The 82,827-nt window shown below is 73.3% G+C and carries 69 protein-coding genes and 3 pseudogenes; 42 read left to right on the top strand and 30 right to left on the bottom strand.

Features of this window, described 5'->3' with window-relative positions; genetic code table 11:
* Positions 1 to 438 precede the first annotated feature (438 nt).
* The 3 genes from IG62_RS0120945 to IG62_RS0120930 form a co-directional block, all read right to left on the bottom strand.
* Positions 439 to 669: a DUF6480 family protein gene (locus IG62_RS0120945; RefSeq protein ID WP_030805197.1), complete on the bottom strand. Its 231-nt coding sequence runs from the start codon at positions 667 to 669 to the stop codon at positions 439 to 441.
* 340 nt (positions 670 to 1,009) lie between these two features.
* A complete protein-coding gene (locus IG62_RS48855) occupies positions 1,010 to 1,165 on the bottom strand; it encodes a DUF6131 family protein (protein WP_234326649.1) in 156 nt (51 codons plus the stop codon).
* A 745-nt stretch (positions 1,166 to 1,910) separates the two neighbouring features.
* Entirely contained in the window at positions 1,911 to 2,255 is a 345-nt protein-coding gene (locus tag IG62_RS0120930) for a hypothetical protein (RefSeq protein WP_158795066.1), read from the bottom strand.
* Positions 2,256 to 2,539: 284 nt separating this feature from the next.
* On the opposite strand from IG62_RS0120930, the gene IG62_RS0120925 reads away from it, so the two are divergent.
* Positions 2,540 to 3,436, top strand: a complete 897-nt coding sequence (locus IG62_RS0120925) for a SigB/SigF/SigG family RNA polymerase sigma factor (RefSeq protein WP_078872128.1) — start codon at positions 2,540 to 2,542, stop codon at positions 3,434 to 3,436.
* Between the two features lie 276 nt (positions 3,437 to 3,712).
* On the opposite strand, the gene IG62_RS48850 is transcribed toward IG62_RS0120925, so the two are convergent.
* Positions 3,713 to 4,129 carry a hypothetical protein gene (locus IG62_RS48850; RefSeq protein ID WP_234326648.1) on the bottom strand — a complete coding sequence of 139 codons (417 nt, stop codon included), beginning with the start codon at positions 4,127 to 4,129 and terminating at the stop codon, positions 3,713 to 3,715.
* A gap of 847 nt (positions 4,130 to 4,976) precedes the next feature.
* Between IG62_RS48850 and IG62_RS0120910 the strand changes: the two genes are divergently transcribed.
* On the top strand, positions 4,977 to 5,369 hold the full coding sequence (locus tag IG62_RS0120910; RefSeq protein WP_030805189.1) for a hypothetical protein: 393 nt from the start codon (positions 4,977 to 4,979) through the stop codon (positions 5,367 to 5,369).
* Here the strand turns inward: IG62_RS0120910 and IG62_RS0120905 are convergent.
* The 4 genes from IG62_RS0120905 to IG62_RS0120890 form a co-directional block, all read right to left on the bottom strand.
* Complete coding sequence (locus IG62_RS0120905; RefSeq protein ID WP_051798354.1) at positions 5,311 to 6,087, bottom strand: 2OG-Fe dioxygenase family protein; 777 nt, start codon at positions 6,085 to 6,087, stop codon at positions 5,311 to 5,313. The genes IG62_RS0120910 and IG62_RS0120905 overlap by 59 nt on opposite strands.
* A gap of 97 nt (positions 6,088 to 6,184) precedes the next feature.
* On the bottom strand, positions 6,185 to 7,399 hold the full coding sequence (locus IG62_RS0120900) for an iron-containing redox enzyme family protein (RefSeq protein ID WP_078872127.1): 1,215 nt from the start codon (positions 7,397 to 7,399) through the stop codon (positions 6,185 to 6,187).
* A complete protein-coding gene (locus IG62_RS0120895; protein WP_030805180.1) occupies positions 7,396 to 7,644 on the bottom strand; it encodes a CDGSH iron-sulfur domain-containing protein in 249 nt (82 codons plus the stop codon). Before IG62_RS0120895 ends, IG62_RS0120900 begins: the two co-directional genes overlap by 4 nt.
* Positions 7,628 to 8,320 (bottom strand): HemK2/MTQ2 family protein methyltransferase, encoded by a 693-nt coding sequence (locus IG62_RS0120890; RefSeq protein ID WP_030805176.1) that lies wholly within the window; start codon positions 8,318 to 8,320, stop codon positions 7,628 to 7,630. The genes IG62_RS0120895 and IG62_RS0120890 overlap by 17 nt, the downstream gene beginning before the upstream one ends.
* A gap of 234 nt (positions 8,321 to 8,554) precedes the next feature.
* Here IG62_RS0120890 and IG62_RS0120885 point away from each other — a divergent pair, with 234 nt between their 5' ends.
* Complete coding sequence (locus IG62_RS0120885) at positions 8,555 to 8,926, top strand: hypothetical protein (RefSeq protein WP_030805173.1); 372 nt, start codon at positions 8,555 to 8,557, stop codon at positions 8,924 to 8,926.
* A 120-nt stretch (positions 8,927 to 9,046) separates the two neighbouring features.
* On the opposite strand, the gene IG62_RS49580 is transcribed toward IG62_RS0120885, so the two are convergent.
* The gene (locus IG62_RS49580; protein ID WP_267881482.1) at positions 9,047 to 9,175 is read right to left on the bottom strand and encodes an LPFR motif small protein; all 129 of its coding nucleotides are present in this window, start codon (positions 9,173 to 9,175) and stop codon (positions 9,047 to 9,049) included.
* Positions 9,176 to 9,392: 217 nt separating this feature from the next.
* Here IG62_RS49580 and IG62_RS0120875 point away from each other — a divergent pair, with 217 nt between their 5' ends.
* Together IG62_RS0120875 and IG62_RS0120870 are read left to right on the top strand one after the other, a co-directional pair.
* A complete protein-coding gene (locus tag IG62_RS0120875) occupies positions 9,393 to 10,319 on the top strand; it encodes an SDR family oxidoreductase (RefSeq protein ID WP_030805170.1) in 927 nt (308 codons plus the stop codon).
* Positions 10,320 to 10,408: 89 nt separating this feature from the next.
* A pseudogene (locus IG62_RS0120870) lies at positions 10,409 to 11,260 on the top strand (SDR family oxidoreductase); the annotation flags it as partial.
* A 27-nt stretch (positions 11,261 to 11,287) separates the two neighbouring features.
* On the opposite strand, the gene IG62_RS48845 reads toward IG62_RS0120870, so the two are convergent.
* From IG62_RS48845 to IG62_RS0120825, 11 genes and pseudogenes are all read right to left on the bottom strand, one after another.
* A complete protein-coding gene (locus IG62_RS48845) occupies positions 11,288 to 11,455 on the bottom strand; it encodes a hydrophobic protein (protein WP_234326646.1) in 168 nt (55 codons plus the stop codon).
* 177 nt (positions 11,456 to 11,632) lie between these two features.
* Positions 11,633 to 11,953: a gas vesicle protein K gene (locus IG62_RS0120865; protein ID WP_030805163.1), complete on the bottom strand. Its 321-nt coding sequence runs from the start codon at positions 11,951 to 11,953 to the stop codon at positions 11,633 to 11,635.
* Between the two features lie 103 nt (positions 11,954 to 12,056).
* A pseudogene (locus IG62_RS50190) lies at positions 12,057 to 12,197 on the bottom strand (hypothetical protein); the annotation flags it as partial.
* A gap of 30 nt (positions 12,198 to 12,227) precedes the next feature.
* Positions 12,228 to 13,016 carry a GvpL/GvpF family gas vesicle protein gene (locus IG62_RS0120860; RefSeq protein ID WP_030805159.1) on the bottom strand — a complete coding sequence of 263 codons (789 nt, stop codon included), beginning with the start codon at positions 13,014 to 13,016 and terminating at the stop codon, positions 12,228 to 12,230.
* Positions 13,013 to 13,375, bottom strand: coding sequence for a gas vesicle protein (locus IG62_RS0120855; RefSeq protein ID WP_420711087.1), 363 nt, complete (start codon positions 13,373 to 13,375; stop codon positions 13,013 to 13,015). The genes IG62_RS0120860 and IG62_RS0120855 overlap by 4 nt, the downstream gene beginning before the upstream one ends.
* A 49-nt stretch (positions 13,376 to 13,424) precedes the next feature.
* Positions 13,425 to 13,679 (bottom strand): gas vesicle protein GvpG, encoded by a 255-nt coding sequence (locus IG62_RS0120850; RefSeq protein WP_030805153.1) that lies wholly within the window; start codon positions 13,677 to 13,679, stop codon positions 13,425 to 13,427.
* Between the two features lie 56 nt (positions 13,680 to 13,735).
* Positions 13,736 to 14,449: a GvpL/GvpF family gas vesicle protein gene (locus tag IG62_RS0120845; protein WP_030805150.1), complete on the bottom strand. Its 714-nt coding sequence runs from the start codon at positions 14,447 to 14,449 to the stop codon at positions 13,736 to 13,738.
* Positions 14,450 to 14,452: 3 nt separating this feature from the next.
* Positions 14,453 to 14,896, bottom strand: coding sequence for a gas vesicle structural protein GvpA (locus IG62_RS0120840; protein WP_234326644.1), 444 nt, complete (start codon positions 14,894 to 14,896; stop codon positions 14,453 to 14,455).
* A gap of 77 nt (positions 14,897 to 14,973) precedes the next feature.
* Complete coding sequence (locus IG62_RS0120835) at positions 14,974 to 15,330, bottom strand: gas vesicle protein (protein ID WP_078872123.1); 357 nt, start codon at positions 15,328 to 15,330, stop codon at positions 14,974 to 14,976.
* A 138-nt stretch (positions 15,331 to 15,468) separates the two neighbouring features.
* On the bottom strand, positions 15,469 to 16,248 hold the full coding sequence (locus IG62_RS0120830; RefSeq protein WP_030805144.1) for a VOC family protein: 780 nt from the start codon (positions 16,246 to 16,248) through the stop codon (positions 15,469 to 15,471).
* 136 nt (positions 16,249 to 16,384) lie between these two features.
* Positions 16,385 to 17,569 (bottom strand): zinc-dependent alcohol dehydrogenase, encoded by a 1,185-nt coding sequence (locus IG62_RS0120825; protein ID WP_030805141.1) that lies wholly within the window; start codon positions 17,567 to 17,569, stop codon positions 16,385 to 16,387.
* Positions 17,570 to 17,952: 383 nt separating this feature from the next.
* On the opposite strand from IG62_RS0120825, the gene IG62_RS0120820 reads away from it, so the two are divergent.
* The 6 genes from IG62_RS0120820 (at position 17,953) to IG62_RS0120795 (ending at position 27,946) form a co-directional block, all read left to right on the top strand.
* Entirely contained in the window at positions 17,953 to 20,049 is a 2,097-nt protein-coding gene (locus IG62_RS0120820; RefSeq protein WP_037838809.1) for a SpoIIE family protein phosphatase, read from the top strand.
* Between the two features lie 159 nt (positions 20,050 to 20,208).
* On the top strand, positions 20,209 to 20,775 hold the full coding sequence (locus IG62_RS0120815) for a hemerythrin domain-containing protein (RefSeq protein ID WP_030805135.1): 567 nt from the start codon (positions 20,209 to 20,211) through the stop codon (positions 20,773 to 20,775).
* 87 nt (positions 20,776 to 20,862) lie between these two features.
* On the top strand, positions 20,863 to 23,994 hold the full coding sequence (locus IG62_RS0120810; RefSeq protein WP_078872122.1) for an FAD-binding and (Fe-S)-binding domain-containing protein: 3,132 nt from the start codon (positions 20,863 to 20,865) through the stop codon (positions 23,992 to 23,994).
* Positions 23,975 to 25,789, top strand: a complete 1,815-nt coding sequence (locus tag IG62_RS0120805; protein WP_030805129.1) for a thiamine pyrophosphate-requiring protein — start codon at positions 23,975 to 23,977, stop codon at positions 25,787 to 25,789. Before IG62_RS0120810 ends, IG62_RS0120805 begins: the two co-directional genes overlap by 20 nt.
* Positions 25,786 to 26,916, top strand: a complete 1,131-nt coding sequence (locus IG62_RS0120800) for an enolase C-terminal domain-like protein (protein WP_420711088.1) — start codon at positions 25,786 to 25,788, stop codon at positions 26,914 to 26,916. The genes IG62_RS0120805 and IG62_RS0120800 overlap by 4 nt, the downstream gene beginning before the upstream one ends.
* A gap of 13 nt (positions 26,917 to 26,929) precedes the next feature.
* Positions 26,930 to 27,946, top strand: a complete 1,017-nt coding sequence (locus tag IG62_RS0120795; RefSeq protein WP_030805123.1) for an SDR family oxidoreductase — start codon at positions 26,930 to 26,932, stop codon at positions 27,944 to 27,946.
* A gap of 44 nt (positions 27,947 to 27,990) precedes the next feature.
* On the opposite strand, the gene IG62_RS0120790 is transcribed toward IG62_RS0120795, so the two are convergent.
* Both IG62_RS0120790 and IG62_RS0120785 read right to left on the bottom strand, forming a co-directional pair.
* Complete coding sequence (locus IG62_RS0120790; RefSeq protein WP_030805120.1) at positions 27,991 to 30,051, bottom strand: CocE/NonD family hydrolase; 2,061 nt, start codon at positions 30,049 to 30,051, stop codon at positions 27,991 to 27,993.
* A gap of 44 nt (positions 30,052 to 30,095) precedes the next feature.
* Entirely contained in the window at positions 30,096 to 31,388 is a 1,293-nt protein-coding gene (locus tag IG62_RS0120785; RefSeq protein WP_030805117.1) for an ATP-grasp domain-containing protein, read from the bottom strand.
* Positions 31,389 to 31,607: 219 nt separating this feature from the next.
* Here IG62_RS0120785 and IG62_RS0120780 point away from each other — a divergent pair, with 219 nt between their 5' ends.
* The 11 genes from IG62_RS0120780 to IG62_RS0120730 all read left to right on the top strand — a co-directional run bounded on the left by IG62_RS0120780 (position 31,608) and on the right by IG62_RS0120730 (position 43,314).
* Entirely contained in the window at positions 31,608 to 32,570 is a 963-nt protein-coding gene (locus IG62_RS0120780) for a UDP-glucuronic acid decarboxylase family protein (protein ID WP_030805113.1), read from the top strand.
* A 63-nt stretch (positions 32,571 to 32,633) separates the two neighbouring features.
* Positions 32,634 to 34,313: a carbamoyltransferase gene (locus tag IG62_RS0120775; protein ID WP_030805110.1), complete on the top strand. Its 1,680-nt coding sequence runs from the start codon at positions 32,634 to 32,636 to the stop codon at positions 34,311 to 34,313.
* A complete protein-coding gene (locus IG62_RS0120770; RefSeq protein ID WP_030805107.1) occupies positions 34,310 to 35,383 on the top strand; it encodes a glycosyltransferase in 1,074 nt (357 codons plus the stop codon). The genes IG62_RS0120775 and IG62_RS0120770 overlap by 4 nt, the downstream gene beginning before the upstream one ends.
* Positions 35,380 to 35,997 (top strand): D-glycero-alpha-D-manno-heptose-1,7-bisphosphate 7-phosphatase, encoded by a 618-nt coding sequence (locus IG62_RS0120765; protein WP_078872121.1) that lies wholly within the window; start codon positions 35,380 to 35,382, stop codon positions 35,995 to 35,997. Before IG62_RS0120770 ends, IG62_RS0120765 begins: the two co-directional genes overlap by 4 nt.
* On the top strand, positions 35,994 to 37,109 hold the full coding sequence (locus IG62_RS0120760) for a glycosyltransferase family 9 protein (RefSeq protein WP_078872120.1): 1,116 nt from the start codon (positions 35,994 to 35,996) through the stop codon (positions 37,107 to 37,109). The genes IG62_RS0120765 and IG62_RS0120760 overlap by 4 nt, the downstream gene beginning before the upstream one ends.
* Positions 37,106 to 38,071 (top strand): glycosyltransferase, encoded by a 966-nt coding sequence (locus IG62_RS0120755; RefSeq protein ID WP_030805098.1) that lies wholly within the window; start codon positions 37,106 to 37,108, stop codon positions 38,069 to 38,071. The genes IG62_RS0120760 and IG62_RS0120755 overlap by 4 nt, the downstream gene beginning before the upstream one ends.
* Entirely contained in the window at positions 38,068 to 39,306 is a 1,239-nt protein-coding gene (locus IG62_RS0120750; protein WP_030805095.1) for a glycosyltransferase, read from the top strand. Before IG62_RS0120755 ends, IG62_RS0120750 begins: the two co-directional genes overlap by 4 nt.
* 139 nt (positions 39,307 to 39,445) lie before the next feature.
* The gene (locus IG62_RS0120745; protein WP_030805092.1) at positions 39,446 to 40,078 is read left to right on the top strand and encodes a D-sedoheptulose-7-phosphate isomerase; all 633 of its coding nucleotides are present in this window, start codon (positions 39,446 to 39,448) and stop codon (positions 40,076 to 40,078) included.
* Entirely contained in the window at positions 40,075 to 41,475 is a 1,401-nt protein-coding gene (rfaE2, locus tag IG62_RS0120740) for a D-glycero-beta-D-manno-heptose 1-phosphate adenylyltransferase (protein WP_030805089.1), read from the top strand. The genes IG62_RS0120745 and rfaE2 overlap by 4 nt, the downstream gene beginning before the upstream one ends.
* Positions 41,472 to 42,353 (top strand): glycosyltransferase family 2 protein, encoded by an 882-nt coding sequence (locus tag IG62_RS0120735; RefSeq protein WP_030805086.1) that lies wholly within the window; start codon positions 41,472 to 41,474, stop codon positions 42,351 to 42,353. Before rfaE2 ends, IG62_RS0120735 begins: the two co-directional genes overlap by 4 nt.
* 28 nt (positions 42,354 to 42,381) lie before the next feature.
* Positions 42,382 to 43,314 carry a glycosyltransferase family 2 protein gene (locus tag IG62_RS0120730; RefSeq protein WP_030805083.1) on the top strand — a complete coding sequence of 311 codons (933 nt, stop codon included), beginning with the start codon at positions 42,382 to 42,384 and terminating at the stop codon, positions 43,312 to 43,314.
* Here IG62_RS0120730 and IG62_RS0120725 read toward each other — a convergent pair.
* On the bottom strand, positions 43,302 to 44,267 hold the full coding sequence (locus IG62_RS0120725) for a polysaccharide pyruvyl transferase family protein (protein WP_199812503.1): 966 nt from the start codon (positions 44,265 to 44,267) through the stop codon (positions 43,302 to 43,304). The genes IG62_RS0120730 and IG62_RS0120725 overlap by 13 nt on opposite strands.
* The gene (locus IG62_RS0120720) at positions 44,264 to 45,310 is read right to left on the bottom strand and encodes a glycosyltransferase family 9 protein (protein ID WP_051798352.1); all 1,047 of its coding nucleotides are present in this window, start codon (positions 45,308 to 45,310) and stop codon (positions 44,264 to 44,266) included. The genes IG62_RS0120725 and IG62_RS0120720 overlap by 4 nt, the downstream gene beginning before the upstream one ends.
* A 723-nt stretch (positions 45,311 to 46,033) precedes the next feature.
* Here IG62_RS0120720 and IG62_RS0120715 point away from each other — a divergent pair.
* Positions 46,034 to 47,281 (top strand): MFS transporter, encoded by a 1,248-nt coding sequence (locus IG62_RS0120715; protein ID WP_037838808.1) that lies wholly within the window; start codon positions 46,034 to 46,036, stop codon positions 47,279 to 47,281.
* Positions 47,282 to 47,284: 3 nt separating this feature from the next.
* On the opposite strand, the gene IG62_RS0120710 is transcribed toward IG62_RS0120715, so the two are convergent.
* A complete protein-coding gene (locus IG62_RS0120710) occupies positions 47,285 to 48,271 on the bottom strand; it encodes an ArsR/SmtB family transcription factor (RefSeq protein WP_030805070.1) in 987 nt (328 codons plus the stop codon).
* Between the two features lie 133 nt (positions 48,272 to 48,404).
* Between IG62_RS0120710 and IG62_RS0120705 the strand changes: the two genes are divergently transcribed.
* From IG62_RS0120705 to IG62_RS0120695, 3 genes are all read left to right on the top strand, one after another.
* Positions 48,405 to 49,688 (top strand): acetylhydrolase, encoded by a 1,284-nt coding sequence (locus IG62_RS0120705; RefSeq protein WP_051798350.1) that lies wholly within the window; start codon positions 48,405 to 48,407, stop codon positions 49,686 to 49,688.
* 93 nt (positions 49,689 to 49,781) lie between these two features.
* Positions 49,782 to 50,996, top strand: coding sequence for an FUSC family protein (locus IG62_RS0120700; RefSeq protein WP_051798348.1), 1,215 nt, complete (start codon positions 49,782 to 49,784; stop codon positions 50,994 to 50,996).
* 72 nt (positions 50,997 to 51,068) lie between these two features.
* Positions 51,069 to 51,290, top strand: a complete 222-nt coding sequence (locus IG62_RS0120695) for a hypothetical protein (RefSeq protein ID WP_030805063.1) — start codon at positions 51,069 to 51,071, stop codon at positions 51,288 to 51,290.
* A gap of 156 nt (positions 51,291 to 51,446) precedes the next feature.
* Here IG62_RS0120695 and IG62_RS0120690 read toward each other — a convergent pair whose 3' ends face one another.
* Together IG62_RS0120690 and IG62_RS0120685 are read right to left on the bottom strand one after the other, a co-directional pair.
* Positions 51,447 to 51,677: a DUF5133 domain-containing protein gene (locus IG62_RS0120690; protein WP_030805060.1), complete on the bottom strand. Its 231-nt coding sequence runs from the start codon at positions 51,675 to 51,677 to the stop codon at positions 51,447 to 51,449.
* Positions 51,678 to 51,759: 82 nt separating this feature from the next.
* A complete protein-coding gene (locus IG62_RS0120685; protein WP_030805058.1) occupies positions 51,760 to 52,731 on the bottom strand; it encodes an SDR family NAD(P)-dependent oxidoreductase in 972 nt (323 codons plus the stop codon).
* A 464-nt stretch (positions 52,732 to 53,195) separates the two neighbouring features.
* Between IG62_RS0120685 and IG62_RS0120680 the strand changes: the two genes are divergently transcribed.
* Together IG62_RS0120680 and IG62_RS0120675 are read left to right on the top strand one after the other, a co-directional pair.
* Positions 53,196 to 53,744: a type 1 glutamine amidotransferase domain-containing protein gene (locus IG62_RS0120680; RefSeq protein WP_030805057.1), complete on the top strand. Its 549-nt coding sequence runs from the start codon at positions 53,196 to 53,198 to the stop codon at positions 53,742 to 53,744.
* 1 nt (position 53,745) lies between these two features.
* Complete coding sequence (locus tag IG62_RS0120675) at positions 53,746 to 55,827, top strand: catalase (protein WP_030805054.1); 2,082 nt, start codon at positions 53,746 to 53,748, stop codon at positions 55,825 to 55,827.
* Positions 55,828 to 55,895: 68 nt separating this feature from the next.
* Here the strand turns inward: IG62_RS0120675 and IG62_RS0120670 are convergent, their stop codons facing one another.
* A complete protein-coding gene (locus tag IG62_RS0120670; protein WP_030805053.1) occupies positions 55,896 to 56,975 on the bottom strand; it encodes a S1 family peptidase in 1,080 nt (359 codons plus the stop codon).
* A gap of 282 nt (positions 56,976 to 57,257) precedes the next feature.
* On the opposite strand from IG62_RS0120670, the gene IG62_RS0120665 reads away from it, so the two are divergent.
* From IG62_RS0120665 to IG62_RS49575, 7 genes are all read left to right on the top strand, one after another.
* Positions 57,258 to 58,940, top strand: coding sequence for a sulfatase (locus IG62_RS0120665; protein ID WP_420711086.1), 1,683 nt, complete (start codon positions 57,258 to 57,260; stop codon positions 58,938 to 58,940).
* A 143-nt stretch (positions 58,941 to 59,083) separates the two neighbouring features.
* Positions 59,084 to 60,607, top strand: coding sequence for a long-chain-fatty-acid--CoA ligase (locus tag IG62_RS0120660; protein WP_030805047.1), 1,524 nt, complete (start codon positions 59,084 to 59,086; stop codon positions 60,605 to 60,607).
* Between the two features lie 158 nt (positions 60,608 to 60,765).
* Complete coding sequence (locus IG62_RS0120655) at positions 60,766 to 65,244, top strand: aminotransferase class I/II-fold pyridoxal phosphate-dependent enzyme (protein WP_324604639.1); 4,479 nt, start codon at positions 60,766 to 60,768, stop codon at positions 65,242 to 65,244.
* A gap of 9 nt (positions 65,245 to 65,253) precedes the next feature.
* Positions 65,254 to 66,522, top strand: coding sequence for an MFS transporter (locus IG62_RS0120650; RefSeq protein ID WP_158795065.1), 1,269 nt, complete (start codon positions 65,254 to 65,256; stop codon positions 66,520 to 66,522).
* Positions 66,519 to 67,319 (top strand): methyltransferase, encoded by an 801-nt coding sequence (locus IG62_RS0120645; RefSeq protein ID WP_051798345.1) that lies wholly within the window; start codon positions 66,519 to 66,521, stop codon positions 67,317 to 67,319. Before IG62_RS0120650 ends, IG62_RS0120645 begins: the two co-directional genes overlap by 4 nt.
* 179 nt (positions 67,320 to 67,498) lie before the next feature.
* Positions 67,499 to 68,113: a hypothetical protein gene (locus tag IG62_RS0120640; protein ID WP_234326653.1), complete on the top strand. Its 615-nt coding sequence runs from the start codon at positions 67,499 to 67,501 to the stop codon at positions 68,111 to 68,113.
* On the top strand, positions 68,088 to 68,819 hold the full coding sequence (locus IG62_RS49575) for a Fic family protein (RefSeq protein WP_063755378.1): 732 nt from the start codon (positions 68,088 to 68,090) through the stop codon (positions 68,817 to 68,819). Before IG62_RS0120640 ends, IG62_RS49575 begins: the two co-directional genes overlap by 26 nt.
* Positions 68,820 to 68,926: 107 nt before the next feature.
* Here IG62_RS49575 and IG62_RS49895 read toward each other — a convergent pair.
* Both IG62_RS49895 and IG62_RS47855 read right to left on the bottom strand, forming a co-directional pair.
* Positions 68,927 to 69,577 (bottom strand): annotated as a pseudogene (locus tag IG62_RS49895) (hypothetical protein); the annotation flags it as partial.
* 346 nt (positions 69,578 to 69,923) lie between these two features.
* A complete protein-coding gene (locus IG62_RS47855) occupies positions 69,924 to 71,963 on the bottom strand; it encodes a serine/threonine-protein kinase (RefSeq protein WP_051798344.1) in 2,040 nt (679 codons plus the stop codon).
* Between the two features lie 181 nt (positions 71,964 to 72,144).
* On the opposite strand from IG62_RS47855, the gene IG62_RS0120615 reads away from it, so the two are divergent.
* The 7 genes from IG62_RS0120615 to IG62_RS0120585 all read left to right on the top strand — a co-directional run bounded on the left by IG62_RS0120615 (position 72,145) and on the right by IG62_RS0120585 (position 82,558).
* A complete protein-coding gene (locus IG62_RS0120615; protein WP_030805022.1) occupies positions 72,145 to 72,618 on the top strand; it encodes a hypothetical protein in 474 nt (157 codons plus the stop codon).
* A 107-nt stretch (positions 72,619 to 72,725) separates the two neighbouring features.
* On the top strand, positions 72,726 to 73,637 hold the full coding sequence (locus IG62_RS0120610) for a hypothetical protein (protein ID WP_037838802.1): 912 nt from the start codon (positions 72,726 to 72,728) through the stop codon (positions 73,635 to 73,637).
* Positions 73,638 to 73,796: 159 nt separating this feature from the next.
* Positions 73,797 to 76,103, top strand: a complete 2,307-nt coding sequence (bglX, locus tag IG62_RS0120605; protein ID WP_267887892.1) for a beta-glucosidase BglX — start codon at positions 73,797 to 73,799, stop codon at positions 76,101 to 76,103.
* Positions 76,104 to 76,528: 425 nt separating this feature from the next.
* Positions 76,529 to 77,407, top strand: coding sequence for a glutathione S-transferase C-terminal domain-containing protein (locus IG62_RS0120600; RefSeq protein WP_037838801.1), 879 nt, complete (start codon positions 76,529 to 76,531; stop codon positions 77,405 to 77,407).
* A 72-nt stretch (positions 77,408 to 77,479) separates the two neighbouring features.
* A complete protein-coding gene (locus IG62_RS0120595; RefSeq protein ID WP_030805010.1) occupies positions 77,480 to 78,571 on the top strand; it encodes a hypothetical protein in 1,092 nt (363 codons plus the stop codon).
* A gap of 111 nt (positions 78,572 to 78,682) precedes the next feature.
* Complete coding sequence (locus tag IG62_RS0120590; protein ID WP_051798342.1) at positions 78,683 to 80,371, top strand: CocE/NonD family hydrolase; 1,689 nt, start codon at positions 78,683 to 78,685, stop codon at positions 80,369 to 80,371.
* Positions 80,372 to 81,073: 702 nt separating this feature from the next.
* Positions 81,074 to 82,558, top strand: coding sequence for a glutamate synthase subunit beta (locus IG62_RS0120585; RefSeq protein WP_030805004.1), 1,485 nt, complete (start codon positions 81,074 to 81,076; stop codon positions 82,556 to 82,558).
* The last annotated feature ends 269 nt before the right edge of the window (positions 82,559 to 82,827 follow it).

Raw genomic sequence — 82,827 nt, 5'->3', positions numbered from 1 at the left:
TCCTCTTCGTCGGCAGCGTCAGATGTGTATAAGAGACAGGGGGTGGGGGAGGGGAGGCGGGGAGGTGGTGTGCCTCTGGTGCCGGGCGTGGAGTTCGGGGGTGTCGGGGCACCGCCGCTCTCGTGGGGGGCTCGTGGCGGGCCTGCGGCGGGCCCGTGGCGGACTCCGGCGTGCGCAGATGGCCGCGCTACCGAGTGCGGCCGACTGTCACCTGCCACTGGGCGCGGCCTGCTGCTGCCGCCTGGGGGGCGGGTGCAGCAGCTGAGAGGTTGGCTGGCGTTGCCTGGGGGCGGGTGCGGCAGCTGAGGGGTCGGGTGCCGCCGACTGGGGAGCCTTGCTGCCGCTGGGAGGTTAGGTGCCGCTGCCTCGAGGGCGGGATGTGCTTGATGTGCGGGACGTGCGGCCAGGGCCTCTGATGTGGAGGCGCGGTGGCTCAGGTCAGCGCGCCATGATCACCGCATAGGCGATGAAGAACGCCGCGCAGAGGACGACGACGATGCCGAGGATGATGGCCGGGCCCTTGGCCCATCCGCGGGTGGGGAGGTCACGGGGGCCGGTCTCCGAGCCCGTGCTGTCCTCGCCCTGCGGGGTTTCGCCCGGCGGCACGCCGCCTCCGGGGCCGAGGCCCGGGGTTTCGCGAGGATCCGGATCAGGGTGGTGAGTGCTCATACCGGGAGTTTGCCCGAAAACGACCAATTTCACCGGTGGAGTGGAGTGGAGTGGAGTGGTGATGGGGCGGTGGGCGACGAGGTTGCGGGGGGCGTCGAGGGTCGTCGGGAGGTGTTGGGCAGGCGGAAGCGGTGGGGGTGGGCGGGGAGGGAAGGGGAAGAGGAAGGGGAAGGGGAGGCGGTTAATGTTGCGTCTCGCGTGCTTGTGATCAGCGCTCGGGGCGCCGCGATGGCCGATTGGCCTAACTGCGCATCCCGCAATTCCTCCGCCACCGTGAGGTGGCGGAGGAATTGCGGGTCCTTGGGCCCGCGTGCGGCATTCCGCTTGCGGGCGTGTGGCGCTACCAGTAGTGCCGTCGGCCGGCTACTGCGTGACCCATTGCCCCGAGGACCCAGAGGATCGCCCCGATGACGGCGAGGATGATTCCGATGGTCCACAGGATGCCGATGCCGGTCACGAACCCAACGACCAGCAAGATAATTCCGAGAACGATCACGATGTGCTCCGATCTCGCATATGTTCCCCTATTAACTGTGATACCGGTGTGACGCACGGGCAACTTCTGCCGTCGACCTGCCGTTGACCTGTGCGAAGTCCCTGGGAGGGGCGATGGCGTGATCACGTAGGTGAGCGGGTGGGTAAATCTGGGTCCGGCCGGCGGTCGGGGGCTGGCTGGCCGTGGGGAAGGGAAGGCGAGGGGCTGCCGGCGGCTGGCTGCAAATTCCCTATAGCGGCCGCGGGTCGGTCGTGATGCGCCGCATTCGGTTTTTACTATCCAGTGGTGGCGATGGGTGCGGTGGTTTCGGCGTCGGTGTCCCGGGACGGGTCGGGGGCTGGGCCCGGGCCCTGGGGCGGGATCGGGGGAGTCGGTGAGGTCTGCCCGATGCGCCGATGGGGGGATGGGCCGTGAAAAGGGGGCCCTATTCCTTCTTCGTTGCGGCGGTATGGCGTCGTAAGTATTCCGTGCTCGTCGCGGTCGGTTATGCGGTTGCCGCTCTGGGCGTGGTGTACGGACTGTGGGTGTTCCTGGTCGGGCTGGGAGTCCTGGGTGGCGGGGCCTTCGGTTTCACTTTTCAGTACCAGGAAGGTGAGGGCTGACCTGTCTGCAGGACGAGGACTGCCGTGGCGGTGAGGCGGGGAGGGTGTGGCTGGCAGGCCGCGGGGGGAGTGGGGCGCCGGGGGAGTGGATTGAGGGGGCGTCAAGTTGCTGTGGCTGGCCGGGCCCGGTGGGCCCGGGGGGGTTATGGCGCCTCGGGGGTGTCGTTGTGGGGCGTCCTGCGGTGGTGGTGGCGGGAGCGGTGGTGGCTCCAGTTCGCTGCGGCTTCGATTTGCAGCAGGTTGAGTCCGGTCTCCGCGACCAACCGCTCCCGGGAAAGGCCCTCCGGGTGCCGGCGCAGTGCTCGGGCGATCTTTCCGGCCCAGAGCTCGGCATTCACAAAAGGACGTGCGTGGTAATGCTGCTGCAGTTCGCCGAGATGCGCCGTGGAACAGGCTGTCAGTGACCGGTTTCCGTCCAGTGCCGGATCATGGACATGGATCGCCGAGGAATCCGGAACGATGGCGTGGACCCCGGTCCCGTCCACCACGCTCGCGCCGCACAGTCCGCACATCCCAGGAAGCGGTTCCGCTTCCTCCGGCTCAATTGCCTCAACCACAGCGTTGTTCTACCTCGCGGTGACCGCTGAGGCCGGTTCGGCACGCCGCACCACCCGTACCTTCCGCCGCGTTCGCAACCTTTGGCCGGGGCGTCAACAGTCCGACGACAACGAGGTGATGGCGGGTTTCGGGACATGCCTCGGGAGTCGTCGGGTAGAGGCGGGTCGAGGGGGGACTGCAGACGGGGACCGAGTCAACAGCTAGGAGCCCGAGCATGACCAGCACCGGCACCATGACAGCAGCGACTGCGGTAGCGACCCCGGTCACCACTACGTCCAAGGGGAGTGCTGCCACGGCTCCGTCGGTGTCTCTGCCGCCGATCGATGAGCCGCAGCGCCTTGCGCCGAGTGAAGCCAGGGAATTGTCGAGGGTGTTCTTCGAGCGACTTGCCGCCCTTGAGGAGGGCACCCCCGAATTCCAGTACGTGCGCAACACGCTGATCGAGATGAATCTGTCCCTCGTGCGCTACGTCGCCCGGCGCTTCCGCAGCCGGGGGGAAAGCACCGAGGACATTCTGCAGGTGGGCACCATAGGTCTCATCAAGGCGATAGACCGCTATGACGTTTACCGGGACGTGGAGTTCACCACGTTGGCCGTGCCGTACATCCGCGGGGAGATCAGGCGTTTCTTCCGTGACGCCACCTGGTCCGTCCATGTGCCGCGCCGGCTGCAGGAACTCCGCATCGACCTCGCGCGCGCCTTCGAGGACCTGGAGGCCGCCAACAACCATGATCCTTCGGCGGCGGAGCTCGCCGCGCATCTGAAGCTGCCGGAGGAGGAGGTGAGGGAGGGGCTCATCGCCTGCAACGGTTATGACACCGACTCCATCGACCGGCCGATCCAGGCCGCGGGGAAGCAGCAGACCGGGCTTGTTGCGGACCTCATGGGCGGCACTGACCCCGCGCTCGACCTCGCCGAGAACATCCAGGCACTCAAGCCGCATCTCGCGCAGCTCGACGAGCGGGAACGCACACTGCTCCGGCTCCGGTTCGGGGCGGAGATGACCCAGGCCGAGATCGGCAAGGAGCTCAACCTCTCCCAGATGCACATTTCCCGGCTGCTGAACCGCGCCTGCACCAAGTTGCGGAAGGGACTGCTCGCCGAGGTGTGAGGGAGTGCCGCCGTGGCACCTCGAGCGATGAGGGCGGAACCGGCGCCGGTAGTGAGGGGAGGCGATCGGGGAGGCAACCGGAGGGAGAGACGTTCGGAACGAAGGGCCCCAACGAAGGGTCAACGAAGGGTCAACGAAGGGCCGGGGCGGCGAGGCGCCCCGGCCCTGTCGCGTGCGTGCTTGGCGTTGTGTTCGTGCCGCGCCCCGTCGGGTTGGTGGCTGTGTCTCGTTTCCGGGGCCTGCGCTCAGGCGCGCACAGGGATGGCGTTGATGACGTTACGGGTGGTCAGGGCGCTGCTCTTCGGGCACGCCGCCGCCGCGGCCGCCGCCCTTGGTTCCCCTGTCGGTGCCGTGCGCCTTCCTGCTGCCGCCGGGGCCCACCGGATGATCGGTACCAGCCTTCGTCTCGGCGGCGTCCTGGACGGTCGCCCCCTTGTCGCTACGGCGCACTTCGGGTTGCTGGGGGTTCTTGGACATGGCGTCTGTCTCCTCCGTCTCCGCTCCGGTAGGTTCCGCTCGGGTCAGCTGTTCCGTCAGCTCGGTCCGCGGTCCCTGGCTGCGCCACTTGGGGTCGCTCTCCAGGGTTTCCTTCGCTTCCTCCGTGGCGTGCTTGTCGGGAATGCCGCGGTCCTCGGCCTCGCTGCGAAGCCCCGCGCGCCGCTTGCCGAACTTCTTGCTGCCAGGCTCGGGCATGGCCGCCTCCGCCTTTCCTCGGGCCTTGGGAAGGGCTCTCTCTCGGCCGGTGCCCGAAGTTGCCAGGGCAAAACATTGCAAAAGGGACGATTGGCCGTCCCGGTGTGAGTGCCGGCCGGTGGCCCGGTTTTCCCGTCCCGTCCGGTCCTCCCCGTCCCGTCCGATCCTTCCCGCTCCGTCCCGTCCTGTGCGGCCCGGACCGATCCCATCCAATCGTTCGAGGCCCCGCCATACGGCCGCCGGGCTACCTGCCGTCACCGTGAGTCACCATGAGGGAAGCCGGCAGGAGACGAGACGTCGGCACGGGTGGTTCGCACCCCGAGGGGAAGCCGGCAGGAGGGCGTCGCCACGGGGGAGTCGGCATGGGGGGAATCGGCATGACGCACCTGACAGCGCGTCGACGCGCGGCCCGAAGGCGCCGCCGTGGTCGTGTTCACCGCGAACGAGGTCGGGGTCGGCTACCTGGGCAGGACCGCTGAACTCCGGTAGGGCGCGCCGCCGCTGGACGGCAATGATCCGCGGGGTGCGGACGAGCCGGCTGCGGAGTACCTCATCCAGGGGTCAGGGGGGCGGCGTCCGCAGGGGCCCGCCCGGGGGCGTAACGCACAAGCTCAACGGCTTCGTTGGCGCTCATCGCGTCGGTGTGCCAGGAGTCGCGCCCGAGGCGGGCACGGCGTAGACAGGACAGGAGTAGACAGGACAGGAGGGGCGGCGGGGCGGGCAGCGGTGCCCCTGGACCGGCCGCGGGCGCGGAGAGCGGACCAGAGAGTTCGGAGGGCCGGAGAGCAAGGGCCAGAGCGAGCACGGGGAGAGCCAGAGGGAGAGCGAGTGTGAGGAGGAGGCAGCCATGACGGTGAAGGTCATCGAGGGGGCCGGGACCACGGCTTGCCCGCCGCACTGCTACGCCCTCTACGAGGGCGGTCATTTCAATGAGGGGGAGGTCGACGCGCGGCGGGTGCTGGTCGCCGATGAGCCCGTGCCGGACCTCGCGGAGCACGGCTTCGACGCCGTGGTCCAGTCGCTGGTGAACTTCAGCCGGTTCGCCGTGGAGCTGTACGAGGAGCCCGGCCACCGGGGCGAGCATCTGACCTTCGGGCCGACCCTCTCGCCGAAGGACCTCGGCGGATTCCGGACGGAGGCGGGGGAGAGCTGGGGCGGCCGGGCCCGCTCCGTCAATACCTCTACCGTCCGGCCGGAGGGCCGGCAGCCCGGGACCATGCCGAGCGGATCTGCGGAATGAGCGTGGTCACCAGAACGTCGCGGTGAGCGGTGCGCGCCGGGTCCAGCGGGCGGATCGGGGACACGCCGTGCAGCGTGCCGCGGTCGTCCGACACCAGGAGCGCGGCGGATTCGTCGAGGGTGACGGACAGCAGCTCGCGGCCGTCCGGGGCGTACACCGTGCTCCGGCCTCCGGTGGCGTTGCTGCGGTGGACGAGCAGGGAGGACACCAGCGTGACGCCGTCCTGGTGCTTGCCCTCCGGCGTGGGGTTCCCCGCGCCGTCCGCCGCGGCGACGACCCGGAACGGATGGACCTTGGCGTTCCAGGTGGTGACCGTGGCATCCAGGGCGCCTGCGAGGCGGCCCAGGAGTGCCAGTACGGCGTGCAGGACGGGATCGGCCGTGAAGGCGTCGGTGAGGGGCTCGAAGTGCCGGTCGACGCCGTCGTAGAGCGGATTGGTGCGTTCGGGCTGGACGAAGGGGAGGTGCGGGAGGTGGGACAGTTCGCCGGTGGCGGGGGTGAGCGCGAACTGGCCGTACCGGCGTAGCCGGCAGGTGCCCTGTTCGGCGGCGTAACGGTCCGGGGCGAGCTGCTCCCAGTGGGCGGCGAAGCGCGACCAGGCCGCCCCGTCGACGGCCAGCAGGGACCTCGTGACGGCCGCGGGAAGGAGGTGGGCCCCGGCCGTTGCCAGGGAGGCGCGGGCGGTGGCCACCGGGGTGGCGACGGCGGTCTCGTCCATGTGCGGACACCTCCTGACGGCTGACTGTGGATTCTGGCGGGTGCGGATTCTCGAGGGTGCGGATTCTCGAGGGTGCGGACTCTCAAAGTTCGGATGGTCAGGGGTGCGAAATCTGGGGGGTCTGGATTCCCGGGAGATGGGAATCTCGATGGTCCGGGTTCTCGTGGGTTCGGCATCTCGGAGGTTCTGACCAGCGTCGACCGGTGACGGCAAGCGGGGCGCGCAGTGCAGTGCGGTCGTGGCGCCAGGCGTCGAGGAGGTGGGCGGCGAGCCGGTCCTCGAGGTGGACGGTGGCGCCGATGCCGAAGGCCACATCGGGTTCAAGGCCCGGTTCGTCGGTCAGCAGGCCTTCGACGACCTCGCGGCGCACCACCTGCTCGTGCACCGCGTCGGCCTCGACGTGTTCGTCGTAGAACCGCTCCGCCGCCGGGCCGGCACCGGTGCGGCGCATGGCGTCCGCGAGGCGCCGCGCGGCGGGGGAGGAGGTCACCTCCACGGTGGCGAAGTGACCGACCAGCGCCCCGCGCAGCGAGCGGTGCAGACCGAACAGGGACATCAGGTTGACCGTGGCCAGCGCTTCGGCGGGCGCCAGGTCGAGGTAGTGCCCGTAGGCGGTCTCCAGGCCGAGGTCCGCCATGAGGTCGGCGAACAGCTGGGCGTGGATGTCCTCGGCGCGTCCGGCGCCGAACTCGTCGAATTCGACGGCGACCATGCCGGCCTTGGCGCGGCCCCGCAACCGGGGGATGACCCAGGCGTGCGGGTCGGCCTCCTTGAGGTGGTACGGCGAGCGCAGGGCGGCGTACTCCCGCAGCTGCCACAGCCGGCCCTCGCGCCGCAGATGGTGGCTCACGCTGGTGCCGTCGTCGGCGACCGGTTCGACCAGCAGGCCGTCCAGCGCCTCCGCCGCGCCGACGGAGGACGGGACGTCCGCCCGCAGCGCGCGGAGGAACACCTTTTCCAGCGCGCTCCGCACCGCCAGCAGCGCGGGATCCCATTCGCGGTCGTCGTCCACGCCGTCGAAGCCCTGGTAGTGCAGCTCGTAGAGCACATACAGGGCGAGCTGGAGATCGGCTCCGTAGGGGTCGGCGTGCTGGGCTTCCGCCTCCGTGGTGGTGAGCAGGGCATCGTTGCCCGGCGTCCGCAGGGTGGAGAGCGGTGAGTGGGGGGTGGGTGCGGAAGGCGCGGAGAGCGCGGAGAGGACTGCGGTCGAGAGCTTGCCCTGGGGGCGGGGCAGCCGTGGCCGGCCGGCCGGGCGGGGCGGTGCGGCGGATGGCGTGCCGGATGAAGTGGTGAGGGGAGCCGCCGGCCTCATGGCACGTCTCCTTCCCGTTCGGGGGTGGGGCCCGGCTCGGGCGTGGGGCGGGCGCGGCGGCGGTGACTGGTGTCGCACCACGGGTAGTCGTGGCTGCGCCGGCAGGTGCAGAGGGCGACGACGAAGCGGTCGGAGACGGCGACGGAACCGTCGTCGCAGACCACCTCCACCGGGCCTTCCACCAGCATCGGGCCGTCCCGGGTGAGGGTGATGCGGCGTCGTGGGCGCTCAGGGACGTTCGGCACGGATGATCACCAGTTCCTCTGTGTGCGGCGAGCTGTCCCCTGTCCTGTCGAGCAGGCCGTTGTGGCGCAACCACGGAAGCCGGGAGCGCAGGACCGGCCCGAACGGGATGTGCGCACGGTCGCTGACCTCGGCCCGCAGCCCGGAACAGGACAGTCGCGACAGGGTGTCCCCGGTGCCGCAGAGCCCGGAATGGACCATCAGCAGCACCCCGCCGGGGCGCAGCGCCGCCGGTGCGAGGTCGCAGATCCGGTCGATGTGCAGCCGCCCGTCGCGTCCGGCGTCCCAGGCCCGCGCCGCGCCCCGGGGTGGGCGGCGGCCGGGTGCGGGTACGTACGGCGGATTGCTCACGAGCAGGTCGAAGGTGCGGCCGCGGACGGCGGTGGCCAGGTCGCCGCGGCGGACCGTGAGGCGCAGGCCGGCGAGCCGGGCGTTGAGCCAGGTGGTCAGCACCGCCCGCCAGGCGATGTCCACGGCCGTGACCCGGGCCCCGCGGCGGGCGGCACCCAGCGCGAGGGCACCGCTGCCCGTGCCCAGGTCCAGCAGTTCGGTGCCCGGGCCGATGCCTTCCCGGTACAGGGCGTGCAGGAGGAGTCGGGTGTCGTCCTGTGGCGCGTAGACGCCGGGGAGGGTCATCAAGGGACGCGGCCGGACGAGCGCGGCGGTATCGGGGGTCATCTTCGGCACCTCCTTTCACGGGGTTGCACGGGTCTGGTACGGCCTTGCACGGGCCCGCGGGCATCCGTGGCTCCACGGCTTCGGTTCCAGCGTTGCGGTAATCCGGTGAGGCGACCACCGGGGAGCGGACCGCCCCCGGATGCGGGCTGAGGTGCGGACGGCTCGGATGGCCCTCAGCCTGGAGAGAGGGGCGGGCGAGCGCGGCTCGCCGGGACGCCTGATAGAGGAGTGGAAGTGGCCAAGCACCGGAAGTCCTCGCACCCGAAGATGGGCGAGGGCCACAGCATGCACAAAGGCACCGAGCAGCACGGTTGGTCACCGGACATCGACCAGTCCGAGCAGCACGCCGACGAGAGTGCGCACCGCTCGTTCCACCCCGAGCGTTACGCGCCGAAGCGGGACCGCGGCAAGGAGACCAAGGACACCGAGCGGGAGAAGGTGTCCCCGGCGAGCGAGGTCAAGAGCGAGTCCGAGCCGGGCGAGCGCCGGGCAGCCCGGACCGACGAGAAGGGGATGCACCGCAAGGAGCCCAAGGGCCCCGCGCGGCGGCCCAGCGGTGGACGGGACGCCGAGGCGCACACCGGCGTCGACCCGCAGGATCCCTGAATCTCCGAATCCGGGCAGCCGCGGGGGCGAGAGCCCCGCAAGCGAGGGCCCGGCAGCCGGGAGACCGAGGCCCCGGAAGTCGGGAAGCCGGGTTGGTAGCCGGGTAGCCGTGGGCCTGGATCAGTGGTGCCCGTGTGCGGTGTCCGAGGCTCCTCCGAAGAGCCGGGCCACGGCCCTGAAGGGAAGCGTCACGACGGTGGCGATGGCGCCACCGATGGCGCGGAGAACATCGGCGATCGCGGTGAGCACGAGGGGCCTCCTTCTCTTCACACTCTTCGTTTCCCTCTTCTCACGGGCGAGTTCCCGTAGGAAGACCGCCGAAACGGGACCGGTGCCTCGCACTGCGCGAGAAGACCGGCTGTCGCATGGTGGAACTCGGGCCCGTCGGGAACCCGGCTTCTGTACGCGGCCGCGGCTTCGGTACGCGGCCCACTCGTCCGTGTGCAGTGCACCAGGAGGTCTCGAAATGGCAGACGGAAAATCCGCACCGGAGAACCGGGAACGCCCCGAGGGTCCCGCGAACGCCGAGAACCCGGTCACCACATATCCGCAGCCGGAATTCCCGGACCAGGACCAGGAGCACCCCGGATGGACCGGGCCGATGGACCCGCCCCCCGACCACGGCGAGGAATCGTATCGGGGAAGGGGACTCCTGGAAGGGCACAAGGCGCTGCTGACCGGCGGGGATTCCGGTATCGGGCGAGCCGTCGCGCTGGCATTCGCCCGTGAGGGCGCGGACGTGCTGTTCACCTTTCTGCCCGAGGAGGAGAAGGAGGCCGAGGAGACCGCCCGGCTCGTCACCGAAGCGGGCCGTACGGCCGTGCCGCTGGCCTGCGACGTCCGTGAGGAGGAGCAGTGCCGGCTGCTCGTCGAACGCGCGGTGAAGGAGTTCGGCCGGATCGACATCCTGGTGAACAACGCGGCCTATCAGATGTCGCAGCCGGACGGAATCCAGGCCATCACCACGGAGCAGTTCGACCGAGTGATGCGGACCAACCTGTACGCCATGTTCTGGCTGTGCAAGATGGCGCTGCCGCACATTCCCACGGGCGGGGTCATCATCAATTCCACGTCGGTGCAGGCCTACAAGCCCAGTCCGCATCTGCTCGACTACGCGACGACGAAGGGGGCCATCGTCACGTTCACGCAGGGGCTGGCGCAGATGCTCGCGTCCGACGGAATCCGGGTCAACGCGGTCGCCCCCGGGCCGGTCTGGACCCCGCTGATTCCGGCGACGCTTCCGGACACCACGACGTTCGGTAAACAGGCCCCGCTGGGCCGCCCGGCCCAGCCCGCGGAAATGGCCCCCGCTTATGTCTTTCTCGCCTCCCCGCAGGCGAGTTACATCACCGCCGAGATCGTCAATGCCACCGGCGGGACACCCCTGCCCTGACATTTCTTTTCCGACGTTCCCGTCCTGACGTTTCCGGCCTGACCTTTCTGCCCGTTCGTGAGTGTGATGAGGGAGTGGGGTGACGTGAGATGACCGGTCAGCGGCAGTCGCTCGCGGGGCGCGTCGTGGTGGTGACGGGGGCCGCCCGCGGGCTGGGGGAGTGCATGACCCGGGCGCTCGTCCGCCGCGGCGCGACGGTGGCGCTGGTCGGGCTGGAGGAGGACGGACTGGAACGGCTCGCCGAGGCGTTCCCGGGGCGGACGCAGTACTGGTTCGCGGATGTCACCGACGAGGCCGCGCTGGCCGCCGTCGCCGACGGGGTGCAGCGCGGCCTCGGTCCGCCTTCCGTGGTGGTCGCCAACGCCGGTGTGGCGGCCGGCGGCCCCTTCCTGGAGTCCGACCCCGCCGTCTGGCGCCGGGTCATCGAGGTCAATCTCATCGGCAGTTCGCTCACCCTGCGGGCCTTCCTGCCCGGACTGCTCGCCACCCGCGGCTACTTCCTGCAGATGGGCTCCCTGGCGAGCATCACCGCGGCGCCCATGATGTCGGCGTACTGCGCCTCCAAGTCCGGCGTCGAGGCGTTCGCCCACGCGATCCGGGCAGAAATGGCGCACCGCGGCGTCGAGGTCGGTGTCGCCTATCTGAGCTGGGCGGAGACCGACATGATCGACGCCGCGGTGCTGCGGGAGCTGCGGTTGCGGTTGCCGTGGCCCGCCGGCCGGATCTATTCGCCCCAGGCGGTCGCCGACCGGATCGTCCACGGGATGGAGCGGCGGGCCCCGGCCGTCTACGCCCAGCCCTGGCTGCGCGCCGCGCAGCTCGCCCGGGCCGGGCTGCCGGCTGCCGTCACCCGCCTGTTCCGCGGCCAGGTGCCGGAGATGGCGGCCCGCAGCGGTGTCACGGCCACCGGTCTGATCGGGGCCGGAGGGCGGGCGGACGACCTGGCCCGGGCGGCCGCGGCCCGGCGGCTACCAGCGGTACCAGCGGGCGCGGCCGCCACCGGTGGTCGACCGCATCAGGAAGCCGAGCAGCCAGAAGGCCAGCACGACGACGGCGGCGATCCACAGCGCCTTGAGCGCGAAGCCGGCGCCGAACAGCAGCAGCGCGAGCAGCAGGACGAGTAGCAGGGGTGCCATGAGTTCCTCCTGTGGGTGAACGAAGACCTCGTGACCGAAGACTTCGTGACCGAAAACTTCGTGGGAATGTCTGTGGGAACTTCGTGGGAACGTCTGTGGGAACTTCTGAGGAAACGGATCCGTGCCGGCTCAGAGCCGTGGCGGTTCAGGGCCGTGGCGGTTCAGGGCCGTGGCGGTTCAGGGCGAGTTCTGCGGAAGCAGGGAGCCGAGGGGGCCGAGGTCGAGGTTGAGGTCGTCCATCGTGAAGCCGTAGCGCTCACACAGCTCCGACATCCGGTCGTGGAGGATCATCAGCGTCATACCCACTCGCTCCTCCTGATCCTCCGTCAGGTCGCCCTGGTCCGCCCGGTGGAGCGCGGTGCGCTCCATGAGTTGCCGCAGCAGCTCGACGATCGTCAGCACGAGCTTGATCAGATCGCGTTCGACCGTCTCCGGGTCGCTCTCCAGCCGCTGGGCGAGGCCCTTGGGCGCCGTCGGCCCGGTGGAGTCCTGCCTCATAAAGGGATGCCTCCTGACAAGGGGATGCGTCCTGTTGCACGATCGAATGGATGACGGCGCGGAGGCTGATCCGGACCAGGTCCACATCGGCGATGGACAGCACCAGGTCTCCGGTGAGGACCGCGCCGCCGTTGAGGAGCCGGTCGAGGAGGTCGATCAGGGCGATCTGCGGGCCGGCGATTCCGGCCGGTTCGCCGAGGCCGGACGAGCCGCCGGGCGGCACCGCGACATCACGGCCCGTCATGTGCTGCCACCCGCCCCGCGCTGCCGCCCGTCATGCCGCGCCGCCTTCCGCCGGCCGGGTCGCGAAGGAGTACGGCGCCCACGGGCCGGTGATCTCGACCCGTACGCCGGCGTCGCTCTCGGTCAGACCGGCCAGCGCCTGGTGGAACTCCCGGACGCGGGTGCGGGGGACGAGATACGCCTCGTTGGCGATGTTCTCGCCGGGGCCGGCGGCCAGTTCGCCCTGTTGGGGGCGGTGGGCGACCACGCCCCGGGTCAGCGGGGCCACCGTGTCCCGGACCGCTCCGGCCACCGCACCCGCCGCGCGGTACGCGTCGTCCCGCAGGCGCCGCTGGTCCCGGCGCCGGCGCAGATAGGCGCGGCCCGAGCCGGCCGACGGCGCGGCGGGGGCGGCTTCGGCCTGGGCGCGCACCGGGTCCGCGTAGACCTTCACCCCGAGCTCGGCATGGCCGTCGAGACAGGTCAGCAACTCGCCGAATTCCGGGGCGCGTTCGGACAGCATCGCGCTCACCCGGGCGTCGTCGAGGTAGACCGTCGCCAGCCGCATCGGCAACACCGTGGTACGGGCGTGGGCCACTTCGACGACCTCGTGGTGCGTGCGGGCCAGCGCCTCCAGCTCCGTCAGGTCCGCCATCCGCTCGGTGAGCCCGTCCGTACCGAAGTCGTCGGCCGGGACGGAGGACACCAGAGCGGTGAGGCCGTCCACGGCGACGGTCCGCAGGGGCGCACCGCGCAGCCCGGTCAGCTCGGCGGCCACCGCGTCGAGAGCGCCGCCGGCCCGCCCGACCGCGTAGACATAGCTGTGCCACGGACCGTTCACCGACTCTCCTCCCTTCGCTGTCGCTGCTCCCGCCCCGCTTCTCGTCCGGCTTCTCCTTCGACCGCCGCCCGCTCCTGCCCGGCGGGCAGGGGTTGGGTTTCGGCCGGGCGGGCCCGGGAGGAGAGCGAGGGATCGTGCTCCCACCAGTCGATGCCCATCTCCTTGGCCTTGTCGACGGAGGCGACGAGCAACCGGAGCTTGATGGTCAGCAGTTCGATGTCGAGCAGATTGATCTGGATGTCGCCGGCGATGACCACGCCCTTGTCGAGGACGCGTTCCAGGATGTCGGCGAGGTTGGTGGAGGAGCCGGGCCCGGCCCCCGGCCGGCCGTAGGGGGACGGCGCGGGGGATGCCCTCATGGGCGAGGCGGGTCCCCCCGGCCCGGTCAGCGGGTCGGACATGTGTGGTTCAGCCTCCTCGTGGTTGACGCCGGTGGGCCTGGAGCCACTCCAGCCGGTCCAGCAGTTCGTCCTCGCGGGCGTCGAACTCCTCGGGCCCGATCTTGCCGTCGACCAACTGCCGCTCCAGTTCGGCGAGTTCCTCATGGACCGGCTCCGGGTCGTAGAACTCGTTCTCCGCGGTGAGCAGTACCTGGTCGAGGACCCAGACCGTGCCCCGGACCGGGGCGAGCGGCAGGGTCAGCAGCTGGGTGAGCAGTCCCATCCGGACCTCCCGCTCGGTCGGTGTTCCCGGCGCCGAGGGCACGGCCCGGGGCGCGGTCAGACGAAGCTGTACGGCGGCAGCGGGCCGTAGAGCCGGAAGGTGTAGTGGTCGCCGCGCCGTTCCGCCTCGGTGTGGACCGCCTGGGAGAAGACGGCGGACCGGGCCCGCGCGACGAGGAACGAGGTGGTGAGGAAGTGGTGCTTGGTGGGTTCCCCGTCCTCGATGCGCTCCGCGGCGGGCGCGAGCCGGGCCAGGATGTCCGCGCGGGCACGGTCCTGGCGGGCCCGGACCTCCTTCGAGATCAGCTCGCCGAGCGCCAGTTTGTCGTCGTACGCCCCGGAGTTCTGCCGGGTGCGGTCGTTGAGCCGCCGCACCTCGGCGGAGTCCCGCACGATCTCCCGCAGCAGGTCCTCCTCGTCGCGCGACACCTTGAGGTGGTACTCGCGGCACCCGGCCAGCTCCCCGAGCCGCTGGGTATAGGTGTCGTGCTGCTCCTCCAGTACGGCGGCGACCTGCTCGTCGTCCGGGCCGACCAGCCCGAAGCGCATCGGCAGACAGCTGCCGTCGGCCAGCAGGGCTTCCTGGACGCCCTGATGGGCCGCCACGTCCCGGCGTTTGGCGCGCAGCTCCGCCGGGGCGTCGCTGACCACCGCGCACAGGTCCTTGGTCCGCACGGTGCGCAGCGGCGCCGCGGGGTTGCCCACCCCGGCGATGCCGGACAGCCGCAGCGGATGGCCGGCGCCGGTGATGGCGTAGACGTACGTCGTCATGGGTTAGTCCTCCCGGCGGGCGGTACGGCGTCCGGCGCTCGACGACGTCTTGCGCGCCGGACGCTTCTCGGTTTCCTCGGATTCGTCGTGGCCCTTGCGGAGGGATTCGCCGACCGCCTCAACCGCCCCTGCGAGCGCGCCCTTCGACTTGCCCTTGGCGCCGCTCTCGGTGGCCTGGCCGACGAGATCGGTGAGCTGTTCCGGCGCCTTGCGGCCCGATTCGAGATCCAGCCGGTTGCACGCCTCCGCGAAACGCAGATAGGTGTCCACGCTCGCGACCACGACGCGTACGTCGATCTTGAGTATTTCGATGCCGACGAGGGAGACCCGAATGAAGGCATCGATGACCAGCCCGCGGTCGAGAATGAGCTCCAGGACGTCGTAGAGCGTGCCCGAGCCGCTGCCGCCGGCCGGTGCGGCCTGCGTCTGTTGCTGAATTGCAGTCACGGTCTTGTGTGTCCCTTCCAGTTGACTGGAGCGGGCCATGGCCGTGTGGGGGAATTGCGGATGCGTGGCTTGCCGCCCTAGCGGTCGATCTGACCCCGCCCGTAGCGGCGCACGCGCGCGTATTCCATGAGATGGCCCTGCTCATCGAGGCGGACGCGGTAGGACGCCATCACGCTCGCGGTGTCCGGAACCCTTTCGAGTTCCACCACTTCCACGTCCGCCAGCCAGCCGTCACCGGCGGCCTTCAGCGCGGACACCGAGCCGGGTGCGCAGTTGAGCATCTCGGCAAGTTGCCCGGCGGCGAGGCGCATTGCCGCGGGAGCGGCGATACGATCCGGTCCGCTGTGCGCCGTTTCCGTTTCGGTCGGCACGAGGCTTTCCTCATCTGCCGCGCCCGCTTCCACCTTTTCCACGGTGCTTTCCTCGGTCGCCATGATCCCGCCTGTCGTGCGTCGTAGAGGTCATCTGCCGAAGGTCTTTCCGTCGAACGACGGTTGGCCGTTCTGTGGCGATGAAAAGGCGGTTGCCCGCGAAAGCCGGACGTATGCGTGAGGGGGAAATCTAAGGGGGAGTCAGCCGGTGGTGACCGTGAAAAGACCGCCGTCGGGGTCGCGGATCAGCGCCTGGCCGACCGCGGGGTCGCCCGGCGGGGTCAGATGGGTGGCCTGGCCGCCGGCCGCGACGGCGGTCGCGGCGACCTTCTCGACGTCCTCGACGGGGAACTGGACGTGCCAGCGGGGCCGGATGTGCGGGTCGGGGGCGGCCTCCATGACACCGCCGCGCACCGTGGCCACCACCTGGCTGCCGTCCCGCACCAGCACCTCGCCGTGCTCGTACGCGACCTCGACCCCGCCGGGCTCCTCGGAGGCCCAGTCGAGCACCTCGGCGTAGAAGATCGTGGCGTCGAAGGCGTCGCGGGTCCGCAGGTCCAGGTAGACCGGGGCGCTGCCGCGGCCGATGGCCCAGGCGGGGGTGTGGCCCTCCCACACGCCGAAGACCGCACCGTCCCGGTCCGCGGCGAGCACCACCCGGCCGGCGCCGAGCCGCAGCGGGCCCACCGCGATGGTGGCGCCGCGCTCGCGGATCCGTCCGGCGGCGTCGTTCGCACTCGCGACCGCGAAGTACGGGGTCCAGGCCACCGACACCTGCCAGTCCGCGGCCAGCGCGGTGACCCCCGCGATCGGCCGGCCGTCGGTCAGCGCCACGGTGAACTCCTCGCCCAGCCCGCCCGGGCGGAAGGTCCAGCCCAGGACCTGCGAGTAGAAGTCCTGGGCACGCCGGAGATCGTGGGTGGTCAGGCTCACCCAGCACGGGGTGCCGCGTACGGCGACGGCGGACGGTGTGACCGGCATGGCGATGCGCCTCCTGGAACGGGTGCCACCGTCCACTCTGCCAGGACTTTGCGTCCGAATCCTTCTACGGCTCGGCCGAGTGCGGCGCCCGGGGGACCGACGGCCCGGTGCGCGGCGCCGGCGGGCGGCCGGCCGGTCAGGGCTGCAGCAGCGTCTTGATCATGCCGTCTTCCTTGGCCTGGAAGGTCTTGTAGGCCTGCGGCCCGTCCTCCAGCGGCAGCTTGTGGGTGGCAAAGCCCTCGACGCCGAGCCGGTCCTCGTCGTCGAGCAGCGGCAGGATGTCGTCCACCCAGCGCCGCACGTTGGCCTGCCCCATCCGCAGCTGCACCTGCTTGTCGAACATGGTGAGCAGCGGCAGCGGGTCCATCGCGCCGCCGTAGACCCCGACCACGGAGATCGTGCCGCCCCGGCGGACCACGTCGACGGCGGCGTGGAAGGCCGCCATCCGGTCCACCCCGGCGCGCGACATCAGCTTCTCCGCGAGCCGGTCCGGGAGCAGCCCGACCATCTGCTGCGCGGCCTTCGCCACGGGTGCCCCGTGGGCCTCCATGCCGACGGCCTCGATGACCGCGTCGGCGCCGCGGCCGTCGGTGAGCCGGCGGACCTCGTCACCCAGGTCCGCGCCGAGCTCGTCGACGTTCAGGGTGTGTACGCCGCGCTCCCGGGCGCGGGCCAGCCGCTCGGGCACCAGGTCCACGCCGATCACCTGCCGGGCTCCGCGGTGCAGGGCGATCCGGGCGGCCATGTCTCCGATCGGGCCCAGGCCGAGGACCACGACGTGGGCGTCCGGCGGCGGGTCCGCGTAGGCGACCGCCTGCCAGGCGGTGGGCAGGACGTCGGAGAGGTAGACGAACCGTTCGTCCGGGGGGCCGTGCGGGACCTTGACGGGGAGGGTGTTGCCGAAGGGCACTCGCAGGAACTCGGCCTGACCGCCCGGCACCTGGCCGTAGAGCTTGGTGTAGCCGAACAGCGAGGCGCCCATGCCGTGTTCCCTGACCTGGGTGGTCTCGCACTGCGAGTGCAGGCCCCGGTCGCACATCCAGCAGGAGCCGCAGGAGACGTTGAAGGGCACCACCACCCGGTCACCGGGGGCGAGCGCGGTCACCTCGGGCCCCACCTCCTCGACGAGGCCCATCGGCTCGTGGCCGAGGATGTCGCCGGGCTCCAGGTAGGGCCCCAGCACCTCGTAGAGGTGGAGGTCGGAGCCGCAGATGCCGGTGGAGGTGATCTTGACCAGGACATCGGTCGGTTCGATGATCTTCGGATCGGGGACGGTGTCGATCCGCACGTCCCGCTTGCCGTGCCACGTCAGTGCCCGCACCATGTCCTCCTTCGCCGTAACCGGTCGGCAGGAACTGGTTCGTTTCGGGACGACCGATTGGTCTGACGGGTCATCACGCCGGTGCTCCGGACCACGCCGGTGCTCGCCGCCTCCGCGCGCTCCGGGCGGCTCCTCCTGCGCAGGCCGCAGGCGCGCGCCGCTCGACGGAGCCGGCCGCTCAGCCCAGTCTCCGGCCGGCCTCCCGATCGTGCAAACGCCCGAACGGACCACTGCCGGCCGCGCGCACCGGCGGCGGCCGTGACCGAGTGTGCCCGCGGACCACGGCTCGACGCCCGCCGTCGCCCGCCGGCACGGCTGCGCGTCCGCGCGCGGTCCGGGGGACCATGGGAAGGGCGGCGATGCGCAGGCGGAGGGAGGGCCGGATGTCCACAGCCGACCCCGTCGGCGCGGCGGGCGACTGGCCCGTCGGCAAGGTGCCGCAACGCAGCGGACTGCTGGACCTGCTCGGCGTCGCCGCGGTGGTCCTGGACGCCGACGGCCGGATCGTGCTGTGGAGCCCGCAGGCCGAAACGCTCTTCGGCTACTCCGCGCAGGAGGCGCTGGGAGAGTTCGCCGGGCGGCTGCTGGTCCACGAGCACCATCTGGACCTGGTGGTCAGGCTCTTCGCCGAGGTCATGGCGACCGGCGAGAGCTGGGCCGGGGCCTTCCCGATCCGGCACAAGGACGGCAGCACCCGGATGGTGGAGTTCCGCAACGTCCGGCTGCTGGACGACCGGGGGGACTACTACGCCCTGGGCATCGCCACCGACGAGGCCACCCTGAGCAAGGTGGAACGCGATGTGGCGCTGTCCACCCGGCTGGTCTCGCAGTCCCCGATCGGCCTCGGCGTCCTGGACACCGACCTGCGGTACCTGGCCGTCAATCCCGCGCTGGAGCGGATCGACGGGGTCTCCGCCCGGGATCACCTCGGCCGGTCGGTCCACGAGGTGCTGCCGTTCATCCGGACCCAGGCCCTGGAGGCCGCCCTGCGGCGGGTGCTGGACACCGGGCGGCCGCTGGTCGACCGGTACGTCGTGGGGCGCACCCTCGCCGACCCCGAGAACGAGCACGCCTGGTCGGTCTCGTTCTACCGGCTGGAGGACCCCGGCGGGCGGATCCTCGGCGTGGCCGGGGTGATCGTGGACGTCACCGACCGGCACCGCGCGGCCGGGGAGGCGGCACGCGCCCGGCGCCGGCTGGCCATGATCGCGGACGGTTCGGCGCGGATCGGCACCACCCTGGAGGTGGAACGGACCGCCCACGAGCTGGCCGAGGTCACCGTGCCCGAGCTCGCCGACGTGGCCACCGTGGACATCCTGGACTCCTTCCTGGACGACCGCCGGCCCACCAGCTCCGGCGCCCACCCGGCGGTCTTCCGGGCGCTCGCGGTGCACACCGCCTACCCCACCGAGGCGGCCCGGGCCGTCGACCCACCCGGCCACATCGCCAGCTACGGCGCCGACCGACTGGTCACCCAATGCGTACGGACCGGCCGGCCCATCCTCGTGCGCCACGTCGACGAGCAGTCCCTGGCACGCATCGCCCGCGACCCGGAGGCCGCTGCGATTCTGGCCCGGGCCGGTATCCACAGCTACCTCGCGACCCCGCTGATCGCCCGCGGCGAGGTGCTCGGCGCGCTGGGCCTCACCCGCAGCCGCAACCCCGTCCCGTTCGACGAGGACGACCTGACCCTGGCCGCCGAACTGGCCGACCGGGCCGCCGTGAGCATGGACAACGCCCGGCTCTACCAGAGCCTGCGGGACACCGCCGTCACGCTCCAGCGCAGCCTGCTCCCGGACCGCCCGCCGCAGCGGGCCGGGCTGGAGATCGCCACCCGTTACCGGCCGGCCGGCACCACGAACGAGGTCGGCGGCGACTGGTTCGACGTGATCCCGCTCGCCGGGGACCAGACGGCCCTCGTGGTCGGCGACGTGATGGGCAGCGGCACCAAGGCCGCCACCACGATGGGACGGCTGCGGACCGCCACCGGCACCCTGGCCGACCTGGACATGCCGCCGGCCGAGGTGCTGCGGCACGTCGACCGGATCACGGCGGGCCTGGATCAGTACGCCACCTGCGTCTACGCCGTCCACGATCCGCAGCAGGCGGTCTGCCGGATCGCCGCCGCCGGGCACCTGCCCCCGGTGCTGATCCACTCCGGCCGGCCGCCCGAACTGCTCGACCTGCCCACCGGCATCCCGCTCGGCGTCGGCGGCGTCCCCTTCGAGGAGTCCACCTTCGCGCTGCGCCCCGGCGACCGCCTGGTGCTGTACACCGACGGGCTGGTCGAGACCCGCCGGGACACCATCGACGAGCGCCTGGACCGCCTGCTCGGTCTCCTGGACCGCCCGGACCCGTCCCTGGAGGACACCTGCGACCGGCTGCTCGACGCGCTGCGCGACCCCGACGACGCGGACGACGTGGCGCTGCTCATCGCCCGGGCCCGGACCGGGCCGCCCGGCACGGCCGGCGCCGGCTGACGCATTCCTCCGCCGCATTTCCGCCGCTGCCTCCGGTAAGGAACCGGATGCGGCATCCGGTGCAATTCCCGCCGGTCGAGGCGTTAGCCGGGACGGTGCGGGGGAACCCGTTCTGGTGGCCGAAGGGCGGACGCGCGCACATGGGCGGGAGGTACGACCATGGGACACGGCGGAGATGTCATCACGGAGTTGGCCGCGGACCATCGGGAGATGGCCGCGCTGTTCGACCAGATCGAGGCGGCGGTCCCCGCGGCCTCGGTGCGCAAAAAGCTGCTCGACCGGCTGACGATCGACATCGTCCGGCATTCCGTCGCCGAGGAGCAGTACCTCTACCCCGCGGTCCGCGAGAAGCTGCCGGACGGCGCCGCCCTGGCCGACCAGGAAATCGCCGACCACCAGCGCGTGGAAGGGCTGCTGAAAGACCTGGAACGGCTCGATGCGGAAGACCGTGCGTTCAACGAGCTGTTCGTGAAACTCCGTACGGAGGTCCGGGCGCACATCCAGGACGAGGAGAGGGAACTGTTCGCCCGATTGCGTGAGGCGTGCCTTCCCGGGGAACTCGAAGCGCTCGGGGAGAAGGTCCGGGCGGCCAAGAAGCTCGCGCCCACCCGGCCGCACCCGGGCGTCCCCGACGCCCCGCCGGCGAACAAGTTGCTGGCCCCGGGGCTCGGGCTGGTGGACCGCGCCCGGGACCTGCTGACCGGCCGCGGTGGCGGCCCGGACTGAACCGTCAGAACCACCCCGGGCCCGTACGCCCGGCCGTCCGCGTGGGCGTCCGGGCCTTTCGTAGCGCAGAAACGGCAGAAGGTGTGTATGGACCACCGACAGGAGACGACGCCGGACCAGCGGCGGAACGGCTCGCCGGAGACCTTCCCCGCCGCGCGCACCGGTGCGCTGGAGAAGGCGCTGCGCGAGCGGGTGGACGGTGAGGTGCGCTTCGACGCGGGCAGCCGCGGCGCCTATGCCACGGACGGTTCCAACTACCGGCAGGTGCCGATCGGCGTGGTCGTTCCGCGGACCGTCGACGCCGGTGCGGCCGCGGTCGGGGTGTGCGCCGAATTCGGTGCGCCGGTGCTCTCCCGGGGCGGCGGGACCAGCCTCGGCGGGCAGTGCACGAACACCGCCGTGGTCATCGACTGGACGAAATACGGCGACCGCCTGGTGTCGGTGGACGCCGAACGGCGCCGGTGCGTGGTCGAACCGGGCATCGTGCTCGACGCACTCAACCGGCAACTGGCCGGGGAGAAACTGCAGTTCGGCCCGAAACCCTCTACGCACAGCCACTGCTCGCTGGGCGGAATGGTCGGCAACAATTCCTGTGGCGCCTCGGCCCAGGCGTACGGAAAGACCGTCGACAATGTGCGGCGGCTGGAGATCCTCACCTATGACGGCGTCCGGATGTGGGTGGGGCCCACCTCGCCGGAGGAATACGCGGAGATCCAGGCGGAAGGCGGCCGGCGGGCGGAAATCTACCGGGGCCTGCGGGAACTCGCGGACCGGTATCTGGGCGACATCCGGCGGGGATTTCCCGACATTCCGCGGCGGGTGTCGGGATACAACCTGGACTCGCTGCTGCCGGAGAAGGGCTTCGACGTCGCCCGGGCGCTGGTGGGCAGCGAGGGCACCCTGGTCACCGTCCTGCACGCCGAGCTGGACCTGGTTCCGGTGCCGCCCTGCGAGGCCATGGTGGTGCTCGGCTATCCCGACATCTGCGCGGCCGCCGACGACGTGCCCCGGCTGCTGGCGCACGGCAACCCCACCCAACTGGAGGCCCTGGACGGCCGGATGGCGCAGCTGATGCGCGAGGAGCACGCCTACCTCGACTCCCTGGAGATCTTCCCGGAGGGCGACAGCTGGCTGCTGGTGCAGTTCACCGGCGACACCAAGGAGGACGTCGACGCCCAGTGCCACGACCTGCTCCGGGCGCTGGACCGCAAGGAGAGCGATCCGACCGTGGCGTTCTCCGACGACCCCGCGCGCGAGCAGCGGATGCTCAAGGCGCGCGAGGCCGGCCTCGGCGTGACCGCGCGGCCGCCGGACGACCGGGAGACCTGGGAGGGCTGGGAGGACTCCGCGGTCCCGCCGGAGAAGCTCGGTGACTACCTGCGCGATCTGAAGGCACTGTTCGCCGAGTTCGACTACGACCACCCGTCGCTGTACGGCCACTTCGGCCAGGGGTGCGTGCACACCCGCATCCCCTTCGAGCTCAAGACCGCTCAGGGAGTGGCGGACTTCCGCGCCTTCCTGCACCGCGCGGCCGACCTCGTCGTCTCGTACGGCGGGTCGCTCTCCGGCGAGCACGGCGACGGGCAGGCGCGCGGCGAACTGCTCCCGAAGATGTTCGGGGAACGGCTCACCGGGGCCTTCGGCGAGCTGAAGGCGCTCTTCGACCCGGACGACCGGATGAACCCCGGCAAGGTCGTGCGTCCCCACCGGACCGACGACCACCTCCGGCTCGGCCCGGCCTGGCGGCCCGAGACCCACCGCACCCACTTCGGTTACCCGGACGACGAGCACTCCTTCACCCGGGCGGTGATGCGCTGCGTCGGCATCGGCAACTGCCGCACCCCCACCGGCGGGGTGATGTGCCCCTCGTACCGGGCCACCGGCGAGGAGGAGCACTCCACCCGCGGACGGGCCCGGCTGCTGTTCGAGATGCTGAACGGGCACGCCGACTCGGCGATCACCGACGGCTGGCGGTCCACCGAGGTCCGCGACGCGCTCGACCTGTGCCTGGCCTGCAAGGGCTGCAAGTCCGACTGCCCCACCGGCGTCGACATGGCCACCTACAAGGCGGAGTTCCTCGCCCACCACTACGCCGGCCGGCTGCGCCCGGCCGCCCACTACGCCCTGGGCTGGCTGCCGCTGTGGGCCAAGCTGGCGCGCGGCGCGCCACGGCTGGTCAACGCGGCGCTGCGGGCACCCGTACTGGCCCGGCTGGGCAAACGCGCCGCCGGGGTGGCCACCGAGCGGACCGCACCGGCCTTCGCCGCGGAGTCGTTCACCGAATGGTGGACCGCGTCCGGCCGCCCGCAGCCGGACCCCGGGGACGCCCGGACGGTGCTGCTCTGGCCGGACACCTTCAGCAACCACCTCCACCCGAACGTCGCCAGGGCGGCGGTGCGGGTCCTGGAGGACGCCGGCTTCCGGGTCGCGGTACCACCGGGGCCCGTGTGCTGCGGGCTGACCTGGATCTCGACCGGGCAGCTGACGACCGCCAAGCGGGTGCTGCGCCGCACCGTCCGTGAGCTCCGGCCGTGGATCGAGGCCGGGACGCCGGTCATCGGGCTGGAGCCGTCGTGCACCGCGGTGTTCCGCGCCGACGCCCCCGAGCTGTTCCCCGACGACAAGGACGTGGCGCGGCTGGCCGGGCAGTTCCGGACGTTCGCCGAACAGCTCGTCCACCACGCCCCCGGGGACTGGCGGCCGCCCCGGCTCGACCGGCCGGCGACCGTGCAGACCCACTGCCACCAGCACGCGGTGTTCAAGGACGACGCCGACCGTGAGCTGATGCGCCGGGCCGGGCTGGACGCGGACGTCCTGGACGTCGGCTGCTGCGGGCTGGCCGGGAACTTCGGCTTCGAACGCGGCCACCACCAGGTCTCCATGACCATCGCCGAACAGGGCCTGCTGCCGGCCGTCCGCGCCGCCGACCCCGCCGCCCTGGTGCTCGCCGACGGCTTCAGCTGCCGTACCCAGATCGCCGACGGCGACACCGGCCGGGGCGCACTCCATCTGGCCGAGGCGCTGGCGCTCGGCCTCGACGGTCCGCTGCCCGCCGGCCGTCCCGAGCAGGGCGCCGACCGGCCGCGGGTCCCCGCCCGGGACGCCCGGCTGGTCACCGCCGGCGCCGCCCTGACCGGCCTCGGGGCGCTGGCCGCCGGGGTGGCCGCCGCACTCAACCGACGAGAAAAGAGGAACGTCCGTGTCGACCAAGGTCTCTGACCACATCCTTGCCCGGCTGCGTGAGTGGGACGTCGAGCACGTCTTCGCCTACGCCGGCGACGGCATCAACGGGCTGCTCGCCGCCTGGGAACGCGCCGACAACAAACCGCAGTTCATCCAGGCGCGGCACGAGGAGATGGCCGCCTTCCAGGCCGTCGGCTACGCCAAGTTCTCCGGCCGGGTCGGCGTCTGCGCGGCGACCTCCGGGCCCGGCGCCATCCACCTGCTCAACGGCCTCTACGACGCCAAGCTCGACCACGTGCCCGTGGTGGCGATCGTCGGGCAGACCAACCGCAGCGCCATGGGCGGCTCCTACCAGCAGGAAGTCGATCTGGTCAGCCTCTACAAGGACGTCGCCTCCGACTTCCTCGAGATGGTGACCGTCCCCGAGCAGCTGCCCAACGCGATCGACCGGGCCATCCGCACCGCCTACGGCCGGCGGACCGTGACCGCGGTGATCGTCCCCGCCGACGTGCAGGAACTGGACTACTCGCCGCCCACCCACGCCTTCAAGATGGTCCCCTCCAGCCTCGGCCTCGCCTCCTACGCGCCGGTGCCGACCGACGACGACCTCGCCCGCGCCGCGGAGGTCCTCAACGCCGGGGAGAAGGTCGCCGTACTGATCGGGCAGGGCGCCCGCGGGGCCCGCGCCGAGGTGGAGCAGCTCGCCGACGTCCTCGGTGCCGGGGTGGCCAAGGCGCTGCTAGGCAAGGACGCGCTGCCCGACGACCTGCCGTACGTCACCGGGGCCATCGGGCTGCTGGGCACCCGCCCGTCGTACGAGCTGATGCGGGACTGCGACACCCTGCTCGTGGTGGGGTCCAGCTTCCCCTACACCCAGTTCATGCCGGAGCTGGACCAGGCCCGGGCGGTGCAGATCGACATCGACCCGCACATGGTCGGGATGCGCTACCCCTTCGAGGTCAACCTCGTCGGCGACGCCAAGGCGACCCTGCAGCGGCTGCTGCCGCAGCTCAGGACGAAGAAGCACGGCACCTGGCGGAAGAAGATCGAGAAGGACACCGCCCGCTGGTGGGAGGTGATGGAGCGGCGGGCCGCCGTCGAGGCCGACCCGGTCAACCCCGAGTACGTCGTCCACGCCCTCGACGCGCTGCTGCCCGACGACGTCATCCTCGCCGCGGACTCCGGCTCGTCCGCCAACTGGTACGCCCGCCACCTGCGGATGCGCGGCACGATGCGGGGTTCGCTCTCCGGGACGCTGGCGACCATGGGCCCCGGCGTGCCGTACGTCATCGGTGCGAAGTTCGCCCACCCCGACCGGCCGGCGATCGCCCTCGTCGGGGACGGCGCGATGCAGATGAACGGCATGGCCGAGCTGATCACCGCCGGCAAGTACTGGTCCGAGTGGCAGGACCCGCGGCTGATCGTCGCCGTGCTCAACAACCAGGACCTCAACCAGGTGACCTGGGAGATGCGCGCCATGTCCGGCGCCCCGCAGTTCCTGCCCTCACAGGCGCTCCCGGACGTGCGCTACGCCGACTTCGCCCGCTCCATCGGCCTGGACGGCGTCCGGGTGGAGAAGCCCGGCGAGGTGGAGGACGCCTGGCGCAAGGCGCTCGCCGCCGACCGGCCGTTCGTCATCGACTTCCGCACCGACCCGGCCGTCCCGCCGATCCCGCCGCATGCCAGCCTCGACCAGATCGAGGCCGCGGCCACGGCCATCCTCAAGGGCGACAGTGACCGCACCGCGATGGTCAAGCAGGGCCTCAAGGCGAAGGTCCAGGAGATGCTGCCGGGCGGCAAGCACCGGCACGGCCGGTCGGACCAGGGCTGACGGTGCATCAGACCCACGGGGGCGGTGACCCGGTCGTCGACGCGGTCGAGGCGGCCGCCTACACCGTCCCCACCGACGCGCCCGAGGCCGACGGCACCCTGGAGTGGCACGAGACCACCCTGGTCGTGGTGCAGCTACGCTCCGGCGGCACCACCGGCCTGGGCTACACCTACGGCGCGCCCCAGACCGCCGCCGTGGTCCGCGACGTACTGGCCCACGCGGTGCGCGGCGCGTCCGTCTGGGACGTGCCCGCGGCCAACGAGGCGATGTCCCGGGCGGTGCGCAACGCCGGCCGGCCCGGGCTGATCGCCGGCGCCCTGTCCGCCGTCGACATCGCCCTGTGGGACCTCAAGGCCCGGTTGCTCGGCCTGCCGCTCGTCAGGCTGCTCGGCGCGGCCGTCCGGGCGGTGCCCGTGTACGGCAGCGGGGGATTCACCACCTACGACGCCGACCGGCAGGACCGGCAGCTGCGCGGCTGGGTCGAGGAACAGGGACTGCCCCGGGTCAAGATCAAGATCGGGGAGTCCTGGGGCCGGGCCGAGGGCCGCGACCGGGAACGCATCACCCAGGCCCGCACCAGCATCGGCCCCGCCACCGAGCTGTACGTCGACGCCAACGGCGGCTACACCGTCAAGCAGGCCGTCCGGCTCGCCGACCACCTCGCCCGGCACGGCGTCACCTGGTTCGAGGAGCCGGTCTCCTCCGACGACCTGACGGGCCTGGCACAGGTCCGCGAAGCGGTGCCGGCCGAGGTCACCGCCGGCGAATACGGCTACACCCTCCCGTACTTCGCGCACATGCTGGACGCCCGCGCGGTGGACTGCCTCCAGGCCGACGCCACCCGCTGCGGCGGCCTCACGGTCTGGCTGCGCGCCGCCGCCCTCGCCGAGGCCCGCGGCCTGGCGCTCTCCGGGCACTGCGCGCCCCACGTCCACGCACACGCGGCCGCGGCGATCCCCAACCTGCGCCACCTGGAGTGGTTCCACGACCACGTCCGCATCGAGAACCTGCTGTTCGACGGCGTGCTGGACCCGTCGGGCGGCAGCGTGACACCAGGCGCCGACGGAGCCCCGGGACACGGGCTGACCCTGCGCACCGCGGATGCCGAACCGTACCGGGCCGGCTGAGGAGGACACCGACATGGCACAGACCGTCGTCATCACAGGAGCGAGCGCCGGGATCGGCCGCGCCACCGCCCGGCGCTTCGGCGACCGGGGCGCCAACGTGGCGCTGGTGGCCCGCGGCCGGGCCGGTCTCGAAGCGGCCGCGGCGGAGGTCGAACGGGCCGGCGGCCGGGCGCTGGTACTGCCCACCGACGTCGCCGACCACGAGCAGGTGGAGGCCGCCGCGCAGGCCGCCGAGGACGCCTTCGGCCCGCTCGACGTCTGGGTCAACGACGCCTTCACCTCGGTCTTCGCGCCCTTCACCGAGATCGAGCCGGACGAGTACCGCCGGGTCACCGAGGTCACCTACCTCGGCTTCGTGCACGGCACCCGGGCCGCGCTGCGCCGGATGCTCCCCCGCGACGCCGGCACGGTCGTGCAGGTCGGCTCGGCGCTCGGCTACCGGTCCGTACCGCTGCAGTCCGCGTACTGCGGTGCCAAGCACGCCATCAACGGCTTCACCTCCGCCGTGCGCACCGAGCTGCTCCACCGGGGCAGCAAGGTCCGGATCACCGTGGTCCAGATGCCCGCGGTCAACACCCCGCAGTTCTCCTGGGTGCTCTCCCGGCTGCCCCGGCACCCCTCCCCGGTGCCGCCCATCTACCAGCCCGAGGTCGCCGCCCGCGCCGTCGTGCACGCCGCGAACCACCCGCGCCGCAAGCAGTACTACGTCGGCGCGTCCACCGCGGCGACGATCTGGGCCGAGAAATTCGCCCCCGGCCTCCTCGACCGCTACCTCGCCCGCACCGGCTTCGACTCCCAGCAGACCGACCGGACCCCGTCCGCCGCCCGGGACGTGAACCTGTGGCAGCCGGCCGACGACACCCCGGGCCACGACTACGGTGCCCACGGCGTCTTCGACCCGCAGGCCAAGGCGCACTCCGCCCAGGCGGCACTCGCCCGGCACCCCGCCCTGACCGCGGGCGCGGTCACCGCCACCGCGCTGGGCGCCCTCTCCCTGCTGCGGTCCCGGGGACGCCGCGCCGGGCGGTAGCCGTGGGGCAGCCGTGGGGTAGGGAGCCTCTCCCGCAGGAGGCCCTACAGCAGGTCCCGGGGCAGCGTCTCGTTCCACGTGCGGGAGAACACCCGGCGGTCGTTCTCGAAGCCGTCCAGGGTGGCGTCCACGAGGAACTCCGTCCCGCTGCACCGAAGGACCGTGCGGGTCTCCACCCGGACGTCCCAGCCGTCGCGCCGGAAGCGCGTGGTCCAGGCCGCCTCACCGCGGACGGACGTGAAGTCGTCGGCCACCGCCGTGTACCGCTCGTGGGCGCGGATCCCGACGTCCAGCCCGATGTCCTCGTAGCGCACCGTCCCGCGGTCCTTGACGATCTCCAGCTCGGAGCGGTAATCGACCAGGTCCCGCTTGACCTCCCAGCGCTGTTCCGGGGCCGTCAGCTGCGTGGTGGCGAGCGGGGGAGTGGCCTCGGGCTCCCCGAAGGGGTCGGCCGGCACGAGGTCGGGCTCGCGCACCGGGCGCACCGGGAGGGTCAGGCTGCTGCTGCCCTCGTACACGGTCAGCCGCACCGGCCGGGGCGGTGGCCAGGCCAGTGGCCAGTACGACGTGGACAGCGACAGCCGGATGCGGTGGCCGGGCGGGAACGCCTGGGCGACACCGTTGAGTTCCACCGTGGCCCGGCACCGGGCGCCCGGCGTCAGTGGCTCCGGCGTACCGATCCCGTTCCGGTGGGTCAGGTTCAGCAGCCCGTAGGTGACCCGGGTGGCGGCACCGTCCGGGCTGACGTCGGAGAGCCGGGCGGCCACCATGGCCACCGGCTCGTCGGCCGAGAACGCCAGCTCCACCGTGGGGGAGCCGAGGATCTCCACCCGCTCGGTGAGTGGCCCGGTCTCGAAGACCAGCGAGCCGCCGTCCTCCTCCCGCTGGTCGTACGGCAGGTCAGGGGGAGCGTTGTAGGAGGCCCACTTCCCGGCGAACTGGCCGACGGACAGCGGGGATCGAACGGTCAGCGCGGCATCGTCCTTCGCCCGGTCACCGGGCTTTGCCGCCGTCTCCTTTGCCGCCTCCTCGGGCGGGTCGATGCGGTGCCCGCGCAGCGGGTGGCACACCGGCCGGACGTGCGGCGACGGCCAGTCCGGCTCGCCGACCCAGCGGCCCGGCCGCTCCTGGTACGACGTCGAGGGCGGCACGCTGTCCTGCATCCAGGTGCGCAGCATCGGGCCGTCCATCACCCCGTTGTCGACGCCCTTGAGCCAGTGGTCCCACCACCGCACCACCTCCTGGAGATAGCCGATGGCCGGGCCGGGCTCACCCAGGTGCGGGTACTTGTGCGACCAGGGGCCGATCAGCCCCTTGCGCGGGACGTCCAGGTGGGCCAGCAGCCGGGTCACGGCGTTGGAATAGCCGTCCGCCCAGCCGCTGGAGGCCAGGACCGGGCAGCGCACGGCCGCGTAGTCCTCGCAGACCGACGCGTGCCGCCAGTAGTCGTCGCGGCGCTGGTGGCGCAGCCACTGAAGGACCCAGGGCCGGGTGTGCGACAGGCGCTCGTGCCACATCTCCCGCCAGCGCTCGCCGACCACCGCGGGGTCCGGCGGGCAGGTGCCGTAGGCGAACATGGTGCCCGCCTCGGCCAGGTTGTCCGACAGCAGCGCGCCGCCCATGTAGTGCATGTCGTCGGCGTACCGGTCGTCCGTGAAGGAGGCGATGACCAGGGCGCGCAGGCTCGGCGGCTGCCGGGCGGCGACCTGCAGGGCGGCGAACGCGCCCCAGGAGATGCCCATCATGCCGGTGGTTCCGTCGCACCACGGCTGTGCGGCGAGCCAGGCCAGCACGTCCTCGGCGTCGGTCTGTTCCCGCTCCAGGTACTCGTCGGTCAGCACCCCCTCCGACTCGCCGGTGCCCCGCAGGTCCACCCGGACGCAGGCGTAGCCGTGCCCGGCGAGGTAGGGGTGGTGCATCGAGTCCCGCACGGAGCTCAGATCGCGCTTGCGGTACGGGATGTACTCCAGCACCGCCGGCACCGGCTCCCGGTCGGAGGAGACCGGGCGCCAGATACGCGCCGACAGCCGGGTGCCGTCGGACACCGGCACCTCGACGTGCTCCTCCTCGGTCGTCGCACAGGGCAGTTCGCTGACGAAACGCATACGGCCGGGGCTCTCCTTTCGCGGCGGCCGGGCAGGCGGACGGGCTAGTTGTCCCGCTCGCCGGGCGGGGGCGGGTCGAAGACGAGGTCCAGGGCGGCCACACAGCGGTCGTACTTGGTGCACAGCTCCTCCTCACTGTCCCCTCCGGTGAAGATGTGGGCCACCTCGAAGCTGTAGCTGTCCTGCTCCGCCAGGTCCGACAGCCGCTGCCCCTCCGTGGGCCGCAGCTCGATCCGCACGCCGGGGATCTCCCGTTCGATGCGGGCGAGGTCCTCCGCGGTGGGCACCTGGCGGACGATGGCGTCGGTGAACGTGCGGTAGTACCACTTGGCGGCCGTGCGGTAGCGGCCGGCGCCCTTGGGCAGGGCGGGGTCCCGGCCGAGGGCGAGGCTCACCATGCAGTGGTGGTTGGGCACCCCGTCGACGTCCTCGAAGAGCTCGGCGTGCGACTGGGAGTGCCGCGGGTTGACCTCCAGCACGTTGATGTCCCCGGTCTGCGGGTCGTAGAAGTACTCGATGCTGAAGGTGGCGGCGTCCATGCCGATCTGCCGGATGAGGCGCTCCGAGACGTCGTGCAGCCGCCGGATGACGGGCTCGGGGAGCGTGGAGGGGTACTGGTGGCGCAGGAAGGACGGCTTGTCGGGGTAATTGATGGAATCCAGCACGCCGTAAACGGTGACCTCGCCTTCGTGGACATAGCCCTCGACCGCGACCTGGAGTCCGGAGAGCCGTTCCTCGGCCAGACACACCTCGGCCCCGACCTCCGCCATTTCCGGCGGCAGCGACACCCGGTCGAGGATGTCGGCGAACGGCCGGCCCACCCGCCCGATTCCGGCGCGGATCTCGTCCACCGCGGCACGGAATTCCTCCTGATCGCCCACCCCGAAAGCCAGCTCCGAGGAATACGCGAGCGCGGGCTTGAGCCACATCGGGAACCGGACGCCGTCCGGCGGCAGCGGATCGTCCGCGGCCAGGTCCACCCGGCCGAAGCGCGGATGTGCGTCGATGGCCCGCTGCTGTTCCAGCCGGCACCAGTACTTGTGCTCACACTTGACGATCGATTCAAGGCTCGTGCAGCGGGTGCCGTAACGCTCCCCGAGGATCGGGACGAAAGTGCTCACCGGGAAATCCCAGAAGCCCACGATGGCGTCGATGCGGCCGTCGAAGGAATCCAGCTGCCGCTGCGCCTTTTCCAGCAGCTCGGGTACGGACACCTCGCCGACCTGGAGTTCTTCCAGGGTCAGCAGCCGGTGGAACCGGTAGTCGCGGGCTCCGGGCAGCTTGCGCAGAAGCGGGAGATTACCGTCGTCGAGGCCGATCACGAAGATGTTCCGCATCACGCCGCCTTACTCCTCGGGCCGGTGGTCGGGCTGTCCCGTGTACCCCCAGCCGGCCGGAAGACACGGCGTTCCGCCTGTTGTACCCGCTGCGCCGCGGGGGCCCGGCGCAGCGGTGGGGGATTAACCCGACCGGCGGAGTCCGGCTCGCCGCCGCGAGCCCCTCCCAGGACGCTGATCGAGGAGCCCGACGACTTCGGTCCAAGCCTAAGGAGCCCCATGGACACGGCACTTTCGCGGAAATGGCAGCGCGCGGTGGTGACCGGTGGCGCGGGTTTCGTCGGGTCCCACCTCTGCACCGAATTGGTGGCGCGGGGAACCGCCGTCATATGCATCGACGATTTCAGCACCGGACGGCCGGAGAACATATCCGCGCTGCGTGACCACCCCGATTTCACGGTCGTCGAGGCGAATGTCACCGAGCCGGTCCCTCTCGACGCGGAGCCCGATCTGGTGCTGCACTTCGCGTCCCCGGCGTCGCCCGCCGACTACCTCAAACTCCCGCTGCACACCCTGGAGACCGGCAGCCTGGGCACCCGCAACATGCTCGCCCTGGCCCGGGCGAGCGGCGCCCGCTTCCTGCTGGCGTCCACCTCCGAGGTCTACGGCGACCCGCAGCAGCACCCGCAGAGCGAGGACTACTGGGGGAACGTCAACCCCGTCGGCCCCCGCAGCGTCTACGACGAGGCCAAGCGCTTCGGTGAGGCCCTCACCACCGCGGAGGCCGGGACGCACGGCACCGACACCGGCATCGTCCGGCTCTTCAACACCTACGGACCCCGCATGCGCGGCCACGACGGACGGGCGGTGCCCACCTTCATCCGCCAGGCACTGGCCGGCGATCCGCTCACCGTCACCGGCGACGGCTGCCAGACCCGCTCGCTGTGCTACGTCGACGACACCGTGCGCGGCATCCTCGCCGCCGCCGGCTCCGATCTGCGCGGACCGGTGAACCTGGGCAACCCGGCCGAGATCAGCATGCTCGAACTCGCCCGGCTCATCATCGAGTTGACCGATTCGAGGTCCTCCGTCCGGTTCATCGACCGGCCGACCGACGACCCGGCGGTGCGCTGCCCGGACATCACCATGGCCCGCGGCAAGCTCCAGTGGGAACCCCGGGTGCCGCCACGGGACGGCCTGGCCCGCACCATCGCGTGGTTCCGGGAGCGGCAGGCGCCCTGATCCCGCCGGAGCCCCGGAGACCCCACCGCCGCCCCCGGACGAAGGAAAGGCCCGCGAACCGTGATGCGCATCCTTGGAATCAACGCACTCTTCCACGACCCCGCCGCCGCACTCGTCATCGACGGCACCACGGTGGCCGCGGCGGAGGAGGAGAGGTTCTCCCGGCGCAAGCACGGCAAACGGCCGGTGCCGTTCTCCGCCTGGGAACTGCCCGAGCAGGCCGCCCGCTGGTGTCTCGACTACGCCGGCCTGCGTCCCCAGGACATCGACGCGGTCGCCTACTCCTTCGACCCCCGACTTGCCCGGCCCGCCGCGCAGATGGGCCTGCACGACCCCTGGGACCACCTGCGCCTGACCTACGCCCGCGAGGCGCCCGGTTTCCTCGCCCAGGCGCTGCCCGGGCTCGACCCGGACGCGGTGCGGTTCGTGCCGCACCACATGGCGCACGCCGCGTCCGGCGCCTTCGCCGCACCGGACGCCGACACCTGCTCCGTCCTCGTCCTCGACGGCCGCGGCGAGGCCACCTCCCACCTGGCCGCCCACCGCGTCCAGGGCAAACTGGAGCCGCTGTACGGCCAGGAACTGCCGCATTCGCTCGGCCTGGTCTACGAGGAACTGACCGAGCACCTCGGATTCCTGCGCTCCTCCGACGAGTTCAAGGTCATGGCCCTCGCCTCGTACGGCCGGCCCCGGATGCTGGCCGAACTCCGCCGCCACATCCACCCGACCGGGGACGGCGGCTTCCACGCCACCGGCGTGCCCTGGCATGAACTGTGCGCCCCGCGCCGCCCGGACGAGCCCTGGCAGCAGGACCACGCCGACCTCGCCGCCAGCGCCCAGGCCTGCCTGGAGGAGACCCTCCTGGACCTGGTCCGCTGGCTGCACGGCCGCACCCACGACGACGTGCTGACCCTCGCCGGCGGCGTCGCCCTCAACTGCGTCGCCAATGCGCGGATCGCCCGCGAAGGCCCGTTCGGCCGGGTGTGGGTCCAGCCGGCGGCCGGCGACGCGGGCACCGCGCTCGGCTCCGCCCTGCTGATCGGCGCCGACGCGGGCGAGGAACCGCTGCCCATGCCCGGCGCCGCCCTCGGCCGCGACTGGACCGACGCCGAACTCGAAACCTGGCTCCGGACCGCCGCCGTCCCCTACGACCGACCCGACGACATCGCCCGGACCGTCGCCGAGGCCCTCGCGGACAACGCGATCGTCGCGTGGTTCCAGGGCCGCGCCGAATACGGACCGCGGGCCCTCGGCCACCGTTCCCTGCTGGCCCACCCCGGCCACTTGGCCAACCTGGAGCGGCTCAACGACGTCAAGGGCCGCGAGCAGTTCCGGCCGGTCGCCCCCATGGTGCTCGCCGACCGCGCGGCGGACATCTTCGACGGCCCACTCCCCAGCCCCTACATGCTGTTCGTCCACGACGTGGCCCCCGAGTGGCGGGACCGCATCCCCGCCGTGGTCCACGTGGACGGCACCGCCCGGATCCAGACCGTCGACCCGGCCGCCGAACCGCTCGTGGCCCGGATGCTGACCGAGTTCGAACGGCTCACCGGCCTGCCCGTCGTGGTCAACACCAGCCTCAACACGGCCGGCCGGCCCATGGTCGACGACCCCCGCGACGCCCTGGAGTGCTTCGGCTCCACCCCCGTCGACCTGCTGGCCATCGGCCCGTTCGCGGTCCGCCGCCGGAACTTCTTCGCCGCCGGGCAGCGCGCCCCGCACCAAGCGGAGGACCCCCGATGACCGCCCCGTCCGCCCCGGGCGACCGGTCCACCGACTACACCGTCGTGATCCCCACGCTCGGCCGGCCCAGCCTGACCGCCTGCCTGGCCGCGCTCGCCGCCGCCGAAGGCCCCCCGCCGCGCCGGGTGATCCTCGTCGACGACCGCCCCCTCGACGACTGCACACCGCTGCCCGCCGACATCCCCCGGACGCTGCGCGACCGCACCGTGACCGTGCCCGGCTGCGCCCGCGGCCCGGCCGCCGCCCGCAACACCGGCTGGCGGGCGGCCGGCGGCACCCCCTGGATCGTCTTCCTCGACGACGACGTGCTCCCCGGACCCGCCTGGGCGAGGGAACTGGTCGCCGACCTCGCCGCCGCCACCCCGCGCACCGCCGGCGTCTCGGCCCGGATCGACGTGCCGCTGCCGTCCGGGCGCGAACCCACCGACTGGGAACGCAACACCGCGGGACTGGCCACCTCCCGCTGGATCACCGCCGACATGGCCTACCGCCGGGCCGCCCTGGAATGCGTCGGGGGCTTCGACGAACGCTTCCGCCGCGCCTTCCGGGAGGACGCGGACCTGGCCCTGCGGGTGCTGACGACCGGCTGGACGCTGGCCGAGGGCCGTCGCCGCACCACCCACCCGGTCCGCCCCGCCGACCGCTGGGTCTCGGTACGGCTGCAGGCCGGCAACGCCGACGACGTCCTGATGACCCGCCGGCACGGCCGGGGCTGGTGGCGCCGCGCCCAGGCCCCGCGCGGCCGGCTCCCCGGACACCTCGCGGTGACCGCGGCGGCCGCCGGCGCGCTGCTGTGCGGCGCGGCCGGCAAACGGGGCGGCGCGGCGGCGCTGGCCGCCCTGTGGCTCGCCGGGACCGCCGAGTTCGCCTGGGCCAGGATCGCACCCGGGCCGCGTACCCGGGAGGAGGCCCGGACCATGGCGCTGACCAGCGTCCTGATCCCGCCCGCCGCCACTGCGCACTGGCTGCGCGGCCTGCTCCGCCACCGCCGCATCGCTCCGGTGGACCCCTGGGGCGGCGCACACCCCGCGCCCGAGGTCCGGCCCCGGCCGGCCCCGGAACGGGTATGACCGTGGCCGCCCCGGAGCGGACCGGCGGTCCCTGGCTCTACGCCTCGGGGCCGTACCCCGCCGCGCCCGCACCGGTGCGGCTCGCCGCGGTGCTCTTCGACCGGGACGGGACGCTGGTCGCCGACGTGCCCTACAACGGCGACCCGGCACTGGTCGCGCCGATGCCCGGGGCCCGGGCCGCACTGGACGCGCTGCGCGACCGCGGCATCCCGGTGGGCGTGGTCAGCAACCAGTCCGGGGTGGCCCGCGGCCTGCTCACCCGGGGCCAGGTCGAGGCCGTGCAGCGCCGGGTGGAAGAACTGCTGGGGCCGTTCGCCGTCTGGGCGGTGTGCCCGCACGGGCCCGCGGACGGCTGCGGCTGCCGCAAACCGGCACCCGGCCTGGTGCTCGCCGCCTGCCGCCGGCTCGGCGTCGCGCCCGAGGACACCGCCGTCGTCGGGGACATCGGCGCCGACCTGGGCGCGGCCCGCGCCGCGGGTGCCCGCGGCGTGCTCGTGCCCACCCCCGTCACCCGCCCCGAGGAGATCGCCGCCGCGCCCTGCCGCGCGGCCGATCTCCCGGACGCCGTACGGCAGTTGCTGGGCCGGCCGGTCAGTGCGGAGCCGGTGCGATGAGCACCGCACCGCGCACCCTCGTCGTCCGGCTGGACAGCGCCGGCGACGTGCTGCTCGCCGGGCCCGCCGTACGGGCCGTGGCGGCCGGCTCGTCCCACACCGCGCTGCTCTGCGGCCCCACCGGCGAGCGCGCCGCCCACCTGCTGCCCGGCGTCGACGAGGTGCTGGTCCACGACGCGCCGTGGGTCGGCCTGCGGCCCCCGCCGGTCAGCCGGGCCACCACCGACGCGCTGGTCGACGCCCTGGCCGCGGGCCGGTTCGACCGGGCCCTGATCCTCGTCTCCCACCACCAGAGCCCGCTGCCGGTCGCGCTGCTGCTCAAGATGGCCGGCGGCATCTGGACCGCAGCGGACAGCCCGGACTACCCGGGCGCGCTGCTGGACCTCCGGCACCGGCGGGCGCCGGACCGCCACGAGGCCGAGGCCGCGCTGGACCTCGCCGAGGCCGCCGGATACGCCCTGCCGCCCGGCGACCGGGGAGCCCTGGAGATCCTGCCGCCGCCCGCCACCACGCGGCTCACCGGCCGCGACCCGTACGTGGTGCTGCACCCCGGTGCGGCGGTGCCCGCCCGGGCCTGGAGCGCCGACCGGGCCGCCCGCGCCGCGGCCGCACTGGCGGCGGCCGGCCACCGCGTGGTCGTCACCGGCGGGCCCGACGAACGCCGGCTGACCGCCGCCGTGGCCGGCGACCACGCACTGGACCTCGGCGGCCGCACCGATCTGCACCAGCTCGCCGGCGTCCTCGCCGGGGCCCGGGCCGTGGTCGTCGGCAACACCGGCCCGGCGCACCTGGCCGCCGCGGTGGGCACCGCCGTCGTCTCCCTCTTCGCGCCGGTGGTCCCCGCCGAACGATGGGCCCCCTACGGCGTCCCGCACGTCCTGCTCGGCGACCAGCAGGCGCCCTGCGCGGACAGCCGCGCCCGGAGCTGCCCGGTGCCCGGACACCCCTGCCTCGACGGGGTCACCGACGCGGAACTGCTGGGCGCGCTGGCCCGGGTGACGGGGGGCCGGGGCGCGGCGCTGCCGGCCGCACCCGGCCGCGCGGACGGCCGGGCCCCGGGAGCCGGCACACCGCGGACACCGACCGACGACGAGCGAGGGGCGACCGTATGAACATCCTGCTGTGGCATGTGCACGGCTCCTGGACCACCGCGTTCGTCCAGGGCCCGCACACCTACCTGGTGCCGGTCACCCCCGACCGCGGACCCGACGGGCGGGGCCGGGCCCGTACCTTCCCCTGGCCCGGATCGGTGCAGGAGAAGACCCCCGCACAGCTCCGGGAGACCCCCGTCGACCTGGTCGTCCTGCAGCGGCCGCACGAGGCGGAACTCGCCGCGTCCTGGCTCGGCGGCCGCCGCCCCGGCCGTGACCTCCCCGCCGTCTACCTGGAGCACAACGCCCCCGACGGCGCCGTACCGCACACCCGGCACCCGTACGCCGACCGCGACGACCTGGTGCTGGTGCACGTCACCCACTTCAACCGGCTGTTCTGGGACGGCGGCCGGACCCGCACCGCCGTGATCGAGCACGGCATCGTCGACCCCGGCCACCGCTACACCGGCCGGCTCCCACGCGCCGCCGTCGTCGTCAACGAGCCGCTCCGCCGCGGGCGGACCGTCGGTACCGACCTGCTGCCGGCACTGGCCGAGGCCGCCCCGCTCGACGTCTTCGGCATGCGCACCGAGGGACTCGCCGGCCACCTCGGCCTCTCCCCGGACGCCTGCCGCACGGTCGATCTCCGGCAGGCGGAGCTGCACACCGCGATGGCCGAGCGGCGGGTGTACCTGCACCCCGTGCGCTGGACCTCGCTCGGACTGTCCCTGCTGGAGGCCATGCACCTGGGAATGCCGGTGGTGGCGCTGGCGACGACGGAAGCCGTCGAGGCGGTACCCCCCGGCGCCGGCACGCTCTCCAACCGTCCCGAGATCCTCGCCCGCGCCGTCCGCACCTACCTGGCCGAACCGGAAGCCGCCGCCGAGGACGGCGCCCGGGCCCGGCAGGCCGCGCTCGGCCGGTACGGGCTCAAGCGCTTTCTCCACGACTGGGAAAGCCTGATCACGGAGGTACTCGCATGACCACCCGCGGCACCGCCCCCCGTCTGTCCATCGCGCTGGTCTCCGAGCACGCCAGCCCGCTCGCGGTCCTCGGAGGTGTGGACGCCGGCGGCCAGAACGTCCACGTGGCGCGGCTGGCCGGTGCGCTCGCCGACCGCGGCCACCGGGTCACCGTGTACACCCGCCGGGACGCACCCGACACACCCGACCAGGTCGGCCTGCGACCGGGGGTGACCGTCCGGCACATCGCCGTGGGCCCGCCGTGCCACCTGCCCAAGGACGAACTCCTGCCGTTCATCCCGGAGTTCGGCCGGCTGCTGACCGAGGAGTGGGCACTCGGGCCGCCGGACGTGGTGCACTCGCACTTCTGGATGTCCGGACTCGCCGCCCTGCAGGCCACCCGGAAGCTGGACCTGCCGCTGGCCCACACGTACCACGCGCTGGGCACCGTCAAGCGGCGCCATCAGAAGGACAGCGACACCAGCCCGGCCAGCCGCATCCCCTCCGAGGCCGAGGTCGGCGACGGCTGCGACCAGGTGATCGCCACCTGCCGCGACGAGGTCACCGAACTGACCCGGATGGGCATCCCGTCCCGCAAGGTCAGCGTGGTGCCGTGCGGGGTGGACGCCACCGCGTTCAGCCCGCACGGGCCGGTCGCCGACCGCGGCCCGGTGCGCCATCTGCTGCTGCAACTCGGCAGACTGGTGCCCCGCAAGGGAGCCGCGCTGTCCGTCTCCGCGCTGTCCCGGCTGCCCGACGCCCACCTCGTCATCGCCGGCGGGCCGCCCGCCGCCGAGCTCGACCAGGATCCCGAGGTCCGGCGGTTGCGGGCGCTCGCCCGGGCGGCCGGGGTGGCCGACCGGGTCCGCTTCACCGGCGGGGTGCCGTGCGAGGACGTCCCGCCGCTGCTGCGCGCCGCCGACGTGGTGCTGTGCCCGGCGGACTACGAACCGTTCGGGATCGTGCCCCTGGAGGCCATGGCCTGCGGCACCCCGGTGGTCGCCACCGCGGTCGGCGGCCAGCTGGACACCGTCGTCGACACCGTCTCGGGACGGCTGGTCCCGCCCCGCGACCCGGGCGCACTCGCCCGGGCCGTCGGCGAACTCCTCGCCGACCCCGAACACCGGGCCGCCTGCGGAGCCGCGGGCCGCCGCCGGGTCCTGGCCCGCTACGGCTGGGACACCGTCGCGGCGGCCACCGAGACCGTCTACCGCGGGCTGCTCGCGCACCGGCCGACCGTGCCGGAGGCCGTCTGACGAACCGTCAACCAGCCCGGGACGACGCTTTCCCGCCCCGGCCGACCCGGCCGGGTCGGCCGGCCCACGACCGCGGACTTTTGAAGGAGGTGCGGGCCCCGACCGCCGCCGGTTTCACGCACGGAGCGGCCCGATCGACATGAGCCATCCCCTTGAGAGCGCACACCAGCACTGCCAGTCCCTCCAGGAGGCGCTGGGCCATCTGCGCCGGCACAGTCTGCACCAGCTCGCGCAGTGGGCCTCCCACCTCAGCGCCGTACTGCCGCTGGGCGGCCGGCTGCTCGCGGCGGGCAACGGCGGCAGCGCGGCCCAGGCCCAGCACCTGACGGCCGAACTGGTCGGCCGCTACCAGCAGGAACGTCCCGCCTACTCCGCCGTCGCACTGCACGCGGAGACCTCCAGCGTCACCGCGATCGGCAACGACTACGGTTTCGACCAGGTCTTCGCCCGGCAGGTCGCGGCCCACGGCCGGCCCGGCGACATCCTGGTGCTGCTGTCCACCTCGGGCCGCAGCGGCAATCTGCTCGCCGCCGCCGACACCGCCCGCAAGGCCGGACTGCGGGTGTGGGCGCTGACCGGTCCGCGGCCCAACCCGCTGGCCGACGCGGCCGACGAAGCGCTGTGCATCGAATCGGCCAGCAGCGCCACCGTCCAGGAGGCGCATCTGATCGCGCTGCACATCCTGTGCGAGAACTTCGACGCGGCCGGCCCCGAGGCCGCCGCCGCCCTGTCCGCGGAGGAGCCCGGCATCAGCCCGGAGGGCGCCGTATGAGCTCCCGTCAGCCGCTGCTCGTCGTCGGCGACGTCCTGCTGGACCGGGACCTGGCCGGTGACGCCACCCGGCTGGCTCCGGACGCGCCCGCCCCGGTCGTGGAGGTGGCCGACGACCGCAGCCGGCCGGGCGGGGCCGGGCTGGCCGCCGCGCTCGCCGCCCGGGCCGGCCGTGAGGTGACCCTGGTGACGGCTCTGGGTGACGACCCGGCGAGCGAGCAGGTCCGCCGCCAACTCCGCCCGGTGCTGCGGCTGGTGGAGCTTCCGCTGACCGGCACGCTGCCCGAGAAGACCCGGGTGCTGGCCGGCGGCCGGCCCCTGGTGCGCTTCGACCGCGGGGGCGGCACCCCGGGCGAGGCCGGTCCCGACGTGGCCGCCGCGCTCGACGCGGCGCGGGCCGTCCTGGTCGCCGACTACGGCCGCGGCACCGCCCGGGCGGTCGCCGGGCGGCTCGCCGACGCCGCGCGCCGCGGGCCGCTGGTGTGGGACCCGCACCCCAGGGGCGGCCGGCCGGTCCCCGGTGCGCGGCTGGTGACCCCCAACGCGGCCGAGGCCCGGGCGCTGACCGGCGACGACGCCCGGTCCCTGCACGCCGACGCGGCGCGCGGCAGCCGGCTGGCCGCCCACTGGCACGCGGCCGCCGTCGCGGTGACGCTCGGCGCCCGCGGCGCGCTGCTGGCCAGGGCCGGCGGCGACTCCCCGATGCTGGTGCCCGCCCCGTACCGGGCCACCGGCGACCCCTGCGGGGCCGGCGACTGCTTCGCCGCCACCGCGGCCGCCGCGCTCGCCGACGGTGCGCTGCCCGAGGAAGCCGTGCAGCTCGCCGTCACCGAAGCCACCTCCTTCGTCGCCGCCGGCGGCGCCGGCAGCCGGGCGCTGTGGGACGGCCCGCCGCCCGCGGACCACACCCCGCCGCGGGACGCCGATCCGTTCGCGCTGGCCCGCTCGGTCCGGGCCCGCGGCGGCACCGTCATCGCCACCGGCGGCTGCTTCGACCTGCTGCACGCCGGGCACGTCGGACTCCTGGAGAGCGCCCGGCGGATCGGCGACTGCCTCATCGTCTGCCTCAACTCCGACGCGTCGGTCGCCCGGCTCAAGGGCCCGGACCGCCCGCTCACCCGCCTCGACGACCGGAGGCGGGTGCTGACCGGCCTGGGCTGCGTGGACGCGGTCGCGGTCTTCGACGAGGACTCCCCGGTGAACCTGCTGCGCCGGCTGCGTCCGGACGTCTGGGTCAAGGGCGGCGACTACACCGTCGACACCCTGCCCGAGGCCGCCACCGTCCAGGAATGGGGCGGCCAGGCGCTGGTCCTGCCCTATCTGGACGGCCGCTCCACCACCGCGCTGGCGCGGCGCGCCGCCCGCTCCGCCACCGGCCCGCCGAAGGCCCGCTCGTGACGTCGCGGACCACCTCCCGGGTCGGCGTCGTGGTCATCACCCGCAACCGGTGGCACAGCCTGGCCCGCACCCTCGACCGGCTGGCCGGCCTCCCCGAGCGGCCACCGGTCGTCGTCGTGGACAACGGCTCCTCCGACGGCACCCCGGAGGCGGTCCGCACCCACCACCCCGCCGTGCACGTACTCACCGCGGGCCGCAACCTCGGCGCGGTCGGCCGCACTTACGGTGCCGCGGCCCTGACCACCCCCTACGTGGCCTTCAGCGACGACGACTCATGGTGGGAACCGGGCGCCCTGGCCCGCGCCGCCGACCTCTTCGACCACCACCCCCGGCTCGGCCTCGCCGCGGCCAGCACCCTGATCGGCCCCGCCGGTGCCCGCGACCCGCTCAACGCCGCCCTCGCCGCCTCCCCCCTGGGCCGGGAACCCGACCTCCCCGGGCCCTCCGTGCTCGGCTTCCTGGCCTGCGCCGCGGTGGTGCGCCGGACGGCCTTCCTGGCGGTGGGCGGCTTCCACCCCGTCCTGCACTTCGGCGCCGAGGAATCCCTGCTCGCCATGGACCTGGAGGCCGTCGGGTGGGGGGTCGCCTACTGCGCCGAGCTGACCGCCCGTCACCAGCCCGACGGCCCGGACGGCACCCCCCGGCCGGGCCGCACCGTACGGGTACGGCGCAACGCGGTGCTCGCCGCCTGGCTGCGCCGCCCCTACCGCCATGCGCTCACCCACACCGTGCGGCTGGCGCTGGACAGCCTCGACGATCCGGACGCCCGGCGCGCGCTGTCCGAGACGGCCCAACGGCTGCCGGCCGCACTGGCGCGCCGCCGCCGGCTGCCGCCGCGGGTCGAACGCCGCCTGCAGGTCCTCGAAGCCCGCCCGTGACGCGGCCATCCGGCCGAGGGGGCCCGCCGTGACCGATCCCCGCACCACCGTCATCGTCATCACCCACAACCGCAGGCGCGACCTGGTGCACACCCTCGACCGGCTGGCCGAACTCCCCGAGCGGCCACCGGTCGTCATCGTCGACAACCACTCGACGGACGGCACCGCCCCCGCCGTGCGCCGCCACCCCCTCCCGGCCCGGCTGATCGCCCTCGACCGCAACCTCGGCGCGGTCGGCCGCAATCTGGCCGCACGCACCGTCACCACGCCCTACCTCGCGTTCTGCGACGACGACTCCTGGTGGCAGCCCGGTTCGCTGGGCGGTGCGGCCGACCTGCTGGACGCCCACCGGAAGCTGGGCGCCGTGACCGCCCGCATCCTGGCCCATCCGCACCCGGACGGCCCGGCCCCCACGGACACCCCCCAGGAGCCGCACGAGGACCCCATCGTCCAGGAGCTCCGGCAGTCGCCGCTGCCCGCCCCGAAGTGGCTGCCCGGCCCGGCGCCGGGCTCGTTCCTCGCCGCCGCGACCGTGCTGCGCACCGACGCCTTCCGCGCCGCGGGCGGCTTCTCGCCGCGGCTGGTGCTCGGCGGTGAGGAGGAGCTGCTGGCCGCCGATCTCGCGATGGCCGGCTGGTGGCTGACGTACGCCGACCACCTGACGGTCCATCACCGCGCCTCGCCGCACCGGGACCCCGCCCGCCGCCGCCGGCAGGGCATCCGCAACACCCTCTGGTTCACCTGGCTGCGCCGCCCGCTGCCCGGCGCGGTGCGCCGCACGGCCTCCCTGGCCGCGACCGTCCCGCGGGACGCCGTGTCGCTGGCCGCCTTCGCCGAGGCCGCCGCCGGGCTGCCCTGGGTGCTGCGCGAACGGCGGCGGCTGCCACCGGAGATCGAGCGGCGGATGCGCCTGCTGGAGGCACCGCAGCGGGCGTCCACGGCCCGGTCCTACCGCGACTGACCCGCGCCGGGCTGCTCCGTCGCCGCCCCGGCCGCCCCGCGCAGCCGGTCGGCCAGCGTGCCCAGCAGTTCCCCGTCCGGCCGTCGGTCCGGGTACGCGGCGGCCCGGGCCCGGCCGGCGGGGGACAGGCACCAGGCGAGCAGCCGGTCGAGCTCCGCCGGGCGGACCTCCTCCGGGCGCAGCACCGCCGGCCAGCCGAGCGCCGCCGCCTGGGCGCTGACCTTCGCGCCGCCCTCGACCGGGTCCACGGCCAGCACCGGCGTCCCGGCGCGCAGGGCGAGCGCCAGCCCGTGCAGCCGGGTCGTCACCACCGCGTCCAGCCGGGCGAGCACCGCATGCACCTCCTGCGGGGTCGCCGGCAGGCGCCAGTCCCGGGTGTCCAGCCGGGTGTCCATCGGGAGCCGGGCCACCCGGGCCGTGCCCAGCCACCCGGTGAGGGCGTCGGACACCTCGTGATGCCGGCGGCGGTCGCCGTATTCGTGCTGGCCGCCGGTGAGCACCACCCCGACCAGCGGAAGGGTGCCCGGCGCCGCGACGGACAGGCTGAGGTCCACCGCGGCGGCGGGCCGCCCGGGGGCGTCACGGGGGAGCACCTCGTCGAACCGGCGCACCGCCGGATCGGCCGGATCCACCACCGACACCCCGACCGCGATCCGGCGGCACCGGGCGAACCGCTCGTGCAGCGCCGCGAGCGGGCTCTCCGCGCCGTCCGGGGGCCGCCGGGAGTGCACCGGCCCGCAGACGAACAGCAGATGGGTGTAGCGGGCCGGGTCGGCGTCCGCCAGGTGGAGCGCGTCCGGCCGGAACACCGGGGACCACGCGGTGTCGTACGGGACACCGGCCCCGTCCAGCGTCCGCTGCACGGCCTCGGCGGCGAGCGCGTCGCCGGCCGTCGCCTCGCCGTGCAGGAAGCTGAACCATCCGGTGACCAGGGCGCGCAGCGGTCCGGTCATCGCGCCGGGGCCATGACGGAGGGCGGCCGGCCCGGGAGCGGCAGCGCGTCGACCGCGGCGAGCACCTCGTCGACGGTGATCCGCAGCAGCCGGTCGTCCGGCCGGTCGCCGTGCGCGTCGCCGGGGCGCGGCGGGTCGTCGGGGTCCGGATGCCACAGGACGCGGTGCCGGTCCGTGCCCGGCGGGCCCCACAGCCGGGGGGCGACCGGACCGAACAGCACCACCGACGGCGTGCCCAGCGCGCTCGCCAGATGCGCCAGACCCGTGTCCCCGACGAGCACCGCGCGGGCCTGCGCGACCAGCGCCGCGAGCTCGGCGAACGGCAGGTCCGCGGCCCCGCCCAGCACCGCCGCCCCCGGCAGCCGGGCCTGCTCCGCGACCCGCCGGGCGAGCGGCCCCTCGCCCTTCCCCGCGGTGATCACGACCCGGTGCCCGGCGCGGTGCAGGGCCGCGGCCACCGCCGCGAACCGTTCCGCCGGCCAGCACCGGGCCGCCGCGTCCGCGCCGGGATGCACCACCACGGCCCCGGGGGCCGGCGAGCCGAGCGCCGGGGCGGCGATGCCCAGGTCGGCCGGATCGGCCGGCAGCCCGTACCAGGTGAGCAGCCGGCACCAGCGGTCCCGCTCGTGCTCGTCCTCCCGCCAGACCGGGCCGGCGAGCTCCGGGGTGGCCGGATGGGCGTACGCGAAGAGCCGGGCGGGCCGCAGCGCCCGCAGGAGGCCGTGGCTGGCCGGGCCGTTGCCGTGCAGGTCCACCGCGAGGTCCGGGGGCGGGCCGGGCCAGTCGAGGGCCCGCGGGACCTCCCGGCCGGGCGCCGCCGTGGGCAGCAGCCGGTCGACCAGGCCGGTCGCCGCGGCCGCCTCCGCGAGCCGCCGGGGCGCCGCCAGGACGAGGGTGTGGTCCGGACGGGCGGTGCGCAGCGCGTGCAGCGCGGGGACCGCGGTCAGCAGATCCCCCAGCCCGAGCGCCCGGAGCACCAGGATCCGCGGGCCCGGATCGTGACCGTCGGGCGGCGGGCAGGAGCGCGGACGGGCCGAGGGCATGGGACGCCTCCTTCGCGGACGCCGGGCGGGCTTCCTCCAATGTGGGGGTGCGGTCGCGCCCCCGCGACTTGTCGCCCGTCACCTGCGCGGGCCGGCCCCGCCGGGCAAGCGGCCGCGACGGTCCGCGCCGGCGGCCGCGGACGGTGACGCGGCCCACTCCCGGCGGTCCCCGGGCAGGCGACTGAGACCTGGCCCACAGACCGCGAACCGCCCTGTGAGCAACCACACTTACGCCCACCCCGGCCGTCATCTCCCGTGCCGGACAAGGGAGATGACACCGGCCGAGGCCGGTCACCGGCCGTGCGCGGCCCCGCGGGCCCCGCGCCGGCTTCCGGGCGTCCCGGCCGATCTGTGAAGATGTGACATCGCTGGCCCGCAAGGCTTCGTCACGGACGGCCCGGCCTGAGCCCAGCACCGACAGACCTCGGTACGGACGCCGCGCACGCAGTGGTGCCCCGCGTCCGCCGAACCGCTTCCCGAGCCTGACGGGCTCTTCACAAGGTCTCTGCCGCTGTGCCTTCTCCTGCTCTCGCCCCTGCCCGCATTCCGGCGCAGGCGCCCCCGCCCGAGTCCGCCACCGAATCCGCGAGCGCGCGACCGTACGGCCGCGCGCCCCGCACCGTGCGCTTTCCCGCACCCCGTCGTGCCCTGGGCGCCGCCAAGGGCCCCGCAGGGGGCCGGAAGGGCGACCACGCTCCGTGGCGCTCGCTGCGCTACCGCAGCATGCGCTGGTGGTCGTTCGCCAACCTGGTGTCCAACGCCGGCACCTGGATGCAGCTCACCGTGCAGAACCTCCTGGTCCTGCAGCTGACCGGCTCGGCGGCCGCCACCGGTCTCTCGCTCTCCGTGCAGGCGGGGCCCGGGCTGCTCATGGGCCTGGCCGGCGGCGCCGCCGTCGACCGCTGGCCCCGGAAGGTCACCGCCGCGGTCAGCCAGGCCGTCCTCGGTGTGATCGCCTTCACGACAGCCGCCCTGATCGCCTTCGACCAGCTCAACTACGGCATCCTGCTGGCCCTGGCCGGCGTCACCGGACTGATCGCCACCATCGACGGCCCGGCCTGCGCCCTGCTGGGCAACGATCTGGTCCCCACCGAGGACGTCCCGTCGGCCATCGCCGTCGGATCGCTGGTGCACAGCGTCGGACGGCTGGGCGGCACCGCCCTCGCGGGACTCTCCGTGGGCGTCCTCGGCACCGGAGCCGCCTACGCCGCCAACGGCCTGTCGTTCCTCTTCGTCGCCGCGGTCATCCCCTTCCTGCGTCCGGTGAGCGCGGCACTGCGCCGGCCCGCCGGGACGCCGGACGCCGCGGCCGCCGCCGTACCGGCCGCGGAGCCGGAACCCGAAGCCGGCACCGGCGCCCGCGACGGGCTGGCCTTCTTCCTCCGCAGGCCGCGGCTGGTGGCCCTCGCGGCCGTCACCGGCCTGAGCGCCATCTTCGGCCGCAACTACCAGCTGACCCTGGCCGTGCTGGTCACCGGCCCGCTCGGCGCCGGCGCGGCCGCCTTCGGCACGGTCTCCACCGTCCTGGCGGTCGGCGGCATCCTCGGCGCGGTGCTCGCCGCCCGCCTCCGCAAACCCACCGTCGCCCTGGTCGGCGCGCTGGCCGCGGCCGGTGCGCTGCTGCAGATCGTCGCGGGCTTCTCCCCGTCCCTGATCGTCCTGCTCGTCCTGGTCCTGCCGATGTCCGTGGTCGAGTCGATCTCCGACACCGCCGGCACCACGGTCCTGCAGACCGACCCGCCGGCCCACATGCGCGGCCGGGTGCTGGGCGTCTGGCGCAGCGCCAGCACGGGCTGGGGCCTGGTCGGACCGCCGCTGCTCGGCTTCCTCATGGAACTGGCCGGCGCCCGCGGCGCCCTGGTGGCCGGCGGCTTGATCATCGCCGGTGCGGTCGCCGCCGGAGGCCTGCTGCAGTCCCGCCGGCGCGCCGCGACCGGGCCGGTGCCGGCCCCCTGCCCCACGGCCGCCTAGCCGTCAGACACCCCCGCCGTGCGGCTGCTCCTCCCGCCGCACCAGCAGACCGCCCAGCGCCGTGCGCCGGTGCAGCACCGCCCGCCCCGCGCGCACCGTGGTGATCAGCCCGGCCCCGCGCAGCGCGGCGGTGTGGGCCGAGGCGGTGGCGTCGCTGATGCCCAGCCGCCGGGCGAGGTCACCGGTGGTGTGCTCACGGGCGAGCACCCGCAGCATCGCGGCCCGGGTCCGGCCCAGCACCCCGGCCAGCGCCTCCGTCCCGTCGTCCGCCCCGGGCGGCACCAGCGGCACCCCCGGTCCCGCCGGATAGGTCACGTACAGCGGACGCCCGGGCAGATCGGCCAGCAGCGGCGGGCCGGTCCAGTGGAAGGTGGGCAGCAGCACCACTCCGCGCCCGTTCAGCACGACGTCCCGCGCGAAGGGCGCCGGGCACTCCCAGACGTCGCCGGACAGCCGGGCCCCGGGGACGAGCCCGTCGAGCGCCGCGCCCACCCCGTGCTCGGCGACGGTCAGCGCATGCCGGGTGAACTCCGCCCGGTGCAGGTCCTGCACCAGGGACCAGACGGGCCGCAGCAGTGCCTCGAAGGCCGCGTGCTGGGCCCGGCCGAGCACGCGCCAGGCCTCCGCGTCCCCCTGGTGCAGCCCGCGGATCCACGGCGGGGGCGGCCCAGGCACCGTGGCGTACACCCGCTCCATCTCGGCGCGGACCAACTCGGGGCGGGCCGACCGGACGGTGGCCAGGCCCTCCTGGAGGGAGTCGGCGAAGACGTCGAGGAACACCGGCGCCCGGCCGTTCGGGACCACGTCCCCCAGCGGTTCCGCGGCGGCCGGCAGCGACCGCAGGACCCGGTGCCGCCACCGGCCGAAGAGCACCCCGTCGTCGCGGCGGCACATCATCATCAGCGCCGTGTTCAGCTCCAGCAGCGGCGCCGCCCGGGAGGCGAAGCGGACCCGGGCGACATCCGAGGCCGTGAAGTGCAGCCGGATCACACATTCCCCCTGGTGACGCCATCCTTTCGGCCAGGCCCTCAACCATGGCCGCGGCTCCCCGCCGCCCGCCAGTATGCGACCGCACGCCACGGCACGAGGCCACGGCGCAGGCGCCCGGGAAGGGGAGTCCATCGTGAGCGTACGCAACGGGGCAGGGGGCGGGGAGGGCCGGCAGGCAGGACCGGCCCGGCGGACGGTCGCCGCGACGGCCGCACTGGGCGCCGCCCTCCTGCTCACCGGCGGCTGCGGCACCACCCGGACCCGCCCCGGTGGCCGGCGCCCGGACCACGGGCCGGCCTTCGTACCGCGGCTGCCGGCGCCGACCGGCCCGCACCGGCTCGGGGTCACCACGCTCTATCTGGTCGATCCCTCCCGGCACGACCCGTGGGACCACCGCCTCACCCGCAGGGAGATCATGATCACGGTCCGCTATCCGGCCCGGGCCGTCGAGGGCCACCCCGTCGCGCCGCAGATGACCCCGGGCGCCGCGAAGGTCTTCGCGGGCCTCGACCCGCGCTTCCACCCCGGGCTGCCGACGTCCGGGGTCGACTGGGCGGCCACCCGGACCCATGCGCACACCGGCGCGCCCGCGCAGCCCGTAGGACGCCCGGTGCTGCTCCACACCCCCGGTGGCGGCGATCCGCGCACGCTCGGTACCGGGCTCGCCGAGGAACTGGCCAGCCACGGCTGGGTGGTGGTGAGCATCGACCACCCCGGCGACGCCGGCGAGGTCGAGTTCCCGGTCACCACGCCCGCCCGCCCGAGCCCCGTGCGCACCACCGTCCTACGCGGCGATGCCCGCACGGACCCGGACCTCTTCCGCACCGTGATCGACACCAGGCTGGCCGACACCCGGTTCGTCCTCGCGCAGCTGGCGGTACTGGCCGCCGGCCGGAACCCCGATGCCGCCGGCCGCCCGCTGCCCGACGGCCTCGGCCGTGCGCTGGACCTCCGGCGGGTGGGCATCTACGGCCACTCGGCCGGCGGCACCACCGCTGCCCAGGCCCTCTACGACGACCGCTGCCTGCGCGCCGCGGTCAACCTGGAGGGCTTTCTCGACCACCCTTCCGTCCGGCCCGGACGGGCCGGACCGCTGTTCCCGGTGGCCCGCCACGGCGTGGACCGGCCGCTGCTCCTCGTGGGCACCGACGGCTTCCCCGGACGGACGGAACTGGCCCGTTCCTGGTCCGCCCTGCTCGCCCACCCGCACGGCCGCACCCGCCGCCGGCAGATCCGGCACACCGCGCACGCCGTCTTCACCGACTACGCCGCCTTCGCACCGCAGTTGCAGACCGCCGGCCTGATGACCGCCCGGGACCGGAACGCGCTGGTCGGCGCGCTGGACCCGGCGCGGTCGATCCCCGCCGTGCGCGGCCTGCTCCGCACGTTCTTCGCCCGGCACCTGCCGCCGCGCTGACCGGGGCGGCCGGACGGGTGCCACGGCCCGTGCCGGGTACCGGCTTTCGGGAGAGGCTCGATGTGCGACGGACGGCGGAGAGGAGCTTCGGGTATGGCCGGTGACCCGGGGGAGCGGACGACGGGACGCGGCCGGGCCGCCCGTACGGCGACGTGGTGGCGGCGGGCCCGGGCCTACGACGGACACGAACGGCACACGGTGTTCCTCATCGGGAAGAGCACCGTGGCCGCCACCGTCGCCTGGCTGATCTCCTACCAGCTCCTGCACGCCCGGTCACCGGCCTTCGCGCCGTTCTCCGCGGTGCTGATCATGCACGTGACGGTGTATCAGTCCCTGCACCAGTCACTGCGCTACATCGGCGCGGTGGTCGCCGGAGTGGCGGTGCAGGCGGTGCTCGGATTCGCCGGCGGGCCCCAGCTCGCCACGTTCGCCCTGGTCGCCCTGATCGCCCTCACCCTCGGTCGGTGGCCGGCCCTGGGCAGCCAGGGCAACCAGGTCGCCACCGCGGCCTTCTTCGCCTTCGCGACCTACACCTCCGCCACCACGTACCTCGACCGGGCCGCCCAGCTCGGACAGATCGTCCTGCTCGTCCTGATCGGCTGCGCCGTGGGCCTCGCGGTGAACGTCACGCTCGTCCCGCCGATGCGCTACCGCAGCGCCGAATACGCCCTGCGCGCCCTGGCCCGTGCCCTCGACGACCTGTTCGCCGACATGCACCCGGTGCTGCGGCAGGGCGAGCTGGACGCGGAAGCCACGCAGCGGTGGCGCACCCGGGCGGAACAGACCGGAGAGCTGATCGACCAGGCCAGGGCCGGTCTGCGCACCGCGCGGGAGAGCCTCTATTACAACCCGCGCCGGCTGCTGGGCCGCCACCGCGGCCGGACCGGCTTCGCGGGCTACCGGTCGGTGCTGGCGGCGCTGGAGCGCGCACTGCACCACGTCGCCTCGCTCGCGCGCAGCCTGGACCAGTGGCGGGACGCCGAGGACCGCTACCGCTACCGCGACTTCCTGCGCGCCTACGCGGACTTCCTGGCCTCCCTCTCGTCGCTCACCGAGCTACTGAGCGGGCTGGACGAGGACCTGGTGGCCGCCCAGGCCCGCGCGCTCGGCGCCGCGGCCGAGCGGGCCCGGGAATGCCGCGGTGCGCTCGCCGAGCAGGCCGAGCGGGCCGGACTGCCGCTGGCCGACCCGACCCGCCCCTACGGCGTGCTCGTCATCGAGGCGACCCGTCTGATGCAGGAGTTCTCGTACCTCACCGACGTCATCGGCTCGCTGCCCCGAGTCGCGGGCGAGGGGCCGTCGCGGTGAAGTAGGAGGAGGGGCGCGGCCTGCTCGGGGCGCCCCTACGGCCTCGGGGGAGCAGAGGAAAGGGAGACCGAGATGGACCACGCCGGAACCCCTGGGGAACCACACGACGCGCCGAGCAACCCGCCGCCCGCCGCCGGCCCCCCGAAGCCGCCCCCCGAGCCCGGCGGGGCCCCGCCCACGACCGGCCGCGGCAGGCCCATGAAGCTCACCGAGATGGCCCGGCGCAAGGCGAAGCAGGCCATGGAGAAACTGAGGCCGCACGAGGGCAAGGGCCACGGAGAACCGCACACCTAGAGGCTCTTCGCGCTGACCGCACGCCTGCCCGGCACGCGCGAGGACTCGTGCGCGGGACTCTCGCCGACCGAACTCGCGGAGATCAGGGACACCCTCACCGCCCTCCCGCACGCCGACGTGTGTGTCGACTGCCGCCGGGCCCCGCCGCGGGCCGGCTCAGGCCCCGGGCAGCAGTGAGTCGTCCGCCACGCGGGCGCCCGGCAGGCGGTGGTCGGCGGCGATCAGGGCGGCGTCCACATCGCGGGTACCGGTGGAGATGCACAGCGTGTACGCGAGGTCGTCCATCCGCTGCCGCACCTCCTCGGTGCCGCGGTCCGCGTGCAGCAGCGCCAGCGTGCGGTACTCGTCGGCGATGCCCTGCAGCACTGCGGGGTGGGCCAACAGCATGGTGGTCTCCTTCCGTCGGCCGTCCACGTCCACGGCTGCTCGTGCCCGTTCGCCGGCGGTCCACACCTGGCCCGCCGGAGCCTCAGCCCCGCTGGTTGAAGCGGCCGGCCGCCCGCTCGTTGAGCACGCCCAGCACCCTGCGCAACCGGCGGGCGGGCGGCTGCTCCTCGGCCTCGACCCGGTAGCCCTCCGCCGTACCGGTGCCGCCGTCGCGGGGCAGCACCCGGCCCATCGCCGACACCAGCCGGGTGGTGAGCACCGGCGCCACGCCGTGCGCCACGGCGCCCAGTTTGGCCGCCGGGGTGAGCACGATCCGGGGCCGCCGCCGCTGCACCGCGGAGACGATGCGTTCCGCCGCCCGCTCGGCGTTCATCGACAGGAGGGGCGCGCCGGCCAGCGCCTGGAACCAGGCGTACTCCCGGCGCCGGTCGCCGCCGAACCGCGCGTGCAGATGCGATCCGGTCCGCATCAGCCCGGGATGCACCCCGGTGACGGTGACCCCGTACGCGGCCTCCTCCGCGTGCAGCCCCTCGGCCAGCGCGGCGACCGCCGATTTGGCGCACGAGTACGGCAGCAGGTGCGGCACCGCCAGCAGGCCGCCGACCGACCCGACGAGCGCCAGCCGGCCGCCCGCCGGACTGCGCCTGAGGTGCGGCAGGGCGGCGAACGCGGTGTTCAGGGCGCCGTGGAAGATGGAGTCCAGGGCGTCCCGGAACCCTTCCACGCCGAGGGCTTCGGCCGGGCCGACCTGGATGATGCCGGCATTGGCGATGACGATGTCCAGCCTGCCGTTGTCCCGCGCGATCTCCGCCAACCGCTCCTGGACCGCGGCGCCGTCGCGCACGTCGCACACCACGCCGCGCACCGCGCCGCCGCCCGGTCGGCCGAGCTTGCCGACCGCCCGGTCCAGTTCGGCCGCGTCCCGTGCCAGCAGGACGACGTCGCAGTCCCGGCGCAGCAGCTGACGGGCCATGAGCAGACCCAGTCCGCGTGAGCCGCCGGTGACCACGGCGGTGAGCCCTTCGATCGAGGGAGCGGCCGGCAACACCCGCATGAGGAGCCCTTTCGTCGAGCCCGTTGCCCGTGATGACGAGGGCCCTGGCCGCCTGACTGTGTGGCGTCGAAGAGCCCTTCGTGTGGCGTGCGGACGCGGCGGGACCGGCGCATCGCGGGGCGGCCCCTGCGCGTCGCCCCTCCGACGCTACCCGGAGGCGTTGCGGTGCGCATGTGCGCCGGGCGGCGGCCGCGGCCCCCCGCCACCCCGTTTCACCGGCCGCGCGCCGGGCACCCGGCTCAGGGACCGGACGGAGCGGCCGTGCGGCGGTCGCGAGCCGTTCGGTTACCGCGGGACGCATCCGGCTTAATCGCGGCGGATCCGGCATGGGCGGCCGGGCCCACCGGGAATTCGTCCTGCGCGCGATCCCGGCGTCCGCCGCACCCGCGCCGTGTGCCGACGACCGGCGTGACCGCACTCATGGCAGCGGCCTCAGCACCGCAGCAAGAAAGGAACCACGGCTCATGCAGATTGCTTTCCTGGTAGCGCCCGAGGGTGTCGAGCAGGTCGAACTGACCGGCCCCTGGCAGGCGGTTCTGGATTCGGGGGACGTTCCCCACCTGGTGTCCACCAAGTCCGGCCGGATCCAGGCGTTCAACCACCTCGACAAGGCCGACACCTTTCCGGTGGACCGGACGGTGGACGCGGTCGACGTGTCGGAGTACGGCGGTCTGGTCCTGCCCGGTGGCGTCGCCAATCCCGATGCGCTGCGGATGGACAAGAACGCGGTCGCCTTCGTGAAGAGCTTCTTCGACCGGGGCCGGCCGGTGGCGGCCATCTGCCACGCGGCCTGGACGCTGGTCGAGGCCGATGTGGTACGGGGGCGCACCCTGACGTCCTGGCCGAGTCTGCAGACCGATATCCGCAATGCCGGCGGCACCTGGGTGGACGAGCAGGTCAAGGTCTGTACGGCGGGCCACAACACGCTGATCACCAGCCGTAAGCCGGCCGATCTCAAGGCGTTCTGCGCCACCTTCGTCACGGAATTCGCCCAGGCGGGAAGGGCGGCCTGAGGTGGCGGACCAGAAACAGGAGCAGCGCCGCGCGCATTTCGCGGACGATCCTGCCGCCGGTCCGCTCACCACCGACCAGGGCGTGACCGTCGACCACACCGACGATTCGCTGCAGGCGGGTGAACGCGGCCCGACGCTGATGGAGGACTTCCACTTCCGGGAGAAGCTCACCCGCTTCGACCACGAGCGGATCCCGGAGCGGGTGGTGCACGCCCGGGGCGCCGGCGCCTACGGCTACTTCCAGCCCTACGAGTCCTGCGCGGAGTTCACCCGGGCCGCCTTCCTCCAGGATCCGGGCGTGCAGACGCCGGTGTTCGTGCGGTTCTCCACGGTCCAGGGCCCGCGCGGTTCGGCGGACACCGTGCGGGACGTCCGTGGATTCGCCACGAAGTTCTACACCTCGGAAGGCAATTACGACCTGGTCGGCAACAACATGCCGGTCTTCTTTATCCAGGACGGCATCAAGTTCCCGGACTTCGTGCACGCGGTGAAGATGGAGCCGCACAACGAGATCCCCACCGGGGCGTCCGCGCACGACACCCTGTGGGATTTCGTCTCGCTCCAGCCCGAAACCCTCCACATGATGATGTGGCTGATGTCGGACCGGGCCATTCCGCGCAGTTACCGGATGATGCAGGGCTTCGGCGTGCACACCTTCCGCTTCGTGAACGCGCAGGGCAAGGGCACGTTCGTGAAATTCCACTGGAAGCCCAAGCTCGGGGTGCACTCGCTGGTCTGGGACGAGGCGCAGGAAACGATGGGCCGCGACCCGGACTTCAACCGCCGCGACCTCTGGGACATGATCGAGGCCGGGGAATATCCGGAATACGAACTCGGCGTCCAGCTCGTACCGGAGGAGGACGAGCACTCCTTCGACTTCGACCTCCTCGACGCCACCAAAATCATCCCCGAAGAGCTGGTGCCGGTGCGGCCCATCGGCCGGATGGTGCTCAACCGCAACCCGGACAACTTCTTCGCGGAGACCGAGCAGGTCGCCTTCCACACCGCGAACGTCGTGCCCGGCATCGACTTCACCAACGACCCCCTGCTGCAGGCCCGGAACTTCTCGTACCTGGACACCCAGCTCATCCGGCTGGGCGGGCCCAACTTCCCCCAGCTGCCGGTCAACCGGCCGCTCGCGCCGGTCCGCAACAACCAGCGCGACGGCTACCACCAGAGCCGGATCCACCAGGGCACCAGCTACTCGCCGAACTCCCTCGGCGGCGGCTGCCCGGCCCTCGCCGGCGCCGACGAATCCGCCTTCCGGCACCTGACGGAGCGGGTCGACGGGCGGAAGATCCGTCAGCGGAGCCCCAGCTTCACCGACCACTACACCCAGGCGGCGCTGTTCTGGCACAGCATGGCCGACTGGGAACAGCAGCACATCATCGACGCGTTCCGCTTCGAACTGGGCAAGGTCAACGCCAAGGAGGTCCGCGAACGCACCGTCGGCGAGCTGGCGCACATCGACCACACCCTGGCCTCCAAGGTCGCCGAGGGCCTCGGCATTCCCGCCCCGGAGGCCACCGACACCCCGCGGCCCACCCCGTCCCCCGCGCTGAGCTTCGAGAACCTCAAGGGCGACGGCTCCATCCGCAGCCGCCAGATCGCGGTCCTGGTCATGGACGGCGTGGACGCGCAGCAAGTCGGCGGACTGAAGCAGGCGTTGGGGGAGCAGGGCGCCTTCGTCGAGGCCCTGGCGCCCCAGGACGGTGAGGTCTCCGGCGCCTCCGGCAGCCTGTCGGCGGACCGGGCGCTGCCGACCGTGGCCTCCGTGCTCTACGACGCGGTGGTGCTGCCCGACGGCGGCCTCGGGGCCGGCGACACCGCGGCCGACGGCGCCGCCCGCCGCTTCGTGCTCGACGCCTACCGGCACGGCAAGGCCATCGGCGCCCTGGGCTCCGGGATCGAGGTGCTGAAGAAACTGTTGCCCGGCCAGGTGCGCACCGCCTCCGGGGGCGCGGAACCGGTGAGCGACCAGGGCGTGGTGACCGCCGCCGCGAACGGTGACGCCTTCGCCCGAGCCTTCGCGGAGGCCACCGCCGCCCACCGGCACCGCAACCGCCCGCCGGCGAGGATCTGAGCCGGCACCGGGAGATCCGGCCCGGCTCCCCGTCCCGGCGGCCCCCCGGCCGCCGGGACCGAGCCGCGTCAGCCGATCCGTGACCCCGTCTTCGCGAGGGCCTCGGTCACCGGCTGGTAGAGGCTCATGCCGCCCGAGGCGCAGCTGCCGCGGCCGCCGGAGGTCAGGCCGAGCGCGGTGTCCCCCTCGAAGAGCGGACCGCCGCTGTCGCCGGACTCCGCACAGACCGAGGTCTGGATCAGTCCCTCGACGGTCCCCTCCTGGTAGTTGGCCGTCACATTGACCGCGGTGACCTCCCCGTCGTGCACATGGGTCGTGCTGCCGCTGCGCCGCACCTTCTGGCCCACGATCGGGTCGGCGGCCCGGGCGATGTGCTGCGCCCCGCCGCTGTAGAGGTTCACCTCGCTCGGGTGCGCCATGTCCGCGGCGGTGTACCGCACGATCCCGAAATCGTCACCGGGGAAGCTCCCCGCCTCCGACATCGCGATCGGGGGGCCTTGCTGGGTGGCGGACCAGCTCGGCACCGCGTGCGTGCAGTGGCCGGCCGTCAGGAAGTACGGCTGCCCGCCCTTGGCGACGTTGAAGCCGAGCGAACAGCGCGCCTCGGTGCCCCAGATGGCGTCCCCGCCGGCGATCAGCGGCTCGATGGTGTCCGGCGACAGCTGGATCACCGCCCGGTCACCCAGCGAGCCGGCGACCGCCTTGAGCCGCTCCAGATCTTCCCCCCGGACGGTGCGGTCGGCGGTGATGACCACCTTGTTGATCTTCGGGTCCATGCCCCAGGAGGTCCCGGGGATCGAGGCGTGCTCCTTGAGGGTCGCCCGGGCCGCGTCCAGCGACGCCAGCGAGTGCTTGACGATCCTCGCCTCGGCTCCGGCCGCCCGGGCCTTGCCGGCCGCCTCCTCGGTGGTCACGTTCACCACCAGCTTGTGGTTGTCGGGGTCGTAGTACGAACCCGCCCCGGCCGCACCGAGCGAGGAGCCGATGGCCACCGCCCGTTCGGCGGCGGCGATGGCCGACGGGGGGCCGGGGGCCCGGGCGGTGTGCGCGTGGGCGCTCTGCAGGGCGAGCAGGGGAGCGATGGCCAGGGTCACCACACCGACGCCGGCCAGGACGGAACGAGGCGTGGGTACGCGCGGATGCTTCAACACAAACCTCTCGCTGGGGAGCGGGCCAGCAGCGGGTCTCGGTGATGCGCACGCCTCAAGGGCTACTGGCGCCACGGGCGGGGCCGAAGGCCGGGCGAGGCGGCGCGGGGTGTCTACTCTCCCTGCCCGTGCACCACCCCCGGCCGCCCACACTTCTCCAGGAATCACCTGTACGGACGGGTGAACGGACCGCGCCGCCGGGCCGTACAGACGGACAACGACGACCGGCCGCCTGCCGGGTCCGTCGCCACATCAGTCCGCCTCGTACGGAAGGACCCTCGGGTGCCGCTCATCACGCAGCTGCGTCAGCTCCTGGCCAGGGGGACGAACCGGCGCCGGAGGCGGGCCGTCACCTCCGTCCTCGCCGCCGTGCTCGTGTTCGGCGCGCTGGTCCTGCCGGACGACCTGATCCGCCTGACGCCCGGCGCGTTCGTCCGGATACCGGTGGAGGGGATCGCCGGGGCGGCGCTGCTGCTCCTGCTGCCGCCGAGGCCGCGACGGGTCGTCGCGGTGCTCGCCGGCGTGGTCCTGGGCCTGATGACCCTGCTCGACCTCCTCGACATGGGCTTCCGCGCGGTGCTGGTCAGGCCGTTCGACCCGGTGCTGGACTGGGGGCTGTTCGGCGACGCCGCGTCGTTCCTCGACGACTCGGCGGGCCGGACGGGGGCGATCGCCGCCGTCGTCGGGGCCGTGCTCGTCGCGCTCGCCCTGCCCGTGCTCATGGCGCTGGCCGTGCTCCGGCTGAGTCATGTCCTGGCCCGGCACAGCTCCCTGGCGACCCGCGGCACCCTCGTCCTCGGGACCGCCTGGCTCGTCAGCGCCGCGCTCGGCCTCCAGCTCGCCGGGGCGCCGCTCGCCTCCCGCACCACCGCCGAACACCTCGACGACCGCGCCCGGCAGGTGCGGACGAGCCTGGCCGACGAGCGGGTCTTCGCCGCGGAAGCGGCCACCGACCCCTTCGGGAGCACGCCGCCCGACCGGCTGCTGAACGGACTGCGCGGCAAGGACGTCATCTTCACCTTCATCGAGAGCTACGGCCGCACCGCGATCGACGACCCGGTGATAGGCCCCGGCGTCGACACGGTGCTCGCGGACGGGACCGAGCAGTTGCGGCGGGCCGGCTTCACCGCCCGGAGCGGCTGGCTCACCTCCTCGACGGCGGGCGGCGGCAGCTGGCTGGCGCACTCCACCTTCCTGTCCGGCCTGTGGATCAACAACCAGCAGCGCTACCGCACCGTCACCTCCAGCGACCGGCTCAGCCTGACCCGCGCCTTCCGGCGGACCGGCGCCTGGCGCACGGTCGGCATCATGCCGGGCGTCAGCCGGTCCTGGCCGGAGGCCCGCTTCTACGGTCTCGACACCGTCTACGACTCCCGCACCCTCGGCTACCAGGGCCCGAACTTCAGCTGGTCGCGGATGCCGGACCAGTACAGCCTGTCCGCGTTCGAGCGGCTGCAGCACGGCAAGCGGGGCGGCAAGCCGCTGATGTCGGAGATCATCCTGACCTCCAGCCACAACCCGTGGGCGCCGCTGCCGAAGATGCTCGGCTGGGGCCGGGTCGGCGACGGCTCGGTCTACCGGGCCGTCAAGGCGGCCGGCAAGGACCCCAAGGACGTGTGGCAGGACGCCGCCCGGGTCCGCACCGAGTACGGCCGGGCCATCCAGTACTCGCTGCACAGCCTGCTCTCGTACGTCGAGAAGTACGGCCGGAAGAACACCGTGCTGGTCTTCCTCGGCGACCACCAGCCGGTCCCCACCGTCACCGGCCAGCACGCCGGCCGGGACGTACCGGTGGCGATCGTCGCCCACGACCCGGCCGTGCTGCGCCGGATCTCCGGCTGGGGCTGGCAGCCCGGCCTCCGGCCCGGAGCCAGGACGCCGGTCTGGCGGATGGACACCTTCCGCGACCGCTTCCTGACCGCCTACGGGCCCCGGTCCGGCTCCGCACACCAGGCGCGGAAGTGACCCCTGCCCGCCCCGGATCGACGGTCAACCCCCGGCGAAATCATACCCATTCGCCCTGTTGAGCATCGCTCAGCCGCTGCCTATGCTCGGCACGCACCGACGCACACCACGTGGAGTCGGGCCGCACCCCGCCAGGAGCCCGAATGAGCTTCAACCTCGCCATCGCTCTTCGTGAATCCCGCCGGAACCACCCGGACAAACCCCTGTGCCACCACGGCACGCGGACCGTCAGCTATGCCGGGGCCGACGAGACCTCCGGCCGGGTCGCCGCGACCCTGCGCGCGCTGGGCCTGCAACGTGGTGACGTGGTCGCCGTCCACCTGCCCAACGTGCCGGAGTTCCTGTTCGCCTACTTCGGCATCCTCAAGGCCGGCCTGGTCATGGTCCCGCTCAACCCGCTGCTCAGGGCCCCCGAGATCGCCTACCACCTCACCGACTCCGGGGCCCGGCTGCTCCTCACCCACGAGGAGTTCGCCGACGAGGCGGTCAAGGGCGCCGAACTCGGCGGCGGCGTACCGGTGTACGTCGTCCCGGTGCCCGGCAGCGCGCGGCGGATCGCCGGCACCCGGCCCTACGACGAGCTCACCACCGCCGACGACACCGGCGAGATCGAGCCGGCCGACGCCGACGACACCGCCGTCCTGCTCTACACCAGCGGCACCACCGGCCGCCCCAAGGGCGCCGAGCTCACCCACTTCCAGCTCTACATGAACTGCACCGTCACCGGCGAGCTGTTCGGCTGCCGCCCCGACGACATCGCCCTCGCGGTGCTGCCGCTCTTCCACGTCTTCGGGCTCTCCGGCGTCCTCAACCTGGCCGTCCGGTACGGCGGGACGCTCGCCCTGGTCCCGCGGTTCGAGACCGGTGCGGTCCTCGACGCGCTCGAACGGCACCGCTGCACCATCTTCGCCGGTGTCCCCACCATGTACACCGCCCTCCTCCAGGCCGACACCTCCCACCGGGACCTGACCGCACTGCGCGTCGGGGCCTGCGGCGGCGCGCCGATGCCGGGGGAGACCATCCGGGCCTTCGAGGAGAAGTTCCCCGGCGTGGCCGTCCTGGAGGGCTACGGCCTGTCCGAGACGGCCAGCACCGCCACCTTCAACATCAGTGTCGAGCAGCGCAAGGTGCTCTCCATCGGCAAGCCGATCTGGGGCGTGGAGGTGCGGATCGCCGACGACACCGGCGTCGCGCTGCCGCCCGGTCCCGAGCACGTGGGCGAGATCCTGATCCGCGGCCACAACGTCATGAAGGGCTACTTCCGGCGTCCCGAGGAGACCGCCGAGGCGCTGCGCGACGGCTGGCTGCACACCGGGGACCTCGGCTACCAGGACGACGACGGCTACTTCTTCGTCGTCGACCGCAAGAAGGACCTGATCATCCGCGGCGGCTACAACGTCTACCCGCGCGAGGTCGAGGAGGCCCTGTACGCCCACCCGTCCGTGGCCGAGGCCGCGGTCATCGGCCGCCCCGACGACCGGCTCGGCGAGGAGGTCGTCGCCGTCGTCGCGCTGCGCCGCGGTACGCACACCACTCCCGAGGAACTCACCGCCCACTGCCGGCAACAGCTTGCCGCGTACAAGTACCCCCGCGAGATCCGGCTCGTCGACGCGCTGCCCAAGGGCCCCACCGGCAAGATCCTCAAGAAGGAGCTGCGCGCCGGGTGACGTGACCACCCGGCACCTCCCTGTCCATGCCTGTGGCATATGCCAATGACCCATGCCGTCATGCATATACGGAAAAGCGGACATAGTATCAAAAAGCGTTCAGGTTGACCGCGCAGGACGGTTGGCGTCCGTCCGGTCACGGGAGGAGGCGGTTCGCTTTGAGCCGCATACACCGCCTGATGGCCGCGTACGTCATCCTCGTGATCCCGCCCACCGTGATCTACCTGACGGTGCCCTCCGCACACACCGTCACCTGGGCCGCCATCGTCCTCGGCAGCGTGTGGGCCATCATCGCCGGGATCCGCATGCACCGGCCGGCCCACGCCTGGCCCTGGCTGGTGCTCGCCGCCGCGAACCTCGCCTTCGGCGCCGGCGACACCACGTACAACGTGCTCAACACCTTCCTGCACCAGGACAACCCGTTCCCCTCCCTCGCCGACGTCTTCTACCTGGCGACCTACCCCCTGTTCGCCGCCGGGCTGCTGGGCTTCATCCGCTACCGCCGGACCGGCCGCGACGTGGCGAGCCTGCTGGACGCGATGATCCTCACGTCCGGCCTGGCCCTGCTCTCCTGGGACTACCTGATCAACCCGTACACCACGGCCCCCGACATGACGTGGGTCCAGCGGACCATCTCGATCGCCTATCCGCTGGGTGACGTGCTGATGCTGGCGATGCTCGCCCGGCTGCTGACACCCGGCTCCGCCCGGACCCGGGCCGTCCAGTTCCTCACCCTCGGCACCTTCGGCATCCTCTTCTCCGACGTCCTGTACGGGCTCCTCCAGCTCAAAGGGGTCTGGCAGGTCGGCACGCCGATAGACCTGGGCTGGGTGGTCTTCTTCACCGCCTGGGGTCTGGCCGCACTGCACCCGTCGATGGTGGAACTGACCGAGCGCACCCCCGTACGCCAGGCGGGTATCCACCCCCGGCGGCTCGCCGTGCTCGCGCTGGCCTCGCTCATCGCGCCCGTGCTGCTCATCCAGGAGGCCGTCCGTGGCGACCTGCAGGACGTGCCCGTGATCGCGGTGTTCTCGGCCGTGCTCTTCCTGCTCGTGTTCGCCCGGCTGTCGGGGCTGGTCGTGGTGCACCTGAGGGCCGTGACCCGGGAACGCGGCCTGCGGGTGGCGGCCGCCACGCTGGTGTCCACGTCCGGCGTCGAGGAGATCGCCCACTCGATCCGCCGGGCGGCCGGACCGCTCTTCGGCCCCGGGGTGGGCTACGAGGTCGCCCTGCTGACCCTCACCCCCGGCGAGACCCGGCTGCACACCGTGCCCTCCGCCGCACAGCCGCACACCTGGACCGTCGACTGGCAGGACGAGTCGGCCGACTCCTGGCGCCCCCGGCTCCTCGCCCGCGAGACCCAGATCGTGCGCGTCGCCGACCTCGGCCCGGAGGCCGCCGCGGAACTCGCCCCCTTGCCCAGCGCGCTGCTCTGCCCACTGGCCGTCAGCAACGGCCCCGCCGGGGACTCCCTGATCGGTGCCCTGATCGTCGCCGGCACCGAGAAGAGCCTGGCCGAACGGTGGGGCTCCTTCGAGACCCTCGCCGCGCAGGCGGCCCTGGCGATGGAGCGCGTGGCGCTCGGCCAGGAGATCAACCGGCGCAACAGCGAGGCGTACTTCCGCACCCTGGTGCACAACACCTCGGACGTCATCCTCATCCTCGACGACGACAACACCATCCGCTACGCCAGCCCCTCCGCGGAGGGCATGTTCGGCCGCACCCCGCTCAACGGAGTGCGCCTCGCCGACCTCATGGCCGAACAGGACGGCGAACGCGCCCTGCGCGCCCTGGCCCGGATGCGCGACGGCGACTGCCAGGACAGCCGCGACGACTGGCAGGTCCTGCACAGTGACGGCGCCCGCATCGACGTCGAGGCCCGGTGCAGCAACCTGCGGCACGACCAGACCGTCCACGGCCTGGTCCTGACCCTGCGGGACGTGACCGAGCAGCGCAAACTCGAACGCGAACTCACCCACCGCGCCTTCCACGACGCGCTCACCGGCCTGCCCAACCGGCTGCTCCTCCTGGAGCGGATCGAGCGCGCCCTGCTGCGCGGCCGCCGCGACGGCACCGTCCCCTGCGTCCTCTTCATCGACCTCGACGACTTCAAGGTCGTCAACGACACCAGCGGCCACTCCGTCGGCGACGCACTGCTGATCGCGGTGGCACGACGGCTGACCGGAACGATGCGGGCCAGCGACACCGCGGCGCGCCTGGGCGGCGACGAGTTCGGCGTGCTCATGGAAGGCGTGCGCGAGCCCGCCGACGCCGAAGCGCTCGGTGAACAGGTCGTACGGAACCTCAACCAGCCCTTCCGGCTCTCCGCGCAGATGGTCAGCACCTCCGCCAGCGTGGGCATCGCCACCGCCCTGGACAGCGCCGACGCCGAGGAGTTGCTCGGCCACGCCGACCTGGCCCTGTACGCGGCGAAAACGGCCGGCAAGCGGCAGTGGCGCCGCTACCAGGCGGGGCTGCACACCGGCATGCTCGAACGGCACGAACTCCGGTCCCGGCTGGAGGGCGCGCTGGACGCGGAGGCGTTCGACGTCCGCTACCAGCCCATCGTGGAGATCGCGACCGGCGCGCTCGCCGGCTTCGAGGCGCTGGCCCGCTGGCCGCACGCCCGGCGCGGCTCGGTGACGCCCCATCAGTTCATCGCGCTCGCCGAGGAGACCGGGCACATCATGCCGCTCGGCGCCTGGGTGCTCCAGCAGGCCACCGCCAACCTCGCCCGCTGGCAGCGCGAGCTGCCCCGGCCGGACCCGCTGCACATCAACGTGAACGTCTCCGCCCGGCAGTTCCGCGACCCCGGCTTCCTCGACGAGGTCCGTGCCGTCCTCGACGCCACCGGAGTGGCCCACGGCTCCCTCGTACTGGAGCTGACCGAGACCGTCCTGATGCACTCCGACGAGCAGATCCGCGCCGTGATGGGGGCGCTCAAGGATCTCGGCGTGCGCATGGCGATCGACGACTTCGGCACCGGCTTCTCGTCGCTCAGCTATCTCCGGGAATTCCCCATCGACCTGCTGAAGGTCGACAAATCGTTCATCGACGACATAGGCGTCGATACCCAACAAGTCGCCCTGGTCGAGGGTATTGTGCGCATCGCCGACACGCTCGGTCTGCAGGTCATCGCCGAAGGCATCGAAGAGGACGTGCAACGGGACCGGCTCCTGACCATGGGGTGCCGGTACGGGCAGGGCTATCTGTTCGCCCGCCCGATGACGGTGGACCAGGCGGAAGAGCTGCTGCGGAGCACGGCCGAGCGCCGGGCCCCGGTCCTGGCCGGCAGCGCGGCGACCAGCCCGGTATCCCGCCGGACCACCGCACCCTCAGACCCACAGCGCACCGGTACCCGCCGGTCCGGGGCGGAGGAGGACCACGTGCACAAGGCACTGAGGACAACCGGCGGAGCACGACGCGATCCGCGGTGGGGCGAGCTCGAACGCCTGAGACAGACCAACCCCATGTGCGACGCGGTCATCGACGAGGTGGACGGCCGGCACCTGCGCAGCGGCGACCACTGGCTCATCGACTTCGCCTCCTGCAACTACCTGGGCTTCGACCTCGACCCCGAGATCATGGCCGCCATCGAACCGCAGGTCCGGCGCTGGGGCACCCACCCCAGCTGGTCACGGCTGATCGGCAACCCCCGGCTCTACCCCGACATCGAGGACCGGCTCACCGCGCTGCTCCACGCCCAGGACAGCCTGCTGCTCCCCACCATCACCCTCATCCACGCCTCCGTGATACCGGTACTGGCCGGCGAGGGACACATCTTCGTCGAGGCCCGCGCCCACCGCACGGTCTACGACGGATGCCTGGTGGCCCGGGGCCAGGGCGCCACGGTGCAGCGCTTCCACGCCGACCGGCCGGACGAACTCGAGGTCCTGCTGCGCTCGGCGCCGCGCGGAGCCTCCCGCCTGGTGTGCCTGGACGGCGTCGACAGCATGACCGGAAATCTCCCCGACCTGCCCCTGCTCGCGGGCATCTGCCGGCAGCGGGACGCCCTGCTCTACATCGACGACGCGCACGGGTTCGGCGTCATCGGCGAGCGCGGCACCGGCGAGACCTCCCCGTACGGCAGCCGCGGCAACTGCATCGTGCGGCACCTCGGCGAGACCTACGACGGCATCGTCCTGGTCGGCGGCTTCTCCAAGGCGTACTCCTCGCTGCTGGCGTTCCTGGCCCTGCCGACGTGGCTGAAGAACCACCTCAAGGTCGCCGCCGCGCCGTACCTGTACTCCGGGCCGTCCCCCACGGCGTCGCTCGCCACCGCGCTCGCCGGCCTCGACGTCAACGACCGGCGCGGGGACACCGTCCGGGCCGCCCTGCACCGCAAGACCGCCCGCATCCTGGACCACCTCTACCTGCTGGGCATCGAGACCCCCAACGAAAGCGGACTGCCCATCATCGAGCTCCCCCTCGCCCGCGACTCCGACCTGGGCGACGTCGGCCGGTTCATGTGGGACCGCGGCATCTACGTGACGCTGGCGGCGTACCCCCTCGTCCCGCGCAACCGGGTGGGCATCCGCATCCAGGTCACCGCCGCGAACACCGACGACGACATCGGCCGGCTCAACGAGACGATCTCCGCCCTGGCCGAGCGGTTCGACCTCCGGCAGAGGACCTGAATGCGCGTCATGGAGGATGCGGGCCGGGCCCGCCGGGTACGGCTGCTCACCCCGCTCGCCCACCGCGACTTCCGGGTCCTGTGGATCGGGATGAGCATCTCACTGGTGGGCGACGGGGTGCTGCTCGTCGCCCTGGCCTGGCAGGTCTACACGCTGTCCGGCTCGCCCGGCGCGATGTCCGCGGTCGGCGTGGCACGGGCCGTGCCACAGGTCGCCCTGGTGCTGCTCGGCGGCGTGGTCAGCGACCGCTTCGACCGCCGGCGCACCATGCTGATCAGTGACCTCGTCCGCTTCGTCTGCCTGCTCACGCTGGCCGTCCTGGCCCTCGGCGGCGCCCTGGAGCTGTGGCAGCTGATCGTCGTGGTCATGGTGTACGGCGGCGCCGCCGGATTCTTCCCCCCGGCGTACGACGCCGTCGTGCCGACCCTCGTCCTGAAGTCCGAACTCGTCCAGGCCAACGCCCTCGACCAGTTCGTCCGCCCGGCCGCCGTCCAGATCGGCGGTACCGCGCTGGGCGGCATCCTGGTCGCCGGCATCGGCACCGGCGGGGCGTTCGCGTTCGACGCGCTCACCTTCGCCGTGTCCGTGGGCTGTCTGCTGTGCATCCGCCCCAAGCCGCCACCGTCCGGCGCCCGGGGCTCGCTCTGGGCCGACCTGCTCAGCGGACTGGCGTACGTCCGGGCCAACAGCTGGCTCTGGGCCACCTTCGTCTCCGCCACCTTCGCCTACCTGCTCTTCCTCGGCCCGGCCGAGGTGCTGCTGCCCTACCTGGTCAAGAACGGGCTGCACGGCTCCGCCGCGGACCTGGGCGTGGTGCTCACCTGCGGCGGACTGGCGTCCGTGCTGGTCGCCCTGGCCGTCGGCCAGACCGGGGTGCCGAGCAGGTTCATCACCTTCGTGTACGTCTCCTGGACGCTGGCCACGCTCGCCGTCGCCGGGTACGGCCTGGCCACCCACTCCTGGCAACTGGCGGTCGCCTGCGCCGCCGTCAACGGCTTCGAGACCGCCGGCCTGGTCGCCTGGGCCACCGCGAAGCAGCGGCTCGTACCGGGCGCCCTGCTCGGCCGGGTCTCCAGCGTCGAATGGTTCGTGTCGATCTCCCTGCTGCCGCTGTCCTACGCCCTGGCCGCGCCGGTCGCGGCCGCCGCCGGCGTCCGGGCGACCCTCATCGGCGCCGGCGTCCTCGGGGCCGTCGTCACCTTGGTCTTCCTCTACGTGCCGGGCGTACGCTCGGTGGACCGGGGCAGTGCGCCCCGCACCGCGAAAGAGGGCACATGAAAGAGCCCGCCGAACACCCGCCGGGTCCGGTCCGCAACGACGACGCCGACTGGGACCACTGGCCGGTCCAGGACTACCTCGCGGAGAACTACCGCGAGATCCACCCCTGCGACGCGGCCGTCATCCGGCACCACTCCGCCTTCTACCGCCGGTTCGCGCCCGGCAGCATCGCCCGCTCCCTGGAATTCGGCGCGGGCCCCAACCTCTACCCGCTGATGCTGGCCGGCGCCGCCAGCCGGCAGGTGGACGCGGTCGAGCGCAGCGCGGCCAACGTCGCCTACCTGACCGGCCAGCTCAGCCACGGCCCCGACGAGAGCTGGCAGGCCTTCTACGCCTTCTGCCGCGAGCTGGACCCCGCACTGCCCCCGACCGCCACCGAGGCCCTGGCCCGCGTCCGCGTACTGCACGACGACGTCCGGACCCTGCCGGCCGGCGCCTACGAACTGGCGTCGATGAACTTCGTGGCCGAGAGCATCACCGAGGACTTCGAGGAATTCGCCCAGCTCTGCCGCACCTACATCGCCACGGTGCGCCCGGGCGGCCACCTCGTCGCCTCCTTCATGGAGAACATGCCGACCTACCGCATCGGCACCGCCCCCGCATGGCCCGGCTGCCCGGTCGACGCCACCGTCATCCGTGAGGTCTTCGGCCCCCGCACCGACGAGCTCGTCCTCACCCATGTGGGCCCCGACCCGACCCGCCCCGACTACGGTGACACCGGCATGGTGCTGCTCCGCGCCCGCACCCTCGCACCGGACGGAAAAGCGGAGGCGGGCATGCGGGACGACCGGGCATAATCGGTCAACTGTCCTGATCTCCGCCCCGGGAGCCCGCCACGTCCGCCGAGCCGCCCGCGCCGTATTCCCCGCCGCGCCCGCTGACCTGGGCCGAACTCGACCCGCAGTGCAACCCGTTCGCCTTCGACGCGGCGGAAGAGGCCACCGTCACCGCCCTGATCAAGGAGTACGTCCCGCCCGTGCTGTCCGGGATGGACGGGTGGTGGCAGGGCGAGCGCTGGTGCGAGGGCCATATCCACCGGATCTTCCTGGAGCGCTACGGACTGTGGGCCCGGGAGTGGAACTGGACCGTCGGCCCGGCCGGGGGAGTGGTCGGCAGCTGGTGCTGCGGCCCCGTCTCGGTGACCACCCCCGACGAGACCGCCGCCCGGGCCGTCGCCGCCCTCCTGGAGTGGCGGGCCTGGCTGGAGGAACTCGCCGCCCGCTTCGAGGAGTTGGCACCGCCCCCGGGTGCGACCCCGGAGGAGCGCAGCTGGCACCTGGAGCGGGCCGCGGTGCGGCTGGTGACCCGGGTACTGGACCGCACCGGTGCGGAGAGCGGCTGGTACGGCCAGTGCGCGCTCGCGCTGGAATGGTTCCTGACCTCGACCGGGATGGACCCGGCGGCGGCCGGTGCGGCGGTGGAGACCGCCATCGGCGGGCGGTTCAGGAGCTGGGCCGCGCCCGGCCCGACACTCATCGACTCGGTCGGCGAGGACCTGGCCGTCGGCCTGACCGGCCGGCAGCCCTACTCCGACCACCGCGAACACGCCCACCTGGAGGAGTTCCATGACCGCCGGCACACCCGCCACTGACGCCGGGCCGCCCGCCCCGGCCGGCGATGCGACGGCCGCCTGGCACCGGGCCAGGGCGCGGGTCGACTGGGCGCACACCGGCGCGTACGAGGCCACCGGCCCGGTCGTCCCGGCCACGGACGGCTTCACCGCCTGGTGCGACGGCCCGGTCCGCCGCCGCGACCCGGTCCGCGCCGGGCGGCTGCGCTCCGCCCACGCGCTGGCCCGCGCGGACGCCACGCGCCACTCCCCGCTCACCTTCGGCCTGCTGGCCGGCTGGCAGCGCCTGGTCCTCGGCACCCCCGACGCACCGTTCCGGACCGGCGACGCCTACGCGAAGAACGGCCGCGAGCGCTACCCGCTGACCCCGCATACCCGCGCGGACTTCGCCCGCTGCCTACGCGAGGCCGACGAGGCGGGCGTGCCGCTGCCCGCCCGCGCCGCCCGGACCTTTCTCGACGTGGCCTTCCACCACCCCTTCCCGGACGGCAACGGCCGGGCCGCGCTGCTCGCCCTCACCTTCGTCCTGGCCCGCGAAGGCGTCGTCCTGGACGAGGTGGGCCCCCTCCAGACCACCCGCTACGCCGACGACCCCGACGGTGCCGCCGACCTCGCCGTACTGGTGGGGATCCTGGTCCGGGCGACCGAGCGCCGCGCGGCCCGCCCCCGCATCCGGCCCGACAGCCACCGCGTCCCCACGAAGACCGCTGCCGTGAGCACCAGATAGCCGAGTTCCAGGACCGCGGCATGCGCCGGGGCGACGCTCGCCGACCAGCCCGCCGCACGCTCGCGTCCCTCGAACACGACCCGGTTGACGCTGAGGAACGCCAGATGCGTACCGATCGCTGCCCACAGCGGGGCGCGGCCGGGAACGGTCCGGGCGGCCACCAGCGTCAGCCCGAACACCGCGAGCAGCACCAGATACGCCGACGGGTCCTGGCCGGCCGGGGTCGCGCCCACCGGCGGCGGATCCTCGCCCACCACACGGGCCGTACCGGCCTGCACCACCGTGGACGCGGCCGGCACCAGCAGGAAGACCACCGTCGTCCCCAGCGCCGACACCACCCCGCCGAACCTGTCCCGCAACGCCGCCCAGGCCTGCCCGCGCAGCGTCGTCTCCTCCGGCAGGGCCTCCAGCAGCACCGCCACCAGCGCATTGCCCGTCAGGAACGCCCCCAGCGCCGCCGGGTCGAGCCCGGACCACCGCACCCACCCGGCCGCCGTGCCCGCCCCGAGCACCAGGCCGGCACACGACACCGTGACGGCCAGCCCGCCCAGGAAGGCCCGCACCGCGGCGGCCGGCGGCCCCGCCCCCAGCCGGCGGCCGCCCGCCCACCGCCCGGCCGACCGCAACGCCCGTACACCGCCCACGGCCACCACGCTCACCAGCACCGCGGGCAGCAACTGCCGCGCCCAGCCGTCCGCGCCGAGCGCCCGCGCCAGCCGTTCCCCCAGCGCATTGCCCGCCCCCAGCGCGACCGCCATCACCGTACCCCCCAGCAGCGCCCGCCCCCACGCGCCCCACCCCGACACCACCGGGCGTGCCCCCGTGGTCCCGCTCCCGCTGCTCTTCGTGTCCACCGAAGTACCGGCCATCGCCCTCGCGCTCCCTTCACGCCCGGCGGGTGTCCCGGGACGTACGGATGCCCGCGCCTTCGGCGGTGAAGCGGCACCCGGGCGCGCATCCCTCGCACGCCCGGGGAAACCCTCCTGCGGGACGACCCGGCGCCGGCGGGAGCTACATCCCTCGGCGGTCACCCGTGGTGCGGCGGTCGTAAGCCGTCCGCAGGAGCCGTCACAAGGGGCCGGCGGGCGAGCCGGGTGGCAGTGGTCAGGCGACCTTGGCGCAGATCATCGTCCGGCCGTCGTAGACGTTCCAGGAGTAGCGGTAGTGGCCGGGATCGGCCGGGCACGCGTTGGTGCCCGCCGAGGCCGACAGGACGGCGGTGATCTGCATGATGTAGTTGAACGCCCGGGGCACCTTGTCGGCGTTGCAGTTCCACAGGGTGAGGAGGTTGGCGCCGCCGGGCCGGTTGCCGCTGGCCTTGGCGAGGAAGCACTGGCCGTTGCGGAACTGCCGCTCCACACACAGGTTGACGGTGGAGTAGTCCTCGGCGGAGTGCCACCAGCCGCCGCGCCCGCCGCCGGACGGGCAGGTCCCGGAGCCGGCGACGCGGGCCACCCGCAGGTACGCGTTGGCCGCACCGCAGTCGACCCGCGAGGGCACCGTACGGCTCCAACTCCCGTAGCCGTCCTGGTAGGCGTCCAGGCAGTCACCGGCCCGCACGGCCGCGAAGGCCTGGTCGACCGGGCCGGGCGTGCGGGTCGTGGCCACGGGTGTGGGCACGCCCCCGCTCCCGCCGCTGCTGGCGGCCCCACCGGACGTCCCGCTCGACGAACTCGCCGAGGAGCTCCCCGAGGAACTGCTCGACGTGCCGCTCGACGTCCCGCTCGTCAGCCCGGAGCTGAGTGAGCTCCCGCCGCCGGTGTACGTGCCGCTCGACGAGCTCCCCGAGGCGCTGCTGGACGAACCGGACGACGAGCCGGCGGTGTCGGCGGCCTTCCAGGGCTGCCAGACGAACACCGTGAACGCGATGAGGACGAGCACCAGCCAGCCGCACCCGCCGGACGAGGAGCTGCTGCCGGAGGAGCTGCCGCCGGAGGTGGTCGCCGGCTTCGGCGTCGCCTTCGCCGCCGGCTTGGGTGCCGGCTTGGGTGCCGGTGTCGAGGCGGGCTTGGGCTTCGCCTGCACGGGCTTGGGCTTGGGCTTGGGCTGGGGCGTCGGCCTGGGCTTCTGCTGTGCCGGTTTCGGTGTGGGCTGCGGCTTCGGCTTCGGCTTCGGCGGGGAGTTCGGCGTGCCGGCGCGCTCCCGCTCCCGCTGCTCGGTGTAGACGCGGGTGGGCCCGGGCGGCGGCACCTGGCGCGTCCGTGCGTCGAGGGTGCGGGCCTCCGCATCGCCCTCCGCACGCAGTGCGCGCCCCTGCGCCTCGTACTCCTGGATCAGCGCGGTCCACCGCGGCGGCAGCCAGCGTTCGGCGCGGCGCGAGGTCGGTACCCGTTCCAGCCCTTCCTGGAACTCCCGCAGGACGTCGGCGGGCCGCGGCCGCTCGTCGGGGTCGATGGCCAGACACGGGCGGATCAACGAGCCCAGTTCCTTGGGCAGTCCGGTGAGGTCGAGGTCGCCGCGCTGGACGACGGCCAGCAGCCGGATCATGTCGCCGGTCTCCGGGTACGGCGGGCGGCCGACGGCGAGATGGAAGAGGGTGGCGCCGAGCGAGTAGACGTCGGAGGACGCGGTGGAGGGCTCGGCGCGCGCCTGCTCGGGCGAGGTGAAGGCGATGGTGCCCAGCGTCAGCGAGGTGCGGGTGAGGTCGTAGGCGTGCGAGATGCCGAAGTCGATGAGGCGGGGCCCGGACAGCGGCAGCAGGATGTTCTGCGGTTTGACGTCCCGGTGCACGATGCCCTCGTCGTGCAGGGTGACCAGGGCCTGTGCCGTTCCCGCGGCGATCCAGCGCACGGCCGTACCGGGCAGCCGTCCCGCGGTGCGGACGAGTTCGGACAGCGACGGCGCAGGGATGTACTCGATCGCCATCCACGGCTGCTCGGCGTCCGGGTCGGCGTCGAGCACCCGCGCCGTATGGGGGCTCTCGATCCGCCGGGCCAGCGCCACCTCGCGGGCGAACCGCCGTCGGTCGGTGTCGCTGACCGCGCCCTCGGCGAGCAGCGTCTTGACGGCGACGAGCGATCCGTCGGCCGTGGACCGCCCCAGATAGATCCGCCCCATGCCGCCCGCACCGAGCCGCCCCAGCAGCCGGTACTCACCGAGCCGCTGTGGGTCGTCGCCGAGCGGCCTGATTCCGGTACCGGTCATGCCGTGCCCCCTGGTCCCCCTGCCATAGCACCGGTCAAACACTGCCATGCCGAGGGGAGTTGAGGAAGGCGAAACCGCCTGCCCGCCTTGACCTCAAGTTGAGTTGAGGTTCTACGGTGGGTGCGTTGTTGATCACCGCGCGGGTGCCGGAACCGGAACCCGGAGAAGGGACTCAGGAACCATGGAAGGCAAGGGGAACGTGGCACTCAAGGACTACCCGGAGGAGGGACTGGCCGCCCAGCCCATCGGCGCATGGACCGGAGAGGCCTACCGCCGGGTGGTCGGTGACCTGCGCGCGCAGCTGGCGGTGGAGGGCCTCACGCAGCCGCACTGGTGGACGCTCAACCACGTGGCCGGGGCGCCCGGCACGTGGACCCGCGCCACGCTGACCGAGCGGCTGCGACCGTATGACGACCTCGGCACCGACTTCGACGCCGTCTACGACGACCTGATCGCCCGGGCCTGGCTGACCGAGGACGCCGACGGTATGACGCTGACCGAGGCGGGCGAGGCCGGGCGGCTGCGCGCACACGAGCGCAACCGGCGGGTCCATCGGCGGACGCATGAGGGCATCGACACCGCGGACTTCGTGACCACCATCAACGTCCTGCGCCGCATGGTCGCCAATCTGGGCGGCAACGGAGATCTCCCCTGATCGTTGTGCTCTCCGGCGCCGCCGACCGCCCGCCGCCCACCGCAGGAGCGTGGTGGCGCGGCCGGCGCCGCCAACGCCCCTGCTTCCCGGCGCGAGGAGACAGTCCGATGGCCCCTGCCCAGCACGACGGCGGTTCCGGTACGCCCGCACGGATGACCCGGTTCGACGACCTCTACGACCAGCCGGACCCGCGCGCGTACTTCCGCGTGCTGGGCGCGCTGGACTACCGGACACCGCATCACGCCCAGGGCGTCTTCCGCCGTCTCCTGCGCGCCGCCGTCGCCGCCGCCCCCGAGGACCGCGCCGCCGGCGAGCGGCCCGTCACCGTCCTGGACCTCTGCTGCTCGTACGGCATCAACGCCGCCCTGCTGAACCACGACGTGACCCTGGCGGAGCTCGCGGCCCACTACACCTCTGCGGAGGCCGCCGGCCTGAGCACCGCCGAACTCATCGAGCGGGACCGGCAGTTCTACGCCGCCCGCCGCCGCCCCGACGCGGTGCCCGTCGTCGGCATCGACATCGCCGCACCGGCCACCGGGTACGCCCGCGCGGTCGGCCTGCTGGACGAGGCGTTCGCCGAGAACCTCGAAACCACCGAACCGAGCCCCGCGCTGCGCCGGGCCCTCGCCGGCCTGCGGCTGATCACGGTGACCGGCGGCGCGAGCTTCCTGACCGCCCGTACCTTCCACTCGCTGCTGGCGGAGGACGCGGCGCGGGAGGGCGGCCGGAACCTGCCGTGGGTGGCGGCCTTCGTCCTCCGCACCGGCTCCTACCGGCCGATCGCCGACGGCCTGGCCCGGCTCGGGCTGACCACCGAGAAGGACGGCAGCCGGACCTATCCGCAACGGCGGTTCACCGACGCCGACGAGCAGAAGTACGCCGTCGCCGCGGTGACGGCGGCCGGTGACGATCCGTCGGGCAAGGAGTCCCTCGGCCACTTCCACACGGCCCTGTACGTCTCCCGGCCCGCCGCCCAGGCGGCCGCCCAGCCGCTGAGCACCCTGCTGCCCACCCCGTGACCGTACATCTCATGAATCAGTGGCCGCCCATGGCGCCCGCTTCATGTTCAACCCATTGACCCCGTGCCGGTGCCTCGCTTAACTGCCGTACGCCATCAGCGCGTTGAAACGCCATGCCGGCTCATGTCGGCGGCGTGCCCACGCAGTGAGGAGTCGCCGGTGTCCGGTTCCGGATCGATCAGCCGTCGTCACATCTTCAAGGCATCCGCCGGGGCCGCGGTCCTCGTGGGGACGGGCGCGGGCCTCCCGCTCCCCTCGTCCGCCGCCGCGGCACCCCGTACCGCGGTGCGACCGCCCCGCGACCCGAAGACCGAACGCCGGGTCCGGGCGCTGCTGGCCAAGATGACGGTCGAGGAGAAGTTCGGCCAGCTCCAGCAGCTGACCTGGCACGCCGACACCGGGCCGGGCGACGGCCAGAACAAGGCGTGCGCCGAACTCGCCGCGAAGGGCCTGCTGGGATCGGTGCTCAACCTCACCGGCGCCAAGAAGTGCAACGACCTCCAGCGCGCGGCCGTGGAGAAGTCGCGGCTGGGCATCCCGCTGATCTTCGGCCAGGACGTCATCCACGGCTACCTCACCACCTTCCCGATACCCCTCGCCCAGGGCAGCAGCTTCGACCCCGGCGTGGTCACCGCCGACGCCGAGACCAGCGCCCGCGAGGCCGCCTCGCAGGGCATCCACTGGACGTTCGCGCCCATGGCGGACGTCAGCCGGGAGCCGCGCTGGGGACGGGTGGCCGAGGGCAGCGGCGAGGACCCGTACCTGACGGCGAAGCTGACCGCCGCCAAGGTCCGCGGCTACCAGGGCGCGGACTACGCCGCCAGGAACCGGCTCGCCGCCTGCGCCAAGCACTTCGTCGGCTACGGCTTCCCCGAGGGCGGCCGTGACTACAACACCGCCGACATCTCCGAGCGGCGGCTGCGCGACGTCTGCCTGCCGCCCTTCAAGGCCGCCGTGGACGCCGGCGTCGCCACCGTCATGGCGTCCTTCAACACCGTGGGCGGCGTCCCCGCGCACGCCAACCGGCACACCCTGACCGACATCCTGCACGAGGAGTTCGGCTTCGACGGCTTCGTCGTCGGCGACTACACCGGCGTCCAGGAACTCATCGCGCACGGCATCGCCGCGGACGGCGCCGACGCCGCCCGGCTCGCCCTGGGCGCCGGCGTCGACATGGAGATGGTCTCGACGACGTACGCCGAGAACGGCAAGAAGCTGCTCGCCGAGGGGAAGATCAGCCGCGAGCGGCTGGACGACGCGGTCGCCCGGGTGCTGCGCGTCAAGTTCCGCGCCGGGCTCTTCGACCGCCCCTACGCCGACGAGGCCGCGGAGATCACCGCACCGAGCGCCGCGGCCCGCGCGGCGGCCCGGACCGCGGCCGCCCGCTCCATGGTGCTGCTGCGCAACGAGCGGCACACCCTGCCGCTCTCCCCCCGCAGCGGCTCGATCGCCGTCATCGGCCCGCTCGGCGACGACACCAAGGAACTGCACGGCACCTGGGCGAGCATCGGCGCCGCCGTGTTCCCCGCGGTGTCCGTCCTGGACGGCATCAAGCAGGCCGCTCCCGCCGCCACCGTGCGCTTCGCCCGCGGATGCGCGGTGGAGGGCGCCGACACCGGTTCCTTCGACGAGGCGGTGGCCGCGGCCCGGGCCGCCGACGCCGTGGTCGCCGTGGTGGGGGAGAAGGCCGCACAGAGCGGCGAGGCGGCCGCCCGCAGCGACATCACCCTGCCCGGCGTCCAGGCACAACTCGTGGCGAAGCTGGCCGCCACGGGCAAGCCCCTGGTCGTCGTGGTCCTCTCCGGCCGCCCGCTCGTCCTCACCGGCGTCGCCGACCGCGCCGACGCGCTCCTCCAGGGCTGGCACCCCGGCATCGAGGGCGGCCACGCCGTCGCCGACCTCCTCTTCGGCAAGGTCAACCCCGGCGGCAAGCTACCGGTGACCTTCCCCCGCTCGGTCGGTCAACTGCCGCTGTACTACGCGCACGAGAACACCGGCCGCCCCTTCGACCCGGACAACAAATACACCTCGAAGTACCTCGACCTCCCGCACACCCCGCTCTACCCCTTCGGCCACGGCCTCAGCTACACCACGTTCGCCTTCTCCGGCCTGGAGCTGTCGGCCGGGGTCCTGCCGGCGAGGAGCGTCGCCGACGACGGGGCGACGGTCCGGGCCGCCGTACGGGTCGAGAACACCGGCACCCGCGCCGGCGACGAGGTCGTCCAGCTGTACCTCCGCGACAAGGTCGCCAGCGTCGTCCAGCCGGTCCGCAGACTGGTCGGCTTCCACCGCGTCCACCTGAGGCCGGGGGAGCGGCGGACGGTCCGCTTCACCCTCGGACGCCGGGAACTGGGCTTCCACACCAACGACCCCCGCGGCGAATTCCGCGTCGAACCAGGGGAGTTCGAGCTCTACGCGGGCAACAGCTCCCAGGCCAGCCTGAGGACGGGTCTCATCCTGACGTGACGCCGGGACCGCGGCCGCCGGTGCGCGGGCCTCGGTGGTTCACGGGGTTTTCCGGCCCGGACGCATGCGCCACCGCGGCCGTGGACAGGCTCTTGACGCGGCTCCGGCCGCGCCTCGACACTCAGGGGCGGGAACCCTGGCGAACAGGTGGGAAATCATGGGGTATGCAGGGCTGGGCACCGCTCGCGCGGACGGCGCGATCCAGCCGCTCCCCCTTCTGACGTCGCGTCGCCACATCGATCTGCTGCGCGTCTGCAGCGCGGCGAGTTCGCTCCCCCGAAGCCGGTAGACCGCCGGGCAACGGCCCGTTGAGCCGGCCGGCAGCGGCCCGGCGGCGCCTGCGCGGTGCTGCCCCGCCGCCGTGCGGGTCCTGCGCACATCCGCGCCCCTCGCCACTTCAGAGCACCCCGATCCCAGGGAGTCGTATGTCCACCCCGCCCCAGACCGCCGTCCCCTCCCTCCGCGGCAGGATCGGCGGTGACGCCCGCAGCGGCCACTACCCCGTGCCGCACCGATACCGCCTGCATCTGACGCGGTCCTGTCCGCAGTCCCTGAGAATCGCCGTCACACACGGCCTGCTCGGCCTCGGCGAGACCCTCCCGGTGACTTTGCTGCCGGCCGTCCCCGACGGTCCGGAAGGCGAATACGCCGCCCTGCGCCCGCTGTACGAGGCCAGTTCCCACCAGCACCCCGGGCCGGCGGCCGCCCCGGTCCTCAGCGACGGCTGGACCGGCCGGATCGTCAGCGCGCACGCGCCGGACATCCTGCGGGACCTGGCCGGGCGGTTCCGCGGCGAGGGCCCCGAGCTGTACCCGGCCCCCGCCCGCGACGACATCGAGGAGGTCGCCCGGCTCTGCGAGCACGACCTCCACGAGGCCGCACAGCGCGCCGGCCGGCTCGGCATCGGCAGTTCCGGCCACCAGGACGCGCTGGAGACCCTGTTCCGGGCACTGGACGGGCTGGAGCGGCGACTGGCCGGCCGGGACCACGTACTCGGCGCGGGACTCACCCTCGCCGACGTCCACGTGTGGGTGTCGCTGGTCCAGCTCGACACCGTCCACCGCTGGCATCTGGACGCCACGGCGGTGCACCGGATCGCCGCGTACCGGCGGCTGTGGGCCTACGCACGGCGGCTGGCCGCCCTGCCCGCCATCGGCTCCCATCTGGACCTGGACGGCATCGCCCGCCGGCACCACGCGCGCTGCCGGGGTCAGGAGGCCGCCGGTGCGGCGGTGCAGATCGTGGACTGGGCCGCACACGTCCCCGTGACCTCCCCCTCACGTCCGACTCAACCGACGGGTTGACGACGCCGCCCGGACCCCCCACGTACGCTTCCTTCGTCGAAGCGGCCGGGGGCCGGGAAGGAGCGGACGACGGTGCGTCTACTGCTGGGGATCGCCGGTGCGGTCATCGTGCTCGGGGTCTTCTCCTCGGTGCTGCACTCGCTGGTGATCCCCCGGCCGACGCCGTCCGGCCTCGGCCGGATCGTCCAGCGGCTGGTCCACCGGCCGTTCCGGCTGCTGGCCGACCGCTGGCCGAGCGCGGAGGCCAAGGACCGGGTGCTCGCCCCGATGGCGCCCCTGGCCATCGTCGTCACCCTGATCGCCTGGCTGGGCTGCTTCCTGATCGGGTACGCCCTGCTGGAGGCGGCGGTGAGCCGGCTGGGCGTCAAGGAGGCGCTGACCGAGTCCGGTTCCTCGCTCTTCACGCTCGGTTTCGCCAGCGGTGACCGCGCGACGCTGAACGCCATCGACTTCTGCGCCGCCGTCACGGGCCCGATCGTGATCGGGCTCCAGATCGGCTATCTGCCCGCCCTCTACGCCGCCTACCAGCGCCGGGAGACCGAGGTGACGCTGCTGCAGGCGCGCGCCGGAAGCCCGGCCTGGGGACCGGAGATCCTGGCCCGCTACGCGCAGGTGGAACTGCTGGACAACCTCACCGAGCTGTTCCGCACCTGGGAGCGGTGGAGCGCGGACGTCAGCGAGAGCCACACGACGTACCCGGTCCTGATCCACTTCCGTTCCCCGAAGGTGACCCGCAACTGGCTGATCGCCCTGCTGTCCGTGATGGACGCCGCGGCCCTGCGACTGTCCTTCAATCCCTCCCAGCCGCAGGCCGAGGTGCGGATGGCGCTGCGCGCCGGCTTCGTCTGCCTGCGCGAGATCGCCACCATCGAGGGCATCGCCTACGACCAGGACCCGCACCCCGACGACGCGTTGCAGCTGAGATACGAGGACTTCCTGCGGGGCGTCGAGCGGATGGCGGCCCAGGGCTATCCCATGGAGCGCACCCCCGAGGAGGCATGGCCGCACTTCCGCGGCTGGCGGGTCAACTACGAAGCGCTCGCCTACCGCCTGGCCCGCGACATCGAGGCGGTCCCGGCCCCCTGGTCCGGGACCCGCCGCAGGGAAGTCACCATCCGGACCCCGCTCACCCCGGTCGACCGCCGCCCGGTTACCAGCGAGTAAGTTTGGCTGATCATCGCCTCCCGGGGTCGATCATGCGCCCGTACGCTCACCAGCACCGCAACCGGATGGGTGTCACCGTGGCACGGCGGTCAGAATTCCGATGGAGCATCGATGGCGCGATCCCGCCGTACCCACCGCAGGCCCCACGGCCACCGGCATCGAGCGGCAACCGCCTTACTCGTCACGGCACTTGGCGTCGGCGCCGGCCTCACCACCGCCCCCGCGTCGGCGGCGCCGGCGCCCGCCCATCGGACCGCCGCCACCGCCACCGCGCAGCCCGGCCACCCCTCGTTCCGGCTCGCCGACATCCCCATGAAGGACGGCACCGTCCTCAAGGCCGACGTGTTCACCCCCGCCCCCGGCACACCCGGCGCCGACCGGAAGGGCCACTACCCCCTCGTCGTGCAGCCCGCCAGCTGGGGGCAGAACGACCTGGAGTACGTCGCCCAGGGCAAGCAACTGGCCGCCGCCGGCTACATCGCCGTCACCTACACCGTGCGCGGCTTCTGGCGCTCCGGCGGAGAGGTCGACGTCGCCGGACCCAAGGACGTCTCGGACGTGTCGTCGGTCATCGACTGGGCCCTCGCCCACACCCCGGCCGACCGGCAGCGCATCGGCATGGTCGGGCTCTCCCTCGGCGGCGGAATCACCCTCATGGGCGCCGCGTTCGACCCCCGGATCAAGGCGGTCGCCGCCATGAGCGGCTGGGGAGACCTCACCAACTCCCTGTACAGCGGCGGCACTCGGCACCTCCAGGCCGCCGCCCTCCTCGCCGCCATCCAGGCGCCCACCGGCCGCCGCAGCCCGGAGTACGCGCGGACCCTCGCCGCGCTCTTCGCCGGGCGGGACATGCCCAAGGTGGTCCGCTGGGCGGACACCAGGTCCCCGGCCACCTACGTGAACCGCATCAACGCCCACGGCACGGCCGTCTTCCTCGCCCACGCCTGGGGCGACAGCTTCTTCAACCCCAGCCAGCTGACCGCCTTCTACCAGCGGCTGACCGGCCCCAAGCGGCTCGAACTCCGCCCCGGCGACCACGCCACCCAGGAGCTGACGAGCCTGCTGGGCCTGGACAACCCGACCTGGAAGAGCGCCCGCCGCTGGCTCGACCAGCACCTCAAGGTCACCGGCGGCGGCCACGGACCGCGGCAGTCGGTGGACCTGGAGGTCCGGCCGAACGGCCACCACGAGAGCTACCCGGACTGGCGCACCATCAGCTCCCGCACCGCCCACCTCCGCCTGGGCAGCCCGGGCCCGCTGGAGACCGGCGCGCTCGGCGGCACGACGGCCGGACCCGGCTGGCGGAAGTCCGTCGTCGGCGGCACGGATTCGGGTGCGGACGGCGGCGTCGCCCTCCTCGCCGGGGCGCTCGACCAGGTCGCAGCCCTGCCCCCGACCGTCATCCTCCCCCTGCTCCCGCGCAGTTCCGCCGCCGTCTGGCAGTCGACGCCCTACGCCTCGGCCCAGCACCTCCGCGGCGCCGCACGGGTGCACACCCAGGTCACCGCCGCCGCACCGGAGGGCACCGCGTTCGGCTATCTCTACGACGTCAACGCGCTGGGCGTGGGCAAGCTGATCTCGCACGCCCCGCAGAGCTGGTCCGGCAAGAAGCCGGGCCGCGCCTTCCCGCTCGACCTCTCCCTCTTCACCACCGCCTACGACCTGCCCGCCGGGCACCGGCTGGCGCTGGTCCTGGACACCAAGGACCCGATGTACGCAGGCCGTACGCCATGGGGAAGCCGCGTGTCCTTCGGTTCCACCACGGCCGATCCGGCCGAGCTGACCCTGCCCCTGCGCTGACCGGACCCGCCGCAGCACGGGCAGCACGCGGTACGGCAGACGACGGCCGTACGGCGCGTACTGCGGCTGTTGGGGGCAACCCTGATCCGTGCGCGCGTGGTGCGTGGCATCAAGGATTGCAGGGTGCAAGGGTTGCCGCGGGCCGTCACCGGACCGGCCGGCCGTCTGTCTCCCGGGTCCTTTCGGCCTGCCGCCCGGTGACACCGCGCCCAGCCCCGGGCACCGACCGCGGAGCGACTCCCCTCCCGCCGGTCTCGGTCCCCGCCCCGGGCGGCCGCCGCCGCAGTGGTGCCCCTGCGGCGCACCGGCAGACCTCATCGGGGCGCAGCGGGCCGAGGCGCCGGACAAGCGCCTCGGCTTCGCCGCGGGCGACGCCGCCGCGGGCGCTCGGGGCCGGCACGGCCAGGCGGGTCAGCCCGGATGCGGCCCTCCACGGCGACCCGGCGCGGGCTGAGGTTCCCCCCAAGTCCCCGAGAAGAACAAAGGGCCCCTTGACCTGCGGCTTTACCCACCACAGGCACGGACGCCCGGAAACCGGATGCGAAGTGCCGGACGGGAAGAACGACCAAGCCCCTACCCGGCCCGGACACCGCGGACCGGCAGGAGGAAGTGCCGCCGGGGCCCGCCGCCCGCCGTCCGATGAAAGCGGAACCCGTCAGGCGTAGGCTGGCCGGAACGCCGCAAGTGCGATGGAGGCGGCGCATGACCGACCCTTACGGATTCCTCAGGACACCGCGGCGGCCCGTCCCGCCGCGACCCGTCGAGGAGCGGCTGAACGACTGGCACGAGGTCTACGCGGGCCAGGCGCTGCTCCCGCTCGTGTCCGAGCAGGCGGGGCGCTGCATGGACTGCGGCATACCGTTCTGCCACAACGGCTGCCCGCTGGGAAACCTCATCCCCGAGTGGAACGCGTACGCCTCGCGCGGCGACTGGCGGGCCGCCGCGGAGCGGCTGCACGCCACGAACAACTTCCCCGAGTTCACCGGGCGGCTCTGCCCGGCGCCCTGCGAGGAGGCCTGCGTACTGGCCCTCAACGCCGATCCGGTGACGATCAAGAACGTCGAGCAGGCCATCGCCGACGAGATCTGGGAGCGCGGTTACGCACCCCCGCACCCGCCGCACCGGCTCAGCGGGAAGACCGTCGCGGTCATCGGCTCCGGCCCCGCCGGGCTGGCCGCGGCACAGCAGCTCACCCGCACCGGCCACACCGTCGTCGTCTACGAACGCGCCGATCGCCTCGGCGGACTGCTGCGGTACGGCATCCCCTCGTTCAAGATGGAGAAGTACCAGATCGACCGCCGGGTCGAGCAAATGCTGGCGGAGGGCACCAAGTTCCGCACCGGAGCCGACGTCGGGGGCGAGCTGGACGCCCGTGAACTCAGGAGGCGGCACGACGCGGTGATCATCGCCGTCGGCGCCGGCGAGCGGCGGGAACTCCCGGTGCCCGGCCGCGAATTGGCCGGTATCCACCAGGCCATGGACTATCTGACCTTCGCCAACCGCGTGGTGGAGGGCGACTACGCCACACCGCCGGTCACCGCCGAGGGCAGGCACGTGGTGGTCGTCGGCGGCGGGGACACCGGCTCGGACTGCCTGGGCACCGCACTGCGCCAGGGCGCGTCCTCCGTGGTGCAGCTGGACATCAACCCGGAGCCGGGCCGCGAACGGACGGAGGCCCACCCGTGGCCGACGTACCCGAAGGTCTACCGGATCTCGCACGCCCATGAGGAGGCCCGGGGCCGGGAGGGCACCGATCCGCGTCTGTTCTCCTCCGCGACCCTGGCCTTCGAGGGGGACCCGGCGGGCCGGGTGTGCGCGCTGCACCTGACCGAGGTCGAACCGCAGGCCCGGCAACCGCTGCCGGGCAGCGAACGGGTGCTGCCGGCGGAACTGGTCCTGCTCGCCCTCGGCTTCTCCGGCCCGGAACGGGACAGCGGTCTGCGGACGCAGTACGAGCTCGCGCTCGACGACCGCGGCAACTTCGCCCGGGACAGCGCCTTCGCCGCCGAGGGCACCGGAGGCGCCGAGGGCGTGTTCGTCGCGGGCGACGCGGGACGCGGACAGTCCCTCGTGGTCTGGGCCATCGCGGAAGGCCGGTCCGCCGCAGCCGCCACGGACCGCTACCTGACCGGCGCCACCACGCTGCCGGCACCGGTCACGGCCCACGACCGGCCCATGGTGCCCTGACGTTCCGCTGCGCTTTGCTGGGCCTCCCACGTACCTGGCTGTCCCGCCGCGGGGCTCGCCGTTGCGCTTTGCGGCGCCGCCCACGTACCCGTCTCTCCCGCCGCGGGGCTTGGTCGCCGTTGCGCTTTGCGGCGCCCCGCACGTGGCTGTCTTTCCCGTCGCGGGTCATCTCGCCGTTGCGCCTGCGGCGGGCTGGGTTTGTGGTGGGTGCGGTGACGGGCCTCCGGGGCCTTGTTCGTGGACTGCTGTCGCTTTACGTCCACGAACAA

Origin of the sequence: Streptomyces sp. NRRL S-337, from assembly GCF_000720175.1 — a bacterium.
Classification (GTDB): Bacteria; Actinomycetota; Actinomycetes; order Streptomycetales; family Streptomycetaceae; genus Streptomyces; species Streptomyces siderophoricus.
This window is presented reverse-complemented; position numbering and strand designations above follow the sequence as displayed.

What these genes read in the sequence shown, in the direction of transcription:
- IG62_RS0120945 (WP_030805197.1), bottom strand. Translation starts at nt 669, where the DNA reads ATGAGCACTCACCACCCTGATCCGGATCCTCGCGAAACCCCGGGCCTC.
- IG62_RS0120925 (WP_078872128.1), top strand. Translation starts at nt 2,540, where the DNA reads ATGACCAGCACCGGCACCATGACAGCAGCGACTGCGGTAGCGACCCCG.
- IG62_RS48850 (WP_234326648.1), bottom strand. Translation starts at nt 4,129, where the DNA reads ATGCCCGAGCCTGGCAGCAAGAAGTTCGGCAAGCGGCGCGCGGGGCTT.
- IG62_RS0120910 (WP_030805189.1), top strand. Translation starts at nt 4,977, where the DNA reads ATGACGGTGAAGGTCATCGAGGGGGCCGGGACCACGGCTTGCCCGCCG.
- IG62_RS0120905 (WP_051798354.1), bottom strand. Translation starts at nt 6,087, where the DNA reads ATGGACGAGACCGCCGTCGCCACCCCGGTGGCCACCGCCCGCGCCTCC.
- IG62_RS0120900 (WP_078872127.1), bottom strand. Translation starts at nt 7,399, where the DNA reads ATGAGGCCGGCGGCTCCCCTCACCACTTCATCCGGCACGCCATCCGCC.
- IG62_RS0120890 (WP_030805176.1), bottom strand. Translation starts at nt 8,320, where the DNA reads ATGACCCCCGATACCGCCGCGCTCGTCCGGCCGCGTCCCTTGATGACC.
- IG62_RS0120875 (WP_030805170.1), top strand. Translation starts at nt 9,393, where the DNA reads ATGGCAGACGGAAAATCCGCACCGGAGAACCGGGAACGCCCCGAGGGT.
- IG62_RS48845 (WP_234326646.1), bottom strand. Translation starts at nt 11,455, where the DNA reads ATGGCACCCCTGCTACTCGTCCTGCTGCTCGCGCTGCTGCTGTTCGGC.
- IG62_RS0120865 (WP_030805163.1), bottom strand. Translation starts at nt 11,953, where the DNA reads ATGAGGCAGGACTCCACCGGGCCGACGGCGCCCAAGGGCCTCGCCCAG.
- IG62_RS0120855 (WP_420711087.1), bottom strand. Translation starts at nt 13,375, where the DNA reads ATGAGGGCATCCCCCGCGCCGTCCCCCTACGGCCGGCCGGGGGCCGGG.
- IG62_RS0120850 (WP_030805153.1), bottom strand. Translation starts at nt 13,679, where the DNA reads ATGGGACTGCTCACCCAGCTGCTGACCCTGCCGCTCGCCCCGGTCCGG.
- IG62_RS0120845 (WP_030805150.1), bottom strand. Translation starts at nt 14,449, where the DNA reads ATGACGACGTACGTCTACGCCATCACCGGCGCCGGCCATCCGCTGCGG.
- IG62_RS0120835 (WP_078872123.1), bottom strand. Translation starts at nt 15,330, where the DNA reads ATGGCGACCGAGGAAAGCACCGTGGAAAAGGTGGAAGCGGGCGCGGCA.
- IG62_RS0120830 (WP_030805144.1), bottom strand. Translation starts at nt 16,248, where the DNA reads ATGCCGGTCACACCGTCCGCCGTCGCCGTACGCGGCACCCCGTGCTGG.
- IG62_RS0120820 (WP_037838809.1), top strand. Translation starts at nt 17,953, where the DNA reads ATGTCCACAGCCGACCCCGTCGGCGCGGCGGGCGACTGGCCCGTCGGC.
- IG62_RS0120815 (WP_030805135.1), top strand. Translation starts at nt 20,209, where the DNA reads ATGGGACACGGCGGAGATGTCATCACGGAGTTGGCCGCGGACCATCGG.
- IG62_RS0120810 (WP_078872122.1), top strand. Translation starts at nt 20,863, where the DNA reads ATGGACCACCGACAGGAGACGACGCCGGACCAGCGGCGGAACGGCTCG.
- IG62_RS0120795 (WP_030805123.1), top strand. Translation starts at nt 26,930, where the DNA reads ATGGCACAGACCGTCGTCATCACAGGAGCGAGCGCCGGGATCGGCCGC.
- IG62_RS0120790 (WP_030805120.1), bottom strand. Translation starts at nt 30,051, where the DNA reads ATGCGTTTCGTCAGCGAACTGCCCTGTGCGACGACCGAGGAGGAGCAC.
- IG62_RS0120785 (WP_030805117.1), bottom strand. Translation starts at nt 31,388, where the DNA reads ATGCGGAACATCTTCGTGATCGGCCTCGACGACGGTAATCTCCCGCTT.
- IG62_RS0120780 (WP_030805113.1), top strand. Translation starts at nt 31,608, where the DNA reads ATGGACACGGCACTTTCGCGGAAATGGCAGCGCGCGGTGGTGACCGGT.
- IG62_RS0120775 (WP_030805110.1), top strand. Translation starts at nt 32,634, where the DNA reads ATGCGCATCCTTGGAATCAACGCACTCTTCCACGACCCCGCCGCCGCA.
- IG62_RS0120770 (WP_030805107.1), top strand. Translation starts at nt 34,310, where the DNA reads ATGACCGCCCCGTCCGCCCCGGGCGACCGGTCCACCGACTACACCGTC.
- IG62_RS0120765 (WP_078872121.1), top strand. Translation starts at nt 35,380, where the DNA reads ATGACCGTGGCCGCCCCGGAGCGGACCGGCGGTCCCTGGCTCTACGCC.
- IG62_RS0120760 (WP_078872120.1), top strand. Translation starts at nt 35,994, where the DNA reads ATGAGCACCGCACCGCGCACCCTCGTCGTCCGGCTGGACAGCGCCGGC.
- IG62_RS0120755 (WP_030805098.1), top strand. Translation starts at nt 37,106, where the DNA reads ATGAACATCCTGCTGTGGCATGTGCACGGCTCCTGGACCACCGCGTTC.
- IG62_RS0120750 (WP_030805095.1), top strand. Translation starts at nt 38,068, where the DNA reads ATGACCACCCGCGGCACCGCCCCCCGTCTGTCCATCGCGCTGGTCTCC.
- IG62_RS0120745 (WP_030805092.1), top strand. Translation starts at nt 39,446, where the DNA reads ATGAGCCATCCCCTTGAGAGCGCACACCAGCACTGCCAGTCCCTCCAG.
- rfaE2 (WP_030805089.1), top strand. Translation starts at nt 40,075, where the DNA reads ATGAGCTCCCGTCAGCCGCTGCTCGTCGTCGGCGACGTCCTGCTGGAC.
- IG62_RS0120725 (WP_199812503.1), bottom strand. Translation starts at nt 44,267, where the DNA reads ATGACCGGACCGCTGCGCGCCCTGGTCACCGGATGGTTCAGCTTCCTG.
- IG62_RS0120720 (WP_051798352.1), bottom strand. Translation starts at nt 45,310, where the DNA reads ATGCCCTCGGCCCGTCCGCGCTCCTGCCCGCCGCCCGACGGTCACGAT.
- IG62_RS0120715 (WP_037838808.1), top strand. Translation starts at nt 46,034, where the DNA reads ATGCGCTGGTGGTCGTTCGCCAACCTGGTGTCCAACGCCGGCACCTGG.
- IG62_RS0120700 (WP_051798348.1), top strand. Translation starts at nt 49,782, where the DNA reads ATGGCCGGTGACCCGGGGGAGCGGACGACGGGACGCGGCCGGGCCGCC.
- IG62_RS0120695 (WP_030805063.1), top strand. Translation starts at nt 51,069, where the DNA reads ATGGACCACGCCGGAACCCCTGGGGAACCACACGACGCGCCGAGCAAC.
- IG62_RS0120690 (WP_030805060.1), bottom strand. Translation starts at nt 51,677, where the DNA reads ATGCTGTTGGCCCACCCCGCAGTGCTGCAGGGCATCGCCGACGAGTAC.
- IG62_RS0120685 (WP_030805058.1), bottom strand. Translation starts at nt 52,731, where the DNA reads ATGCGGGTGTTGCCGGCCGCTCCCTCGATCGAAGGGCTCACCGCCGTG.
- IG62_RS0120680 (WP_030805057.1), top strand. Translation starts at nt 53,196, where the DNA reads ATGCAGATTGCTTTCCTGGTAGCGCCCGAGGGTGTCGAGCAGGTCGAA.
- IG62_RS0120660 (WP_030805047.1), top strand. Translation starts at nt 59,084, where the DNA reads ATGAGCTTCAACCTCGCCATCGCTCTTCGTGAATCCCGCCGGAACCAC.
- IG62_RS0120650 (WP_158795065.1), top strand. Translation starts at nt 65,254, where the DNA reads ATGGAGGATGCGGGCCGGGCCCGCCGGGTACGGCTGCTCACCCCGCTC.
- IG62_RS0120645 (WP_051798345.1), top strand. Translation starts at nt 66,519, where the DNA reads ATGAAAGAGCCCGCCGAACACCCGCCGGGTCCGGTCCGCAACGACGAC.
- IG62_RS49575 (WP_063755378.1), top strand. Translation starts at nt 68,088, where the DNA reads ATGACCGCCGGCACACCCGCCACTGACGCCGGGCCGCCCGCCCCGGCC.
- IG62_RS47855 (WP_051798344.1), bottom strand. Translation starts at nt 71,963, where the DNA reads ATGACCGGTACCGGAATCAGGCCGCTCGGCGACGACCCACAGCGGCTC.
- IG62_RS0120615 (WP_030805022.1), top strand. Translation starts at nt 72,145, where the DNA reads ATGGAAGGCAAGGGGAACGTGGCACTCAAGGACTACCCGGAGGAGGGA.
- IG62_RS0120610 (WP_037838802.1), top strand. Translation starts at nt 72,726, where the DNA reads ATGGCCCCTGCCCAGCACGACGGCGGTTCCGGTACGCCCGCACGGATG.
- IG62_RS0120600 (WP_037838801.1), top strand. Translation starts at nt 76,529, where the DNA reads ATGTCCACCCCGCCCCAGACCGCCGTCCCCTCCCTCCGCGGCAGGATC.
- IG62_RS0120590 (WP_051798342.1), top strand. Translation starts at nt 78,683, where the DNA reads ATGGCGCGATCCCGCCGTACCCACCGCAGGCCCCACGGCCACCGGCAT.
- IG62_RS0120585 (WP_030805004.1), top strand. Translation starts at nt 81,074, where the DNA reads ATGACCGACCCTTACGGATTCCTCAGGACACCGCGGCGGCCCGTCCCG.